Annotated in this window: 107 protein-coding genes and 8 pseudogenes (1 of these 115 only partly in view); 69 read left to right on the forward strand and 46 right to left on the reverse strand. The window is 70.8% G+C overall.

Translation table 11 applies throughout. From position 1 onward, the window contains the following. The 3 genes and pseudogenes from STSP_RS27880 to STSP_RS27890 form a co-directional block, all read right to left on the reverse strand. A pseudogene (locus STSP_RS27880) lies at positions 1–1560 on the reverse strand (IS200/IS605 family accessory protein TnpB-related protein); the annotation flags it as partial. Further along, positions 1553–2128, reverse strand: coding sequence for an IS607 family transposase (locus STSP_RS27885; RefSeq protein ID WP_067283556.1), 576 nt, complete (start codon positions 2126–2128; stop codon positions 1553–1555). The pseudogene STSP_RS27880 and the gene STSP_RS27885, both read right to left, overlap by 8 nt. A 183-nt stretch (positions 2129–2311) precedes the next feature. Further along, positions 2312–2851, reverse strand: a complete 540-nt coding sequence (locus STSP_RS27890) for a GNAT family N-acetyltransferase (RefSeq protein WP_067283739.1) — start codon at positions 2849–2851, stop codon at positions 2312–2314. Between the two features lie 210 nt (positions 2852–3061). Here STSP_RS27890 and STSP_RS27895 point away from each other — a divergent pair, with 210 nt between their 5' ends. After that, positions 3062–4312, forward strand: a complete 1251-nt coding sequence (locus STSP_RS27895) for a ParA family protein (protein WP_067283557.1) — start codon at positions 3062–3064, stop codon at positions 4310–4312. Beyond that, positions 4309–5391, forward strand: coding sequence for a ParB/RepB/Spo0J family partition protein (locus STSP_RS27900; protein WP_067283558.1), 1083 nt, complete (start codon positions 4309–4311; stop codon positions 5389–5391). The genes STSP_RS27895 and STSP_RS27900 overlap by 4 nt, the downstream gene beginning before the upstream one ends. A 124-nt stretch (positions 5392–5515) precedes the next feature. Here STSP_RS27900 and STSP_RS39315 read toward each other — a convergent pair whose 3' ends face one another. The 4 genes from STSP_RS39315 to STSP_RS40830 all read right to left on the reverse strand — a co-directional run bounded on the left by STSP_RS39315 (position 5516) and on the right by STSP_RS40830 (position 7483). After that, positions 5516–5689, reverse strand: a complete 174-nt coding sequence (locus tag STSP_RS39315; protein WP_157902913.1) for a hypothetical protein — start codon at positions 5687–5689, stop codon at positions 5516–5518. A 765-nt stretch (positions 5690–6454) separates the two neighbouring features. Beyond that, on the reverse strand, positions 6455–6682 hold the full coding sequence (locus STSP_RS27905) for a prolyl oligopeptidase family serine peptidase (protein ID WP_107441421.1): 228 nt from the start codon (positions 6680–6682) through the stop codon (positions 6455–6457). Between the two features lie 135 nt (positions 6683–6817). Continuing rightward, positions 6818–7318: a GNAT family N-acetyltransferase gene (locus STSP_RS27910; RefSeq protein ID WP_067283560.1), complete on the reverse strand. Its 501-nt coding sequence runs from the start codon at positions 7316–7318 to the stop codon at positions 6818–6820. 42 nt (positions 7319–7360) lie between these two features. After that, positions 7361–7483 (reverse strand): hypothetical protein, encoded by a 123-nt coding sequence (locus tag STSP_RS40830; RefSeq protein WP_269801058.1) that lies wholly within the window; start codon positions 7481–7483, stop codon positions 7361–7363. 744 nt (positions 7484–8227) lie between these two features. On the opposite strand from STSP_RS40830, the gene STSP_RS27915 reads away from it, so the two are divergent. Then, positions 8228–8824 carry a hypothetical protein gene (locus STSP_RS27915; RefSeq protein WP_067283561.1) on the forward strand — a complete coding sequence of 199 codons (597 nt, stop codon included), beginning with the start codon at positions 8228–8230 and terminating at the stop codon, positions 8822–8824. Between the two features lie 308 nt (positions 8825–9132). Here the strand turns inward: STSP_RS27915 and STSP_RS27920 are convergent, their stop codons facing one another. Further along, a complete protein-coding gene (locus tag STSP_RS27920) occupies positions 9133–10230 on the reverse strand; it encodes a trypsin-like serine peptidase (protein ID WP_067283562.1) in 1098 nt (365 codons plus the stop codon). A 319-nt stretch (positions 10231–10549) separates the two neighbouring features. On the opposite strand from STSP_RS27920, the gene STSP_RS27925 reads away from it, so the two are divergent. Further along, positions 10550–10975, forward strand: a complete 426-nt coding sequence (locus STSP_RS27925) for a hypothetical protein (RefSeq protein ID WP_067283563.1) — start codon at positions 10550–10552, stop codon at positions 10973–10975. Positions 10976–11108: 133 nt separating this feature from the next. Here STSP_RS27925 and STSP_RS27930 read toward each other — a convergent pair whose 3' ends face one another. Beyond that, positions 11109–12074, reverse strand: a complete 966-nt coding sequence (locus tag STSP_RS27930; RefSeq protein ID WP_067283564.1) for an alpha/beta hydrolase family protein — start codon at positions 12072–12074, stop codon at positions 11109–11111. Between the two features lie 186 nt (positions 12075–12260). Here STSP_RS27930 and STSP_RS27935 point away from each other — a divergent pair, with 186 nt between their 5' ends. Both STSP_RS27935 and STSP_RS27940 read left to right on the forward strand, forming a co-directional pair. Further along, on the forward strand, positions 12261–12857 hold the full coding sequence (locus STSP_RS27935; RefSeq protein ID WP_067283565.1) for a TetR/AcrR family transcriptional regulator: 597 nt from the start codon (positions 12261–12263) through the stop codon (positions 12855–12857). A gap of 176 nt (positions 12858–13033) precedes the next feature. Beyond that, positions 13034–13411, forward strand: a complete 378-nt coding sequence (locus STSP_RS27940; protein ID WP_067283567.1) for a VOC family protein — start codon at positions 13034–13036, stop codon at positions 13409–13411. Positions 13412–13493: 82 nt separating this feature from the next. Here the strand turns inward: STSP_RS27940 and STSP_RS27945 are convergent, their stop codons facing one another. From STSP_RS27945 to STSP_RS27955, 3 genes are all read right to left on the reverse strand, one after another. Beyond that, the gene (locus STSP_RS27945) at positions 13494–13970 is read right to left on the reverse strand and encodes a GNAT family N-acetyltransferase (RefSeq protein WP_078067563.1); all 477 of its coding nucleotides are present in this window, start codon (positions 13968–13970) and stop codon (positions 13494–13496) included. 204 nt (positions 13971–14174) lie between these two features. Beyond that, positions 14175–14864 (reverse strand): class I SAM-dependent methyltransferase, encoded by a 690-nt coding sequence (locus STSP_RS27950; RefSeq protein ID WP_067283569.1) that lies wholly within the window; start codon positions 14862–14864, stop codon positions 14175–14177. Positions 14865–15043: 179 nt separating this feature from the next. Next, complete coding sequence (locus STSP_RS27955) at positions 15044–15892, reverse strand: helix-turn-helix transcriptional regulator (RefSeq protein WP_067283571.1); 849 nt, start codon at positions 15890–15892, stop codon at positions 15044–15046. A gap of 138 nt (positions 15893–16030) precedes the next feature. Here STSP_RS27955 and STSP_RS27960 point away from each other — a divergent pair, with 138 nt between their 5' ends. Beyond that, on the forward strand, positions 16031–16810 hold the full coding sequence (locus STSP_RS27960) for an NAD(P)H-dependent oxidoreductase (protein WP_067283572.1): 780 nt from the start codon (positions 16031–16033) through the stop codon (positions 16808–16810). Between the two features lie 288 nt (positions 16811–17098). Here STSP_RS27960 and STSP_RS27965 read toward each other — a convergent pair whose 3' ends face one another. The 4 genes from STSP_RS27965 to STSP_RS40445 all read right to left on the reverse strand — a co-directional run bounded on the left by STSP_RS27965 (position 17099) and on the right by STSP_RS40445 (position 19063). Continuing rightward, positions 17099–17476, reverse strand: coding sequence for a toxin Doc (locus STSP_RS27965; protein WP_067283573.1), 378 nt, complete (start codon positions 17474–17476; stop codon positions 17099–17101). Position 17477: 1 nt separating this feature from the next. Then, entirely contained in the window at positions 17478–17738 is a 261-nt protein-coding gene (locus STSP_RS27970) for an antitoxin MazE7 (protein ID WP_067283574.1), read from the reverse strand. Positions 17739–17807: 69 nt separating this feature from the next. Next, positions 17808–18752, reverse strand: a complete 945-nt coding sequence (locus STSP_RS27975) for a tyrosine-type recombinase/integrase (RefSeq protein ID WP_232789819.1) — start codon at positions 18750–18752, stop codon at positions 17808–17810. Further along, positions 18677–19063, reverse strand: a complete 387-nt coding sequence (locus STSP_RS40445; RefSeq protein WP_232789820.1) for a hypothetical protein — start codon at positions 19061–19063, stop codon at positions 18677–18679. The genes STSP_RS27975 and STSP_RS40445 overlap by 76 nt, the downstream gene beginning before the upstream one ends. Before the next feature lie 183 nt (positions 19064–19246). Between STSP_RS40445 and STSP_RS27980 the strand changes: the two genes are divergently transcribed. The 7 genes from STSP_RS27980 (at position 19247) to STSP_RS28015 (ending at position 24817) form a co-directional block, all read left to right on the forward strand. Further along, positions 19247–19669, forward strand: coding sequence for a DUF6924 domain-containing protein (locus tag STSP_RS27980; protein WP_067283576.1), 423 nt, complete (start codon positions 19247–19249; stop codon positions 19667–19669). Between the two features lie 83 nt (positions 19670–19752). Further along, positions 19753–20340, forward strand: coding sequence for a dCTP deaminase (dcd, locus tag STSP_RS27985; protein WP_067283577.1), 588 nt, complete (start codon positions 19753–19755; stop codon positions 20338–20340). Between the two features lie 215 nt (positions 20341–20555). Continuing rightward, positions 20556–21239, forward strand: a complete 684-nt coding sequence (locus STSP_RS27990) for a DUF4145 domain-containing protein (protein WP_078067564.1) — start codon at positions 20556–20558, stop codon at positions 21237–21239. A gap of 750 nt (positions 21240–21989) precedes the next feature. Continuing rightward, entirely contained in the window at positions 21990–23147 is a 1158-nt protein-coding gene (locus STSP_RS28000) for a tyrosine-type recombinase/integrase (protein WP_157902914.1), read from the forward strand. 176 nt (positions 23148–23323) lie between these two features. After that, complete coding sequence (locus STSP_RS28005; protein ID WP_067283580.1) at positions 23324–23941, forward strand: hypothetical protein; 618 nt, start codon at positions 23324–23326, stop codon at positions 23939–23941. A 130-nt stretch (positions 23942–24071) separates the two neighbouring features. Then, positions 24072–24254, forward strand: a complete 183-nt coding sequence (locus tag STSP_RS28010) for a hypothetical protein (RefSeq protein WP_157902915.1) — start codon at positions 24072–24074, stop codon at positions 24252–24254. 110 nt (positions 24255–24364) lie between these two features. Then, positions 24365–24817 carry an iron chaperone gene (locus STSP_RS28015; RefSeq protein ID WP_067283584.1) on the forward strand — a complete coding sequence of 151 codons (453 nt, stop codon included), beginning with the start codon at positions 24365–24367 and terminating at the stop codon, positions 24815–24817. Between the two features lie 48 nt (positions 24818–24865). Here STSP_RS28015 and STSP_RS28020 read toward each other — a convergent pair whose 3' ends face one another. Continuing rightward, positions 24866–25363 (reverse strand): TetR/AcrR family transcriptional regulator, encoded by a 498-nt coding sequence (locus tag STSP_RS28020; protein WP_232789821.1) that lies wholly within the window; start codon positions 25361–25363, stop codon positions 24866–24868. Positions 25364–25439: 76 nt separating this feature from the next. After that, on the reverse strand, positions 25440–25913 hold the full coding sequence (locus STSP_RS28025; protein ID WP_067283587.1) for a nuclear transport factor 2 family protein: 474 nt from the start codon (positions 25911–25913) through the stop codon (positions 25440–25442). Between the two features lie 662 nt (positions 25914–26575). Between STSP_RS28025 and STSP_RS28030 the strand changes: the two genes are divergently transcribed. The 4 genes from STSP_RS28030 to STSP_RS28045 all read left to right on the forward strand — a co-directional run bounded on the left by STSP_RS28030 (position 26576) and on the right by STSP_RS28045 (position 31489). Further along, entirely contained in the window at positions 26576–27673 is a 1098-nt protein-coding gene (locus STSP_RS28030; RefSeq protein WP_078067566.1) for a bifunctional DNA primase/polymerase, read from the forward strand. After that, entirely contained in the window at positions 27670–29205 is a 1536-nt protein-coding gene (locus tag STSP_RS28035; protein WP_067283589.1) for a DNA primase family protein, read from the forward strand. The genes STSP_RS28030 and STSP_RS28035 overlap by 4 nt, the downstream gene beginning before the upstream one ends. Next, positions 29202–29603, forward strand: a complete 402-nt coding sequence (locus STSP_RS28040; RefSeq protein WP_067283591.1) for a DUF6009 family protein — start codon at positions 29202–29204, stop codon at positions 29601–29603. The genes STSP_RS28035 and STSP_RS28040 overlap by 4 nt, the downstream gene beginning before the upstream one ends. A 344-nt stretch (positions 29604–29947) precedes the next feature. Continuing rightward, positions 29948–31489 carry an FAD-dependent monooxygenase gene (locus STSP_RS28045; RefSeq protein ID WP_067283593.1) on the forward strand — a complete coding sequence of 514 codons (1542 nt, stop codon included), beginning with the start codon at positions 29948–29950 and terminating at the stop codon, positions 31487–31489. Here the strand turns inward: STSP_RS28045 and STSP_RS28050 are convergent. After that, complete coding sequence (locus STSP_RS28050) at positions 31482–32150, reverse strand: ScbR family autoregulator-binding transcription factor (protein ID WP_067283594.1); 669 nt, start codon at positions 32148–32150, stop codon at positions 31482–31484. The two genes, STSP_RS28045 and STSP_RS28050, sit on opposite strands and share 8 nt — an antisense overlap. 168 nt (positions 32151–32318) lie before the next feature. Between STSP_RS28050 and STSP_RS28055 the strand changes: the two genes are divergently transcribed. Further along, on the forward strand, positions 32319–33224 hold the full coding sequence (locus tag STSP_RS28055; protein WP_067283596.1) for an NAD(P)H-binding protein: 906 nt from the start codon (positions 32319–32321) through the stop codon (positions 33222–33224). Between the two features lie 206 nt (positions 33225–33430). Here STSP_RS28055 and STSP_RS28060 read toward each other — a convergent pair whose 3' ends face one another. Beyond that, the gene (locus STSP_RS28060) at positions 33431–34426 is read right to left on the reverse strand and encodes a ScbA/BarX family gamma-butyrolactone biosynthesis protein (protein ID WP_067283598.1); all 996 of its coding nucleotides are present in this window, start codon (positions 34424–34426) and stop codon (positions 33431–33433) included. Positions 34427–34715: 289 nt separating this feature from the next. Here STSP_RS28060 and STSP_RS28065 point away from each other — a divergent pair, with 289 nt between their 5' ends. From STSP_RS28065 to STSP_RS28080, 4 genes are all read left to right on the forward strand, one after another. Next, positions 34716–34925 (forward strand): acyl-CoA carboxylase subunit epsilon, encoded by a 210-nt coding sequence (locus STSP_RS28065; RefSeq protein ID WP_067283599.1) that lies wholly within the window; start codon positions 34716–34718, stop codon positions 34923–34925. Positions 34926–35076: 151 nt separating this feature from the next. Then, the gene (locus STSP_RS28070) at positions 35077–36669 is read left to right on the forward strand and encodes an acyl-CoA carboxylase subunit beta (protein ID WP_067283601.1); all 1593 of its coding nucleotides are present in this window, start codon (positions 35077–35079) and stop codon (positions 36667–36669) included. Between the two features lie 13 nt (positions 36670–36682). Beyond that, positions 36683–37300: a ScbR family autoregulator-binding transcription factor gene (locus STSP_RS28075; RefSeq protein ID WP_067283603.1), complete on the forward strand. Its 618-nt coding sequence runs from the start codon at positions 36683–36685 to the stop codon at positions 37298–37300. A gap of 453 nt (positions 37301–37753) precedes the next feature. Beyond that, positions 37754–38581, forward strand: coding sequence for an AfsR/SARP family transcriptional regulator (locus tag STSP_RS28080; protein WP_067283604.1), 828 nt, complete (start codon positions 37754–37756; stop codon positions 38579–38581). A 53-nt stretch (positions 38582–38634) separates the two neighbouring features. On the opposite strand, the gene STSP_RS28085 is transcribed toward STSP_RS28080, so the two are convergent. Both STSP_RS28085 and STSP_RS28090 read right to left on the reverse strand, forming a co-directional pair. Next, the gene (locus STSP_RS28085) at positions 38635–39630 is read right to left on the reverse strand and encodes an AfsR/SARP family transcriptional regulator (RefSeq protein WP_067283606.1); all 996 of its coding nucleotides are present in this window, start codon (positions 39628–39630) and stop codon (positions 38635–38637) included. Positions 39631–39884: 254 nt separating this feature from the next. After that, entirely contained in the window at positions 39885–40187 is a 303-nt protein-coding gene (locus STSP_RS28090) for a phosphopantetheine-binding protein (RefSeq protein WP_078067567.1), read from the reverse strand. A 307-nt stretch (positions 40188–40494) separates the two neighbouring features. Between STSP_RS28090 and STSP_RS28095 the strand changes: the two genes are divergently transcribed. Further along, positions 40495–41316, forward strand: coding sequence for an AfsR/SARP family transcriptional regulator (locus tag STSP_RS28095; RefSeq protein WP_067283608.1), 822 nt, complete (start codon positions 40495–40497; stop codon positions 41314–41316). 63 nt (positions 41317–41379) lie between these two features. Here the strand turns inward: STSP_RS28095 and STSP_RS39320 are convergent, their stop codons facing one another. After that, the gene (locus STSP_RS39320) at positions 41380–41610 is read right to left on the reverse strand and encodes a DUF6059 family protein (RefSeq protein WP_067283609.1); all 231 of its coding nucleotides are present in this window, start codon (positions 41608–41610) and stop codon (positions 41380–41382) included. Between the two features lie 231 nt (positions 41611–41841). Here STSP_RS39320 and STSP_RS37590 point away from each other — a divergent pair. The 4 genes and pseudogenes from STSP_RS37590 to STSP_RS28115 form a co-directional block, all read left to right on the forward strand. Then, positions 41842–42078, forward strand: a pseudogene (locus STSP_RS37590) (IS481 family transposase); the annotation flags it as partial. A gap of 320 nt (positions 42079–42398) precedes the next feature. Further along, positions 42399–43457 carry an aromatase/cyclase gene (locus tag STSP_RS28105; protein ID WP_078067568.1) on the forward strand — a complete coding sequence of 353 codons (1059 nt, stop codon included), beginning with the start codon at positions 42399–42401 and terminating at the stop codon, positions 43455–43457. Between the two features lie 15 nt (positions 43458–43472). Next, positions 43473–45284, forward strand: coding sequence for an acyl-CoA dehydrogenase (locus STSP_RS28110; RefSeq protein WP_232789822.1), 1812 nt, complete (start codon positions 43473–43475; stop codon positions 45282–45284). 56 nt (positions 45285–45340) lie between these two features. Then, positions 45341–46303, forward strand: a complete 963-nt coding sequence (locus tag STSP_RS28115; protein WP_232789823.1) for a 4'-phosphopantetheinyl transferase family protein — start codon at positions 45341–45343, stop codon at positions 46301–46303. Between the two features lie 12 nt (positions 46304–46315). Here the strand turns inward: STSP_RS28115 and STSP_RS28120 are convergent, their stop codons facing one another. After that, the gene (locus STSP_RS28120) at positions 46316–46783 is read right to left on the reverse strand and encodes a nuclear transport factor 2 family protein (RefSeq protein WP_067283611.1); all 468 of its coding nucleotides are present in this window, start codon (positions 46781–46783) and stop codon (positions 46316–46318) included. A gap of 165 nt (positions 46784–46948) precedes the next feature. Between STSP_RS28120 and STSP_RS28125 the strand changes: the two genes are divergently transcribed. The 8 genes from STSP_RS28125 (at position 46949) to STSP_RS28160 (ending at position 54931) form a co-directional block, all read left to right on the forward strand. Continuing rightward, a complete protein-coding gene (locus STSP_RS28125; RefSeq protein ID WP_067283613.1) occupies positions 46949–48430 on the forward strand; it encodes an FAD-dependent monooxygenase in 1482 nt (493 codons plus the stop codon). Positions 48431–48480: 50 nt separating this feature from the next. After that, a complete protein-coding gene (locus STSP_RS28130; protein WP_067283614.1) occupies positions 48481–49176 on the forward strand; it encodes an antibiotic biosynthesis monooxygenase family protein in 696 nt (231 codons plus the stop codon). A gap of 113 nt (positions 49177–49289) precedes the next feature. Next, on the forward strand, positions 49290–49619 hold the full coding sequence (locus STSP_RS28135; RefSeq protein WP_067283616.1) for a TcmI family type II polyketide cyclase: 330 nt from the start codon (positions 49290–49292) through the stop codon (positions 49617–49619). A gap of 106 nt (positions 49620–49725) precedes the next feature. Next, positions 49726–50001, forward strand: coding sequence for a phosphopantetheine-binding protein (locus STSP_RS28140; RefSeq protein WP_067283618.1), 276 nt, complete (start codon positions 49726–49728; stop codon positions 49999–50001). Between the two features lie 13 nt (positions 50002–50014). Beyond that, positions 50015–50800 carry a 3-oxoacyl-ACP reductase FabG gene (gene fabG, locus STSP_RS28145; protein WP_067283619.1) on the forward strand — a complete coding sequence of 262 codons (786 nt, stop codon included), beginning with the start codon at positions 50015–50017 and terminating at the stop codon, positions 50798–50800. 65 nt (positions 50801–50865) lie between these two features. Then, positions 50866–51810 carry an aromatase/cyclase gene (locus tag STSP_RS28150; protein ID WP_067283621.1) on the forward strand — a complete coding sequence of 315 codons (945 nt, stop codon included), beginning with the start codon at positions 50866–50868 and terminating at the stop codon, positions 51808–51810. Position 51811: 1 nt separating this feature from the next. After that, entirely contained in the window at positions 51812–53317 is a 1506-nt protein-coding gene (locus tag STSP_RS28155) for an FAD-dependent oxidoreductase (RefSeq protein ID WP_107441418.1), read from the forward strand. A 108-nt stretch (positions 53318–53425) separates the two neighbouring features. Then, entirely contained in the window at positions 53426–54931 is a 1506-nt protein-coding gene (locus tag STSP_RS28160; RefSeq protein WP_067283756.1) for an FAD-dependent monooxygenase, read from the forward strand. Between the two features lie 62 nt (positions 54932–54993). On the opposite strand, the gene STSP_RS28165 is transcribed toward STSP_RS28160, so the two are convergent. Then, a complete protein-coding gene (locus tag STSP_RS28165) occupies positions 54994–56076 on the reverse strand; it encodes a methyltransferase (RefSeq protein ID WP_078067569.1) in 1083 nt (360 codons plus the stop codon). A 267-nt stretch (positions 56077–56343) separates the two neighbouring features. On the opposite strand from STSP_RS28165, the gene STSP_RS28170 reads away from it, so the two are divergent. From STSP_RS28170 to STSP_RS40455, 8 genes are all read left to right on the forward strand, one after another. Beyond that, on the forward strand, positions 56344–56673 hold the full coding sequence (locus tag STSP_RS28170; protein ID WP_067283623.1) for a 4Fe-4S dicluster domain-containing protein: 330 nt from the start codon (positions 56344–56346) through the stop codon (positions 56671–56673). Continuing rightward, positions 56670–58643, forward strand: coding sequence for a hypothetical protein (locus STSP_RS40835; RefSeq protein ID WP_067283625.1), 1974 nt, complete (start codon positions 56670–56672; stop codon positions 58641–58643). The genes STSP_RS28170 and STSP_RS40835 overlap by 4 nt, the downstream gene beginning before the upstream one ends. 10 nt (positions 58644–58653) lie before the next feature. After that, positions 58654–60042 carry an amidase gene (locus tag STSP_RS28180; RefSeq protein ID WP_078067570.1) on the forward strand — a complete coding sequence of 463 codons (1389 nt, stop codon included), beginning with the start codon at positions 58654–58656 and terminating at the stop codon, positions 60040–60042. A gap of 26 nt (positions 60043–60068) precedes the next feature. Further along, positions 60069–61580: a type I glutamate--ammonia ligase gene (locus STSP_RS28185; protein WP_067283627.1), complete on the forward strand. Its 1512-nt coding sequence runs from the start codon at positions 60069–60071 to the stop codon at positions 61578–61580. Positions 61581–61631: 51 nt separating this feature from the next. Continuing rightward, positions 61632–62918 carry an adenylosuccinate lyase gene (gene purB, locus STSP_RS28190; RefSeq protein ID WP_067283629.1) on the forward strand — a complete coding sequence of 429 codons (1287 nt, stop codon included), beginning with the start codon at positions 61632–61634 and terminating at the stop codon, positions 62916–62918. Further along, a complete protein-coding gene (locus STSP_RS28195; protein WP_067283631.1) occupies positions 62902–63306 on the forward strand; it encodes a GNAT family N-acetyltransferase in 405 nt (134 codons plus the stop codon). Before purB ends, STSP_RS28195 begins: the two co-directional genes overlap by 17 nt. A 165-nt stretch (positions 63307–63471) precedes the next feature. Next, on the forward strand, positions 63472–64254 hold the full coding sequence (locus STSP_RS28200) for a response regulator transcription factor (RefSeq protein WP_078067571.1): 783 nt from the start codon (positions 63472–63474) through the stop codon (positions 64252–64254). 238 nt (positions 64255–64492) lie between these two features. Next, the gene (locus STSP_RS40455) at positions 64493–64903 is read left to right on the forward strand and encodes an enediyne antibiotic chromoprotein (RefSeq protein ID WP_067283635.1); all 411 of its coding nucleotides are present in this window, start codon (positions 64493–64495) and stop codon (positions 64901–64903) included. Between the two features lie 55 nt (positions 64904–64958). On the opposite strand, the pseudogene STSP_RS40460 reads toward STSP_RS40455, so the two are convergent. Then, positions 64959–65183: pseudogene (locus tag STSP_RS40460) on the reverse strand (carboxymuconolactone decarboxylase family protein); the annotation flags it as partial. On the opposite strand from STSP_RS40460, the pseudogene STSP_RS28210 reads away from it, so the two are divergent. Then, positions 65168–65782 (forward strand): annotated as a pseudogene (locus tag STSP_RS28210) (sigma-70 family RNA polymerase sigma factor); the annotation flags it as partial. The pseudogenes STSP_RS40460 and STSP_RS28210 sit on opposite strands and share 16 nt — an antisense overlap. A gap of 42 nt (positions 65783–65824) precedes the next feature. On the opposite strand, the pseudogene STSP_RS40465 reads toward STSP_RS28210, so the two are convergent. Then, positions 65825–65956 (reverse strand): annotated as a pseudogene (locus STSP_RS40465) (ArsR family transcriptional regulator); the annotation flags it as partial. Between the two features lie 139 nt (positions 65957–66095). Further along, positions 66096–66587, reverse strand: a pseudogene (locus STSP_RS41035) (hypothetical protein); the annotation flags it as partial. A 24-nt stretch (positions 66588–66611) separates the two neighbouring features. On the opposite strand from STSP_RS41035, the gene STSP_RS41040 reads away from it, so the two are divergent. Beyond that, a complete protein-coding gene (locus tag STSP_RS41040; RefSeq protein ID WP_332835398.1) occupies positions 66612–66824 on the forward strand; it encodes a hypothetical protein in 213 nt (70 codons plus the stop codon). Positions 66825–66959: 135 nt separating this feature from the next. Here STSP_RS41040 and STSP_RS28220 read toward each other — a convergent pair whose 3' ends face one another. Next, on the reverse strand, positions 66960–67592 hold the full coding sequence (locus STSP_RS28220; protein ID WP_067283763.1) for a VOC family protein: 633 nt from the start codon (positions 67590–67592) through the stop codon (positions 66960–66962). A 346-nt stretch (positions 67593–67938) separates the two neighbouring features. On the opposite strand from STSP_RS28220, the pseudogene STSP_RS40475 reads away from it, so the two are divergent. Then, positions 67939–69481: pseudogene (locus STSP_RS40475) on the forward strand (IS200/IS605 family accessory protein TnpB-related protein); the annotation flags it as partial. A gap of 51 nt (positions 69482–69532) precedes the next feature. On the opposite strand, the pseudogene STSP_RS28225 reads toward STSP_RS40475, so the two are convergent. Beyond that, a pseudogene (locus tag STSP_RS28225) lies at positions 69533–69838 on the reverse strand (helix-turn-helix transcriptional regulator); the annotation flags it as partial. 13 nt (positions 69839–69851) lie between these two features. Then, positions 69852–70274, reverse strand: a complete 423-nt coding sequence (locus STSP_RS28230) for a VOC family protein (protein ID WP_067283638.1) — start codon at positions 70272–70274, stop codon at positions 69852–69854. Between the two features lie 154 nt (positions 70275–70428). Between STSP_RS28230 and STSP_RS28235 the strand changes: the two genes are divergently transcribed. Next, positions 70429–71289: a helix-turn-helix domain-containing protein gene (locus tag STSP_RS28235; RefSeq protein ID WP_067283640.1), complete on the forward strand. Its 861-nt coding sequence runs from the start codon at positions 70429–70431 to the stop codon at positions 71287–71289. Here the strand turns inward: STSP_RS28235 and STSP_RS28240 are convergent. The 3 genes from STSP_RS28240 to STSP_RS28250 form a co-directional block, all read right to left on the reverse strand. Beyond that, positions 71278–72465: a ParB/RepB/Spo0J family partition protein gene (locus STSP_RS28240; RefSeq protein WP_067283642.1), complete on the reverse strand. Its 1188-nt coding sequence runs from the start codon at positions 72463–72465 to the stop codon at positions 71278–71280. The two genes, STSP_RS28235 and STSP_RS28240, sit on opposite strands and share 12 nt — an antisense overlap. Before the next feature lie 134 nt (positions 72466–72599). Continuing rightward, the gene (locus tag STSP_RS28245; RefSeq protein WP_067283644.1) at positions 72600–73439 is read right to left on the reverse strand and encodes an ABC transporter permease subunit; all 840 of its coding nucleotides are present in this window, start codon (positions 73437–73439) and stop codon (positions 72600–72602) included. Beyond that, positions 73436–74362: an ABC transporter ATP-binding protein gene (locus tag STSP_RS28250; RefSeq protein WP_067283646.1), complete on the reverse strand. Its 927-nt coding sequence runs from the start codon at positions 74360–74362 to the stop codon at positions 73436–73438. The genes STSP_RS28245 and STSP_RS28250 overlap by 4 nt, the downstream gene beginning before the upstream one ends. A 227-nt stretch (positions 74363–74589) precedes the next feature. On the opposite strand from STSP_RS28250, the gene STSP_RS28255 reads away from it, so the two are divergent. Next, on the forward strand, positions 74590–75360 hold the full coding sequence (locus STSP_RS28255) for a gamma-glutamyl-gamma-aminobutyrate hydrolase family protein (protein WP_067283648.1): 771 nt from the start codon (positions 74590–74592) through the stop codon (positions 75358–75360). A 108-nt stretch (positions 75361–75468) separates the two neighbouring features. Next, positions 75469–75921, forward strand: a complete 453-nt coding sequence (locus tag STSP_RS28260; protein WP_408646369.1) for a carboxymuconolactone decarboxylase family protein — start codon at positions 75469–75471, stop codon at positions 75919–75921. Between the two features lie 72 nt (positions 75922–75993). On the opposite strand, the gene STSP_RS28265 is transcribed toward STSP_RS28260, so the two are convergent. The 4 genes from STSP_RS28265 to STSP_RS28280 all read right to left on the reverse strand — a co-directional run bounded on the left by STSP_RS28265 (position 75994) and on the right by STSP_RS28280 (position 81312). Then, complete coding sequence (locus STSP_RS28265) at positions 75994–77376, reverse strand: NDP-hexose 2,3-dehydratase family protein (protein ID WP_067283652.1); 1383 nt, start codon at positions 77374–77376, stop codon at positions 75994–75996. Next, positions 77373–78353, reverse strand: a complete 981-nt coding sequence (rfbB, locus tag STSP_RS28270) for a dTDP-glucose 4,6-dehydratase (RefSeq protein ID WP_067283653.1) — start codon at positions 78351–78353, stop codon at positions 77373–77375. The genes STSP_RS28265 and rfbB overlap by 4 nt, the downstream gene beginning before the upstream one ends. An 83-nt stretch (positions 78354–78436) precedes the next feature. Continuing rightward, positions 78437–80830 (reverse strand): ATP-binding cassette domain-containing protein, encoded by a 2394-nt coding sequence (locus STSP_RS28275; RefSeq protein ID WP_067283657.1) that lies wholly within the window; start codon positions 80828–80830, stop codon positions 78437–78439. A gap of 128 nt (positions 80831–80958) precedes the next feature. Further along, complete coding sequence (locus STSP_RS28280) at positions 80959–81312, reverse strand: VOC family protein (RefSeq protein ID WP_067283659.1); 354 nt, start codon at positions 81310–81312, stop codon at positions 80959–80961. Between the two features lie 163 nt (positions 81313–81475). On the opposite strand from STSP_RS28280, the gene STSP_RS28285 reads away from it, so the two are divergent. Further along, positions 81476–83020, forward strand: a complete 1545-nt coding sequence (locus STSP_RS28285) for an alpha/beta fold hydrolase (protein ID WP_067283661.1) — start codon at positions 81476–81478, stop codon at positions 83018–83020. An 80-nt stretch (positions 83021–83100) separates the two neighbouring features. Here STSP_RS28285 and STSP_RS28290 read toward each other — a convergent pair whose 3' ends face one another. Together STSP_RS28290 and STSP_RS28295 are read right to left on the reverse strand one after the other, a co-directional pair. Next, positions 83101–84420, reverse strand: a complete 1320-nt coding sequence (locus STSP_RS28290) for a nucleotide disphospho-sugar-binding domain-containing protein (protein WP_067283664.1) — start codon at positions 84418–84420, stop codon at positions 83101–83103. Positions 84421–84505: 85 nt separating this feature from the next. Beyond that, positions 84506–85705 (reverse strand): MFS transporter, encoded by a 1200-nt coding sequence (locus tag STSP_RS28295; protein ID WP_078067575.1) that lies wholly within the window; start codon positions 85703–85705, stop codon positions 84506–84508. A 77-nt stretch (positions 85706–85782) separates the two neighbouring features. Between STSP_RS28295 and STSP_RS28300 the strand changes: the two genes are divergently transcribed. Then, positions 85783–87060 (forward strand): ATP-grasp domain-containing protein, encoded by a 1278-nt coding sequence (locus STSP_RS28300; RefSeq protein WP_067283671.1) that lies wholly within the window; start codon positions 85783–85785, stop codon positions 87058–87060. A gap of 37 nt (positions 87061–87097) precedes the next feature. Here the strand turns inward: STSP_RS28300 and STSP_RS28305 are convergent, their stop codons facing one another. Then, positions 87098–87895, reverse strand: coding sequence for a phytanoyl-CoA dioxygenase family protein (locus STSP_RS28305; RefSeq protein WP_067283672.1), 798 nt, complete (start codon positions 87893–87895; stop codon positions 87098–87100). A gap of 289 nt (positions 87896–88184) precedes the next feature. Between STSP_RS28305 and STSP_RS28310 the strand changes: the two genes are divergently transcribed. The 9 genes from STSP_RS28310 (at position 88185) to STSP_RS28350 (ending at position 99771) form a co-directional block, all read left to right on the forward strand. Then, a complete protein-coding gene (locus STSP_RS28310) occupies positions 88185–89552 on the forward strand; it encodes a formylglycine-generating enzyme family protein (protein ID WP_232789825.1) in 1368 nt (455 codons plus the stop codon). After that, positions 89552–90958, forward strand: coding sequence for an MBL fold metallo-hydrolase (locus tag STSP_RS28315; RefSeq protein WP_067283674.1), 1407 nt, complete (start codon positions 89552–89554; stop codon positions 90956–90958). Before STSP_RS28310 ends, STSP_RS28315 begins: the two co-directional genes overlap by 1 nt. Further along, entirely contained in the window at positions 90955–91959 is a 1005-nt protein-coding gene (locus STSP_RS28320; RefSeq protein WP_067283676.1) for an alpha/beta hydrolase, read from the forward strand. Before STSP_RS28315 ends, STSP_RS28320 begins: the two co-directional genes overlap by 4 nt. Then, positions 91947–93791 carry an asparagine synthetase B family protein gene (locus STSP_RS28325; RefSeq protein WP_067283678.1) on the forward strand — a complete coding sequence of 615 codons (1845 nt, stop codon included), beginning with the start codon at positions 91947–91949 and terminating at the stop codon, positions 93789–93791. Before STSP_RS28320 ends, STSP_RS28325 begins: the two co-directional genes overlap by 13 nt. Continuing rightward, a complete protein-coding gene (locus STSP_RS39335; RefSeq protein WP_157902920.1) occupies positions 93730–94830 on the forward strand; it encodes a hypothetical protein in 1101 nt (366 codons plus the stop codon). The genes STSP_RS28325 and STSP_RS39335 overlap by 62 nt, the downstream gene beginning before the upstream one ends. Next, entirely contained in the window at positions 94827–96284 is a 1458-nt protein-coding gene (locus tag STSP_RS39340; protein ID WP_067283682.1) for an aldehyde dehydrogenase family protein, read from the forward strand. Before STSP_RS39335 ends, STSP_RS39340 begins: the two co-directional genes overlap by 4 nt. 5 nt (positions 96285–96289) lie before the next feature. After that, entirely contained in the window at positions 96290–97438 is a 1149-nt protein-coding gene (locus STSP_RS28340) for a threonine aldolase family protein (RefSeq protein ID WP_067283684.1), read from the forward strand. Then, complete coding sequence (locus tag STSP_RS28345) at positions 97407–97865, forward strand: pyridoxamine 5'-phosphate oxidase family protein (RefSeq protein ID WP_067283687.1); 459 nt, start codon at positions 97407–97409, stop codon at positions 97863–97865. The genes STSP_RS28340 and STSP_RS28345 overlap by 32 nt, the downstream gene beginning before the upstream one ends. A gap of 154 nt (positions 97866–98019) precedes the next feature. Next, on the forward strand, positions 98020–99771 hold the full coding sequence (locus tag STSP_RS28350; RefSeq protein ID WP_067283688.1) for an FAD-dependent monooxygenase: 1752 nt from the start codon (positions 98020–98022) through the stop codon (positions 99769–99771). A gap of 106 nt (positions 99772–99877) precedes the next feature. Here STSP_RS28350 and hemG read toward each other — a convergent pair whose 3' ends face one another. The 3 genes from hemG to STSP_RS28365 form a co-directional block, all read right to left on the reverse strand. Then, complete coding sequence (gene hemG / locus STSP_RS28355) at positions 99878–101356, reverse strand: protoporphyrinogen oxidase (RefSeq protein ID WP_067283689.1); 1479 nt, start codon at positions 101354–101356, stop codon at positions 99878–99880. A 97-nt stretch (positions 101357–101453) separates the two neighbouring features. Next, the gene (locus tag STSP_RS28360) at positions 101454–102944 is read right to left on the reverse strand and encodes an FAD-dependent monooxygenase (protein WP_067283691.1); all 1491 of its coding nucleotides are present in this window, start codon (positions 102942–102944) and stop codon (positions 101454–101456) included. A gap of 35 nt (positions 102945–102979) precedes the next feature. Next, positions 102980–104464, reverse strand: a complete 1485-nt coding sequence (locus STSP_RS28365) for an FAD-dependent monooxygenase (RefSeq protein WP_067283693.1) — start codon at positions 104462–104464, stop codon at positions 102980–102982. A 249-nt stretch (positions 104465–104713) separates the two neighbouring features. Here STSP_RS28365 and STSP_RS28370 point away from each other — a divergent pair, with 249 nt between their 5' ends. Together STSP_RS28370 and STSP_RS28375 are read left to right on the forward strand one after the other, a co-directional pair. After that, on the forward strand, positions 104714–105442 hold the full coding sequence (locus STSP_RS28370; RefSeq protein ID WP_067283694.1) for an SDR family oxidoreductase: 729 nt from the start codon (positions 104714–104716) through the stop codon (positions 105440–105442). Positions 105443–105541: 99 nt separating this feature from the next. Further along, positions 105542–106420: an NmrA/HSCARG family protein gene (locus STSP_RS28375; protein ID WP_107441419.1), complete on the forward strand. Its 879-nt coding sequence runs from the start codon at positions 105542–105544 to the stop codon at positions 106418–106420. Positions 106421–106428: 8 nt separating this feature from the next. Here STSP_RS28375 and STSP_RS28380 read toward each other — a convergent pair whose 3' ends face one another. Next, positions 106429–107046, reverse strand: a complete 618-nt coding sequence (locus STSP_RS28380; protein ID WP_067283769.1) for a mycothiol-dependent nitroreductase Rv2466c family protein — start codon at positions 107044–107046, stop codon at positions 106429–106431. A 209-nt stretch (positions 107047–107255) separates the two neighbouring features. Between STSP_RS28380 and STSP_RS28385 the strand changes: the two genes are divergently transcribed. From STSP_RS28385 to STSP_RS28400, 4 genes are read left to right on the forward strand one after another with little or no spacing between them, the layout of a single operon-like run. After that, positions 107256–108284: a methyltransferase gene (locus STSP_RS28385; RefSeq protein WP_067283696.1), complete on the forward strand. Its 1029-nt coding sequence runs from the start codon at positions 107256–107258 to the stop codon at positions 108282–108284. A 52-nt stretch (positions 108285–108336) separates the two neighbouring features. After that, positions 108337–108783: a carboxymuconolactone decarboxylase family protein gene (locus STSP_RS28390; RefSeq protein ID WP_067283697.1), complete on the forward strand. Its 447-nt coding sequence runs from the start codon at positions 108337–108339 to the stop codon at positions 108781–108783. An 18-nt stretch (positions 108784–108801) separates the two neighbouring features. After that, a complete protein-coding gene (locus STSP_RS28395) occupies positions 108802–109464 on the forward strand; it encodes a sulfotransferase family protein (RefSeq protein WP_067283698.1) in 663 nt (220 codons plus the stop codon). An 18-nt stretch (positions 109465–109482) separates the two neighbouring features. After that, complete coding sequence (locus STSP_RS28400; protein WP_078067577.1) at positions 109483–110091, forward strand: dTDP-4-dehydrorhamnose 3,5-epimerase family protein; 609 nt, start codon at positions 109483–109485, stop codon at positions 110089–110091. 86 nt (positions 110092–110177) lie between these two features. Here the strand turns inward: STSP_RS28400 and STSP_RS28405 are convergent, their stop codons facing one another. After that, positions 110178–111191 carry a Gfo/Idh/MocA family protein gene (locus STSP_RS28405; RefSeq protein ID WP_107441420.1) on the reverse strand — a complete coding sequence of 338 codons (1014 nt, stop codon included), beginning with the start codon at positions 111189–111191 and terminating at the stop codon, positions 110178–110180. A 194-nt stretch (positions 111192–111385) separates the two neighbouring features. On the opposite strand from STSP_RS28405, the gene rfbA reads away from it, so the two are divergent. Both rfbA and STSP_RS28415 read left to right on the forward strand, forming a co-directional pair. After that, entirely contained in the window at positions 111386–112255 is an 870-nt protein-coding gene (rfbA, locus tag STSP_RS28410; RefSeq protein WP_067283702.1) for a glucose-1-phosphate thymidylyltransferase RfbA, read from the forward strand. Between the two features lie 58 nt (positions 112256–112313). After that, positions 112314–112413 carry the 5' portion of a nucleotide disphospho-sugar-binding domain-containing protein gene (locus tag STSP_RS28415; protein WP_067283703.1) on the forward strand. 977 nt of this gene lie beyond the right edge of the window, so the window shows 100 of its 1077 coding nt (coding positions 1–100); its start codon is at positions 112314–112316; its stop codon lies beyond the right edge, outside the window.

The following is a 112413-nucleotide window of genomic DNA, read 5'->3' on the forward strand; positions in this document are numbered from 1 at the left end:
CCGCGTTCGCTCCGCGTCCGGCGCGCGCGGATCGTGTCCGTGGTCCGGGAATGCGGGGGCGGTTTCCCTCGCTCCCTCGGTCGTCGGATCGGGCCTGGGCGGTCCGATGCCCGTGCACATCGCTCTGGTGTGCACGGGGCGGTGTCGTCCGTCGCCTGATCCGGTATCCGAGGGCGCGCCTGCCGATGGCCACCGAGGCGGCGGCGTGTCGGCTGGTCTTGTGGGTTTTGCTGGTGAGGGGGGCTTGCCAGTGCTGGGCGCCCCAGACGCTGGTGTAGGCGGGATCGACGGCGATCACGCCGATGCCGGCTTCCGCGCACATGGACAGCAGGCGTGCGCGCAGGCGGCCGGTGGGGATACCGGAGATGAGCTGCCTAAATCGCTTGCGGCGGCCGTGTTCTCGCGGGTGGTGGAGTCGGTGAAGTCGAGGTCTTCGATCGCGATGGCCTGCACACCGGTCTGTTTGGCCCAGTGCACCAGGCGGGTGAGGGCGTGGCGGAGCTGGGCGTCGCGGTGCGAAGCACTGCCGGTGAGCTGGTAGTCGAAGCGGCGGGGTGTGCCGATGGGGTTGCCGTGTTCGTCCAGGCGCCATGCGGCGAGGTGGTCGGCGTTGGTGTCCACAGCGATCACGCCGTCCGCGCGCAGCGTGGTCAGGGATGCGACGGGGACGTCTTTGCGGGTCCAGGAGGCGTCGAGGTACCAGCGGCCGCGGACCGTGTCCAGGTGGATGCGGTAGGCCACGGCCCGGTTCGCTTCGATCCGGTCTCGCCATTCGTCGCCCCGGTGCCAGAAGGCGACCTTCGCGGACAGCACGTACCGGCCGTGCTTCGTGTTCGCGTGCTCGGCGAGGGGGGCGGGCAGCTTGATGCTGATCTCGCCGTGGGGGCTGACGCGGATCGTCTCGTTCCCGAACCTTTTGCCGGACTCGCCGTCGGCGGTCAAAAACCACCGCGCCGCCTCCCACTGTGCCCGCCACTGCGCCTCGGTCAGGTTCGCGGCGGTGAGGTTGTGACGGATGCCCAGCAGTCGGCGGCCCCCGCGTGTGATCGACACCCGTCCGGCGTCGCGTTCAGCCAGGACCTGTTCGTACCGCTCTTCGAGGATCGCCAGGCGCCGGGACTTGTGGAACCACTCGTGCGAGGACCGATAGCCGCCGGGCTTGCCTCGGCTGCCTTTCTCCCCGACGGGCAGGGACAGCCGGTGCCGGATCATGCGGATGCCGGCATCCAGGGATTGCAGGTGCGCCTGCTGCGCACGCCGGGACAGGCCCCACTGGTCGTGCGTGCTGGACGTGATCGAACCAGCCCAGCGGGAGGACGACAACGCAGTCAGGTCGCGTTTGCGCCCGGCCCACGTGTCGGTGGAGTGCTCCAGGCCGTCACGGCACCTGCGGGCCAGATCACGCGAAGCCAGCATGCCCAGGTGCGCGCCGACCAAGCGCAGAACCTTCTCGTCCTCGGCCGTCAGGTGCTTGAGGCGGTCGCGGATGCTGACACCCGTCGGGCCGTCGGCGACGAACGGCCGAGCGATCTGCCGCAGCGGCCTGCGCTGGTCATCCATGCTCGGCGGCCTCAAGCGCCTTGCGGGCACGGTTCTTCGCCGACCGGCGCCCGTACAGGCGGGCACAGAACGAGGTCAGCACCTCCACCATGTCCTGCACCAGGTCGTCCTCGACCTCGCCGTCGTCCAGCACGACCAGGCGGCGCCCGGTCGCGGACAGGGCGGCCTCGACCAGCTCGACGTTCATCCGGCCGAGGCGGTCCTTGTGCTCTACGACCACCGCCTGCACGGCCGGATCGGCAAGCAGTCGCTTGGCCTTGGAACGGGCGCCGTTCATGCCGGAGGAGATTTCGGCCTCCACTCGCACCACCCGGTGCCCCGCGGTGGCAGCCCACCGGGCCAGCCGGGCGACCTGGCGCTCCAGATCGTCCTTCTGATCGTGCGAGGAGACGCGGGCATACAGACCCAGCCCGCCGATTGCCTCGGGCGCGGCGTTGACCCCCACGTTCACGAGGATCGTGCGCGAGCCGACCCGCTGAGCCGGTACCGGCAGCGTCCCTTCGCGGAACCAGCGATACGCGGTCTGCGGATGTACGCCCTGCGTCTTCGCCCATTCCGTGAGGTTCACGCTCTGACAACGACACTCACTCATACATGGTTACGCTCACTTACCCGACTTCGAGGGTCAGCAGTTGAAGACCCCTGCCGAGGCTGTGGGTCTGGGTCCGGAAGGCGGTTCCCGGCAGCTCTTCCGCCGGGCCGTTGCCTGATCAGGCGCCGTTGGCCCGGGCGACGACTGCCGTCGTAAGGATCACTGGTCGGCACGGACGCCCTGACGTTGCAGGGAATACATCGCCTGGGGAGCGCCCCACTCCACGAAGCTGCTGATGAGGTGCATGCCGATGACTTCAAGGAGTCGGCGTGAGCGGCTGTTGGCCTCCTGGGTGACCGCGATGACGGACGGATCGTCCGACGGGACATGGTCGAAGGCCCAGCCGACTGCAGCTGTCACGGCCTCACGGGCGTATCCCTGTCCCCAGTGTTCCGGCAGGAAGGAATAGGACACCTCCCGACGGCCGTCGAACCGGGAATGCGGATCGATCGACACGGTGCCGAGCACGGTTGCGTCTTGCCGTGTGACCACTGCGAACAAGTTGGGGCGACCCGCAAAATGCTCTCGATAGGCGGCGAGCTGCTGTTCGGCGACCGGACCACCGAGAAAGCGCCGGACATCGGGATCGGTCCACAGCCGGGTGAACTCGGATACGTCGCCCGGTTCGGCAGGACGCAGCATCAGTCTGGGGGTGCTGATGGTGCAAGGCCAGGGCTCCGTGGCAGTGATGGAAGACATGAGAGTGATCGTCGCATCAGGGGACTTGAGGGAGACGCTTCGCGCAGGTTCCATCAGCGACCGTCCTGTGCTGGCTGCGTCGACCTATTACGCCGTAATAGGTCGACGGAGGTGCAGCGACGGCTCGGAGGACTCGAGGAGACAACCCAAGTCAGTGAAACTAACGTGTCGCTGCAGCTAACGATCAAGGGCGTTAGTAAGGTGTCCTCCATGAGTTCGCCAGCCACCTCCAGTGACCGCGAAAAGGTTGTGTCCAAACTGCCGGGATGGCTCCGGCAGGACTTGAAGATCCGGGCCGCTCAGCACGGCATCGAGATCCAGACGGCCGTCGAGCAGGGCATCGACGCCTGGAACAGCCTCGCTTCGACCCCCGCCAGCATCGACACTTCCGGAGCCGGCCCCTTCTCAACCTTTCTGCCCCAAGGGCAGTGGGACACGTTCCGGGCCGTCGCCGCCGACCGCGGCGTCTCCCTCACCCAAGGCCTCGCCCAGTCAGTACAGCTGTGGCTCGACGCCAACCCCGCTCCGCACATCGAACGGCCCACCATCACGCGCCGGATCATCGTGTGCAACCAGAAGGGCGGCGTCGGCAAGACCGCCATCACCGCGGGCGCCGGCGAGGCGATGGCCGAGGACCCCAACGCCCTCTACCCGGTGCGCGTTGCCAAGCAGCTCGCCGCCGCCCTACGCGACCAGGCGACCACCCGCGAGGACAGTCCGCTCGAGGTAGAGGACCTCCCCGGACTTGGACTCCGTGTCCTCTTGGTCGACTTCGACCCGCAGTGCCACCTCACCAACCAGCTTGGTGGTACGCCCCTGCCGATGAACGGCGACAGCCTCACCAACCACATGGCCGGCGATCCCAAGGGGGACCTCCAGGATCTGATCGTCTCCGTCGACGACGAGGCCTTCGGCGGACGCCTCCACCTTCTGCCGGCCTGCAACGACGCCTTTCTCCTGGACGTACGGCTCTCCGCCGTCCGAGCACGGGAAGCCGCCCTGGAGCGTGCGCTTCTGCCCCTCGAGGACGACTACGACGTCATCCTCGTGGACTGCCCGCCCAGCCTCGGGCTCAGCATGGACGCCGCCGCGTACTACGGGCGACGCCGCGACGGAGAGCAGCCGGGGCAGTCCGGAGCCCTCATCGTCGTCCAGGCCGAAGACAGCTCTGCCGACGCCTATGAGTTGCTCACCAGCCAAATCGACGACCTCCGCAACGACTTGGCGCTGGACATCGACTACCTCGGCATCGTCGTCAACCTCTACGACGGCCGCCGCGGCTACATCGCCACCTCATCGCTGCAGGGCTGGGTCGACATAAAGGACCCTCGAGTCGTCGGACTCATCGGTGACCTGAAGGAACAGAAGGAAGCCGTACGCCTGAAGCGACCGCTGCTCTCCTACGCCCCCACCTCGCAGCAGGCTGTCGGCATGCGCGCCCTCGCCCGGGAGATCTCATGAGTAAGGCCGACCAGCTGGGCGCCGGCCGCTTCGGCGGTGCAACCAGGCCCCTCAGCGCCCGCCGAGCAGCCATTGGCGCTGCAACCGGTGTGCCGACGGAAGGAGTCGCCCCACCCTCGGAGCTCCCCGTACACCGCATCAGCCTCAACCCGGACAACCCCCGCTCCAACCTCGGCGACCTCACTGAACTCGCCGGCAGCCTGCGCGACCACGGCCAGAAGACGGCTATCACGGTCATGAGCCGTGACGCCTTTCTGAAGGCCATGCCCGAGCAGGAAGAGCACCTCGAGCCAGGCACCACGTACGTGGTCGTCGATGGCAGCACACGCCTCGCAGCCGCCCGGGAAGCCGGCCTGGCCACGATAAAGGTCATGATCGACGACGAGCAGGGGGCCACCGCGGAGGAACTGCTCGAGTCGGCACTCGTCGCCAACATCCACCGACAGGACCTCGAGGAGCTCGACGAGGCCCGCGCGCTGGAACGCCTGTTGGCCATCCATGGCAGCCAGCGAAAGCTCGCCAAGCGTCTCCACAAGTCTCAGGGTTGGGTCTCACAGCGCCTCGCCCTGCTGAAGCTGACGCCAGAACTCAAGGAACGCATCGGCCAGGAGCCCATCGAGCTTCTGCGTGCGGTCGGCAGCAAGCCGGCAGAGGAGCAGCAGGCCGCGTTGGACGAGCTGAAGCAGCAGCGAGCAGCAGCTGAGGAGCAGCGCAAAGCTGAGGCTGGGCCGGTGGGCGCGCGGACGGCTCCGCGAGAAGAGCCGACTCCGGCGGCGCAGGACAGCGCTGCCCCTCAGGGCGCTCAGACTGATTACGCCGTAATCAAGGAGGCGGCCCGTCCCACGAAGCAGCAGGAGCCGGTCCCACGGCAGACGGCATCGGAGGCGCCTCCGCGTGATGAGGGCACGGCTGAGTCTCGCCAGCGTCCGGGAACCCTGAGGGATCGGGGGAAGTTTGTTGACCCGGTGGTCATCGATGCCATTCCGTTCGATAGCCCCGAAGCCGTACTCAGGATCCTCAAGGAACACATGACGCCGGAGAACCTCGAACTGCTCTGGAAGCTCGGGCGCTCCGACTGAGCTCCGCTAGGCATTCAGAGAAAGGGGGCTCGCGTTAGCCAGTGGTTGCTGACGCGAGCCCCTCTGTCGTTCTGGCAGCGGCTGTTCAGCTGCGGTCTCGAGTAGTCATGTCGCCGTCTGTACCTCAAGGGATCGGTACTCCGCCGACCGTCCCGACAGGGGCGAACAGAGTGGTCCACCACGAGAGGATGTTGCTCCAGCTCTTGCGTTCCCCGGTCTCCCCCAGCTCGGTAAGGAGGACGAGGGCCTCCTTCCGGGCACCCTTGGCCTCGGCGCGGCGCCCGGCGGCATCCAGCATCCAGGAATGGTGGACCAGACTCCACGTCAGGATGGCCAGAGAACCTGCGCAAGCACCCGGTACGCCTCGATCTGTCGGACGAGGCTCAGTCGGCCGGATCCGAGCAGCATCGTCGCCCAAAGTGGGTCAGAGTGCCGCCGCCGACACAGATGACGCCGGTCTTCTCCGCGCGCTTGCGGGGTGGTCCGGACGACGCAGTGATTACGGCGTAATCACTCCCTGCTGCTGCTCCCCCGCCGATGATCCCCGCGCCGGGGCCGTGTCGACCGCGACGAAGGTCTGCTCGCCGCGCCTGCGTCGGCAGTTGGCCGGCCGCGGTTGGCCTGTCAGTCATGGAGTCACCGATTACGCCGTAATCGGGTGTGCCCATGACGACAGGCTAAAGGTCACTCGGCGCCGGTCGTCCCATCTCACGCTATCGAGTCGTTTCTCAACGAACCGAGTCGTTCGGGTTCTGTCTCAGCGAGCCTCGTCGCGCAGTTGAGTGCGCTGGGGGTCCTGGATGGCTGTACCGGCTGGGGTGGATCCGGCAGGCTCGTGCGTCGAGCTGTCGTACGTGGATGCGGTGCTCGGGCGTCGTCGGCGTCCGATACGAGACTGTGTGACGGTCCTGTTCGAGGATGTCGCTCCGGTACGCACGTTCCGCTGGTCGCGCGGTGGGCGTCACTTCCAGGCTGGTGCTGGGCGACGACCGGGCGGCACGTCGTTCGAGTCGTGGCTGGAGCGGGAGCCCATTCCACCCCCAGTACCGCTGCTGAGCCTGGACTAGAGCTTTGCGGGGCGCTGCCACTGCTGTCCGAGGACATGGTGGTCGAGGAAGTTCAGCACCGTCTCGTACATGATGCGAATGTGGTTCGGCGCCCCGATGCCGTGGCCCTCGTCCGGGAAGTGCAGGAATCTGACGGGCGCACCGAGCCGCTGCAGATCGGTGTGCAGGCTCAGTGCCTGGCCGAATATCGGGACGCGGTAGTCATCATCCAAGGCGCGGATCATGACGATCACTCTGCCCGCCGCAGTGAACTGTGACAGGGGGCCGACGAACTGAGGGGACCGGAACCGAGGAGAACCGGCTTGGCGGTGGCGCCTCCGACGTGGCTGAGCTACTTCGAACTGACCGCAGCGCGTCTCCTACGGCAGGGAACGGGTGAGCCACACCAGTTCGCCACTGTCTTCCGTCGAGACGTGGTCGCGCTGGAACCCAAGCTTTTCGAGGACGCGAAACGATGGCGCGTTCCAGGGACGCACCGTCGACCAGAGCCGTTTCCGCCCAGTCGCGATCGCCGCGTCGAGCACCGCAGACGCCGCCTCGGTGGCATAGCCCTGTCCGTGCACGCGCCGGAACAGCTCGTAGGCGATCTCCGGCTCGTCAACGGAAGCCCGACCGACAGTGAGCCCGCAATACCCGATGAAGTCGCCCACATCGCGGCGGATGATGGGCAGCAGAGCAATCCCTGTCAGTGCCGACGCCGCGCGCTGATCCTCGATCATCCGCCGGTTGTCCTCGATCGACGGCATGCCACCACCCCGTTCGGCAACGAGCGCGCGATGGGCGTCGATGTCGGGCTCGGTCCACTGACGCAACGTCAGCCGAGCTGTCTCAAGTTGGAGCGGCATCGGCGAATACGGCATGGCGGCACTTTATCGAGGCCGCTCCCAGCCGGGGCAACGAGATCACGTGAGTGATCTCTGGAAGGCGACCATGAACCAGATCACCAGGGGCATGAGGACTAGGAGAACGAACGCGGCGAGGGCCTTGGCCCACGCTGCTGACTTGCCGGGGCCTTCAGTCGTCATGACTGCTCCGGATGACCGCCTATGCGTAGGCGATTGTCGACGCCGCTGAGATGGTAGCCCTCACGGCTGATGCGCAGGGAAGCCTCCGAGCTCGCGTTGGAACTCGCTGTCTCCCCGAGGCCCTTGCAATCATGATCGAAGGTTCTTCAGCCGTCTCCAGCAAATGATGGCCCAGGCGAGGGAGACGAGGGCGTCGTGCAGGTCGAGGCGTAGTTCCGAGCGGAGGCCAGGCGTTCGAGGGTGGGCGAGCATGCCTTCGGAGCGGTGGTCTCATACGGGTGCGTGTCCGGCGGGGGCAGCGAGCCGTGCTGTCCCCGCCTGCTGGGAGGGTCTCCGGCGACGAAGTGATTACGGCGTAATCACTTGCCTGCTCCCCGCACTCGTGCGGGATGGTCGGTCTCCGGTTGACGCAAGGGTCGGCCGTCCCTGTCATCGATGATTACGGCGTAATCGCGCTACGGGGCTGGTGCGCCTGCCAGCACCGCTCGCCAGCGGCCTCCGTCGCCGCAAGCGCGCACCCGAGTGGGGGGCAGTCCGAATCGGGATACGCCGGGGAGAGTGCCCAACAACCTGGCGGGACGGGCGCCGACCTGTCGACGCCAGAATGTGGGCAGTGCGGGCGGCGGCGGGGTGCTCGCATCCCCAGCTCGCCTCTCCTTGAGTGCGCGGGCTCTGCCTCCAGGGTCGTCACAAAGACGCGATCGCCGATCGAGAGCCCGCGAACACGCTCGATACTCTCCCGTTATGAAGATCATGGTGGGGGGCCTCACGGCCGGGGTGGGATTTGGGGCGGTTACCTCGCTCGTCAACGCGCTTTCGTCGCCGTACGTGGAGCTCGGGATGCCGCTCGCCGGCACCGTCTGGGCCAAGGCTGCCAAGGTGCTCAGCCTGCTGATGGATGCCGGCTGGTCATGGGCCGCGTTGGCGGTGGGGATGGGTTGGCTGGCCGGGACACGTGCCCGAGGCGCTCTGGGTGGGGCCCTGGCGCTGATCGCGGCCTCGGTGGCGTATTACGTGACTGACGCCTTCGTTCTGGGGGCACCGCTGGCCTTGTTCGCGACGGAAACGGTCAAGTGGTCGGCGGCGGGTTTGCTGTTCGGGTTGGTCCTGGGGGTGGTGGGTGCAGCCATCAGGCGGCCTGGGCTGATCGGCTTGCTTGCCGCATTGACGGTGCCGGTAGGCGCTGCGGTGCAGATGGTCGTGATGCCGCCCCGGCCACACCTCACCTTGACCCCGGCAATTGTTGTCGCCGAGGTCATCGTCTGGACAGCCGCCGTGCTCGGTGCCGGCTGGGCTTTCTACCGTTTCTGGGCCGCGAGGCGTGCGGTTGGGGCCGGATAGCGGAACCCTCGGGCGATACCCCGTCATCGTCGTGGGCGAGCCGACCGCCGCACCTTGGATCACTTACGGCCCGGTCCGCGATGGAGGTACGTCTCCTTGCGCCGGTCGTGCACCCACTCCGCCCGTTTCTCCCGCGCCTGCTCCCGTTTCGCTTGGGAACGGCGGTTGGTGCGGACGAAACGCGAAAGTGCCTTCCTGACCTGGGACGATGAACCTTGCTGAGGGGTTCTGTCGATCCAGGCGGAGGGCACTGCAGGGCCCTTCCCCGGGGTGGGGAAGGGCCCTGCGTGCTGCTCTGTGCTCGTGTGTCAGGGGGTGTGGGCGCTGGCGGCGTCGATCACCGCCGAGGCGTACGTGCCGTGTTCGGAGGAGAACATGTCGTCGTTCACCCGCTCGCCGAAGAACTCCTCAGTGTGGCTGAACGCGCCGACGATCTGGGCGTTGTCGTCGTGAACGCCGTAGATCAGCGGGCTGCCGCTGGCGCCGGCACCCATGTCGCAGTCCATCTTCAGGCGGTCGTCGAACGGGTTGAAGCTGGAGGCGTCGACGGTGTCGCCGAAGCAGTACATCAAGCGTTCGCCGGTGAGGTCGTCGCGGTTGTAGCCCTCGCCCGGGTAGCCGGCGGTGTAGACGTCCGAGTAGTCGGTGGCGCCGTCGGCGAACCGGTAGCCGAGTGCGCCGCCTCCCGCGTCGTGCAGGTTGCCGTGCAGCAGGCTCGGCTTGACGACGATCGCGGCCATGTCGGCTACCTGGTTGTCGCCGCTCTCGGTCCACGCCTCCGCGGCGAATACCTGGTCTGCGTTCCAGGCACCCAGTGGCCCGTCGCCGTCGCGGTAGCCGGGCACGTACTGGACGTTCGTGCTCCAGCCGGCGTCGCCGCTTCCGTCGCCCGCGTGCACGCAATGGGCCGCGGTCCAGATCGTGTTCTTGTTGTCCGAGACGATCGAGGCGGCGCTGCAGGCGCGGTCCTGTCCGTCGGAGCCGGTGAAGAACAGCCTCCCGAAGACGTTGTAGAGGGACAACTCGGCGTCGTAGGGGACTTCCTGGGATACGGAGACGGTCGCGGCTGCGGCCCGCAAGCCGGTCGTTCTGGTTCTCGGCAGGACCGCCTCGTCCAAGGCGGCCGGTCCCTGCTTCTCGTCCGCGCCGTGGACATCCGTGACGTCGGGACGGGAGGCGGGGGGCTTGGCGGCGGGTGCCTGAGCCGAGTTGCGGATGGCTTCCCGCATCCGTTCCGGGGTCCAGTAATCCCGTGTCTCTTCGGCGGACTGCTGGATCTGGTGGACGTCGACGCCGGTCGCGGTGTACTGCGTGGTGCCGGTGGCGGCGCCAGCCGTGCCCGGCAGCAGGGTGACGATGAAGGCGGCCGCCGCGGTTGCGGCCGCGGCGAGGCGCGGTAATCGCATGGATGTCCTCCCAGAGCTGGTGAAAGACCCTTGTGGGTCCGAACGGTGGTACGAAAGCAGCAGCGCTTGTCGTGGGCATTGCAACGCAACGGGGCTTCGTCGAACTTCGACGAGATCGACACCGGTTCTGCACAGAGAGAAGGCGGCGGGGCAAGAGGGTGAGGTGATCAGGCCACGCCTACCAATCAACCGTGCGGGGCAGGTACTCATGGCCTAAGGGCTGTCCCGTAAGCGGTGCACCTCCTGAGCGGCGGCCCCGGACTGACCCGACCGAGTACAGATTCTGACCAGCACCGGGCTCCGCCTGTTCCACAACCACATGGCCATCGAGCCGGTTCTGCGTTTCTTCGACTTCGGGAGCCCGGCGTTCGTGCGCCTCGTCGACGGGTTCCAGCAGCGCTTGATCGAAGAAGTCGCCGCAAGCGACCTGCCCGGCCTGATCTTCACCTTCGTGTGGGCATTCGACCAGCCAGGCGATCAGCGGGCGTTGGAGCAGTACGCCCTCCCGTTCCGCGAGCGAGGCGGCCGAGTTCTCTACCTTGAGCTGAAGGCAAGCCAGGAAGCCCGGGTGCAGCGGAATATGGGCGCTTCCCGGCTAGCCGGGAAGCCATCCAAGCGCGACCTCGACGGGTTGATCACGGTCGTGGCGGCAGCAGTTGTTCACCAGTTTGAGAGTGTGCGCGGTCGGCTGCGATTCGAACGGTGCAGGAGTCTGGGCAGCGCGGAGGCAGCCGATTACGGCTGAGGGCCCTGGGTGCCGAGGCACTTCACACCGTGGCGGCCGGCTGCCCAGACACCGTCGTCGAGTACCAGCCCGCTGACTGTCCCTAGGTGCCTCTTCCGCCTCGCCCGGCAGCCTGACTATGGGGGTGACAGGCTTACTTGGATTCGACTCGTCCTACCGGGTCGGGGCCGGTCGTCAGTGCCTCGCATTCCGTCGGCCACGTAGGGGCGCCGGGGTGAAGCTGGGTGCTGAGGTAGGCCGCGGTGAGCCGGGCGAGGGCGGCGACTCGCTCGGGGTTCTCGTCCGTGGTCTCGGCGGCGTCGTATCCGGCGATCCCGCCAAGTCCGTGCTCCGCGTCGAACAGGGTGAGCAGGGTCTTGGGGCCGGGGGCGAGGGTGTAGGGGTCGGCGTGCCAGTCCGGCCCCATGTCTGTGAAGTGCCGGGAATCGTCCTTGTCGCCGGCGACGACCAGCGCGGGTGCGGTCATGGTGGAGAAGTCGACGGCACCGATGATCGGCCACTGCTCGGCCATGGGCCCGTTGAGGACTTCGCCACCTCTACCGGGCGCGGCGAGCAGTACGCCCGCCTTGATCCGGGGCTCGACGAGGTGCACCACGCTGCCGGTGTCGGGGTCGTTGAGCCCGGCGCCCAGCAGGAGGGCGGCGGTGAAGCCGCCGAGCGAGTGTCCGGCGACGGCGACCTTGGTGGGGTCGATCCGCCCCGCGAGCTGCGGCACGGTGCGCTCGATCACGTCGAGCCGATCGACGATGTGGGTCATGTCCTCGGCGCGGGAGCGCCAGAAGTCGGGTGCGCCGGGTGCGTCGGCGACCAGGTGGCTCAGTGTCCGGGAGGTGAGGTGGGTGGGCTGAACGACGGCGAATCCGTGGGCGGCCCAGAAGTTGGCGAGCGGCGCGTAGCCGTTGAGCGAGGAGAGGTTGTTCGAGGGACCGTGACCGTGGGAGAGGAGGATGACGGGGAGGCCGGTTCCGGTCGCGGGTACGGAGACGCGCACCTGGAGGTCGACGGGACGTCCGGGCACGGAGAGGACGACGGGGCTGTAGGACAGGACCGGGACGGGCGTGCCCGAGATGTCGGCGCTGGTGGCAGTGGATGTGCTCACGATGTGGATTCCCTTTCGGTGACAGCTGCCTCCGCTGGTCTCCTGCGATCGGCGAGGACAAGGCGGTCAGGAGCGGCCCGCTTCGGCCCGCTTCGGCCCGCTTCGGCTAACCTGAAGCGGAGCGCCGCTCCATTTAGTTTCCGGAGCGATGCTCCGTTTTGTCAATCGGTAGGGAAGGACTGCGCGATGGCCACCGAGAGCCCTGCAGGAGAGTCGCCGTCCCGAGGCAAGCGAGCCGACGCGCAGCGCAACCGGCAGACGGTGCTCGCTGCCGCCGCCGAGGTGTTCGTCATCTCCGGCGTCGACGCGCCGATCCGTCAGATCGCGGCCCGGGCGGGCGTCGGGATGGCCACGATCTACCGCCACTTCCCGACCCGGGCGGATCTCGTCACCGCCGTCTACCGCCACCAGATCGAGGAATGCGCCGAGGCCGGCCCGGACCTACTGGCCAGTGCCGACTCCCCGTTCGACGCGCTGAGCCAGTGGATCGACCTCTTCGTCGACTTCCTGGTCACCAAGCACGGACTCGCCGACGCCCTGCAGTCCGACAGCGACCGCTTCACCGCGCTGCACGCCTACTTCCTCGACCGCCTGCTCCCCGTCTGCACCCAACTGCTTGACGCTGCGGTCGAGGCCGGCGACATCAGGCCCGGCACGCAGGCATACGAGCTGATGCGCGGCATCGGCAACCTCTGTATCGGACGCGACAACGACCCCCGCTACAACCCCCGACGCCTGATCGCTCTCCTCCTCCAGGGACTCCAACGACCTCAAGCGTCCTGATGCCGACGAGGGGGTGCTGCGGCGCTGCGGTCGGCGTTGGACGGCGAGGCCGAGCGCACCGTGGACATCACGCCGGAGTTGGTGCCGCGGGCCAGTACCGCCGCGCCGTCGGGCTCGGGTCGCGGCGCCGAACTAATGCGTCGCGGGCGTCCGGCGCCGCGACTTATGATCATCGGATGCTGACGTTCACTGATGTCATCCTCGACTGCCCTGACCCCTGGAAGCTGGCCGAGTTCTACGCCGAGCTGCTGGGTTGGGAGATCAACACCGACATCAGCACCGAGGACTGGGTCAACCTGCGCAACGACGGCGTCGAGCTGTCGTTTCAGCGGGTGGAGAACTACCAGCGGCCCGGCTGGCCGGGCCAGGAGCATCCGCAGCAGTTCCACCTCGACTTCGAAGTGGACGAGTTCGAGCCGGAGCAGCGCCGGGTGATCAAGCTGGGCGCCACCCTCCAAAAGAGCTTCGTCGGCGAGTCCGGCTACGGCTGGCAGGTCTACACCGACCCGGCCGGGCATCCGTTCTGCCTGTGCCGCAACCCTCCCCGGTCCTGACCGCACACGACAATCAACCGCTCCCGGACTGCCGGACGCAGTCCAAGGAAGCGAGTTGAGAAACACCTACTGAGCTTGTCATTTAACCTTCGGCCTCGACTACGTCGCGCAGTTGGGCACTCGGGCACAGGTAGAAGAGTTCCGGATCGCCTTCGTCCAGGCCGTGGAGCAGGCCGACCGGGCTCCAGCTGACGCGGTGCAGCAGGCGCTGCATGGGGTGGTTGGAGACATTGGTCGAGGTAAACAGCTTCGCGGTGGTGCACGCGGCTGCGGTGGCCTTGAGGAGATGTGTGCCCACGCCTTGTCGGCGGGCGGTGGGCGCGACCATCAGCATGGTGACGAAGCCCTGTTCGAAGAAGGTGTACTCCAGCACGCTGTAGCCCCAGGGGCCGGATGCACCCTCGGCCACGAGGACCAGGCCTTGTTCGCACCAGCGTCGGATGCTCGCGCGTCGCGCGTGGTCGCCCGCTGCCGCGAGGGAGTCGATCCTGGCCAATCCGGCCCAGTCGGAGGCATTCGCGCGGCGCATCACCAGTCCACCGGGGTTCTCAAGATCCATGGGGTGCATCGTGGCAGCTGCGGGGGCGCTCTTCGGTGCATGCGCTGGTGAGGGGGTCTTCGCGTGGACGCTCCGGAACCCTCGGCGGGCTCGGGCCGGGGTGAGCTTGTGCGGCTCGGTCTCGGCCAGCACCAGGCGCCCGTCCGCCGCCTTCGCGCGGGCCGCGCGCCCTTACTGTGAGAGACGCAGCAGCACGTTGATCTTTTACGTCAAGTAGCTGGGGGTTTTGCGGGCGCCGATGACGACAGCTCCCCAGAAGGCGTTCACGCGGTCGGTGGGCCGGAAGACGTAGTCAGTCACGAGCCCGGACTCGGCGAGGATCCGCAACCACCCGACGATGCTGTACATCCAGCGGACTGTCCACATGGGTGCGGCGGGCCCCGTGCGTACGAGCATGCGGCGCCGTCCTTCTGGCATGCCGGCGGATCGGGTGAGGCATGAGAAGACCAGCCGTCCGCCGGGCTTGAGCCGTTGCGTGATGCGCGGCAGGAGTTGATGGGGGTCGCTGAACCAGACGGCTCCGTAGTTGGAATACGCGGCGTCCAGTGGCGGCAGGTGCGGGGTTACGGCCACGGCGTCGCCAAGCCACCACTCCAGAGTGTCGGCGTCGGCGAAGGCGCTGACGGCATGGTGGATACGGACGGGCGAAACGTCGATGCCGATACCGCGGGCGATGTTGTGGTCGGCGAGGCCGGCGAGCTGGGCGCCGTGGCCGCAGCCGAACTCGGTGATGGTCGCTCCGTCGAGCGGACCGAGGAGTTCATGGCCGGGGCCCGGCGCGGTCCGGAACATCCATTCCATGGATTTGGGCCGGTCACGGTTGGGCCTCCCGATGCGGTCCCAGGTGGTGGCGTTGAGCTGGGCGTCGTGCACTTGCTGCTGGAGGACGGCCATCACGTTCCTCTCGTCAAGGCGGGCCAGCGGAAAGGCAGCGCGCTTGGTCGCTTCTGGGGACGTTCAGCGACCAGGCGGAGCGTGACAAATGCGATGCGTGGAGGGCGTTTGGCGTGTTAGTGCATTATGCGTAGGCGATGACGAGACGGCTGGTGTGCTTGTCGATGAGCGTCGTTGAGTTACTCGTGGACCTGAGCGTTCACCGTGGGATGCGCGTCACCGCTGGCCGCGTCCAGGCCCGCGAGCAGGCGCAGCCCGTCCTCGGCGGGGCTTCCGGGGGCCGCGGACAGCACCAGTAGCTCCATGCCTGATTCGTCCGGTAGTGCGAAGTTCTCCTGGTGCAGTTCAAGAAGTCCGACCAGCGGGTGGCGGTACGCCTTGCGTCCATGGGTGCGGGCGCGCACGTCCGCGCGGGCCCAGAGGCGGCGGAAGCGCTCGCTGCCCATCGCCATCTCGCCGATGAGCGAGGCCAGGCGGGGGTCCTCGGGGTATTTGCCGGCGGCCAGGCGCAGGTGCCCGACCACGTCGAGGGTGCACTTCTCCCAGTCCGCGTACAGGCCGCGCTCGGCCTCCTCGAGGAAGATGTGCCGGGCGGTGTTCAGGCCCGGCATCGGCCGGCCGTAGAGGAGCCCAGCCAGGCGGTTCCCGGCGAGCACGTCCAGGCGGTGGTTCATGATCAGCGCGGGTGCGCCGGCGACCAGGTCGAGGACGCGCAGCAGCTCCGGCCGGACCCGGCCGCCTGGCGCCTTCGCGTGACGGCGGCGCTGCCAGGCGAGCCGGTAGAGGTGCCCGCGTTCGGTCTCGTCGAGGCCGAGGACGCGGGCAAGCGCGTCGAGGACCTGCTCGGAGGGCTGGGTCGCGCGGCCCTGTTCCAGGCGTACGTAGTAGTCGACGCTGACCCCGGACAGATGCGCGACCTCTTCGCGGCGCAGCCCTTCGACCCGGCGGCGGCTGTCGGTGGGGATGCCGACGGCCGCCGGGTCGACCCGGGAACGCCGGGTCCGCAGGAAGCCCGCAAGATCGTCCATGTCCCCAGTATGGCCTCGGCGGTGCCCGTGAAGGTGGTCCTGCCATTACCAGGAAGTCCCGTCCGATGGACGAAGCGTCCCTGAATGCCGGGCGCCGCGGCGTCCAGGATCGAAGGCATCCGATCCGAAGGAGTTCCCATGAAGACGCTGATCGTCTACGCCCACCCGGAGCCGGAGTCGCTCAACGGCTCACTGAAGGATCTCGCGGTGTCCACATTGGAGACTGCCGGGCACGAGGTACGGGTGAGCGATCTGTACGCGATGAACTGGAAGGCGGTCGTGGACTCGGCGGACTACGGCGCCAACGCCTCACGTCCGCTGAAGGTCGCCCTGGACTCGGGCCGGGCCTTCGACGCCGGGACGCTCACCCCGGATGTCCTCGCCGAGCAGGAGAAGCTGCTGTGGGCCGACACGATCATCTTCCAGTTCCCGCTGTGGTGGTACACGATGCCCGCGATCCTCAAAGGTTGGGTGGACCGGGTGTTCACCTACCACTTCGCGTACGGCGTCGGCGAGCACAGCGACACCAAATACGGCGAGCGCTTCGGCGAAGGAACCCTCGCGGGCAGGAAGGCTCTGCTGTCGGTGACCGCCGGCGGCCCGGAGTCGCATTACGCCGCTCGCGGGATCAACGGCCCCATCGACGATCTGCTGTTCCCGATCCACCACGGCATCCTCTACTACCCGGGCATCGAGGTGCTGCCGCCGTTCGTGCTGTACGGCGCCGACCGGATGACCGACGAGGACTACCCGGACGTCGCCAAGGCCTGGGAGCAGCGCCTGCTCACCCTGGAGTCGACCGAGCCGATCGCGTTCCGGCGGCAGAACTTCGGCGACTACGAGATCCCCTCGCTGCACCTGAAGGAGGGACTGGAGCCCGCGGGCCGCACGGGTTTCGGGCTGCACGTGCGCGGCTAATCGCCGGCAATGGACAGGGGGGAGCCGGGGCGCGAACCCGAGCAGCAGCCCGAGGGCCGTGCCGGTGGTGGCGGCCGACGCGGCCAGCTACCTGCTCTCGGCTCTGGGCACCCCGCTCCGCAGCACGAGCCGGAGCCGACCGAGCCTCGTCTGACGGGCCGCCACGGCCGCCACCGCAATCGACTGCGCCGCCCTACAAGGCCAGCCAGTGGCGTGACTCTGTCGTGCACGCCATGCTCGACCGTGAGTGGCACGCTGCTCAGACCTCGGTCTGAGCAGCGCTGCGCGTTAGATCTGGCGCCAGGAGCGGAGCCGGTCGGCGATGTCGTAGGCGGTGAGCCGCAGAGCCCTGATGTCCTGGATCAGCTGGATCCATTCCTGCTGACTCGCGGCGAGTGTTTCGCCGGACACTTCGAGATACGCCTCGGCGACTGCGCGCCCGTACAGTTCGTTCCGGGCGGGCAGCGGTCGCTGCAGCACGATGGTGTCGAGCAGCGCGGCCGCCCTCCAGTACGCGTCTGGTTCGCCCACGTCGAGATGGGGCGTGTTCACCCGATGGCGGGCGATGGCAGCGACAAGCCCTGAGTAGTCCCGGACCTCCAGTTCCTTGCCGAGGACGCGCTCTTGCCGGTCGAGCAGCCACCGGATGTCGATGCGCAGTTCCAAGTCAGGCCGCCCGGCGAGTGGCGCTGTGGCTATCGGCGCTCGACTCTGGCACGCCGCCGAAAGCCTCGTCGAAGGCCTCGAAGATGCCGGGCTCGTCGAGCACCCGGTTGAACGCAGCGGTCGCTCGTGCGAGCTGCGCCTGGTGCTCTTCCTGCTTGGACAGGTCGTCGAGGTACGCGGCGAGGCTCTGGCCGCGTGCGGCGGCGAGTGCCTTGAGGCGGTCTCGCGTGCTGGTGTCGATCCGTACGCTGGTGTCTGCCATGCACAGATTATGCACCAACGTATGCACCCACGCATACGCCTTGCCGGAATAGGCACCTGAACTGCGCTTTTATGGCTCTCCGGGATCGTCATCGAATCGGCCGAAGAGCGGGACGGCGTCCAGCGGATCCTTGTCCGTGACGTCCACGGTGTCGTCGGGCCGGTCGTAGTCGGTGTCGGCCAGGGTGGAGCGCTCGCCCCAGTCGCCGGCTGCATTGCGTTCCGACAGGGACACCTTCGCGCGTTTCATGTCGGTGTTCGGCCCGGCCCGAAGCGAATGGCTGGTGACCTTCAGGCCGTTGATGTACTCAACCCCGGCGGCGGCCGCGCGCTTCTTCACGATCTCGTTGATGGCCCGGCCGGACAGGTGCAGGCCGCGCACCGTGGCGTTGCCGCGGCCCTTGAGGCCGCCCTTGACCGTCAGTGCCCGGAAGAGGGGAAGGCTGGGGTTGTCGGCGCCGAGTTCGCGCAGGTCGGCGAGCCAGGCGCGGGCGCGGCGGACGGTCTGCAGGTCCTGGCGGTCGCGGATGAACCGCCACTTTCCCTTGCCTTTGCGGCGGGTCTTGGACTTGGCGGTGAAGACCCATACGCCGTTGTCGGTCACGCGGACGTTCTTGACCAGCAGGTCGGCGACCTCGATGCCACGGGCGAGCTTCCCGTAGGCGATGACGAGCAGGGCGGCGTCCCGGCGGCCGATGCGGGTGGATTCGTCGATCCTGGCGAGCACCTGCAGGAGGTAGTTCAGGGTGAGGCCGGCCGCCTGCTCTCGCTCGCCTCCGGCCGGGATGTACTCCTCCAGCCGGTACTCCTCGATCATGTCGCGGACCAAGGAGGAGTCGGGCCGCTCACCCTTGGGGTACCAGGTGACGATGCGGGAGAGGTAGGCGAGCAGGGTGTCGGGGCTGTACTGGGTGCCTTCCTTGTCCTTGCCCGTCTCCATCAGGTGGTCGAAGTAGGCGACGACGTCGCCGTGGTGGTGGAGGGCCAGGCCACCCGCCCCTCCTTCGCACACCATTCCGCGAAGCGGGCCCGCGTGGTGTCCCGGTTGACCCGGGTGTTGCGCGCGCCGCGGTTCTCGGCCCGTCGCTTGGCCGACCGTGGGACCGTGAAGTCCCGCTCGGTGAAAGCGGGTTGTTCGGCGCCGCGCGGTGGCAACTCCCCTTCGACGAGCACGGTGTCGCGGGTGATGCGGTACGCCTGCGCGCCACCGGCCCCGGCACCGGCCCCGGTAGCGGCCGCGGGAAGGAACCGCACTTGTGCGTCATCGTCGACCAGCTCGGCGTCGACGATGTCGTCCGGTTCGGTCGCCTCGGTCGCTGCCGTCATGAACGCCCTTTCGCGCACGCCGCGGTGACGGCACCTCAGTACCTCGTATTCTTCTGCCATGATGCAGCGGACACGGTGAGTAACGGCTGGCTCTCGTCATGGTGGCGGCGGAACACTGGCAGGACGTAGGGGCCCAGACCTTTACGTGTTGGGCATGGCCGGTCAGGTGGGAAGATCGTCTGCATGGCCTTGCCCGAACCCGAGGATCTGACCTCGCTCGTCTTGCGTACCGACTTCAGTAGCGACGCGGCGTGGGAGGGGGTGCGAGCGGCGATCGACGGCTCTGATGAGTACCGTCACGCGACGTATGTCAGCGATCGTTCGTTCAGCGGCGTAAGCGTTCAAGCGCTGGTCGACGCAGATGCAGCCGCTGACGACGATGACAAGCTCTGCTACCTGTTCGTCGCGGACACGATCACCATGACGGATGAGGAACATCCCCTCTTGGCCGTCGACCTCTATGACGAACCCGGCCGGACTTTTCGGGTTCCACCTCATTGGTACGCCGACATCTCCGCCAATCTGACGATTGCCAACATGGACTTCGCCGAGTTCGCCGATGCTGTGGACGCATCGGGCACTTTTCGCGGCTTCGACGGCGGCTGACCCGACGTCGCCTCCACGGCCCGTGGGCCCACCGGCCTGCGGCAAGGCGAAGGCCAAGCCTGGGATGCCCGTTCGCTCGCTGGGTGCTCCTCTCCGACCAAGACCTCCAGGCCGCGATAGCCACGGGCGGGCTCGGCATCAGCCCGTACGACGAGGCCATGCTTCAGCCCGCGAGCATCGACGTCCGCCTCGACCGCCGCTTCCTGGTGTTCGAGAACCACCGGTACACGCACATCAACCCGGCCCTCGAGCAGCCGGAGCTGACCCGCCTGGTGGAGCCGGAGGGCGACGAGCCGTTCGTGCTGCACCCCGGGGAGTTTGTCCTCGCCTCCACGTACGAGGAGATCCGGCTCCCCGAAGACCTGGCCGCCCGACTGGAGGGCAAGAGCTCGCTCGGCCGGCTCCGGCTGGTCACGCACTCCACCGCCGGGTTCATCGACCCCGGCTTCGAGGGGCACGTGACGCTGGAGCTGTCGAACATGGCGACGCTGCCGATCAAACTGTGGCCGGGCATGAAGATCGGGCAGCTGTGCGTCTTCCATCTGACGAGCCCGGCGGAACATCCGTACGGCAGCACGATCCGCGGCTCCCACTACCAGGGGCAGCGCGGCCCGACAGCGTCCCGATCGTGGCAGCACTTCCACCGCACCGCTCTGAAGCACGCGGACTGACGGCTGCCGTGCCCGAACGTCCTGCCGCCCGGTTTACGACCCGGAGCGGCTGCGAGAGAACCGCCCGCCGGAGCCACGCCTGTCGCCACGACGGGGAGGCGTAGGCCGGGCGGTGCCCTGCGTTGTCAGTGGCGGCAGATACGGTTGTCGGCATTCGGACTGCCGAGGGCCGGGGGGCTCTGTTTCGCGCGGTAGTCCCTGCAGGGGAGGCCGATATGGCAAGCACGACATGCGGCTGGTGTGGCCGACTCACCCATATGACCCTCGTCGGGGAAGTGTTCGAGATTCCGGAGTCCTACCAACTGGGGCCCGAGCGCGGTGACCTCTACGCGGCAGCCTTCCGATGCGACAGCGAGACATGCGCTCGGCTTTCGATAGGCCAGGCGCGGCTGCACTTCGCGGGTTACCCGGGGATGCAGGAACTTAAGACGAGGATGCAGCAGGTCCACCTCACCTGGACACCCCAGTCGGTGTCCAGGCCGGCGTTCCCGGACGTACCAGACCAGATCGCGAGCGCGGCCAGCGAGGCACACGCCTGCTTGTCGATTCAGGCCTATCGAGGGGCAGTTGCTCTCGCTCGAGCGGTTGTCGAGGCGACCGCGAAGGACCATGGCATCGTACGAGGTTCCCTTGCCTCAAAGATCAACGAGCTGGGGGAGCGAAACCTCATCCGGGAGTTCACTCGGCAGTTGGCTCACGAGATCCGTGAGGGCGGAAACGAGATTGCGCACGGCGACCTCGCGGACGAGCCCATGCCGCCCGAAGATGCGGAAGCCATCATCGGGCTGATGGACGAGATCCTGCAGGAGGTCTACCAGGCGCCGGCGAAGATGCTTCGACTCAAGAAGAGCCGCGAGGAGCGCGAGCAGCGGAACGCCGCGCAAGCTGCCGAGGCTTAGGACCGCGCACAGCGACAGGATCGCTCTGGGGGAAGCGCATACGGCTCGGGGCTGTGCGTGATGAACTTCCCTCGTGGCTCAGGTACTTACGACCCTCATCGCGGTGGTCGGCACACTCCTCGGGGCTCTGCTTGGGTACCAGTTCCAGAGGCGTGTTGCGGACCGAAGTGACCGTCGCACTGCGGTGCTGGCCTTCACCGGTGCCGCGAACGAGTTTCTGCGAAGCCAGCACGACTGGTGGCACCGGAAGCATGAGAACCCCGGGGGCCCGGAGCATGTCGCAGCCCGAGCAGAGGCGTACAGGCTCCGCGGCCTGGCCGTGCAGTCCACTCATCAACTGCGCCTTCTCTTCCCCGAAGACAAGCTGCACATGCAGGCAGAGCGCACGACGGAACTGATCAGCTCTCTACATCGAGCGTCGGACCGTGACGAACTGCGGGCACGGACGGCGGAAGCACGAGCGAGCCTCAACGTGTTCATCTCGCAGGCATCCGAGTGCGTCCGATGAGGAAGGCCGCGCCGTCACCGGGATTCTGACGATCACCCTGATTCCGGCAGACCGGTCCTGCGATTCTGAGCGCTACCGCCTCCTCGCGACGAACGGGCCGTCAGCGCAAAACGGCTCCTGACGAAGAATCGAACGGCTCGAACAACTCTCGTCGTGGATTGGGTGCGTCGGCGGGAATTGAGCATCTGACTCCAGTTAATCTTCCATAGGTAGAGCCAGACGATCAGGGGATGGAAGCGTTCGTGAGCACCGAAGACGAACCAGACGAAGTGGTCGACGCCGAGCTCGTCCCGGGCGACAGCCACCTGCCCGTCATCCGCCACCAGACTCCGCTCGTACCGGATGCCGACCCGGACGCTTGGCTGCCACCCGAAGCCGCGCAGGACGTGGCCGACGGCATCGCCCAGGCCACCCGCGACGCCTACGAGCTGCACTTCACCCAGTTCGCCAAGTGGTGTGCCATGGAGGGCCGCAGACACCTACCTGCGGCCGGCGACAGCGTCACCGCCTACGTCTCCCACCTGACCCGCACCCCGCGCGAGAAGACGGGCAAGCCCTACAGCCCCTCCACGTTGGACTCCGTCATCGCCGCCATCCGCACCGTGCACCGCGACCGCAAGCTGCCCGTACCTGAGACAAAGGGGGCCCGGCAGGTCGTCACCGGCTACAGGGAGCGGCTCGCGCTGGCCAAGGACGCTGCTTCACGGCCGAACAAGGCGTCCCCGGCAAAGCGGGACGTGCTACGTCGAGCCGTGCGCACCCTGGACCGAACCACGCTGGCCGGCCGTCGGGACGCCGCCCTCATGCTCCTCGGCCACGCCTGTGCCACCCGCGGTGGGGAGCTGGTGCACCTGGACATCGAGAGCCTCACACCAGATGACGAGGGCCGCGGCTTCACGGCGCGCCTGTACCGACGGAAGCTGAAGAAGTGGCAGGACGTCGGTGTCTTCTACGACGAGGACGAGGAGCTGTGCCCCGTGCGCGCCACCTACGACCTCATCGACGCCCTTGAACTGGAAGGCCACACCACGGGCCCGCTGTTCCTACGCATGGACCGCTGGGGCTACCTGGCCCCGCCTATGCAGCGCGAGGGGAAGACCATCGGGGACCCAACCGGCCGCATGACCGCCGAGGCCGCCTCCGACATCGTGGAGCGCGCGATGGCCCGCGCCGGGCAGCCTGGCCGCTGGCGCTCGCATTCACTGCGCCGCGGCTTCGTCAACTCCGCCCGCGAGGCCGGCGTGGACATCGTCGACATCGGCCGGCACGGCGGATGGGCGGACGGCTCCAAAGCCCTGATCGGCTACATCGAAGAAGCGGACGCGTTCAGCGACAGCAACCCACTGGCCCAGATCAACGAGGCCGAACGAAGGAAACGGGGGGCCCATGACCAGCACTAGCCGCGATCGAGACGACGCTGCGCTACATCCGGCGCCGGGGCAGCGGGACGCGCAAGGCCAAGCACGCCGCGGCCGCAGTCGCGGTGTCCGACCATCTTGTCGACTGCTTCGCCCAGGGAGGGGAACCGCATGAGCACCGTGCACGAGGACATGGCGGCCGCGTTGTTCGACGACTCATGGAGGACCCAGCCGCGCACGCGGCGATGGTCGCTGAGCGTCGGCGGTTCAAGTCGGGAGACTACGACAAGCGCTTCGTGTCCTGGATCGGGCAGACGCTGCACGCGCCGGGTTATTGGCCGTGGGAGCAGATAGCGTGCTACTGCCGGGTCGTCGGTGGTCTGGTCCTCGGTGAGTTCGCCAAGGTGCAGATCATCGTGGGGGCGACACCGGGGCCGGACGCCGACCGCGAAGGCAATGCAGCGAAGCTGCGCGGCACGCACCCTGCCTTCCGGGCACACCTGGACATGCAGCAGAACGGCGCGGAAGGCGACGGCACCCTGTCGTGGGGGGACCCGATCGGGGTGGAGAAGTCCGTCGGGGTTCCGTTCATCGCCGACTGCGGCAAGAACTCCGTCATCATCGAGCACCCGGTGGCGCCCGCGTCCGTACCCCTGGAAGTTGGGTACACGAAGCCGAGCCGGACTCTGCTGCACCTGAAGAAGTTCGGCGGCGTGGCGCGATGGGCGTACGACGACGACCGGATCTGCCTCCTCATCAACACGGAGACTCTTGGCCGGTGGGGGCGGATGGACCGGTGGGCTGACGAGCAGCGGAAGAAGGACACCGCAGCGTGAGTCCGCAGCAGCAGTACAAGGCGTCGTCGGTGCGGCAGTTGGCGGCGGTCGTGGACCGTATCGCGCCGCGGGATGCGGCCCGGTGGGATGTGCGGGAGAAGGCGCCGGGTGCTGGCGGGTTCCGGTGCAGGTGTCGCGGCAGCGCGCGGACCAGCTGTGGATGCTGGTGGGGATGTTCGATCGGGCGGTGGGCCGGGAGGAGATGCCGGGCCGGGCGTCCCAGTTGGACGCGGTACGGGAGCGTCTGCGCCACCTGATCCGGGAGCGCTACCCCATGGGCATTTCGGGCAGACAAACCTCCCCGGACAGCTGATCGCAGCCACAGCTGCCGTCAGGCTCAAGTCGGCGTCGAGCGGAACTCAAGGGCTCTGGGTTCGGTGGATGCTGTACTCGGTCTGCAACCCACGGCCTACGGGAGAGACCATGAGCAGCACCGAGAGCAACACGTACGAAGGGTTCACGGCCGAGGAGCGGGCCGCGATGAAGGAGCACGCCCAGGAGCAGAAAGCGGCGGCGCGGCGCGGCTCGCGTGCGGACAAGGCGGCGCTGGCGGAGCGGGACGTGCTTGCCAAGATCGCCGAGATGCAGGACTCGGACCGGGTCATGGCCGAGCGCGTCCATGCCGTCGTCACCGCCAGCGCCCCGGAGCTCGCGCCGAAGCTGTGGTACGGCATGCCCGCCTACGCACTGGACGGCAAGGTCGTCTGCTTCTTCCAGAGTGCGGCGAAGTTCAAGGCGCGCTACGCGACGCTCGGGTTCAGCGACCAGGCGAACCTGGACGAGGGCACCATGTGGGCGGCTGGTTTCGCCCTGACCGAGGTGACGCCGGAGGTGGAGGAGCGGATCGCCGCGCTGGTGAAGCAGGCGGTGAGCTAGGACGGTCACTGCAGGCCAATCGGCGCGGGCGTATCCCCCGGTGGCGGGTCATCGAGCGGTGAGGACGTGCGCCCACGGCTCGTCGATGTCGGCCAGACCCAGCACGGCGACCACGTTGTCGAGCATGCCCGCGCCGAACCAGCGCCGCACGGCCTCGTCGTCGCCCAGCAGTTGCCGGACGGTGTCGACCTGCTTGGCGTAGCACCGGCGCACGGCCTGTGCCACCAGCGGTTCGCCGACAGCACAGTTCGCGTGCATGAGGAAACGCAGGATGTTCCGGTCCGCGACGAGCGCGGCGTAGGCGCCGCGTGCGGCATCCAACGCCGCCTCGGGCGCCAGCCCCGCCCCACCCGACGCCGGCGAGTGCGCGACCAGCGTTTCGGTCATGACGACGGACACGTGGTCGACCACCGCCGCGAACAGCGCTTCCTTGTTCGGGTACAGGCGGTAGAGATACGGCTGAGAGATGCCGACCCACTGGGCGATCTCGTGCGTCGTCGTACCGTAGAAACCTTTTTGCGCGAAGCAGTCGACTGCGGCGGCCATGATGGCCCGACGTCGTTCGTCGCTCTTCGTGCTGGTACCGGCGGCAGGCATGGGCGTCAGTCAAACACGGCTTCCCTCAGCCTCCAAACGTCACGCTGAGGTCAGAGTCGGACGGCACGTCGTTGGGCGTGAGCGCCTCGATCGCCACCAGCGGGTTCCAGTAGTCCAGGTAGTGGGTGATGCGCGCGTCGTCATCGGTCCGCACGACGGAGATGCACGTCTGCTCGTACGGCTTGCCGGTCGGCAGCGCCGTGCCCTTCGAGCGGAATTCAGCGATCACCAGACTCGGATCGACCGTGTCATGGAACACCAGGTCGACGAACTCCACGTCGAAGGTCTCGGGAAAGTTGCTCATGTGCGCGACCAGTGCGTCTCGCCCCGTCACCCGCTGGGGCACGCCGGCCGGCGCGTACGGGAACTCGAGCACCGCGTCCGGGGCGAACAGCTCCACCCATTCGTCGACGCGTCCTGCGGCGGTAAGGCGCAGGTGCTCGGCCAGGGCGTGCTGGGCAGCGGCGCGGCGGGCGGCGTCGTCTTCCTTGGCTGTCATCTTCACTCCTTGGTTAGTGATTGACCTATAACCTACCACGCCGGCAGCCGTTGCGGGTAGTCGAGCAGGAGGTGACGCCAGGTCCCGGGGAGACAGCGACCCAAGCGACCCAAGCGACCCGGCGTGGGACAGCCGTGAGCCCGCCAGTTGGTGAGGGGCGGGCGGTCCTGGATGTTTGCTGCAGGGTCGCTTGAGTCGCTGTCGGCGGCAGTGCGAGAGGCCCAGCGGGGGCTTCGGTCGCTGGGGCCCGACCGGCTGGACGCGGGCAGCGACTGAAGAAGAGCGACCGAACGGGGCGTGGGTCGCTTTCGGTCGCTGGAGAGAAGAAGCAGGTCAGGGTGGGGTTTTGGAAGAATCAGCGACTGAAGCGACCCAAGGTCGGGGTATATGAAGCCATTGGCGCGCGTGTGCGTGCGCGCGCGTGTGCGTCATATATAGAGGCCTTGAGTCGCTTCAGTCGCTGTTCTTGGGTTTCCGCCTCTGTGACCTGCGGTTTTACGGAGCGACTGAGAAGCTACTGACGAAGCTTCGGTCGCTCCGCTTCGGTCGCTGACCGGTCTCGACGACCGAATCTTTGTCATCTCATGGGCCGCTTGCTGCCCACCCGTTTCGCTAGTCTGTCCTCGTCGCTCAGTCGCTTGGGTCGCTTACGGGGGGTGCGGATGGCCTCTGAGCTGCGGGACTCTCACAGCTGTGCACCGCGGCAGGCTCCCGCCGGACGGTCGCTGGCCATCGCGCGCTGGTGTGCCGGCCGGGGCTGGCCCGTCCATCCGCTCGCTCCGGGACGCAAGACCCCGGCGGGCAACTGCGACGCCTGCCGGGTGCCGGGACACACCCACCGGGGGTGCGGCTGCCCCGCGGCCGGTCGCTGGTGCCACGGGTTCCACGCCGCCACCCTGGACCAACCCCGCATCGACCAGTGGTGGGGCGCCAACCCGCACCTGGGCGTCGGGATCTCCTGCGGGCCCGCCGGTCTGGTGGTCCTCGACATCGACGCGCACGAACGCCTGCTGCCGCAGCGGGACCGGCTGCTGCCCGGCATCGAGATCCCCTCGAGCGTCGACCTGACGGGACTGGCCAACGGCTTCCACACCATCGGCGTACTGGCCGCTCTGCGGGGCTCTCCCAGCCCGGCGGACGACGACACCACCCTGCGCGTGCGCACCCCCTCCGGAGGCCTGCACGTGTGGTACCGGACCCATCGCGGGCACCGCTGGCAGTGCTCCACCGGGTCGGGCGGCCGAGCCCTGGCCTGGCAGGTCGACGTACGGGCGCACGGCGGCTACATCGTCGCCCCCGGCACCGTGACCGAGGCGGGGACGTACGAACCCGTGGGCGCCGTCCGGGAGCCCGCCCTGCTGCCGGACTGGCTCGCCCGGGAACTGGAGCGCACCGGGCATCTGCCGCCCGCACACGTCCCGGCGCCCCGGCCGGTGCCGCCACGGGCCCGGCAGGCCGTCCTGGCCGCCGGGGGAGGCCGGGACGGCAGCGCCCGTGTCCTGGTCGCGTTACTCGCCGAGGTGGCCGCCTGTGCCGCCGTACCCGAGGGCGCGGCCTTCTCCGAGAAGCTGAACCGCGCCTCGTACACCGCCGGGGGACTGGTGGCCGCCGGGCAGTTGGACGCGGGTGAGGCGGAGCGGGTGCTGCGGGAGGCGGCCGAGTTGGCCCGCCCGGGGCAGCTGCGGCGCTACGGAGCCATCATCCGCAGTGGTCTGGACGCCGGCGCGCTGCGCCCCCTGCACCTGGGAGGGCGCGCATGACGCCATGGGACGGCGACACTCTCTTCGACCCTCAGGCGGTGGCCGCCCAGATCCTGCTGGCCCAGCCCGACCAGCGGTCCGGGGCGAACGGTGTGAACGGCCAGGACCGCGGTACGCCGGGCCAGGAACCGGCTGTGCAGGCTGAGGCGACCGCCGACGGGCTGCTGCCGGACACCCTCAGCGACCGCGGCAACGCCAAGCTGTTCGTCAAGCTGTACGCCGGTGACTACCGGCACGTCCCCGGGCTCGGCTGGTTCCGGTGGGACAGCACCCGCTGGCTGATCGACGAGGACGACACCGTGATGTGGGCCGCCGGCGACCTGGCCGAGTCTCTCGCCACCACCGACCCACGCGGGCACTTCACCTCGTCGGCGCTGCAGCAGCACCGTAGGCGGGCCCTGAGCACCAGCGGCATGAACGCAATGCTCACCCAGGCCAGATCCGCACCCGGCATGGTGCTCAACGCGGCGCTGCTGGACGCCGACCCGTACATGCTGTGCACCCCGGGCGGCATCGTCGACCTGCGCACCGGGGCGATCCGTACGCCCGATCCGGACAAGGACTTCCACTCCCGGTCCACCACCGCGGCCCCGGAGCCGATGCCCACACCGCGCTGGCACCGGTTCCTCACCGACACCTTCGGCGACGGGCCCGAGGGCGCGGAGATGATCGGTTTCCTGCATCTGCTGCTCGGCTACTCCATCACCGGGGACGTCGGCGGTCAGGTGATGCCGTTCCTGTTCGGCTCCGGCAAGAACGGCAAGTCTGTACTGCTGGACGTCCTGATGAAGCTCCTGGGCGACTACGCCGACGCGGCGCCGCCCGGGTTCCTGATGGCCCGTCCGTACGAGGGGCACCCCACGGACCTGGCCGAGCTGCACGGCCGCCGCGTCATCGTGTGCAGCGAGGTCAAACCCGGCGACCGTTTCGACGAGGCCCGCGTCAAGCTGCTCACCGGAGGAGACCGCATCAAGGCCCGCCGGATGCGCCAGGACTTCTTCAGCTTCGCGCCGACCCACAAGCTGTGGCTGCTGGGCAACCACCGGCCCGAGGTCGGCACGGGCGGCTTCGCGTTCTGGCGCCGGATGCGGCTCATCCCGTTCGAGCGCGTGGTGTCCGACGACCACAAGATCGACAACCTGGCGGACATCCTCGTCACCGAGGAGGGACCGGGCATCCTCAACTGGCTCATCGTGGGCGCACGCCGCTACCTGGCGGGGCAGAGGGACCTCACCGGTCCCGAGCGCGTCCGGATCGCCACGACCGCCTATGCCGAGACGGAGGACCACACCGGCCGGTTCCTGAGCGAGTCGTGCCGGCTCGAGCCCTCGCTGAGAGCGGAACAGGCTCAGCTCTACGCCGCTTACAAGACCTGGTGCCAGAATGAGGGGGCCCCGGCCGTCTCGTCCCGGGCCTTCGCGGCGCGGGTTCGTGAGGTGGTGGGACTGGCCTCGCCCAAGGAGATGATCCTGTCCAACCAGCGGAAGTACTACCCGGGTATCGGACTGCTCGCCGACGAGGAGACAGCATGAGCGCCCTCATCGCAGAGGACGAGATCCTCCACGAGGCCGAGCTGGTCTGGCTGGAGGACATAGCCGCGCTCGACTACGTCCGCCAGAGCCTGGACCGGCTGCCGACCCGGCGCGGCAAGCCCGCCTACCACCGCGACGGGCGCATGGTCGGATATGCGTTGCTCGGGCCGCAGGCCAAGCCGTCCCGTTCGTCGGGCACCTTCCGCCGCCGGGTCTTCTGGCTGCTTCCGCACGACCGCGACGCCGACCCCGAGGGCCTGTACGCCACCGGGGCGCCCGCGGAGGCCGTCGACCCGCGCACCCTGTCGCCGGGCCGCAAGGGACGCAAGACGGAACGCTCGGAGGGCGGTCCGTTGTCGTCGGCCGTGCGGGAGCCGGGGAACACCCTGCCGATCTGAACGAAGAGGGCACCACGGCCGTGGTGCCCCCACGTCTTTCCAGGGCAGCCCGCAGGTCTGCGCGCACGTCCTCAGAACAGCTGTGAGCTGCGAGGACGGGCATCCTCTCGCCGCTGGGAACGGCCCTTTCCGCCCTGGACGACACGCGACCTTGAAAAGAACCGTCCATTCGGTATATTTCCTGGCGTCGTGCCGCCCGGTCTCACAGAGGCCGGAGTTCGGCCTTCCGTACGCTGCGACAGGGGGAGGGGCGTGCATCGTGTGCTTTCTTCACAGGCCTGACGGGCCTCGGCCGTGTCCCAGACCCTGCCGCGGCGCTCTCGGGGTCAAGGGGAGGTCCCACGGTGAAGAGTCATCTGCACGCGCAGGTCGTGATAGTGGGGGGAGGACCGGTCGGCATGCTGGTGGCGGCCGAGCTCGGGGAGTACGGAGTCCGTACCGTCCTGCTGGAGGCGGAGGCCTCCGTCTCGGAGCGCCCCAAGGCGAGGGTCCTCCATGCCAGGGCCCTGCAAGGACTCGCCAGGCGGGGATACTTCACCGACCTCGTGCCGAGGGCGGGCGCGGCCGAGGCTGAGGCCGAAGCCCCGTTCCGCTTCGCCGGAATACCCGGCCTGTCCATCACCGCCCCCGCCTCGGAGCCCGGCCCCGTCCTGAAGCGTCCTCAGGCCGAGCTTGAGCGCTTGTTCGAGCAGCGGGCGCAGGCCGCCGGCGTACGGGTCATGCGTGAGCACCGCGTGACCGAGCTGACCCAGGACCAGGACGGTGTCCGGGTCACGGCAGAGGGGCCCCACGGCCGTGTCGAGTGCACCGCTTCGTACCTGGTGGGGGCGGACGGCGGGCGCAGCACGGTCCGGGAGCTGGCGGGAGTTCCCTCACAGACCTACCGGGCCACCACGTCCGGGATCTCCGGGCTGGTCAGGTTAGGAGACGCGGACGCCCTGCCGCCGGGCTGGCACCGCACCCCGCGCGGCTGGATCGTCGTGCACGACATCCCGGGCGCCGGCACGCACATCAAGACCCTCGACTGCTCCGGTGCCCACCCCGGGCGCCATCTGCCGCCCACCGCGCAGGAGCTGCGCGGTGAACTCGCCCGGATCGCGGGAAGGGAGATCGCGTTCCAGCAGCCGCGCTGGCTCAGCCGGTTCAGCGACTTCGCCCGGCTCGTCCGTTCCTATCGCTGGGGAAGGATCTTCCTCGCGGGGGACGCGGCGCACATGCACTTCCCGGTCGGCGCCCAGGGACTGAGTACCGGTGTGCAGGACGCCCTCAACCTGGGCTGGAAGCTCGCGCTCGCCGTGCAGGGCCTCGCGAGGGAGGACCTGCTCGACACCTACGACACGGAACGCCGGCCGGCCGCCCAGCGTGTCATCGGCACCACGCAGGCCCAGCTCGCTCTGATGCGCTCGGAAGGCGAAGCCGACGCCCTGCGCGCCCTGTTCGCCGGGCTCGTGGCGGCGGACCGGGAGAGCCGGCACCTCAGCGACTTGATCAGCGGTCAGGACACGGTCCTTCCGGGACGTACCCGGCAGCCTTCCGCATGGGAAGGAAGGTTCCTGCAGAACATGGTCCTGAGGACGAGCGCGGGCCGGACCGATGTGATCGAGCTGCTGCGGACCGGCAGACCGCTGGTGCTGCTCTTCGGGGAGGAGGGCAGCCGGTACGTGGAGCAGGCGCGCGAGTGGGCGGACGTCCTGAGGCTGGTTCACGCCGAGCCGGCCTGCGAAGTCCCGTACGACGCCTTGCTGGTACGGCCCGACGGTTACGTCGCCTGGGCCTCCGCCCCGGGCGGAGACTGCCTGGAAGACGTGCTCGCGCTGTACTTCGGCAGCCGTTCGACCCGGTCCGTGGAACGGCTGGCCATGACGGGCGCGGGGGCGCTCAGCTGACGGCGGCTGCCGGCTGCCTCTGGAGCAGGCGCTGAATCTCCTCGTAGACCGCTTCGCCCCGCGGCTCGGACAAGTCCAGCGAGGCGAGCACGGAGGGCACGGCAATGCTGGGGAACAGATGACGCAGCAGTTCGGACGTCCTGCGCCGCAGGTCCTGGTACTCACTGACAGCCTGGGACATGGACTGCACTCCCGCGAACGTGCCCACCACGACGTCGGCGGTCACGGACGTCACGACGTGGGGCAGCAGCTCGCCCTGGGCCTGCGCCTTCTCCAGCATCTCCCGGCAGACAGCGCTCCAGCGCAGGAAGGGGCCGCTGCGGTCGAGGCCCTCCGCGTGCTGATCCATGCTCAGGCGTACGCCTGCGCGCACCATCGGGTCCGACTGCAGGCGGTAGGCGTGCAGCAGGACCACGTCCGCGAGCTCCTGCAGCTTGCAGGCACGGTCCGGAATGACGAACCGCTGGTCCTGCTCATGGAGCACCCCCTGGGCCAGCTGTTCTTTCGACTCGAAGTGGAAGTACAGGGCCCCCTTGGTCACACCGGCCGTGTGGAGGATCTCGGCGATGGTCGCGGCCTGGTAACCGCGTTCCTCGAAGACTTTCGCCGCTGCCTCGAGGATGGTCCTGCGCGTACGGATGGCACGGTCCTGCTTCACCACGTTGCGGTCCTCCCGTCTCTTGAAGATCGCTTCGGCGGATGGAGCCTCGGACCGACCCCACGAAAAAAACCGCCCAGTTTGTATCTTACAGCCGGTGCCGTGCGCAGCCTCAAGGGTGAGGTGACTGGTGCGGCGCACCCAGGCCTTTCCAGCAGAGGGAGGACATCGGTGATTCTCGTGACAGGCGCCACCGGGACCATCGGACGGGAGGTCGTGCGCCAACTCCCCGCCGATTGTGCGGTGCGTGTCATGGCCAGGGATCCCTCGCGGGTGGAGAGGACGGGCCACAGGACCGAGCTCGTGGCCGGCGACTACACCGATCCACGTTCACTGGACCGCGCTCTCCGGGGAGTGAGCCGCGCGTTCGTCCTCACCAACCGTGTCGGCGGTGACGATGACGCGCGTTTCGTCCGTGCTGCGCGGGCGGCGGGAGTGCGGCACCTGGTCAAGGTGTCCGCAGCCGCGGTCGCGGACGTGGGGGCGGACGACCTCATCACCCGCTGGCACCGCACGAACGAGGACCTGCTGCTGAGTTCCGGGATGCAGTGGACTGTGCTGCGCCCGCGCTCCTTCATGTCCAACACGCTGTCCTGGGCGACGTCCATCGGCTCCGAGCGGGTCGTGCGGGGTCTGTACGGTACGTCGGCCAACGCCTGCGTCGACCCGCGAGACGTCGCGGCCGCAGCGGTGTGCGCGCTGACCGAGGACGGGCACGAGGGGCGGATCTACACCCTGACCGGACCGGAGCCGATCAGCGCGGTCGAGCAGACGGCTCAGCTCGGCCGGCTGCTGGGCAGCCCCCTCCGCTTCGAGGAGCTGTCCCTGGACCGGGCGCGCGCCCTGCTGCGGGAACGTCATCCCGCGGCCGTCGCCGAGGCGTTGCTGGCCAGCGCGGAACGGCAGCGCGCGGGAGCCAAGGCCCATGTCGAGAACACGGTTCTCCGACTGACCGGCCGCCCGGCCCGGTCCTTCCGGACATGGGCCGAGGACCACCTCGCGGCATTCGGCGCCGTGCCGCATGCCGCGGGGGCGTCCCAGCAAGGGCCCTTACGGAGCATTCGCACCGTGCGGTGAGGCAAGGCGGCGTACGAGCGCGCGACCGTCAGGGACCGGGCGGCCGCCTCGACACGAGGCTCGGTTTCTGGTGCCAGCAGTCGGAGCTTGCGACGTACGACCTGGCGGGCGTGCGGGTCCTCCCCGTTCCGCACGCCCGCCGGCGCGGCGATCCCCCTGGGCAGGAGGCCGCGGGGCCGGCCGGCGGCGACCCCGCGTTCGTGCGGTCAGTCGCCCAGCGCGGCCGTCACCATCGTGCTGAACACGGGCTCGCCGTCCTGGTGGCCGGTGACCAGGACCGTGTCCGGGTCACCGGGTGCGGCCTTGGGCAGGCGCAGGCCGTCGATCAGGCAGGGCAGGTCCAGCTCCGCGTACTTCTTGAACTCGCACTCGAGGCCGAGCGGCAGGATCGAGGATCTGCCCAGCACTGCGGTCGCCGCCTGGCGGGCAGCCTCGAGCAGTACCATGCCCGGCACATGGTCGACTTGGTGGTCGAAGAGCACCGGGTGCCGGGTGTCCACCCGCAGTTGCCAGCGGTTCGGGTCGCCGGTGGGGGAGAGGACCACGTCAGCGGGCGAAAGGCGCCCCACGCTCTGCGGCGCCACCGGAGCCGTCAGCGGAATCGGGCGGTGCCCGGCGCTGAAGACGCGCTCCGGACGCAGCCGTCGGTACACGGCCGGAGCGATGGCGCTGAAGGAGATCCGCCCCGAGGCGGCGGGCCGTCCCTCGCGCAGGACCGTCGTCTCGTACGCCAGGCCGGTCAGCCGGCCTGCGCGCTTCCTGACCTCCTTGCAGGTGACGTCGATGTCCAGCGCGGCGGGCGTCTGACCGATCCTCAGCTGTTCGGGGTGCACCGTGAGAGTGAGTTCCTCCAGCAGGAACTGGTGGCCGAAGGGAACGCCGAACTCGGCGTGAGCGAGCAGGGCACCGATCTGACGGATCGTCTCAGCGGCGATCAGCGGGTCGTGGTGGACCCCGTCCACGGGGGTGAAGAAGCTGTGGCCCCGCGGCCACTGGGCGGTCATCGCGAAGTGTGCGTCGGCCAGGCGCTTCCAGTCGGTGAGCATGACCTCGGCGACGGCCGCGCGGTGCACCAGTTCCCTGGGGACCGTGGTGGTCAGATTCCCGTGACGCAGCGCTGCTGCCCGAAAGGGTGACAGAGCGGCTTCCACCGTCGTCTGCTCGATCGACGGACCTTCGAACCGAAACGTGCTCGCCGTCATCGCTCCCCCTGAACGAGATCGGAGATGGGCTGCGGAGGTCTCAAAACATAGAGACCAACCGGTTTGATTTCCAGTGGAATCGCAGCCTTCGCCCGGGATCGTTTGGAGTCGCCGCCCAAGACCGGGAGGCAGAGTTCCTTCACGTACGTCTGTTCTCCGGCATTTCTCCAGCTCATGGCCCACCGAGCGCTCGATCGCCGCCGGCCGCTCGCCCGGGCGTCTCTCAAGCGACGCTGAAGTCTCTCTGTAGCGCGATGCCGCACGGTGGCCGGAGTGGAGAGGAGCGGACATGGGCGAACCGGGCGCTACGGGCCTCGCGTTGCGCATAGAACGCGGTCGGGCCGACGAGGAGGAGCTGGCCGCGGTGACCGTCGTGCTGTGCTCGGTACTGGCCGGGCGGGATGCGGCAGACGACGGGCAGGAGCCGCCCGACGTCCCGTCGTGGCGGCAGCCGGAGCGGTCCGGCGCGGCCTATCGCTCGCCGTACTGCTGGCGATAGGGCCCACCGAGCAGCCGGCCGCGAGGCCCGGCAGGCACTTTTTCAGGGCTGATTCATGTGCGCGCCAACACACCTCCCCCTTATAAACCGCACAGACGGTTTGTTAACCTGGGGTTCCATACCGGCCGCGCTCATGAGGGAGGGAGGCATCGTGACAGTCCTCAATGACATTCCTCAGGTGTCCGTGGAGCTCTCGGACGGAGGCGGGCGCGTTGCCGAGCTGCACGAGATCCGTGCGCGGGCGGTGGCCGGGCCGAGCGAGAGAGCGACGCAGGCGCAGCACGCCAAGGGCAAGCTGACGGCGCGTGAGCGCATCGAGCTGCTGTTGGACCCGGGTTCCTTCCGGGAGGTCGAGCAGTTGCGCCGGCACCGGGCCGCCGGCTTCGGTCTGGAGGAGAAGAAGCCGTACACGGACGGTGTGATCACCGGCTGGGGGACGGTGGAGGGGCGGACGGTCTTCGTCTACGCCCACGACTTCCGGATCTTCGGCGGTGCCCTCGGCGAGGCGCACGCCACGAAGATCCACAAGATCATGGACATGGCCATCGCGGCCGGTGCCCCGCTGGTCTCGCTCAACGACGGTGCCGGCGCCCGTATCCAGGAGGGCGTGTCGGCCCTGGCGGGGTACGGCGGGATCTTCCAGCGCAACACCAAGGCGAGCGGGGTCATCCCGCAGATCAGCGTGATGCTGGGCCCGTGTGCGGGCGGTGCGGCCTACAGCCCGGCGCTGACGGACTTCGTGTTCATGGTGCGGGACACCTCGCAGATGTTCATCACCGGCCCGGACGTGGTCAAGGCGGTCACCGGCGAGGAGATCACCCAGAACGGGCTCGGCGGCGCGGACGTGCACGCCGAGACGAGCGGTGTGTGCCACTTCGCCTACGACGACGAGGAGACCTGCATCGCCGAGGTCCGCTACCTCCTCTCGCTGCTGCCGCAGAACAACCGGGAGTACCCGCCCCACGTTCCGTGTGCCGATCCGCAGACCCGCCGCTCCGAGGTCCTCCTTGACCTGGTCCCGGTCGATGGCAACCGGCCGTACGACATGGCCAAGGTGATCGAGGAGATCGTCGACGACGGCGAGTACCTGGAGGTCCACGAGCGCTGGGCCCGGAACATCATCTGCGCCTTCGCCCGCCTCGACGGCAGGGTCGTCGGCATCGTCGCCAACCAGCCGCAGGTTCTCGCCGGCGTGCTGGACATCGAGGCCAGCGAGAAGGCCGCGCGGTTTGTCCAGATGTGCGACGCATTCAACATCCCGATCGTGACCCTGCTGGACGTCCCGGGGTTCTTGCCAGGTGTGGACCAGGAGCACGGCGGGATCATCCGGCACGGCGCGAAGCTGCTGTACGCCTACTGCAACGCCACCGTGCCGCGGATCTCCCTGATCCTGCGCAAGGCCTACGGCGGTGCGTACATCGTCATGGACTCGCAGTCCATCGGCGCGGACCTGACGTATGCCTGGCCGACGAACGAGATCGCCGTCATGGGCGCGGAGGGCGCCGCCAACGTCATCTTCCGCCGCCAGATCGCCGAGGCCGAGGACCCCGAAGCCATGCGGGCGCGGATGGTGAAGGAGTACAAGGCGGAGCTGATGCACCCGTACTACGCGGCCGAGCGCGGTCTGGTGGACGACGTCATCGACCCCGCCGACACCCGCGAGGTGCTCATCACGTCACTCGCGATGCTCCGCACCAAGCACGCCGATCTGCCCTCACGCAAGCACGGCAACCCGCCGCAGTAACGGAGCACCTTGAATGGTCAAACAGGAACGAGCGCTGCGTACCCGCGAGGCGCTGATCAAGTCGGCTGCCACGGTCTTCGACCGGGACGGCTTCAGTGTGGCCTCTCTCACCGCGATCAGCTCGCTGGCCGGAGTGAGCAACGGAGCGCTCCACTTCCACTTCGCGAACAAGGCCCATCTGGCCGATTCGGTGGAGGAGGCCGCGGCGGAACGGCTGGAGGGCATCGTCACGGCCCACGAGGGCACGGTCGGCAACGCCCTGCAGCTGCTGGTGGACACCTCGCACGACCTGGCCCGCGGGCTCACCGAGGACGTGGTGCTGCGCGCAGGCTTCGAGCTGAGCCGCGATCAGGTGCGCGAGAGGAGCCGGGACCTGCATCACCAGTGGCACCAGTGGGTCGAGGGCGCGCTGAAACGCGCTGACGGCGCGGGCGTGCTCAGCGAGGTCACGCCCGAGGAGGTGGCGTCCTCCGTGGTGGCGGCGACCACCGGCTTCGAGGTGCTGGGCATGCAGGACCCGAAGTGGCTCTCGCACCGTACGATCACCAGGTTCTGGCAGCTGTTGCTGCCGCGGCTGGCCGCGGCCTCTGTACTCGGCGATCTCGTGGCGGCCGGCAGCCGCCCCCAGTGACCACGCCAGGCAGCCAGGGGGCCGCAGTCCGAGGAGAGGGGCGATCGGCGGAGGCGGAAATAATCAGACCGCCCGGTCTGATTTAGTGGGGGACATGCACCCTTTTGCCCTCGGGGCCCCCGGGTCGCCCCGGGCGCCGCGGCGGTGACCCCTCGCCTTTTCATCGGCGATCCGCGGCGCCTTCCTTTCCACCCGTATGCGCACCAGAGCCTCCGGTCAGCCTCAACTACGGCCGTCAGGAGGCTCTTTGGCGTGCGCGCCGCTGCTGCCGGGGCACGGTCGCCACCCGCGGTCGGGCGGCTCGTGTGGCTGTATGTGCCCGCTTTGGTTGACAAACCGACTGTGCTGTTTTTTTAATCGTGTTCGAGCCAGAGCCGTCGAGCACCATCCGCACGCTCAAGCGGCGGCCCTCGCGGCATGGATCCGCACGCAACCGGCATTGGGGAGAAGACCGTGGACATCGAAGTTCTGGGCGCGCTGTCAGTACGCGAGCACGGCATCACGATCACACCGACGGCTCCGAAGCCGCGCCAGGTGCTGGCTCTGCTCGCCCTGCACGCCGACCGGGTGGTCCAGGTCTCCACCCTGATCGAGGAGCTGTGGGACGACGAGCCGCCGCGCAGCGCCCGCACCACCCTGCAGACGTACGTCCTGCAGCTGCGGGAGCTCATCGGCGAGGCGCTGGCCAAGGCCGGTGAGGAGAACGTCACCGCCAAGGACATCCTGGTCACCCTCCCCGGGGGCTACCGCCTGGACACCCGTGGCGGCCGGGTCGACTTCCGCGAGTTCGAGCGGCAGGCCGGGGCGGGCTACCGGGCCATGGACGCCGAGGACTTCTCCGGTGCCGCACGGCGGCTGCGGGAGGCACTGGCGCTGTGGACCGGCTCCGCGCTCGCCGACGTGACCGCCGGCAGCCGGATCGGCCTCGAGGTCAAGCGCCTGGAGGAGGCCCGGCTGTGCGCGCTGGACCAGCGCATCGAGGCCGATCTCCGGCTCGGCCGCCACCGCGAGCTGCTGTCCGAGCTGACCGTCCTCGTCAACCGGCACCGCATGCACGAGAGCCTGCACGGTCAGTTCATGGTGGCCCTGCACCGCTCCGGCCGACGCGGCGAAGCACTCAGCGTCTACCAGCGGCTGCGCACTACCCTCGTACGCGAGCTCGGCCTGGAGCCGTCGGCGATGCTCAGCCGGCTGCAGCGCTCGATCCTGATGGCCAACCCGGATACCGTGGCGGCCCTCGGCCCGGAGGTCACCGGTCAGGCCGTTGCCCGGGTGGGCTGACCCCGCCCCCGGCTGCCGGACCGTGCCGACGCGTCCGACGCCGGCCGGTCCGGTTATCGTGCCTGCGCCGGCGCAACCGGGGCCGACAGGCGGTCGAAGCGGCGGATCAGGGCCTCCTGCTCCAGGGAGAGACGATCCACGTGGCGCCGCAGGCGGGCGATCTCGTCGGTGAGGGCCAGGACCGTGGCTTCCTGGTACGGGGCCGGCGCCAGGTAGGGGAGCGAGGGGCCCGGGACGCGGTGGACGGCCGCCGGGAACGGCTCGGTGGGGCCGGGAGCCGCGAGCGCCGGGTCGTGGTTGAGGATCGCCTCCATCCGGCCGCGCAGCACCGGGCCGGGCTCGACGCCGAGTTCGTGGACCAGGTGCTTGCGCGCGCGGTCGTAGACGCCGAGGGCCTCCACCTGTCGGCCGCAGCGGTACAGGGCCACCATCAGCAGGTCGTAGAAACGTTCCCGCATGGGGTGGTCGGCGGTCAGTTCCTCCAGCTCACCCGTGATCTCGTCGTGCCGGGCGGCGCGCAGGCAGGCGTCGTACAGCGCCTCCAGGGCGGTCAGCCGGTTCTCCTCCAGCTGGGCCGCCTCGGCCGCGCAGATGTCCCCGCGCACGCTGTCCTCCAGGGCAGGACCCCGCCAGAACGCGAGCGCCTGGCGCAGCAGTTCGGCGGCGTGCTCGGGATCGCTGACGGCAGCCGCCCGGCCCTCGGCCGCGAGGCGGTTGAAGCGCTCGGCGTCGGTGGTGGCCCGGCCCAGGCGCAGGACGTAGCCGAGGGAGCGGGTCACGATCCATTCGTGGTGCGGTTCACCGGAGCCGGCGTGCGGCACCGGCAGCAGCCGGCGCAGCCGGGCCACGTGGGCCTGCAGGGCGTTCGCAGCGTTCGCCGGCGGATGCTCGCCCCACAGCTCGTCGATGAGCCGGTGCGCGGAGACGGTCTGCCCCGACTTCACCACGAGCGCGCCCAGCAGAGCGCGCTGCTTGGCCCCCGTGGGGAGAATCCGGAGCCCGGTGCGCTCGTCGTGGACCTCGACGGGACCGAGGATGCGAAACTGCATCTCTTCCCCGACGGCGGGCCCGGCCGGTCCAGGGCTCCCGTCGTCGTACCTGCTCGCGCTCCTGCGACCCGGACTGAGGACCGGAAAGGAGTGCACGCCGAATTCCATGGATGACTCCGTCTGGTGATCCGATTCCGGTTGGCCGGAAAAGAAAGCTGCAATTCCCCGGCTATCGGACCATAGACGGTGTGTACGAACGGCGGGGCCGGCGCGACTCCGGCTCCAGCGGTTTTCGGGGCCGCGTCGAGTTCACATCATGCGGCGTTCGCGATGCCCCGACGGTCAAGCGGCGATCGACAGTGGCCGGGCGTGGGGCGCGCCATCAGCTCGGGAAATCCGACCTCGATGCCGCGCCGGTGCCAGGCGGAGATCAGTTCCATGGTCGCGATCGAATCCAGGTCGTGGTCCACCAGGTCCTCGTGGACCGCCAGTTCGATCGGTCCCGCCTGCTGAGCGCAGCGGGCGGCCATGAGCCGCAGCAGCTGCCGCGTCAACGGGTCCGCGCCCGCGGGCGGCGTCTTCCCGCCGTCCCGCCCGGTGCTTTCAGTGGCCTCCATGGCGCGGAAAGCTAACAGCGCCAGCCGACCGGAAAAAGACGGCCAGCGGCTCCTTTTTCCAGCGGTCAGGCGCGTGTCAGAGACGTGTCAGGCACAGCTGGAGACGCGGCATTGCAAGAAAGCCGCTCAATGATTCCTCGATGATTTCCGAGGGCGCGGTTGCGGCGGGATACGGTGCGCCTCGTGCATACATCGTGGGATAAGGACATCCGGCTCCTGCGTGGCGCAATATCGACGAACCTCGGGCACCGATTCGCACACCGGTTCGGAAGCCGAGTGCAGCCGTCGAGGTACGGGGAGGGAAACCATGAAGATTCGTGTTCTGGGTCCACTGAGTGCCGACGTCAATGGGATGTCGATCGTTCCGACGGCCGGGAAGCCGCGCCAGATCCTGGCCCTGCTCGCCCTCTATCCGGGCCGGGTCATGCCCGTGCCCACGCTCATGGAGGAGATCTGGGGCACCGAACTCCCCCAGAGTGCCCTCACCACGCTGCAGACCTACATCCTCCAGCTGCGGCGCCGGCTCGGTACCGCCATGGGGCCCGGCGCGCCCGGCGCCGCCAAGGACGTGCTCGCCACCCGGCACGGCGGCTATCTGCTGCAGATACCGGCCGACGCGGTCGACGTCCACGAGTACGAGCGCCTCGTCACCGAGGGCCAGCAGGCCTTCGAGAACGGCGAGGACGAGCGGGCCGCCCGCACCTACCGCAAGGCGCTGGACCTGTGGCAGGGGCCCGCCCTGGTCGACGTACGCGTCGGCCCGGTCCTGGAGATCGAGGCGATGCGGCTGGAGGAGAGCCGGCTCGTCACGCGGGAACGCCGCATCGACGCCGACCTCAGACTCGGCCGGCACGCCGAGGTCACCGCCGAGCTGATGGACCTGATCGCCCGGCACCCCGAGCACGAGGGGCTGCACTCGCAGGCCATGGTGGCGCTGTACCGCTCCGGCCGGCAGGCCACCGCGCTCGACGTCTACCACCGGCTGCGCCGCCGCCTGGTCGACGAGCTGGGCGTGGAGCCCTCACCGCAGCTGCAGCGGCTGCACCAGGCGATGCTCGCCGTCGACCCCCAGCTGGACGTGGCGTCCGGGCCCCGGCGCACCTCCACCTTCGACCTGTACGCGGCCTGACACCGCGGCGCGGCCGCACGGCCCTTCCGGGCCGGCCTCGCACGCCGGCGAGGCCTCCGTCCCTCAGCCCGCCGGGTCGAGTTCCTTCAGCAGGGCGCGCTCCAGCGCGCTCAAGGGCAGGTCGGGGCGCAGGCGTTCTGGATGGCCGGGCGGGGGCGCGTCCAGCAGGCGGGCGTCGGCCCGGGCCGCCTCGCCCGCGACCTGGACGCTGCCGGCGGCGACCAGACACTGCCAGACGTGGGCCGCCAGGGCGCGGGTGAACCGCCGCATGCGCCGGGCGCCGCGAATCGCCATCAGGACTCCTTCGGACCGCGGACCGTCATCCCACCCGTCAGGCTCGGACCGCCCGCTCGCGAACCGCATGACGTTCCCTCGAGCCCGGCCGGGCGCCCGGCGGCCGGTGCCCGTCGCAGGCGGAGAGATCCGGCAACGCCCGGGTCGGCGCGCCTGATTCACCCTGCTCAGAGCCCGCGTACTCCTGCAGCCGTCATCGGCCGACCCCGACGAACCGGCCCTGGCCCGCGCGCCTCTCCGACGAAGAAGGCCGCCACCACCGTGGCGTTCTTCCGCCGCGCCCGCGCGTTCTTCGGCGCCCACGGCATTCACCGGATCGTGCGCGTGGTCACCGACAACGGCGCCAACTACCGCGCCGCGGTCCTCATGCGCTCCCTGACCTCGCGGGCTTCTCACCACCAGCGGACCCAGCCCTACACGCCCCGGCACAACGGCAAGGTCGAACGCCACCAGCGCATCCTCGCCGAGAACTCCTCACGCTGCCGGCGTCATGGCCGGCGACAACGAGCGTGCTCAGTCACCTCCAGCCCCCGGGCGTCCGAGGCGGCGGCCCGCAGGGTCGGGCAGGGCGGTCGGGCCCGGGTCGAGCCGGCGTCGAGCGCGGTACGCCCGGCACGCGGGGGCGCCGCGCTGTGCTGCGGATTCGAGCGGCCGTCGAGGAGCGGACGAGTCGTTCTCCACCAGGTCAAGACACAGTCCATGGCAAGCCTGTACGGGCCGGCTGGTTGCGGCGTCCCGTGGCCGTCCGCCCGGCCTTCCAGACGTCCGAGACGAGAGGGGTGTGGTGGATGTACCTCGCGCCTGTGCACCGTATGGCCCAGCACGCGGAGGTGGATGCCCCGGCCGGCGTGCTCTACGGCCTGATCGCCGACGCGTTGCGCTGGCCCGTCTTCCTGCCGCCCACCGTGCACGTCGAACAGCTCGAGTTCGACGGCGAGTCGGAACGGCTGCGGATGTGGGTCACCGCCAACGGCGAGATCAAGTCGTGGACTTCGCGGCGCGTCCTGGACCCCGTGGCGCACCGCGTCGACTTCCGCCAGGAGGTGCTGCCCCGGCCGGTGACCTCCATGGGCGGCAGCTGGACCGTCGAGCCGCGCGGCCCCGAGCGGTCCCTCGTCACCCTCCGCAACGACTTCGCCGTCACCGACAACGCGCGCGCCGACGTCGACTGGGTGAAGCGGGCCACCACCGCCAACAGCCGCGCCGCGCTCGACAACCTCAGGCAGCTCGCCGAGCGCTGGCGCCGCCTCGACGACCTCGTCCTGTCCTTCGAGGACTCAGTCCACGTCGAAGGGCCCGTCGAGCCGGTCTACGACTTCCTGCACCGGTTCGGCGACCGGACCGACGCGGTGCCCGGCGCCACCGGGATCCACATCGCCGAGCGCGGGCCCGGAGTGCAGCTGATGACCGTGGAGATGGCCGGCGCCGACGGGACGGTGCGGACGACCGAATCGGTACGGATCGGCTTCCCGCACGCCGGACGCATCGTCTACAAGGACATCCGGGACACCGAACAGCCCGCGCTGCTCGCCGCGCACACGGGCGAGTGGTCGGTCGAACCCGACGCATCGGGCGCGGGCGTCACCGTCGTCGCGCGGCACCACGCGGTGCTCGACGAGGACGGCGTACGGCAGAGGTACGGCGACGGCGCGGAAGCGGTGCGGGTCGCGCGGGAGGCGCTGCGCTCACGGCTCGCCCGGGAGAGCGGCGTCGCGCTGCGGCTGGCCAAGGAGCACGCCGAGGGTGCACTGGCCTGCCGAGCCGGAGCGGCGGCCGTCGGCCCGGTTGCCGAACCCCCCGTGCTCATCGCGCTGAACGCCCCCGCCCGCACTCGCCGGACGGGCTGAAGCTGGAGGTCCCACGTGAACAACAGCCTGACCGCGAGTGCCGACACGTCCGCGGCCGCGGGACGGCCCGCCGCCCCCCGTACCTCCCAGGTGCCCGGCGACGGGCCCGCACGGGCGCAGCACGTCGAGGACCTGCTCGGCGATCCCTTCGCCGACGGCAACCCGCACGGCCAACAGGCGCTGCTCGCCGCCGACGAGCGGCGCGAAGTGCCTGCGGCCACCGAGGAGTTGCTCGACCGCTTCGGCCTGGCCGCCGAGTTCGTGCCGAGGGAACTGGGCGGCCGCCTCACCAGCGTCGAGGGGCTCGCCCAGGTGCTGCGGCCGGTGTTCCGGCGGGACGTGGCGCTCGGCTTCGGCGCCGGGATGACCGCCCTGTTCGCCGCGTCCGTGGTGTGGACCGCCGGCGACGAGCGGCAGCGCCGGGGCACCGCGCGGCGGCTGCTCGACGGCGGCCGGATCACCATCCTGCACCGCGAGTTCGCGCACGCCAACGCGATCCTGCGCGGCGAGTACACCGCGCGCCCCGCACCCGGCGGCTATGCGGTGAACGGCCGCAAGGAAGTCGTCATCAACGCCGACCGCGCCGACGCCTTCGTCGCCTACGTCCGCACCGCGCCCGGCGAGGGCCCGGACAGTCACTCGGTGTTCCTGCTCGAGACCGACCGGCTCCCGGCGCACGCCGTGCACCGGCTGCCGCGCGCCCGCACCCACGGCATGCGCGGCGCCCACTACGCCGGACTGGAACTCGACCACTGCCCCGTGCCCGCCGACGCCCTCGTCGGACGGCTCGGCGAGGGCGTCTCCCTGTCCCTGCGCACCTTCCAGGTGAGCCGGGCGCTGGTGTCCGGCGGCGCCCTGGTCGGCGGGATGGACAGCGCACTGCGGTACGCCGTGCGGGCCGTCAGCGAGTCCCGCCGCGGCCTGGTGCTGCGCGGGCGCCGCGGCCGGGTGCTCGCTGGAGTCTTCGCCGACCTGCTCGCCTGCGACAGCCTCGCCGTCGCCGGGCTGCGGCTGCTCGACCTGGCGCCCGAGCACGCCCTCATCCCCTCCGCCGCCGTCAAGTACGCCGTGTCCGCGCTGCTCCACGAGGACCTCGACGAGCTCGCCGCGGTGCTCGGCGCCCGCGGCTACGACCGTGGCCCCACATACGGCGGCTTCCAGAAGCTCGTACGCGACCTGCCGGTGGCCGGACTCGGGCACGCGGGCACCGCCGACACCCAGGCCGTGCTCGTCCCTCACCTGCGCACCCTCGCCCACGCCACCTGGCGCGGCGAGGCCGGACACGAAGCCCCCGCCGCGCTCTTCACCACCGGCGGCGGGGACACCGCCCTCGACTTCCGGCGGCTCGACGCCGAGCCCCGCGACCCGCAGAGCGGCTGCGACGGGCTGCTCGCCGCGCTGCTCGGCGCCGCCGCCCGGCTCGACGGCAAGCGCGGGCGCGGCCCCAGGTGGGCGGCGCTCGCCGACCTCGCCCGCGCCTTCGCCGCCGAGGTGCACAGCCTCGCCGAGCGGTGCGCCACGCTCTCCGGGCGCCCGGACGCCGCGGCGCTCGCCCCGGCCGCCTACGTCCTCGTCGACCGGTACTGCCTGCTGCTCGCCGCCGCGTCCTGCCTCGCCGTCTGCGAGAACGCCGCCCCCGGAACCCCGGACGGCGGCCTGCTCGCCGAACCCGACTGGGCGCTGCTCGCCCTGACCCGGTTCGGCCGCCGCCTCGGCCTGGAGGTGCCCGACCTGCCGGACGGCGTCACGCAGGACCTCGCGGCCGGGCTCGTGGACCGGTACCGGCGCGGGCGGAGCTTCGACCTGTACGGGATGCGGCTCGCGTGAGACCCGTCTCAGCAGAAACGGCCGGACCCGGAAGACGACAGAAGGAGGCGAACGCCGTGCACCACAGTGAGCCCACGGCCGTGCGGAAGGGCGGCGGCCGCGTCACGGACGACATCGACGCCCGCGACGTCGTCGGTGTCCTCGACACCCTGCACCGCCTGAGCGCCCTCGGCGTCGTCGCCACCGCGCACGGCTCCGCCGTCGCACCGCCCGTGCACGTCCCGCGCCCCGACAGCTCCTGGCTGCGGATCCGGGAGGACCTCCTGGACCGCGGGGCCACGGTGGCGTACGCGACCTGGACCGAGTGGCTGCCCGCGGTGCTCACCACGCCGCGCCTCAAACCACTGCTCGGCCGCGACTGGAACCGCTACGCCGACACCCACGACCCCGCGGTCCGCTGCCGGTTCGCCGCGTCCCGGCTGCTGATCAAGTACACCGCGGCGGCCGCGCTCGGCATCGGTCCGGAGGACATCGACATCGCCTACCGGCTCGGCGGCCGTCCGTATCTGCGCGGCCTCGATCAGGTCGAGGTGGGCCTGACGCACACCGGTGAGCTGATGGCCGTGGGGATCAGCCGGATGGGCCGGATCGGCCTGGACGCCGAGCGCGCGGACCGGCGTTTCGACCTGGGCCTGATGCGGAGTCAGATGTGCACGCCGGCCGAGGTCGCGGAGCTGGACGCGCTGCCCGAGGACCAGCAGGCGGCGTGCGTGCTGCGGCTGTGGACCCTGAAGGAGGCGTACACCAAGGCGCTCGGTCAGGGCATGCGGCTCGCCTTCACCGAGTTCGGTTTCAACCTCGCCCTCGGCGGCCTGCGCACCCCCGACGGAGCCGCGGCCCTCGGCGACGAGTGGGCGTTCGCCACCCACCCGGTGCTCGGCCGCTACCTGATCAGCGCCGCCTGCCACGACGCCGGGCTCGACCCGGCCGGGGACACCTCGGTCGGCACCATGCTGGACCGGCGGCTGCTCACGGCGATGACCCGGCCCGGGGACCAGAGCCCGGTCGTGGACATCTGACCGCCGGAGGGTTCAGACCCGCTTCGGGGGCTCCCCCTCGGTGAAGAGGACCCGGAACGACAGCTCGCCCATCCGCCACCCGGCAGGGGTTTTGCGGGCCTCGCCGGAGGCGAGCGTGCCCGCGCGGAACAGCGGCGGTCCCTCCCCGCCGGGGTGGTGGACGTGCGTGGTCAGCACGTTGGCGCGGAACACGGCCCGGTCGCCCTCGACGGTCACCACCGCCGGCGAGCCCAGGTGCTGGGTGGCCGCGAACGCCGCGAGCGAGGCGCGGTGCCACTCGGCGAGCCCGGCGCGCCCCTCGTGGCGGCTCATCGGGAAGGTGACGACCGTGTCCTCGGTGAACAGGCTCCGGGCCCACGCGTCGTCGAGCTCCTCGTCGTCGAGCGTGACCAGATAGCGGCCCAGGAGTTCCGCGACCAGGGCGGCGTCGGCGGAATCGGTGGCCGTGGCCGAAGCGGCGGGCAAAAGGTTGGAAGTCACCGCCCGAGCATGGCGCCGGGCGCGTTTGCGGGACCAGATCCCTGCCAGAGATCTGACATTCCCAGCAGAGTTCTGTAGCGGATTGCGCGAAGCCTGTACCGCATTCGCTTTACCGTTCCCCCGTGGCCCGGCAATACTCGTCAAACCCCAGTCGGAAGAGGGCAGATGAATACCTTTGACGCGGACGTGATCATAGTAGGAGCAGGTCCTACTGGACTTATGCTCGCGGGCGAGTTGAGCCTCAATGGAGTCTCCGCTCTGGTCGTCGACCGGCTTGCCGAGCCCATCAGGGAATCCCGTGCCCTCGGTTTTTCCGCGCGCACGATCGAGGAATTCGCGCAGCGCGGACTCATTTCCCGGCTCGGCGATGTCGATGTCATTCCGTTCGGTCATTTCGGCGGTGTGCCGCTCGACTACCGGGTCCTTCCGGGCGGTTCGTACGGCGCCCGCGGCATCCCCCAGTCGCGGACCGAGGCCATGCTCGCCGGCTGGATCGCCGAGCGCGGCGTCGAGGTGCGCCGCGGCGTCGAGGTCACCGGCGTCGAGCAGGACGACGACGGGGTCGGCGTCCGCATCGCCACCGGGGACAGCACCGGCACGCTCCGCGGCCGCTACGTCGTCGGCTGCGACGGCGCCCGCAGCGTCGTCCGCACCAGCGCCGGGATCGACTTCCCCGGCACCACGCCCACCGTCGAGCTGCGCTTCGCCGACATCACCGGCGTACAACTGCGCCCGCGGTTCAGCGGCGAGCCGGTGCCCGGCGGCATGGTCATGGTGCTGCCGCTCGGCCCGGACCGCAGCCGCGTCATCTACTACGACCGCGCACAGCCGCTGCGCACAGGTAAGGACCCGATCACCTTCGAGGAGGTCGCCGAGGCGTTTTTGCGCCTGTCCGGCGAGGACATCAGCGGCGCCACGCCGCTGTGGGTCTCCTCCACCACCGACGTCAGCCGCCAGGCCGCCGAGTACCGCAAGGGCCGCGTCTTCGTCGCCGGGGACGCCGCCCACATCCCCCTGCCGATCGGTGCCCAGGGCATGAGTGCCGGCATCCAGGACGCCGTCAACCTCGGCTGGAAGCTCGCCCTCGACATCAAGGGCCAAGCCCCCGAGGGACTGCTCGACACCTACCACGCCGAGCGCCACCCGGTCGGCGCCCGCATCCTCGCCAACACCCTCGCCCAGCGCACCCTCTACCTCGGCGGCGACGAGGTCGACCCGCTGCGCCAGGTGTTCACCGAGCTGGTGCGGCACGAGGAGGTGCAGCGCCACCTGGTCGGCATGGTCACCGGACTCGACATCCGCCACGACGTCGGCTGCGACCGCCACCCGCTGCTCGGCCGCCGCTTGGAGGACAAGCAGATCACCCGCGACGGCGTGAAGCAGAGCGTTCTCACCCTCCTCGAATCCGGGCGCGGCCTGCTGCTCGCCGGCAGCGCCGAGCTGCGTGCCGCGGCCCAGGGATGGGCCGACCGCGTCGACACCGTCACCGTGCAGGGCCCCGACGGCGACCACGGCCTCGACGGCATCCTCGTCCGCCCCGACGGCTACGTCGCCTGGGTCGGCGGCCCGGGCGACGGCCCCGCCGCCGGTGCCACCGGCATGCCGCTCACCGACGCGCTCGGCCGCTGGTTCGGCCCCGCCGCCTGACCAGGGCTCCGCCCGCCCGCCCGCACATCCCTCGAGGAAGCGAAGGAACCATGCCGAACATCTCCACCGAGGACAACTACCTGACCGTCCTCAACCTGTTCACGACCGACACCCCCGAGAACCAGGACCAGCTGCTCACCGAGATGCGGAAGATCGTCGACGCGGCGGCCTACGAGGGATGGATCTCCTCCACCGTGCACGCCGGGCAGGACACCCCCGGCACGGCCAACCTGATCCAGTGGCGCAGCGGCGAGGACCTCGAAAAGCGGTACGCCGGCGAGGAGTTCAAGCACCGCACGCTGCCCGTCTTCCGGGAGATCACCACGGCCATCCGGCTGCTGCAGAACGAGATCGTCTTCACCCAGACCCGCCCCGGCCTCGACGGCCGCGTCGAGATCTCGCCGGACCGCGACGACTACACCGCCATCGAGGTCTACCGGGTCGGTGAGGCCGACCAGGCCGAGCTGATCAAGCTCCTGGGCGAAGGCCAGGACTGGCTGGTCAACGTCCCCGGCTACCGCTCGCACAGCGTCTTCAAGGGCCTGCGCGCCATGTTCGTCGAGGGAGCCTTCGCCGTCGTCTACTCGCAGTGGGACAGCAAGGAGAGCTACGAGGCCTTCCGCGACCTGCCGCACGAGCGCAAGCCGAGGCCCCGCCGCACCAACGACGAGCGCATCGACGAGCTGAAGATCGACAGCGACGTGAACACCTACCGCGTGGTGCACACGCGCGCCGCGGGCGAGTAGCCCTCCGCGCGCCGGGCGGGCGCGCACCAGCCCGTCCGGCGTATGGCGACCGAGCCGACGGTGCGAACCCGCCCTCCGCAAGACACCGGACAGACGCCAAGGAGCGAAAACCTATGCACAGCACGCTGATCGTGGCCCGCATGGCGCCCGGTTCGAGTGCGGACGTCGCCAGGCTGTTCGCCGAGTTCGACGCGACGGACATGCCGCACCGCATGGGCACCCGGCGCCGCCAGCTGTTCGCCTTCAACGGCCTGTACTTCCACCTGCAGGACTTCGACGAGGACAACGGCGGCGAGCTGATCCAGGGCGCCAAGGACGACCCGCGCTTCGTGAAGATCAGCGACGACCTCAAACCGTTCATCGACCCGTACGACCCCGCGACCTGGCGTTCCCCGGCCGACGCCATGGCACAGCGCTTCTACCGGTGGGAGGCCTCCGCCTAGAGCGAGCGGCGCGCCGCCCCCTGCCGGCACGGAGGTGACCGTGCCTGCGACCCACGAGAAACGATCAGCTGGGGCATTAACCGCCCCGAGACCGAAGGAAGTACCCATGGCCAGCATCCAGTTCACCCTCGACAACCTCAGGCGGATCCTTCTCGAGGCCGCGGGCGCCGACGAGAACGTCGACCTCGCCGGAGACATCCTGGACACCACGTTCGCGGTGCTGGGCTACGAGTCCATCGCGCTGCTGGAGACCGGCGGCCGCATCGAGCGCGAGTACGGCATCGTCCTGGACGACGACGACCTCAGCGACGACATCACGCCGCGCGACCTGATCGACGCCGTCAACGCCCAGCTGTCCCTGTCCGAAGCCCGGGCCGCCTGAGAGGAGCACACCCATGTCCGACACCACCCGGAGGGTCGCCCTCGTCACCGGCGCGACCAGCGGCATCGGCCTCGAGGTCGCCCGCCTGCTGGCGCAGCAGGGCCACCAGGTCTTCATCGGGGCGCGCAACGCGGACAACGTCGATCACACCGCCAAGGCGCTGCGCGAGGAGGGCCTGGACGTCGACGGCCAGGCCCTAGACGTCCGTGACGCAGCCTCCGTCAAGGAGTTCGTGCGCAGCGCCGTCGCCGTGTTCGGCACCGTCGACGTGCTCGTCAACAACGCCGGGCGCTCCGGCGGCGGCCCCACCGCGGACATCACCGACGAACTGTGGGACGACGTCATCGACACCAACCTCAACAGCGTCTTCCGGATGACCCGGGAGGTCCTCACCACCGGCGGCATGCGCGCCAAGGACCGCGGCCGGATCATCAACATCGCCTCCACTGCGGGCAAGCAGGGCGTCGTCCTCGGCGCCCCCTACTCGGCCTCCAAGCACGGCGTCGTCGGTTTCACCAAGGCCCTCGGCAACGAGCTGGCGCCGACCGGCATCACCGTCAACGCCGTCTGCCCCGGCTATGTCGAGACGCCGATGGCCCAGCGGGTGCGGCAGGGCTACGCCGCGGCGTACGACACGACCGAGGACGAGATCCTCCAGAAGTTCCAGGCCAAGATCCCACTCGGCCGCTACTCCACGCCCCAGGAGGTCGCGGGCCTGGTCGGCTACCTCGCGTCCGACACGGCCGCCTCCATCACGTCCCAGGCCCTCAACGTCTGCGGTGGCCTCGGCAATTTCTAGTTCGCCCGTCCCGCGGAGCCGCCCCATGGAGTCCGCACAGCCCGTACCACCGAGGAGAAGCCGTCATGACGACTCGTGAGGTCGAGCACGAGATCACCATCAGCGCACCCGCCCCCGCCGTCTACCGCCTTCTCGCCGAGGTGACCAACTGGCCGCGGATCTTCCCGCCCACGATCTACGTCGACCGGGAGGAGATCAGCGGCAGCGAGGAGCACATCCGTATCTGGGCCACCGCCAACGGCGAGCCCAAGACCTGGACCTCGCGCCGCACCCTCGACCCCGAGGCCCTGCGCATCACCTTCCGCCAGGAGGTGCCGGCGCCGCCGGTCGCCGCCATGGGCGGAACCTGGATCGTCGAACCCCTCGACCAGGGCACCTCGCGCGTCCGGCTCCTGCACGACTACCGGGCCATCGACGACGATCCGCACGACCTGCTGTGGATCGAGCGGGCCGTGGACAAGAACAGCACCACCGAACTCGCCGCCCTCAAGGAGAACGTGGAGCGCGTCCACGCCGCCGAGACGGAGGAGCTGACCTTCTCCTTCACCGACACCATACGGATCGAGGGCTCGGCCAAGGACGCCTTCGCCTTCGTCAACGAGGCCGGGCTCTGGCCCGAGCGGCTCCCGCACGTGGCCCGCGTCCGCTTCACCGAGGACACCCCCGGCCTGCAGGAGCTGGAGATGGACACCCGCGCCAAGGACGGCTCGACGCACACCACCAAGTCCTACCGGGTCGCCATCGGCCACCACCGCATCGCCTACAAGCAGGTCACGCTCCCGGCTCTGATGACCCTGCACACCGGCGTGTGGACCTTCGAGGAGACCGACGACGGAGGCGCGACGGCCAGCTCCCAGCACACCGTCACCCTCAACACCGACAACATCGCCAGGGTCCTCGGCCCCGAGGCCACCGTCGCCGACGCCCGCGCCTACGTGCACGGCGCACTGAGCACCAACAGCCTCGCCACCCTCGGCCACGCCAAGGACCACGCGGAGCGGAACCGCTGACATGGCCGGCGCCCCGCACCCGCACAGCCGGATGCCGCACACCGGGCCCGCCGAGACGGTCGACACCCAGGTGATCGTCGTCGGCGCGGGCCCGGTCGGCCTGCTCCTCGCGGGTGAACTGGCCCTGCGCGGCATCCACGTGACCCTCGTCGAGCGGCGCCACGGCCCGACCACGGAGTCCCGCGCCTCCACACTGCACGCCCGCACCATGGAGCTGCTGGACAGCCGCGGCCTGCTTGCGGACCTCGGCAGCCCGCCGTGCGAGCCGCGCGGCCACTTCGGCGGCATCCCTCTCGACCTGACGCTGCCAGGCCCCTACCCCGGGCAGTGGAAGGTCCCGCAGACCAAGACCGAGTCCGTCCTGGAGGAGTGGGCCCTCGGCCTCGGCGCCGACCTCCGATGCGGCCACACCCTGCACGCCGTGGACGACCGCGGCTCCCACGTCGAGGCCGCCGCCAGCAGCCGCCACGGCGACCACGTCACGCTGCGCGCCGCCTACCTCGTCGCCTGCGACGGCCAGGACTCCACCGTGCGCCGCCTGACCGGCGCCGGCTTCCCCGGCACGCCCGCCACCCGGGAGCTGCTGCGCGCCGACGTCGACGGCATCGACATCCCGAACCGGCGCTTCGAGCGGCTCCCCGGCGGCCTCGCCGTCGCCGCCCGCAACCCGGCGGGCGTCACCCGGGTGATGGTGCACGAGTTCGGCGCCGCGGTCCGTGAGCGCGCCGGGAACCCGCACTTCGACGAGATCGCCGCCGCCTGGAAGCGCGTCACCGGCGAGGACATCACCGGTGGCACCCCGCTGTGGGTCAACCACTTCGACGACGAGAACCGGCGCCTGACCCACTACCGGCACGGCCGTGTCCTGTTCGCCGGAGACGCCGCCCACCGCCAGATGCCCATCGGCGGTCAGGCCCTCAACCTCGGCCTCCAGGACGCCTACAACCTCGGCTGGAAGCTCGCCGCCGCCGTCGACGGCACCGCCCCCGCCGGGCTCCTCGACAGCTACGACTGCGAACGCGCCGCCGTCGGCGCCGCCGTCCTGGGCAACATCCGCGCCCAGGCCCTGCTGCTCCTGGGCGGCCCCGAGGTCGAGCCGCTGCGCACGGTCCTCGCCGAACTCATCGCGTACGACGACGTGCGTACCCACCTCGCCGGAATGATCAGCGGCCTCGACATCCGCTACGACGTCGGCGGCCCCGAGCACCCGCTGCGCGGCGCCCGCCTGCCCCACGTGCGGCTCCGCACCGGCGAGATCGTCTGCAGCACGGCCGAACTGCTGCGCTCCGGGCGTGGGCTGCTCCTGGGACTGGGCGCCCCGCCGCCGCACATCGACGCCGCCCTGGCCGACCGCATCGACACGGTCACCGCCCACGCGGCACCCGGCTCGCCGCTCGCGGGCACGCCCGCCGTCCTGGTCCGGCCCGACGGCCATGTCGCCTGGGCGGGCGGCCGGGACGGGGACGGGCTCGCTCAGGCGGTCGGACGGTGGTTCGGCTCCGCCTGAGATCCCGCTCCCGGCCCGCGCAGCGGGTCCGCCCCGCCTTCCCCCGCCTACACCAAGCACGGACCACTGATGACTGAGAGGGATTCCACGACCATGCAGGAGACCACGATGGACGCCGACGTCATCGTCGTAGGCGCAGGCCCGACCGGACTGATGCTCGCAGGCGAACTCCGCCTGGGCGGGGCCGAAGTGATCGTGCTCGACAAGCTGGCCGAGCCCACCGGCCAGTCCCGCGGCCTCGGCTTCACCGCCCGCGCCATGGAGATCTTCGACCAGCGCGGGCTCCTGCCCCGCTTCGGGCAGGGCGAGACCCTGGAGACCAGCCCCGTCGGCCACTTCGGCGGTGTCCAGTTCGACTTCACCACCCTGGAGGGCGCCCACTTCGGCGCCCGCGGCATCCCGCAGAGCCAGACCGAGGCGGTCCTCGCCGAGTGGGCCACCGACCGCGGCGCCGAGATCCACCGCGGCTGCGAGGTCCTCGGGCTCGCCGACGGCTTCCTGGACGGCGACCACGTCGAGGTCACCGTCGGGACCCCGGACGGCGTACGGCAGCTGCGCGCCCGCTACCTGGTCGGCTGCGACGGCGGCAAGAGCACGGTGCGCAAGCTCGCCGGCATCGACTTCCCCGGCACCGAGGCGACCCGCGCGATGTTCCTCGCCGACGTGACCGGCCTCGACCTCAAGCCCCGCTACCTCGGCGAAGCCCTCCCCAACGGCATGGTGATGGCCGCCCCCCTCAAGGAGGGTGTGCACCGCATCATCGTCTGCCCGCACGGCGCCGCCGCCCGCAGCGCCGACGACACCGTCACCTTCGAGGAGGTCGCCAAGGCCTGGGAGCACATCACCGGCGAGGACATCAGCGGCGGCGGCGCCGAGTGGGTCAGCTTCTTCAGCGACGCCACCCGCCAGGCCGCCGAGTACAAGCGCGGCCGCGTGCTGCTCGCCGGGGACGCCGCCCACATCCACCTGCCCGCCGGCGGCCAGGGCCTGAGCGCCGGCGTGCAGGACGCCGCCAACCTCGGCTGGAAGCTCGCCGCCGTCGTCACCGGCCGCGCCGGCGAGGCCCTCCTCGACACCTACCACTCCGAGCGTTACCCGGTGGGCCGCCGCCTGCTGATGAACACCCGCGCCCAGGGCATGGTCTTCCTCGGCGGCGACCAGGCCGAGCCGCTGCGCCGGATCATCACCGAACTCACCAGCTACGACACGGTCCGCCGGCACCTGGCGGGCATCGTCTCCCACCTCGACATCCGCTACGACGTCACCGACGACGCCGGCGACGCCGCCCACCCGCTGCTCGGGCGCCGCCTCGGCAAGCTCCCGCTGACCGGAGCCGACGGCGAGACCGACACCTTCCGGCTGCTGCACGCCGGGCGCGGCGTCCTGCTCGACCTCGCCGGCAACGCCGGTCTGCGGGAGGCCGCCGCCGCCTGGACCGGCCGCGTCGACGTCGTGACGGCCACCGCCACCACGGCCGACCGCGACACCGTGTTCGCGGGCGCCGAGGCGGTGCTGGTCCGGCCCGACGGCCACGTCGCGTGGACCGGCGCCGGCGGTGCCGACGGCCTCGACACCGCCCTCGCCCGCTGGTTCGGCGCACCCGCCGAAGGCTGACGTACGCGATGAGGGGCGCCGCCCGGACCACCGGGCGGCGCCCCTCGGCACTGCACAGGCCCCTACCGGAGACTCGCCTCCACGACCGAGATCGCCGCCGGCGTCTGCACGACCCGCTCCAGCCGGAAGCCCGCCTTGGCCAGCAGCTCCCCGTACTGCACGGCCGTCCGCTCCTTGCCGCCCACGAGCAGCATCAGCCACAGGTCGACCAGCTTCGAGGCGTGCGCGGCGTTCGGCTTGTCCGGCACGACCATCTCCATCAGCAGCAGCCGCCCGTCCGGCCGCATCGCGGCCCGCACGTTGCGCAGGATCTCAAGGGCCTGCTCCTCGGGCCAGTCGTGCACGATGTGCTTGAGGACGTACGCGTCCCCGCCCTCGGGCACCGGCCCGAACAGATCGGCGGCCACCACCTCGCACCGGTCGGCGACCCCCTGCTCCGCCAGGTAGTCCGCCGCGCCGTTCTCGCCCACCCGCGGGTCGGAGAGGATCCCCCGCACGCCCGGCGACTTCTTCAGGATGCCGGCGAGCAGTTCACCGCGGCCCGCGCAGAAGTCCACGACCGTGCCGAACCCGGAGAAGTCGTACGCGGCCAGGATCGGTTCGGTCTCGGTGGTGGACATGGCGCCCATGCCCTTCATGAACACCTCGCCGTACTCCGGCTTGGCCTCCAGGAACTCGAAGGCCGTCATGCCGCGCAGCTTCGGCAGGCTCGGCTCGCCGGAGCGCACCGCGTCGACGAAGTGCGACCAGTCTTCCCAGTGGATCGGGTGGCCCATGAGCACCGCGATGCCGCGCATCGACATCGGTGCGTCCTCCAGCAACGCGGCCCCCATCGGGGACAGTTCGAAGCCGCCGCCCTTCCGCTCGGCGAAGATGCCGTTCGAGGCGAGCAGCCGCATCAGCCGCTGCAGCGTCTCCGGGTGGGCGCCGACGCGCTCGGCGAGCCGGTCGGCGGGCAGCGGACCGTCCCGGAGCGCCTCGGCGACGCGCAGCTCCGCGGCGGCGTAGACGGCCTGGCTGAGCATGGCGCCCTGGACCATTTCGAGCAGCGAGAACGGTGCGGGGGCCAGCTTCCGTGCCAGCCTCTGCAGACCGGTACGCAGGCCTTCGACGGCCCGGACGACGCGGGCGGGCGGCAGCGGCATGGGTTCCTCCGTGGTGGGCGGCGGGCGGCCGGGTGGTGCGCCCGCGGGCGGGCAGGTCGGCGCGTACCGGCCGGAAACCGCCGGGTACGCCCGGACACCAACGGTCCGGTGGCACGGACGGGCCGCGCTCGCAGCCGACTCGAGCGGGCGCGGCGGGGCTCCAGTTGGTCCCCACCCGCGCTCCGGGCGCAGTCGAGAGGGTCCGGTGACGATCGGGACCGTCCGTCTTGGCCGTGGCCGAGAACAGTCCCGGAGGGGGCCGATCCCGTGAAGAAGCTTGCTTCGTCCGCCGCGCTGTCGGAGCGCGCCGATCGCATCGCCCGACGCTCCCGCGCCGACAACTGGAAGAAGCCCCCGCGGCGCATCGAGACGTCCGAGTGCATCACCTGCGACAGCTGCCTGCGCGGCTGTCCCGAGGAGTTCGGGGCCGTCTTCGACCGGGGCCTGGACGTCGTGATCGTCCCCGAGCTCTGCTCGGGCTGCCCCGCCTGCGTGCTCGAGTGCCCGGTCGACTGCATCTACGTGGACGAGGACTGGACCCCGACCGACGACGCGATGTGGAACCACATCGAGCTCACCGCCGAGAGTGCCGCATGAAGGACCCCGCAGGGCGCCACGAGTCCCGCCGCGCCGTCAATGCGAGGAAGCGGATCAGCCGCCGCCCCAGCCGGCTCGGCATCCCCGCCGGCAGCACGGACAAGCCGGACCGCGTCGCCGAGCCCGACGCCGGGTTCCCCGGGCTGCTGAGGCGCGTCTGGCGGCGTGCGGCCGAGGCCGGAGACCTGCGATCGAGTCTCGACGTGCTGCTCACCCTCGACGGACATGTCCCCGGCGACATACAGCTGCGGGCCCTGAACTCCGCGGAGCAGGCCGCCCTCACCGCGCTGTGCGGCCTGAGCTGGCGCGACCCTGACGGCGCCACCGACAGCGCCGCCGACGCGGCAGGGACGCCGGCGGCAGCGACCACGGAGCCGGCCCCCGATACGTCCGAAGCCCCCGCCTTCCTCGGCGAGATCGGCCTCGCCACCAACGGCCGCATCGCCCTGCGCACCCCCGGCGCCCGCCCCCTCGACCCCCGCGACCTGGTCGGCGGTGTGCGCCGCGTACCGTACAGCCGCGCCGCCCTCGCCGCCTACCGGCGCGAACTCGACCGCGCCCGGGAACGGAACGCCGCCTCCGCAGCCGACTGCCGCGCCTGGCTCGCCGAGCAGGGCCCCGAGGGCCGCGACGCCCTGCTCGCCCAGGCCAGGGAGGCGACCCTGCGCACCGCCCCGTTCGTCCTCTACCAGGAGGACACGCAGTACACGAACTTCCGGGGCCAGAACACGCTGACCGGCAAGACCCTCTGGCCCGGCCACCCCGACTGCGCCCTCAGCGCGCTGCAGGGCCTTCCGCTCGACCTCTGGTCGGACCAGGACACCCAGCTGATCGTCTGCCTCACGCTGCTCATCCGCTCGGCCGGCTTCGGCCGGGTCGAGGAGGCCAACGGCACCCAGCTGACCGTCGACCACGTCGCCTACACGCTGGAGCGGGTGCGCCGCGCCTACAACGCCGTACCCGGCGTCGAGCCGGTGCCCGCCGCCGCCTCGCACCGCGTCGCCGACCTCGACCGGCTCGCCGCCCGGCTGCGCGAGCGCCGTCAGGGGTTAAGCCGGCACGCCCAGTTGTACCGCGAGATCCACGGGGCGCTGATGCACAAGGTGGAGCGCGTGGCCGCCGCCCCCGGCCCCGCCGCCCGCGCCCGCCAGGACGCCGTCACCGAGCGCCTGCGCGCGAGGCTGCCGCTGGCCGGCGGCACGCTCACCGAGCTCGGCCGGAACCTGGCCGCCGCGCCCGGCTGGCTCGCCGAACCGCACGGCGCCTTCGGCACCGGCCTGGAGTCCCTGGTGTACGAGACCGTGGCCGCGACCGCCGAGGCCTTCGCCGCCGACTTCGCGATGAGCCGCGGCATGCGCTCGCTGCCCGGCCTGGTACGGGCACTGCGCGGCGAGAGCTGGGCGGAGATCTGTGACTGGGACATCACGCACTTCTTCTGCTGCGTGGTGCCGCGTCCCGAGGCCGCCGCCCACTTCGGCGGCTCCGCGGCCGCGCTCGCCGACGCCGCCTGGGCCATGTCCTCGCGCATGCAGTACAACTCCTGGCACTTCGTCGCCGGCAACCTGCCGCGGGTGCCCGAGGTGGTGGCCCGCGACCACTTCGTGCCGCCCGTCATCCCGGACGTCGCGTTCTTCTCGGACCAGCACCACCACGGGCACGTCAACAACAACGTGCGGTTCTCCATCCGCTCCCCGCAGGCCGTCGAGGTCGACGGGCGCCGGTTCGACGGCTTCATGGACCTGCGGCTGCTGCGCTGCGCCGGCGACCCGTTCGACGAGCAGGACCTGCTCGCCGCACAGCAGGTGTCGGCGTTCATCGCCCGCGCCACCTCGCTCGCCGCCGGGCTCGTCGCCGCCGGAGCGGAGCTCGAGGTCACCGCGTTCGACTCCGGCTGGCACTGGACGGCCGTCACGGGCGCCGGACCCGCGGCGTCCGGCGCCCTGGCCGGCCAGGTCCGCCGAGCGTCCTGAAGGGAGACCGATGACCGCCCGCGGCATCAGCCACACCAGGGAACTCCTGCGGCGGGGCGAGCTGTCCGCCGTCGAGCACACCACCGCAGTCCTGACCGCCATCCGCGAGCAGGACACCCTCGACGCGTACGTCGCCGTCGCGGGCGAGGAGGCGCTGCGCGCGGCCGAGCGCGCAGACGCCCGGATCCGAAAGCTCGGCGCCGACGCCTGGCGCACCATGCCGCTGCTGGGTGTCACCGTCTCCGTGAAGGACCTGCTGCAGACCCACGACCTGCCCACCGCCCGCGGCTCGCTGCTGCCCAACGACCGGCCCCGCGAGGACGCCCCCGCCGTGGCCCGGCTGCGCGCCGCCGGGGCCGTCGTCGTCGGCAAGACCGCCACCTCCGAGTACGGCTGGAGCGCCTCGACGGTCAGCCGTGTCGCCCCGCCCACCCGCAACCCCTACGATCCGCGCCTGACCGCGGGCGGCTCCAGCGGCGGTGCCGCGGCCGCGGTGGCCACGCACCTGTGCGACGGCTCTCTCGGCACCGACGGCTCCGGGTCGATCCGGATCCCCGCGGCGTTCTGCGGCGTCGTCGGCTACAAGCCGTCCCTCGGGCGCATTCCGTACTTCCCCAACAGCGCCGACCGGCTCGCCCACCAGGGCCCCATCGCCCGCACCGTCGCCGACGCCGCGCTGCTCGGGAAGGTCATGGCGGGCCCGCACCCGGCCGACCCCGACTCGGGCCTCGGCTCCCTCGACGCGCCGCGCACCGGACGGGTGCTCAGGATCGGCTGGATCGAGTACGAGGGCACCAGCGACGAGGTCCGCCGCGTCACCGAACAGGCCCGCCTGGCCCTGATGGGCCAGGGCCACCTGGTCGAGGACATCGAGGTGCGCTGCACCCACCTGTACCCCGCGCTCGTCGACATCCTCGCCGCCTCCGAGGCGGCCGGGGCCCGCCCCGAGGACGACGAGTGGGCCGATCCCGGCCGCCTGGAGGTGATCCGGCACGGGCGCACCCTCAGCGGCGCCGACGTGATCCGCGCCGAGGAGGTCCGCCAGAACCTGCGCACCACCCTGCGCACCGTCATGGACCACTACGACGTGCTCGCCATGGCCACCGTGCCCGTCGAGCCGTTCGCCGCCGACGCCATCGGCCCTTCCTGGGCGGCCGACCCGCGGGACCTCAAGTGGCTGGCCTGGGCGCCCGCCTCCTACCCCTTCAACATGACCGGCCAGCCGGCCCTGTCCCTGCCCGCCGGACTCACCCGCTCCGGCCTGCCGGTGGGCCTGCAGCTGGTCGGGCCCGTCGGCGCCGACGACCTGGTCGTCTGGCTCGCCGGGCGCCTGGAGTCGGACCTCGGCACGCCGGCGCCGCCGGCCGTGCGGGCCCTGGAACCCGCAGTCGCCCGGTAACTCACGCCCGTGGAAAGGAAGTTCCCATGTACGCCAGGTCATGGTCCTCGCCCGCCGCGGAGGGCAGCGTCGGGCGGCCCTCGTTCGTGGCCGATCACGGGCTGTGGGACGAAGCCCGGCTCGCCGCCGCCGAGCTGATCGAGGCGAGCCTCGCCGACCTCGACTTCGTCCGCCTCGTCTTCGGCGACCCGCACGGTCTGGCCCGCTCCAAGACCCTCACCGCCGAGGCGTTCCGCACCGTGCTGCGCAACGGCATGAACTTCAGCCCCGGGCCGTTCGTCTTCGACACCGGGCACGCCGTCGCCGTGGACTTCCTCGGCGACCACGGCATCGGCGTCGACGAGATCGCCGGCGCCGGGAACTTCATCCTGGTGCCGGACCCGCTCACCTTCCAGGAGCTGCCGGGCGGCGACGCCCGCACCGCCTGGGTGATCGGCGACGAGTACCTGCGCGACGGCAGCCCGCACCCGCTGTCCTCACGGGCCGTGCTGCGCCGCGTCGTCGACCGGTACACCGAGCAGGGTCTCGCCCCCGTCCTCGGCCTCGAAGTCGAGTGGTACCTCACCCGGCGCCTCGACGACGCCCCCGGCAACACCGGCAACGGCTTCGGCCTGCAGGGACGGGCGCCGCGCGTGGCCGCCCTGAACGCCGGCTACCAGTTCAACCTCGACGCCCACTACGACACCGTCGCCCCCCTCACCGACCCGCTCGCCCTGCACCTGCTCGCCCTCGGCCTGCCGCTGAGGTCGATGGAGCACGAGTCTGGGCCCGGGCAGGTCGAGACGACGTTCAGCCCGATGTCCGCGCTGGACACCGCCGACGCGATGCTGCTCTTCCGTACGGTCACCAAGAGCTGGTGCGCCCGCCGCGGCCACCACGCCTCCTTTATGTCGCAGCCGCTCCTCGACGCAGCCGACCCCAGCGGCTGGCACCTCAACCAGTCGGTCACGGACCTCGCCTCGGGAGGCAACCTGTTCAGTGCCGAGGGACTGTCCGGCGGCCTCTCCCCGCACGGCAAGGCGTACGCCGAGGGGCTGCTGTCCTGGGCCCGCGAGCTGTTCCTGCTCTCGGTGCCCACCGTCAACGGCTACCGGCGGCTCGCCGCCGAGCACACCCTCGCGCCCACCCGGCTCGGCTGGAGCCAGGAGGACCGCAGCGCGATGCTCCGCGTCGTCGGCCATGGCGCCGGGGCGCACATCGAGAACCGGATCGGCGAGCCGTGCGCCAACCCGTACCTCACCATCGCCGCCCAGCTGTTCGCGGGCCTGGAGGGCCTCACCGCCCAGGCCGCGCCCACAGACGCCGCGGACGCCGCAGGCGCCTCGAGCCCCGGACTCGTACCGCAGCAGCTGCGCGAGGCCCTCGACGCCTTCCGCGCCGGCCGTGCCGCCCGGCTGCTCGGCGAGCCGCTCGCCGCCTGCCTCACCAAGCTCAAGGAGAGCGAGCTGCGCCGCTACGAGGCCTGGTGCCTGCAGGCAGCGCCCGCCCCCGGGCAGGTCACCGAGTGGGAGCAGCGCGAGTACTTCGGCGCCTACTGAGACCCACCGAGCCCCACGTCCCCCGCCGGTTCCTCCTGTTGAAGGTCGCGCATGATTCCCCGTTACACGCTGCCCGAGATGGCCGGCCTCTTCTCCGACCGGTCCCGCTACGCCACCTGGGTGCGCGTGGAGATCCTCGCCTCCGAGGCGCAGGCCGCCCTCGGCCGCGTACCCCACGAGGCGGTCGAGGACATGCGGCGCGCCCGTGTCCCCGACCCGGAGCGGGTCGCCGAGATCGAGCGGGAACGCGACCACGAGGTGCTCTCCTTCCTCGCCGCCTACTGCGAGGACATCCCCGATTCCTCCGCGCGCTGGGTGCACCTCGGCATGACCAGCTACGACCTCGTCGACACCGCGCTCGGCCACACCCTGGCCCGCGCCACCGACCTGCTCACCGGCGCCGCCCGGCGGCTGCGGCGCGTGCTGACCGAACGGGCCCTGGAGCACTGGGACACCGCGATGGTGGGCCGCACCCACGGCGTGCACGCCGAGCCCACCACCTTCGGGCACAAACTCGCCGGGCACGCCTTCGCCGTGGACCGCTCGCTGCGCCGGCTCGCCGCCGCCCGCGAGGCCGTCGCCGTCGGCACCGTGTCCGGCTCCGTCGGCACCTACGCGCTGATCGACCCGCGCGTCGAGGAGCACGTCTGCGCCGCCCTCGGCCTCGGCGTCGAGCCCGCGCCCAGCCAGGTCGTCGCCCGCGACCGGCACGCACAGCTCCTGCAGGCCGTGGCCACGCTGGGCGCCTGCGTGGAACAGATCGCCCTGGAGCTGCGGCTGTTGCAGCGCACCGAGGTCCGCGAGGTCGAGGAGCGGCGCACAGGCGCCTACCAGGGCTCCAGCGCCATGCCGCACAAGCGCAACCCCACCACCAGCGAACGCCTGTGCGGCCTCGCCCGCCTCCTGCGCGGCTACGCCGACACCGCCCTGGAAAACGTGGCGCTCTGGCACGAACGCGACCTCGCCCACCAGTCCGTGGAGCGGGTGATCCTGCCCGACAGCCTCTGCGTCGGCCACTTCCAAGTGACGAAGGCCGCCGACCTGGTGGCCTCGCTCACCGTCGACGCCGACCGGATGCGCGCACACATCGACCAGACCGACGGCCTCGTCTACAGTTCCTCGGTCCTCGCCGAACTCCTCGGCGACGGCATGGAGCGCGAACGCGCCTACCGCAGCGTGCAGGCCGCGGCCAACCACACCCTGGCGACGGGCGAGCACTTCGGCGCGTCCCTGGCCAAGCAGGGCATCGACCTGGCCGGGCTCGGCCCCGAGCGCTTCCTCGCCCACCACGATGTCATCCGCACCCGATTGGAGAAGCTGCATGAGCTGGAAGATTGACCGTGTCGAGGGCGCGGCGCTCGACCTGGACGAGGTCCTCGGCGTCTACCACGCCTCCGGCCTCGGCGAGCGGCGCCCGGTCGAGGACCGGGAGCGGTTCGCGGCCATGGTCGAGAACGCCAACCTCGTGCTCGTCGCCCGCGATGAGCAGGGCGCGCTCCTCGGCATCGTGCGCGCAGTCTCCGACTTCTCCTACGTCACCTACGTCTCGGACATCGCTGTCGTACGGGACCGCCAGCGCTCCGGCATCGGCCGCGCCCTGATCGACGCCACGCGAGACGAGGCACCGGCCGCAAAGCTCGTGCTGCTGTCCGCGCCCGCGGCCGTCGACTACTACCCGCACATCGGGTTCACGCGCCACGAATCGGCCTGGGTGCTCAACCCGTAGGACCCGCCGACACCGGGTCAGCAAGGCTGTACCGGGGCTCGACCGCGCTTGCCTAGATTCACGGTCAGGGCGGGCCCCGGACCCGCGGCGCCGTGGGCGGCCCGCGTCCGTGCCACCCCGCCGCCGCACGCGCCCCGCGCACAGCACCGGACCCCCGGGGGAGGCATGACCCACACATCGGCACAGGCGCTGCTCGACACCCGCCCGCCCGCCGGCCCCGCCCCGGCCGTCCCACGGCCCGCAGGGGAGCCGGGGGCCACCGGCCACGGCGCGGCCGTCTCGATGCCCTCCGGGCGCCGCGTCCTCGTCGTCGACGCCGACACCGCCTGCGCCGACTCCCTGGTCACCCAGTTGCGCCGGCACGGTCACGAGGCCCTCGGCGTCCGGCGCGGCGGGGCCGCGCTGCGCGCCCACGAGGACGTCGACCTGGTCCTGCTCGACCTCGAACTGCCCGATCTGGACGGGCTGGAGGTCTGCCGCGCCATCCGTGCCGTCAGCCGGGTGCCCGTCATCATCGTCACCGCCCGCGCCTCCGAACTGGACTGCGTCCTCGGCCTCCAGGCGGGCGCCGACGACTACGTCGCCAAGCCGTACGGCCTGCGTGAGCTCATGGCCCGCATCGAGGCCGTGATGCGCCGCGCCGAGTGGCAGCCCGCCGCCGCCCGCGAGATCCGGCACGGCCGCCTGCACATCGACGTGGGCTCCCGCGAGGTCCTGGTCGGCGGCGAGGAAGTCGCCCTGACCCGCAAGGAGTTCGACCTCCTCTGCCTGCTCGCCTCCCACCCGGACACGGTCATCCCGCGCAAACAGCTCCTCCAGCAGGTCTGGGGCGACTCCTGGTCCCGGCGCACCGTCGACACCCACGTCAGCAGCCTCCGCGGCAAGCTGGGCGACAGCGGCTGGATCGTGACGGTGCGGGGGGTCGGCTTCATGCTGGGCAACCCCTAGACGAGGTAAGTCCGACGTCGCGTCGGTCGCCCGAAGGGGCCCCGCGGCGTCTGGAGCGGCGTGGGGCACCTCCCGCACGGACTCTGGGGTCAGGGACTTTGGACTTACTCGTCCAGCGGGGCTCCAGAGGGATGCGAGTGGTCTTCGAGCCGATCTCATGCGCTCCGGTCGACTCTGGGTGCGGCGTGATCACAAAGAACGCGCTATTCCACTTTCCGCACCCATTGGGGAGACGAACATGCAGATCCGCTCGCGTCTGACCAAGGCCGGCATGCTGGGCGCCGCCGCCGTGGCCGCCCTCGCCTTCTCCGCGGCCCCGGCCTCCGCGGCCCCGGCGGTGACCGCCTCGCCCAGCAGCGGCCTGGCCGACGGCCAGTCCGTGACCGTGACCGGCACCGGCTTCCCGGCGGGTGCCCAGGTCGCCGTGTCGCAGTGCCGGGAGAGCACCACGTGCACCGACACGCTGTCGACGGCCACCGTCGGCGCCGACGGCAGGTTCACCGCCAACTACAGCGTGCGCAAGCAGTTCACGGCCACCGACTGGAGCACCGGCTCCACCGTGACCGTGGACTGCGCCGCGCAGCAGTGCCAGCTGGTCGCCTACCAGGAGGCCACCGGCCCGGTCGGCACCAACATCTCCTTCGGCTGAGGCAGCCCGTCACCTCGAGCCGGGGCCCACCGAGCGGCGCCCGCGACCGGCGCCGCTCGGTGGGCGCCAGGGCGGCGCGCTCGGCGTCGGTGTAGAACGGCGCCTCGCGCCAGGCAGCGAGCTGGTGCAGCCGCTCGTCGGTCTCGCCGGCCTTCTTGGCGTTGGTGACACCGGCGTACACGCAGGGGCTGCAGCCGTTGATCTGGCTGGCCCGCAGGTGAACCAGCTCCTGCACTGACGGATCAGCTCGCGAGGATGTGACAGGTGAGCGAGGAAGAATTTCTGGCCCAGCGTTTCGAGGAACACCGCTCACATCTGCGCGCGGTGGCCTACCGCATGCTGGGCTCGCTCAACGAGGCGGACGACGCCGTCCAGGAAGCCTGGTTGAAGCTGAACCGCTCCGACGTCTCGGGGGTGCAGAACCTGGGCGGCTGGCTGACCACCGTGGTGGGCCGGGTGTGCCTGGACCTGCTGCGCTCTCGCACCGCCCGCCGCGAGGAGCGACTGCACGACCAGGACGGTCGGATCCGGCTGCCCGACCCGGTCGTCAGCGGCCCGGACAGCGTGGACCCCGAACAGGAGGTACTCGTGGCCGACTCGGTGGGCATCGCCCTCATGGTCGTCCTGCAGACCCTCTCTCCCGCCGAGCGGCTCGCGTTCGTCCTGCACGACCTGTTCTCCGTGCCCTTCGACGAGATCGCCCCCATCCTCGGCCGCACCCCTGCCTCCACCCGGCAGCTCGCCAGCCGCGCCCGCCGCCGGGTCAACAGGGCCGCACCCGCTCTCGACACCGATCTCGCCCGCAGGCGCCGGGTCGTGGATGCCTTCCTTACCGCCTCGCGCAGCGGCGACTTCGACGCGCTCCTCGCCGTCCTCGACGGCCCCGGACTCCCACCTCTGACCCCAGCCGCAAAGTAGCGGTCAGGACTTCATGACCGTGGTCTTCTTGGGCTGGCGGGGGACGGTCCTGGTCTTATCGAGGTGTCCGTAGACCGTCGACCGGGGCACGCCGAACAGGTCGGCGATCTGCTGGACGGTCTTCTCGCGCTCGTCGTAGAGCTCCTGGGCAAGCGCGGCCTGGTCCGCTGTGAGCTTCGGCCGGCGCCCGCCGACCCGGCCCCGGGCCCGCGCCGAGCCCGTCGTTGGTGTTTGCCATGATCAGTTCACGTTGGAGTTCGGCGAGCACGGACAGCATCCCGAACATCGCCCGGCCCTCCATGGTGGAGGTGTCGATGCCCTGCTCGATGACGTGCAGGCCGATGCCGCGCGGCAGAATTTCGTGCTGCGCGGTGGCCTGCCCGCCACGCAGGGGCGGCACGGCCGGGTCAGCTGGAAGGCCGGCGGCTCGCTGACCCGGCCGCTGCTGGGGGCCCGGGCGACGTACGAGACGCTGGACCGCAACGGCAGTTCGGACGCGCCGTATCTGACGGTGACCCGAATGGAACTGGGCGAGATGACGCTGACTACCAGCCGGGGACCGGCGACGGTACCAGCCTGGTTGTTCACCCTGGATGGCTACGACACCCCGCTCAAACGGGCCGCCGTCAGCCCCTCGGACACGCCGACGCCACCGATCGAGCCCTTCGGGGAACCTGCCGAGGTGCCAGACAGCGTGCTGGAGCCGATCGACCGGCTGGTGGAGGTGACCGCCGACGGCCGGTCGGTGACAGTGGCCGCCCTCCACAGCGCGTGCGACGACGGCTTGAGGGTGGATGCCCTGGAGACGGACGGCAGCGTCGTGCTCTCGGCGGCGGTGACCGGCACGCAGGAGGGGGCCTGCAAGTCGGTGGGCTTGCAGGACGAAGTGACGGTGGAGCTGGTCGCCCCACTGCGTGATCGCGTGCTGCTGGACGCCTTTACAGGTCGCCCCGTGCAATACGACCAGGCGAGAGGGCTGACGGACCGGTCCGAGTTGAACTGATCACAGCCTTCGAGGTCACGTCTTGTCAGGGAGCTGTCGCCGTGACGGCGGCACCAGGTGGGCTTCGAGGACGAACCTGTACCCCCAGCGCCGAGACCACCCGACGCTGACCCGTAACCTCCCGAGACAGCACATCTAGGCCGACGGCGACGTCACCGACGTGGGCTCCCAGGCGAACCCGTCCGGGTCGGTGAAGGCTCCGGTGGTGCTGCCGAGCACGATCCGGTGCGAGCCGCTGCCGTCCTCGGGCACGCCGACGTCCTTGGCCAGGCCCCGGCGCTTGTACAGCGCCAGCTTGACGGGGCTGGAGTCGTCGGAGGCGAACTCGACGTACTTGCCGCCGAAGCTCTTCGCCACGGACAGGCCCTGCTCGACGTAGAACTGCTTGCTCGCCTTGACGTCCTCGGCTCCCAGCAGGAGCACGAGGTCGTCGATCTTCCGGGTGGCGGGGCCGGTGTTCTTCTTCGACGAGGTCGCGAGCTTCCAGATCGTGCCGTCCGGGGCCTGTACGACGCCGCCGTAGCCCCACAGGGACTTCGAGGCCGGCTTCAGGGACGTGGCACCGGCCTCGATGGCGGAGCCGATGAAGCTGTCGACGTCGGCCGGCTGGGACACGGTGATCGACATTGTGAAACCGCGGAATCCGGTCGTCGGCGCCTCGGAGGCCCGCAGGCGTACCTGCGAGCCCAGTCCGAAGGCGGCGGTGTAGAAGCGGTCGGCGGCCGTGGGGTCGGCCACCTCGAGGGTGACGGATGCGAGGGAAGTCATGGCGATCACGCTAGCTGCGGCGCACTCGCCGGGGCTTCTTCATTCCTGCTCGATACCGGCACCGGTGCCGTCATGTGCCACGGCAGCCCCGCGGTGGTGACCGCCGCGCGGCTCCGGTAGAGGCCGCGCGGCGTGCCGACCAGCTCCGTGAAGTGGGCGGCGAGGGTTGGGAACTGCTGCCGGTTGACAGCGCTTGGGCGCGTTCTGGGGTGCACGAGTGAGCATCTCGAGTACGGCGCGCACGTACCCGGGATGGGAACGAGAGTTCTTGCATCGAATCCGTGACCCTTTGCGGGAGGTGCTCGTTGACGGCGATGACGGGATCGGCACCGGGCAGGAGGTGGGGATGGGCGGGCTGCGCGAGGTGGCGGCGCCGTTCGTGGTGCCCGGCCCGTCCGGGGTGGCGATTCGCGACAGCCTCAAGGGGCTGACAGCGCAGGACGAGAAGGTCCTTCGACTGGTCGGTGACCTGCTCGGCTCCCTGGCCTCCCGCGACCTGAAGGCCCGCTGCGCGGCGGGCCTGGATCATGACAGCGGCCAGTGGGCGCAGCGCAAGCGTGCTGTGACCAAGGAGTCCTCCTCCCGCTGGGCGGGCAGCATCACCAAAGCCACGCATGACCAGTGGGCGCTGGCGAGGCGTGGACAGCTCGCCTGTATCCAAAGCATCGAGGCAGGTATCCGTACGATCGCGCACCGGCTTGCGCTGCCCATCGGCGCCAAGGGCTCGAAGGGCTCGCCGGGTGGTTACCGCTCCCGGCAGGAGTGGTTCGCCAAGTCCCGGCGCCTGCACCTGCTCGAAGACCGGCTGGAGCGTGAGCGGGCGGACAGAGATGCCGGACGCGTGCGCGTGGTACGCGGTGGCAAGAAGCTGCTTCGTACACGGCACCACCTCGAAGCCGCCCACCTGACCGAGGCGCAGTGGCGGCTGCGGTGGCAGGCCGAGCGCTGGTTCCTCCAGGCCGATGGCGAGTCCGGAAAGCGGTACGGCAACGAGACGATCCGCATCACGCCGGACGGTGAGGTGAGCATCAAGCTTCCGGCCCCGTTGGCTGGGCTGGCGAACGCGCCCCACGGCCGGTACGTGCTGGCCTGCCGGGTCGGCTTCCGCCACCGGGGCGAGCAGTGGGCCGACCGTATCGCGGCGAACCGTGCCGTGGCCTACCGCATCCACTTCGACGCCCGGCGCGCACGCTGGTATCTGACAGCTTCCTGGCAGCTCCCACCGGTCCAGACCGTGCCGATGGAGGCCGTCCGGGCCGACGGGCTGATCGGCGTCGACATGAACGCCGACCACCTGGCCGCCTGGCGCCTCGATCGGCACGGCAACCCGGTCGGCGAGCCCCGCAGGTTCGATTACGACCTGACCGGCAGCGCACGGCATCGGGACGCGCAAGTGCGGCACGCCCTGATCCGCCTCCTGCACTGGGCCAGGCGCCACGACCTGTCCCTCGCGAAAGCACGGGCGACGCAAGCGGTTCCGCCAGCTGATCTCCGGCATGCCCACCGCAAGACTGCGCAACAGGCTGGCGTCCATGGCCGCCGAACTCGGCATCACCCTCGTCGCCGTCGACCCCGCCTACACCAGCCGCTGGGGCGCCCAGCACTGGCAGCAGCCCCTGACCACGAACACCCGCAAGACCACACGCCACGACGCTGCCGCCGTGGCGATTGCACGGCGCGCCCTGGGATGCCCGATCCGGCGGCGGACGGCACCGCCCCACAGCACCAGAGCGATGCTGTGGGGCATCGGACCGTCCAGGCCGCAAAGGGCATCCCGGGACGTGAGGAAACCCGCCCCCGCATTCCCGGACCACGGACACGATCCGACGGCGCCGGATGCGGAGCGAAAGCGGGAGCCCAGTGTGCCCACAACCGTTCGGGGCACGCGGCTGAGCACGAGTCCTGGCACCAGGACTCACTCCCGCTCAGTCTCCAGGAACGGTGGCCGTCGACGCGCAGCCGACCGCGAGGCACACCTCGGTCAGGCCCCGGTCGCCGTGCCGCAGCAGTGCCATCGCACGCTCGACGCGGCGCGTCATCAGATAGGCGTACGGCGACTGGCCGTAGGCGTCACGGAACTGCCGGCTGAGCTGGCCGGCCGGCATGCCCGCGTCGCGGGCGAGTGCCTCGACGTCCAGTGGCCGCGCGTACTCCCGGTCGATCCGGTCGCGGACGCGGCGCAGACGCGCGAGGTCGCGCAGGCGCTGCGCGGCGATCCGCGCCCGCCTCCATGCGGGGTGACACATGACCGAGCTCCTCTCAGCCGATGTCGGAGCGGAGCTCCTGGATGCGGACCAGATTGCCCGCGGGATCACGGAACGCGCAGTCGCGGACGCCGTACGGCTGGAGGATCGGCTCCTGGACCACCTCGGCGTCGGTGGCCTGCACCTGGTCGAACGTGGCGTCGAGGTCCCGGGTGGCGAGCATGACCCAGCCGTAGGTGCCCTTGGCCATCATCTCGAGGATGGTGCTGCGCTCCGCCTCGGTGGTCGACGGGTCGGCGGCCACCGGCGCCAGGAGGAGGGACGTGTCCGGCTGACCGGCGGGGCCGACCGTGATCCAGCGCATCTGGCCGTGGCCCACGTCGCTGCGGACCTCGAAGCCGAGGATGTCGCGGTAGAAGGCCAGGGCGGCGTCCGGGTCGTCGTGCGGCAGGGAACTCGTATGAATGGTGAGGTCCATGGCCCTCACGCTAGCCACGGGCCCGTTCCCGGGGCTTCTCGATTCCTGATCGCTTCCGGACAGGCCCCTGTACCGGATCCCGAGCGTGACTCGAGCGGACCGCGATGCTCGCGAGCCACTCTGTTGAGTGGGTCGACACGTGGTGAGGTGCGCTATGGATGCAGCAGTGGAAAGGGCGGTCGAGTACATTCGCGAGCGGTTCAGTGATCCGCTGACCGTCACGGACATCGCCCGAAACGTTCTGCTCAGCAGTTTCCATTTCTCGCGCGTATTCAAGGAGGAGACCGGGGTCAGCCCCGGAAGATTCCTCGCCGCGGTCCGTATTCACGAGGCCAAGCGGCTGATCGACAGCACCTCGATGAGCATTGCGGAGATCTCCGTCGCGGTCGGATACACCAGCGTGGGTTCCTTCACCAATTCCTTCACGGCCAGTGTCGGGCTGTCTCCCAGCCGGTTCCGCCGGCTGTGCCGCAACGCGGGGGAGGGGCTGCCGGGACCGGAGCCGGGCCCGCGGTCGGGACACGGCGCGGTCGCGGGCACGGTCAGGCTGCCGGAGGGCCACGGGAACGCGCGCGTGTACCTGGGTGCGTTCGGCACGGCCGTCGTCCAGTACCCGGCTGTCGCCTCGGCTGTCGTCGACGTGCCGAGCGACCGTCCGTCCTGCTACTCCCTGGAGAACGTGCCCGAGGGGAGCTGGCATCTGCTCGCGGTGGCGGTGGCGGCCGGCACCGGTCACGATCCGCAGGCCGGGCGGACCGCGCTCGTCGGGGGGCACAGCACCACGACCGTGACCGTCACCGCCTCCACCGTCACCAGCGCGGCGGTGCGGCTGCGCCCGGCCCGCCCGGCCGATCCGCCGGTCCTGCTCGCGCTGCCCGAGCTCGAACCCCCGGCGACCGTCGTGCCGCACCCCGGATGCGCCGCCGCAACGCCGGGTTCGGCTCCCGCGGGAGGGCGCCGGGCCGCGGGCCGCCTGCAGGTGGTGTCCGCCGCGCCGGTGCCGTCAGGGGCCTGACCGCGACGGATTGCGGCACAACTCCTGCTTGGCCTTCAGCCGTTCGGCGAGCAGGCACCACTCCCTGCCGATGTGCTCGGCGATCGGGGCGACGACGCCGAGCCAGTGCGGCGGGACGGCGTCGACGAGCCGCCGCCAGTCCTCGCCGGGCTCGGTGGCGTGCGACTGCATCCAGCGCAGGAACTCCCGGCCGCCCGCGGTGTAGCGAATGGCGGGGTCGGTGGCCATCTTGGCCGCCACCGTCGCCCACGTGGGCGGGGTGTCGGTGTGGTTCCTGCGCTGCGGCGGCGCGGCGTCGACGCCCCCGGCCACGCGCAGCGGCACCCGGCGGGCGCCGTCGGGAGCCACCTCGGCCGGCGCCGTCGCCTCGTCGGGCGGCGGCACGGACGGCACGGGCCGCACGTACTGCGGGCGTGCGGCATGCGTCTGGCGCCCGTTCCGCTCGGGCCCCTCGCCGCGCCTGAGCCGCGCGCTGACGTCGTGCACCGTGCCCAGCGACACGTCGGTCGCCCTGGCGACCTGGCGCAGCGGGGCGTTCGGATGGGCTGCGATGTACTCGGCGGCGCGCCGCCTGCCCTCGCCCGCGTCCACCGGACGCCGCCTGCCGTCCTGGCCGATGCGCTTGCCGCCCAGCGGCGTCGCGATCGCCGACCGGTCGCGCAGCGACGCGATCGTCTTGGCGCTCAGCCCGGTGATGCCGGCGATGGCGCGGTCGGACCAGTCGGGGTGGGAGCCGAGGACCCGCTGGGCTCCGGCGACGCGGTCGGCCTTCGACAGCGGCAGGCCGTGCGAGCCGTTCGCCTTCATGGCGATGACGAGCGCCTCGGAGTTGGAGCAGTCGAGGAAACGCGCCCTGATGCTGTGGTCGCCCACGAGCCTGGCGGCCTCCAGCCGGTGCAGCCCGTCGATGACCCGGCAGCCGTCCACCTGGACGAGAATGGGGGGAAGTTCCGCCGAGTCCGCCGCGTCGATGAGAAGCCGGACATGAGCGGCGTCCGTTCCGCCCTGGCGGAGGGAAACCCCGGGAGAGAGCGCGGCGATGGGGACTTCGCGTGCCGGGAGTTTCTCGAAGTTCTTCAGGTCGAATTCGCTGTGCGTCGACGATCCGACGCCCTCCATCCGGACGGGACTGAATGCACTCGTTATCGAGACGGCTTGCGCGTTGCTCTGAGCCATTCCTGTAACTCCCTCTCTGCTGCCGCTGCCGACGAGGGTCGCAGGAGGGTCTTTAGCTGTAGTGGAGGGCAGGTCGAGGCCTGGAAACACGACCGCCGCGGGCATCCGCCGGGCCGGCGGATGCCCGCGGGGGGTCAGGCGTCCCTGCGCCGCAGCTGCACCGTCGCGACGGCCAGCAGGACGGCCGTCCAGAGCGCGAGCACCCCGAGGCCCTCCCACGGCCCCAGCAGGTCGCCTGCGCGGGCGTGCTGCTGGGTGATCATGAACCCGGCCTCCGTGGGGAGGTAGGCGTGGATGCGCGCGCCCACGCTGCCGGGCAGCAGGCCCGCCATCGGTGTGATCACCAGGACGAAGCCGATGACGACGGTGATGCTCGCCGCCGTGTGCCGGATGATCGCGCCGACGGCGAGGGCGAACAGGCCGAGCAGGGCGAGGTAGAGACCGCAGCCTACGACGGCCCGCAGGGCGCCTGGGTCGCCGATCGCGACCGGCGCCTTGCTGTCGAGGATCGGCGCGCCGATGAAGAAGGAGCCGAACGCGGTCAGTTCGCCCACCGCCAGGACCAGCAGCCCGAACACCGCGCCCTTGGCCGCCAGCACGGGCACCCGCCGGGGCACCGCGAGCAGGCTGGCACGGATCATGCCGGTGGAGTACTCGGAGGCGATCGCCATCACGCCCAGCACGCAGACCGCCAGCTGGCTGAGCAGGATGCCGCTGCCCAGGATGGTGCCCGTCGGGTCCATCCGCATCTCGGCCTGCTGGGCCGGATCGGCCTTGTCCCAGTTCGCGATGCCCATCTGCATGAACAGCCCGGTGAACACCAGGGTGAGCACGACCAGGATGGAGAGCGACCAGACGGTGGAGCGCACGGAACGGATCTTGGTCCATTCCGAGAGCATCAGGCTCCCGAAGCCCGGCCTGCGGTCCCCGCCGACCGAGGCGGACGCGGGGGCGAGTGCGGTCGTGGTGGTCACTTCACACCTCCGGCGGTGGGCACGCCGGCGTCGTACTCGACGGCGTCCTTGGTCAGTTCCATGAAGGCGTCCTCGAGGGAGCCGCGTCGGGTCGAGAGCTCGTGCAGCACCAGGCCGTCGGCAGCGGCGAGTTCGGCGATGCGCGCGGCCTCCAGCCCGGTGACGTCCAGGTCGCCCTCGTCGGTGGTGGTGACGGCGGCGCCCTTGCCCTTCAGCAGCTCGGCGAGGAGCGCCCCGTCGGGGGTTCTGACCAGGACGGACTGCTCCGTGCTCTGTTCGATGAACTCCTCGGTGGAGCAGTCGGCGACCAGCCGGCCGCGGCCGATGACGATGAGGTGATCGGCGGTGACGGCCATCTCGTTCATCAGGTGGCTGGAGACGAAGACGGCGCGGCCCTCCGCCGCGAGCGACTTCATCAGGTTCCGGATCCAGAGGATGCCCTCGGGGTCGAGACCGTTGACGGGCTCGTCCAGGACCAGCGCCGCGGGGTCGCCGAGGAGCGCGGCGGCGATGCCCAGCCGCTGCCCCATGCCGAGCGAGAAGCCGCCCGCCCGCTTGCGGGCCACCGAAGCCAGCCCGACCTGTTCGATGACCTCCTCGACCCGGCGCCTGCCGATGCCCTGGGTCTGCGCGAGGCAGAGCAGGTGGTCGTAGGCGCTGCGGCCGGTGTGGACGGCGCGCGCCTCCAGCAGCGCCCCGACCACCCGCAGGGGCCGGGCCAGGTCGCGATAGGGCACGCCGTTGACGGTGGCCTCACCGGCGTCGGGCTTGTCGAGTCCCAGCAGCAGTCGCATCGTGGTGGACTTGCCTGCGCCGTTGGGGCCCAGGAAGCCGGTGACCCGGCCGGGCTCGACCGTGAACGACAGGTCGTTCACGGCGGTCTTGTCGCCGTAGCGTTTCGTGAGGTTCTTGGCCTCGATCATGGTCACCTCGGTTGAATGGCCGCGAGAGTTTCGCTGGGGCAATAAGCTCCCCGGCCACCTGTGATAGCAGGACCATTTATCTGTTCAGTAGTCGCAGCCTTGAGCGGCCGTGAACGATGGCCCGCACATCGCGGCATGGATATTTTGGCAGCTCCGACTGTCTGGGGAAGCTCGTGTTTCATCTGCTTACTTTCCTCAGTTGAACCCGGAAACCCACGAGGGTGGTCATGAATTCAGTCACGAACGATCCGGTGCACGCCGGGCGGCGGCCGGTGATCGGGATCTGCGCGCGGACGGCGCCGGTCACCCTCCAGGGCAGCGACCTGGTCGTCGCTCTGGCGCTCCAGTCGCACGTGGCCTTCCTGTCCGAGGCGGGCTGCACGCCCCTGCTGCTGCCGCTGCTGCCCGGAGCCGAGGACCTGGTCGGCCGGCTCGACGGCCTGCTGGTCCCGGGCGGCCCCGACCTGGACCCGGCGCTGTACGGCGAGGAGCCCCACCCGGCGACCCGGGCGATGAGCCCGGAGGCCGACCGCGTCGAACTGGCGCTGATGCGAAGGGCACTTGAGGCACGCTTGCCCGTGCTGGCGATCTGCCGTGGCATGCAGCTGCTCAACGTGCTGCACGGAGGCACCCTCCATCAGCACCTGTCGGACGTCACGGGCCACGACGGCCACCGTCCGCGAACGCCGTCCTTCACCCTCGGCCGCCACCCGTTGAAGCTGCTGCCCGGCAGCCGGATCGCCGGCATCGTCGACGAGGACGAGCCGGAGACGGCCTGCCACCACCACCAGGCGGTGGACCGGATCGGCACCGGCCTCACCGTCACCGGATGGGCCGAGGACGGGACCGTCGAGGCCGTCGAAGTCACGGACCATCCCTTTGCGATCGGTGTGCAATGGGAATCCGGGCACACGGCCGACAAACGACTTCACCAAGCCCTCGCGTACGCCGCCGGACGCCAGAAGAATGCGCCGGCCGCCGCAATTTCGAATCATTGAGAAAAGGCGACCCCGAGGGCAAACTGTTTTTCGTTCCCCATGCGAAGGAGAATTATGTCGCCGCGGATGCCCAACCCCTCGTTGGTGGTTCCCGATGTTCTTCCGCCCATGCGCGCGCTGGTCAAGGCCGTCAACAGCGTCGGCGTGCCGCTGCAGACGCTCGTGCTCATCCACCTGAGGGTGAGCCAGATCAACGGCCGTCCGGTCCACATACCCGTGAAGAAGCGGGAGTTCGAGGAGGCGGGGGAGGAGGACCACCGTCTCCCCCTGGTGGAGACCTGGCGGGAGCAGACCTGCTTCACGGATGCCGAGCGCTCCGTGCTGGCGCTGGCCGAGGCCGCCACGCGCATCAACGACCGCAAGGACCCGGTGTCGGACGAGGTCTGGGCCGAGGCCGCCAAGCACTTCGACGAGGTGCAGCTCGCCGCCGTGGTGCTGCACATCGGTCTGGTCAACCTCTGGAACCGCGTCAACGTCGCCACCAAGCAGGAGCCGGTGGACTGGCGTATCAACCCCAAGAAGTGGACCCCGATGACCAGCCGGCTCACCGCGGCGCAGTAGCCCTTCCGCCTCCCAGGCCCTGTCCGGCTCACCGCCGGACAGGGCCTGGTGTCGTTGCGGACATGCCCCGGCTCAGAGTGCGCCGCGGCCCCCGATCGCCGTGCTGAGGACGGCGAGCAGCGTCCTGGCCTGCACGTTGACGTAGCGGCTGTGCCCGGCGAGCCAGTTCAGCTGGCCCGGCGTGACCCAGTGGTACCCCGGGGGCGGCTGGGTGGGCGTCGTGGTCTCGTCGGTCTCGACGATCAGATAGCGGCTCTCGGCGTTGAGGAACCGGCCGCCCTCCTCGGAGTGGACCGTCGAGTAGCGGATGCGGTCCGGGGACGCGTTCAGCATCGCATCGAGGAAGAGCGGGCGGTCCTCGGCCGGCAGATGGGCGTAGTTCGACGGAACGCACTGCACGGTCGGCGCGAGCTCGACGGTGTCGAGGAAGCCGCCCTCGACGCGCGCGTGCGCCAGGACGTGCGGGACGCCACCGAAGACCCGGTAGGCGAAACCGACGATGCCGGGCTGCACCGGTTCGATGATCGGCTGGGTCCAGCCGCCGACCTCACGGCCTGCGCCCTCGACCGACACCGCCACCACCCGGAAGAACCTGCCGTCGACGCGGCTGATGGAGTGCTCGCCGGTCTGCCACCCGTTGATCGCGCGCAGGGGCATGCGACGGGCGCGGACGTCGTGCCGGGCCCGTTCCCCGGTGAACCAGGCCAGCAGGTCGGGGTCGGACGACAGCGCCTTCGGTTCGGCCCGGAGGGCCGGGGCGCTCGCCAGCACGGTACGCGCGTCCATGTTCACGACGTTGTCCAGGCGGAGCAGCTTCAGGATCTGACCAAGGGTGAGCCAGCAGAACGCGTCGTCGACGGGTACGTCGCCGTCCACCTCGACGATCATGTTGCGGTTGCGCTTGCGGTAGAACCAGGCGCCGTGCTCGGACTGCAGGACGTCCGTGAGCACCTGGTCCCGCTGCGGGGCGAGGAAGTGCTCCAGGTACTTCACTGCCGTCCCGCCGTGGGCCTTGGTGTAGTTGCTGCGGGTGGCCTGCACGGTGGGGGAGAGCTGCACCAGGTTGGGGTTGCCGGGCTCCATCTTGGCCTGCATGAGGAAGTGCAGGACCCCGTCGAACTCCTTGGCCAGGATGCCGAGTATGCCGATCTCCGGCTGCACGATGATCGGCTGCTGCCAGTCGGCCTCCGGCCTGACGACGTGCAGGCCCTCGATGGTGAAGAACCGTCCGCTGCTGTGCCGCAGGTTGCCGGTGTCCGGAGCGAACGACCAGTGGTCGAGCTCGGCGAACGGGATCCGCCGGACCACCGTCCCACCGGATTGCCGGTGCCGGTCCAGCCAGCCCGGCACCTCGGACGTCGCGGTGTGCGCCCCCTCGGCCGTCGCGGCGGACAGCGCCAGTCGCTCGGCGATCCCGGCCCGGGCACGCAGAACCAGCTGTGCCGGCGCGCTCACGGCCGACCACCGCTCTCCTTGACCGGCTTCCACCACTGGGGGTTGTCCCGGTACCACGCGACGGTCTCGGCCAGTCCCGTGTCGAACGCGGTCAGCGGCCGGTGGCCGAGCTCCTGCTCGATCTTGCCCTGGTCCAGGGCGTAGCGCCGGTCGTGGGCCTTGCGGTCGGTGATGTGCCGGATCATGTCCGGCTCCGCTCCGCACAGTTCGGCGAGCCGGTGGGCCAGCGCCAGGTTCGGCACGGCCGTGCCGGCGCCGATGTTGTAGACCTCGCCCGCCCTGCCCCGGGTGAGGACCTGGTGCACTGCCCGGCAGTGGTCGTCCACGTGCAGCCACTCGCGGATCTGCCCGCCGTCCCCGTAGACGGGTATGGGGCGTCCTTCGAGCAGGTTGGTGACGGCGAGCGGGATGAACTTCTCGGGGTGCTGGTAGGGGCCGTAGTTGTTGGAGCAGCGGGTGACGGAGACGTTCAGCCGGTGCGTGCGGACGTACGCCAGGGCGATCAGGTCGGAGGCCGCCTTGGACGCGGCGTAGGGGGAGTTGGGCAGGAGGGGGGACTCCTCGGTCCACACGCCCTCCTCGATGGAGCCGTACACCTCGTCCGTCGAGATGTGCACCACCCGCTCGACGCCGACCGCCAGGCAGGCCTCGAGCAGCGCCTGCGTGCCCTCCACGTTGGTGCGGACGAACGCCGCGCCGCTGGCGATCGAACGGTCGACATGGCTCTCGGCCGCGAAGTGCACCACCGCGTCCTGACCGTCGAGCACGGCGTTCAGCAGGTCCCGGTCGAGGATGTTCCCGTGCACGAAGGTGAGCCGCGGGTGCGAGGCGGGGAGGTTGTCACGGTTTCCCGCGTAGGTCAGCTCGTCCAGAACGGTGACGTGCACGTCCTCGAAATCCGGGTAACCCCCGTCGAGCATGGTGCGTACGTAATGCGAGCCGATGAATCCGGCGCCGCCGGTGACGAGGATTTTCATGAGACCACATCGCAGTCGGAATTCCACGCTCGAAGCATGTCCCTTTCCCTTTTCGATGAGGGGACGGATGGTGTGCCGCGGCCTTACCGGCCGACGTAGGCCGCGAGGTGTTCGCCGGTCGGGGTCGAGCGGGCCGCCACGACGTCGGCGGGCGTGCCCTCGAAGACGATGCGGCCGCCGTCGTGACCGGCGCCGGGGCCCAGGTCGATGATCCAGTCGGCGTGCGCCATGACCGCCTGGTGGTGCTCGACGACGATGACCGACTTGCCGGAGTCGACGAGCCGGTCGAGCAGGCCGAGCAGCTGCTCGACGTCGGCGAGGTGCAGGCCGGCCGTGGGTTCGTCCAGGACGTAGACGCCGCCCTTGTCGCCCATGTGCGTGGCCAGCTTCAGCCGCTGGCGTTCGCCGCCGGACAGCGTGGTCAGCGGCCGCCCGATCTCCAGGTAGCCCAGACCGACGTCGGCCAGGTGCCCGAGGATCCGGTGGGCGGCCGGGACGCGCGCCTCACCGGAGCCGAAGAACTCCCTGGCCTCGTCGACGGGCATGGCGAGGACCTCGCTGATGTCCCGCCCGCCCAGGCGGTAGTCCAGAACCGCTGCGTCGAACCGCTTCCCCTCGCAGTCCTCGCAGGTGATGGCGGCCCCCGCCATCATCGCCAGGTCGGTGTAGATGACGCCCGCGCCGTCGCACGTGGGGCAGGCGCCCTCGGAGTTGGAGCTGAACAGTCCGGGCTTGACGCCGCCTGCCTTGGCGAAGGCGTTGCGGACCGGGTCGAGCAGCCCGGTGTAGGTGGCCGGGTTGCTGCGGCGGGAGCCCTTGATCGGCGACTGGTCGACGGCCACCACGCCGTCCCTGTGCGTCACCGAGCCGCGGATCAGCGAACTCTTGCCGGAGCCCGCCACGCCGGTGACGACGCACAGCACCCCGAGCGGGATGTCGACGTCGACGCTACGGAGGTTGTGCGTGCAGGCGCCGCGGATCTCCAGCGCGCCCTTCGGCGTACGCACCGTCTCCTTGAGGCCCGCCCGGTCGTCGAGGTGGCGCCCGGTGAGCGTGCCGCTGCCCCGCAGCCCTTGCAGGGAACCCTCGAACACCACCTGGCCGCCGTCGGCGCCCGCGCGGGGGCCGAGGTCGACGACGTGGTCGGCGATCGCGATCGTCTCCGGCTTGTGCTCCACCACCAGGACGGTGTTGCCCTTGTCGCGCAGCCGCAGCAGCAGCTCGTTCATCCGCTGGATGTCGTGGGGGTGCAGGCCGGTGGTGGGTTCGTCGAAGACGTAGGTGGTGTCGGTGAGCGCGGAGCCGAGGTGGCGGATCATCTTCACCCGCTGGCCCTCGCCGCCCGACAGGGTGCCCGAAGGGCGGTCGAGGGAGAGGTAGCCCAGGCCGATCTCCACCAGCGCGTCCAGGGTGTGCTCCAGCTTGGCCAGCAGCGGCGCCACCGTCGGCTCGTCAAGCCCGCGCAGCCACGCGGCCAGGTCCCTGACCTCCATCGCGCAGGCGTCGGCGATGCTGATGCCGCCGATCTTCGACGACCTGGCCTCCGCGCTGAGCCGGGTGCCCTCGCACTCGGGACAGGGGACGAACGTCACCGCCCGCTCCACGAACGCCCGGATGTGCGGCTGCAGCGCGTCCTTGTCCTTGGACAGCATGGATTTCTGGAGCTTGGGGATCAGCCCCTCGTAGGTCAGGTTGACGCCGTCGACCTTCACCCGGCGCGCCTCACCGTGGAGGAACTCGTGCATCTCCTTCTCGGTGAACTCGCGGATCGGCTTCTTCGGGTCGAGGACGCCCGACTCGGCGTAGACCCGCGTGGTCCAGAAACTGTCCTGCTTCCAGCCGGGGATCGTGAACGCGCCGTCGCCGATCGCCCGGGAGTCGTCGTAGAGCTGCGTGAGGTCGATGTCGGAGGACGTGCCGCGGCCTTCGCAGTGCGCGCACATGCCGCCGTGGTAGACGGCCTTGCGCACCACGACCCGCTTGCCCTTGCCCTTGTCGACGTTCATGGCCCCGCTCGCCGTCCGCTTGGGGACGTTGAAGGCGAACGCGCTGGGCGGCCCGACGTGGGGCCGCCCGATCCGGCTGAACAGGATGCGCAGCATCGCGTGGGCGTCCGTGACGGTGCCGAGCGTGGAGCGGGGGTCGGAGCCCAGCCGCTGCTGGTCGACGACGATCGCGGTCGTCAGCCCTTCCAGGACGTCGACCTCGGGACGCGCGAGCGCCGGCATGAAGCCCTGCACGAAGGCGCTGTAGGTCTCGTTGATCAGCCGTTGGGACTCCGCGGCGATCGTGCCGAACACCAGTGAGCTCTTGCCCGACCCGGACACTCCGGTGAAGACCGTCAGGTGGTGCTTCGGGATCTCGACGCTGACGTCCTTGAGGTTGTTCACCCGCGCCCCCAGCACGCGGATGCGATCGTGACGGTGGGTGCCGCGCGGGCCGGACGAGCGAGTGTCCGCACCGGTGTCCTTGCTCATCGTCTCTCCATCTCGCGGGACGGGAACGCCCTCGCCCACCCCCGTCCGGCGAGGATGAACGGCCGCCCTCGAAGCCCTCTCGAGACGAGCTCGAAGGGCTTCGAGGGCGGTGGGGGGACGGGCCGTCGTCAGCTGTCCTGCAGCAGTCCGAGAACGTTGCCGTCGAGGTCGGTGACGGTGGCCACGCGACGGCCGCCGCCGACGTCCTTGGCGGGGCTGTTCACCGTGCCGCCCGCGGCGGTGACCTCGGCCAGCTTCGCCTCGATGTCGGCCACGTGCCAGTAGGCGACCTGCGACGTGATGTCCTGCGCCCCCGCCGGCACGAGCCCGATGTGCTGACCCGCGACGTCGAAGCCGACGTAGTACTCCGAGTCGGTCTGCGGCTCGATGCCGAACAAGGCGGCGTACAGCTTCTTGGCCGCTGCCACGTCCGCCACCGGGTGCAGCACGGTCTTGATTCCCTGGATGGCCGAGTCAGCCATTCTCACTCCCGGGGTTGGAATTACGTCGCTTCATGCTAGGGAAATCCGCGGAGTCGCTGCATCTTCGCGCCTGTCGCCTCAAGTGGATTTCCAGGCGTTCTTAAGCGGGAGCCGACAGGCCGATGCCAGGCTGCGAGCGCGCTGAATTCAGGAGGGGAATTACGTGAAAAAGCTTGCGTTGGTCACATCAGTGATCGTGACCGGTCTGGTGGCGTCGACCATCGCCCCGGCCGCGGCGGTGGAGGAAGGGGTCAAGTCGGACCCCGGAACCATCGCCTGGTCGCCGTGTCCGGACACCGACCCGAACCTCGGCGCCATGCTCAAGGGCCTGGAGTGCGGTTCGGTACAGGTGCCGCTCGACTACAGCCAGCCCGACGGCCGGAAGATCACCCTGGCGCTGACCAGGGCCAAGCACACCGTCTCCGACGCCGAGTACCGGGGTGTCGTGGTGCTCAACCGCGGCCAGTGGCCCGGCGGCATCGGCCGCGACCTGCCCACCCGGTATGCACAGGGCACGACCGGGCTGGCACAGGACGTCGGCGCCGCCTACGACTGGATCGGCTTCGACCCGCGCGGCGTCGGCGCGAGTGAGCCGGCGCTCGTCTGCGACACCTCCTACACCAACCCGGGCCAGGCACAGCCGGACCCCGTGCCACCCACCCCCGCCGCCGAACAGCAGTGGGTGGACCGGGCCCGCGCGTACGCCGAGAGCTGCGGCGCCAAGTACGGCGACGTGCTGGAGCACCTCAGCACCAAGGACGCCGCACGCGACCTCGACCAGATGCGTATCGCGCTCGGCCAGGACAAGATCACCTACTTCGGCACCGACTGGGGCACCTACCTCGGCTCGGTCTACGCCTCGATGTATCCGAACCGGGTGCGCCGGATGGTGCTGGACAGCGTGGTGCGTCCCAGCGGCGTCGGGTACCGCAACCACCTCGACAAGAACGTCACGTCCGAGCGGAACGCCGAGATCTTCTTCGCCTGGGTCGCCAAGTACGACTCGACCTACCACCTGGGCACCACCGCGGCCGAGGTCGAGGCGAACTACTACAAGGGCCAGGACGCCCTCCGCGCGGCGCCCGTCGACGGCAAGATCGGCCCGGCCGAGTGGACGGACGTCTTCGAGCCGGTCGTCTACCGCAGCTGGACCTGGCTCTCGCGCGCCAAGGTGCTGTCCGACTGGGTGGTCAGAGGTGACGCGACGTCGCTGCGGTCCACCTACTCGCCCTGGGGTTACCCGCACCAGAACAGGACCGCGATGACCAACGCGGTCAACTGCCTCGACGGTCCCTGGCCGCGGGACTGGAACACCTGGCACACGGACTACTCCGGCCAGTACGCCGCCGGGAACCGGATGCTGACCTGGACCAACGCCTGGTATCAGGCGCCGTGCGCCTTCTGGCCGGTGCCCGCCCAGGCCCCGGCGCAGGTCGGTAACTCCACGGTGGACACCCTGCTGGTGCAGCCGGAGTTCGACACCGCGCACGGCACCGCCGGTGCCTACGAGACGCACTCGCTGTTCCCGAACTCCCGGCTCATCCTGGAGCAGGGCGGCCACAACGTCGGCGCGGCGCTGTCGGCGAACAACAACACCTGCCTCAACGCCTACGTCAGCAACTACCTGAGGGACGGCACCCGTCCCGCCTCCCGGGCGGGGGCCGACGCCGTCTGCCAGGCGTCCGCCGACCCGGTCCCGGCGTCCTGACACACCATCGGAATGGGCCCCGCGTGATCGTCACGCGGGGCCCGTCTCCTCTTGGTCCGCTTGGTCCTTGTCCTCTTGGGTCAGCGCAGGGCGGGTGCCGGGCCGGCCCGGTGGCCGGCGACCAGGTCTTCCAGGGTCCGCGCCAGTTCGTTGGGCGCGGGCATGGCCAGCACCTCGTCCCGCAGCCGCCGGGCGTTCGCACGGAGGGACGCGTCCTGAAGCAGGCGGACGAGTGCGGCACGGACCGCGGGCCCGTCCACCTCGGCGGGCGTCATGGCGAGCCCCGCGCCCGCGCGGTCGAGGCACCGGAACTTCAACGGAGCATCGAAAGCCCGGCCGATCAGCAACTGGGGCACGCCGTAGCGCAGAGCGCAGCCGAACGACCAGGTGCCGCCGTGGTGCACCATGGCCGAGCAGGTCGGCAGCACCTCGGACAGGGGCACGGACTCCACCAGGCGGGTGTTGGCCGGCACCTCGCGCAACTCCCGCCGGGAGTCCGGCGGCAGGGCCAGGACCAGCTCCATCTCCAGGTCGGCCACCGAGTCGAGGATCTCCTGGATGCGCTCGACGGGCAGCAGGAGCCGTACCGGCCCGTCGTTGACCGAGTCGCCGAACGTCATCAGGACCCGCGGTGCCCGCGGCGGCTCGGCGAGCCACCGGGGCACGACGGCCGGGCCGTTGTAGGGAACGAACTGCACGGGAAGCGTGGTCGGCCACGCATCGGGACGGAACGCCTCGGGGAGTGGGGCGATGGTGAACTGCCCGTTGACCAGGTCCTCGGAGAACTCGACGCCGTACTTCCCGGCCCAGCCCGCCAGCCAGTCGCGCAGTGCGTCGACGCGTCGCTCCGGCGGCTGCAGGGCCTTGGCGTGCAGGAAGTCCTCCCGCAGGCGCGTGTAGACGTCGACGGAGTACAGCACCCGGGCGTGCGCCGCGCCCACCGCGGCGGCGGCCACGGCTCCCGCGAACGCCTTCGCGCCCCAGAGCACCAGATCCGGCCGCCAGGCGCGGGCGACGGCGACCAGGTCGTCCATCATCGAGTCGTTGGACCGCCGTGCCTGCGGCAGCACCAGGTCGTCGAAGACCCTGGAGGCCTGCTCCCAGCTCAGCCGCCGGCGGTCCGGCCGGATGTCGAACAGCGGGTCGAGCCCCTCCTGCGGAGACCGCCTGGCGGCGGCTGCGCGGTCCGACGTCTGGCGCCGGTCCCGCTGCCTTCGTACCTCCGGTGTCTCGCCGGGACCGACGCCCAGGGCCGTCAGCCCGGCTCCGGTGACGGCGTCGAGGAGATCCGGCCAGCCGGCCACGCGCACCTCGTGCCCGGCCGTCTGCAGCGACCACGCCAACGGCACCAGGTTGAACACATGCGTCTTCCACGGGAACGGCACGATGAGGACCCGCACGATGGCACTTCCTTGATGTCAGAAAACGGGGGAGTTCACGGGCGAACGCCGCACTTCTCGGCTCCTGCAGCCCCTGCCATGCTGATCAGGCGTCCTGCATGCGTCTTCTCCACGTGTGCCGGGCGGAGGCGGTCGAGGCGGTGACGAGGAGCGTGACCACGGCCACCACGAAGGCGGTGGACAGGGGGCCCACCAGGTCGCAGAGCGCGCCCATCACCAGGATCGAGACCGCCACGCCCGAGGGAAGCAGGGTGGCCCGGAACGTCACCACCGACGGGAGTTCCGCGTCGGAGGCCGCGGCCAGCAGCCGGTTGTTGTAGTGGACGTAGGCCATCTCGAAGAGGACCAGGAAGAGCGCGTACAGCACGAGCGTCGGCACCGTGCGGCCGACCAGCACCGCCGCCAGCAGGGGTGGCATGGGAAGCACGGCCCAGGCGGCCGAGGGCAGGCGGTCGAGGTAGCGCTGGGCCGGCAGGGCGGCGAGCGAGCCGGCGAACAGGGCCACCGAGGAGACCGCGACGAACAGGCCCACCAGGCGGGTTCCGCCACCGAGCACCTGGACCGGGACCACGGTGACGGCCACCGTGTGGAAGCCCTGCCAGAAGGACACCAGCAGGAAACGGGCGAACAGCCTGCGCAGCACCGGGTCGTCGACGCGCGGGCGGGTGCCGGTCGCGGCCTGTGCACCGTCCCGGGCGTCCGCCGAAGCCTGCTTCGAGGATGACGGCAACGCCCAGGCGAGCAGCGCGGAGAGCACCAGCGTCGCCGCGTTCACCGCGATCAGGCCGCGCAGCGACAGCACGGCCCCGGCCGGACCCGCCAGCGCCGCGCCGACGCTGAGCCCGGTCAACTTGCCGATCTCGGCGACGGTGTTGGCCCGGTCCAGCCGCTGCGGCGGGACCGTGCCGCGCAGCACGACCGCCGTGGCCGCGCGGGTGACCGCCTCGAAATACCCACGGGCGAGGAGAAGTACGGCGGCCACCGCGAGCAGCGCGCGTTCCGGCGCCATGAGAGCGGCCGCGGTCAGTACCAGGCTCGCCGCCTCGGCCAGCCGGACGAGCCGTTCCGGGGCGTGCCGGCTGAGCAGCCGGTTGAGCGGCCCGGCCAGCAGCAGCGCGGGCAGCCACGGCGCGCTCAGCACGGCTCCGGCGAGCAGTCCCGAGCCGGTGACCGACCCCACGTGCGTGGAAAGGCTCACCAGGACCAGAAAACTTCCGAGCGTGTTGACGAACAGCAATATCGGGGTGAAATGCGGCGAGCGAAATTCCGCGGAAAAAGACGTCATCCTCTACTCCTCCAGGGCTGGAGGATGTCAGAGTTGAACGGCTTTCGGCGAGGAAGGAATCTGCCTACTTTGAACGTATGACAGCAGCCATTGAGGGCCAACCGTGCATCGTACTCGTCGACGCCTACGCCGCGGTCCGTTCACTTGTTTTGACTTTCCGGGCGCAGGGATGCTCCATCGTCCGTGTACAAAGCACCCGTGACGTGCCGTACGTGTACCGGGCGGCCCCTTTCGTCCCCGACGATTTCATCGCCGACATCGTCCACGACGGCGACCTCGCGGCCACGGCCCAAGCGGTCGCCGCGTTCGACCCGGTCGCGGTGATCTCCGGCGGTGAGATCGGGGTGGAATTCGCCGACCTGCTCGCGGAACGCCTCGGCCTGCCCGGCAACGGAACCGCCCTCAGCGCGGCGCGGCGCGACAAGCACCTCATGGTCGAGGCTGTACGCGCCGCCGGGCTCCGCGCGGCCCGGCAGTTGCGCGCCACCGACGCGGAGGAACTGGCCGCCTTCCACCGCGGGATCGGCGGACGTGTCGTCGTCAAACCGCCGCGCAGCGCGGGCAGTCAGGGCGTCTTCTTCTGCGACACCCCCGAGGAGTCGGTCGCTGCCTTCCAGGCGCTCGTCGGAGCCGACGACGTCTTCTCGCAGCGCAACGAGGCGGCCGTGGCGCAGGAGTACCTGCCCGGCACCGAGTACATGGTCAACACCGTCAGCCGGGACGGCCGCCACCACGTGTGCGACGTGTGGCGGACCAGCCGGGTCAGCGCCAACGGGGTCGTCGACCTCTGCGACGCCCTGTCGCTGATCGACTCGGAGAGCCGGGCCATGGAGCCCCTCGCGGAGTACACGTTCCAGGTCCTGGACGCGCTCGGCATCCGGCACGGCCCGGCGCACGTGGAGATCAGGATGACCCCTGACGGACCGTGCCTGGTGGAGGTCGGCGCCCGGATCGCCGGCGGTGGCATCCCGGCCTGCGCCGGCCTCGGCATCGGCGAGTCACAACTGGAGTGGACCGTCGACGCCTACCTGCGCCCCGAGCGGTTCCACGCCCGCGCCGGAACCCCGTACCAGGTGCGGCGCTACAGCGCGATCGCCGGCATGATCTCGCCGGTGAAGGGCGTGCTCAGCGCGTACCGGGGCATCGAGGAGATCGAGGGGCTGGAGAGTTTCCACACCCTGGTCACACCGGTGAAGCCGGGTCAGGAGATCCGCCGGACGGTCGACGACCTGACCTACCCGGTCATCGTGACGCTGCTGCACGACCTGGAGGAGGTCGTGCAGCGCGACCTGAACACCATCCGCCACCTCGACGGCGCCGCGTTCTACGTCCTCGACGGCGAGACCCGCCCCTGACCCGGTCGTTCGACCGCTGCCCTGCCGCAGTTGAACGTCATCGGCAGGCGGCCGCCGGCTCCAGCCGCGACCAGGACGGCCGCGTCACCTTGTAGACGAAGCTGACGGCGGTGCGCGGCTCCGACGCCGTGGTGTTGGGCGCCGAGCGGTGCAGCACCAGCCCGTCGAACATGACGGCCGAGCCGGGTTCCAAGGGCATCGCGACCGGTTCGGCCGTGCGCGGCAGGTCCTCGTCCGCGACATGCGGCTCGACCGCCCGCGCCAGCGGCGCCTCGCCCGGCAGGCGCTCGCGGTCGCCGGTGTGCGGGAGCAGCCCCAGCAGGTGCGAGCCCGGGATGAACTCGAGGCAGCCATTGCGCTCGGTGGCGGGTTCGAGCGCGATCCAGATCGTCATGATGCCGTGCCCCTCCGTGCGGAAGCCGGGCGGCGCGAACGCCATGTCCTGGTGCCAGGGCTTCGCCGAGCCCACCACGGGGGGCTTGGCCCACAGAAAGGCGTTGACCAGTTCGCCCGCGCCTCCGACGGCCCGGGCGACCGGCCCGCCGGCCAGGTCCAGCGACCGCTGTACGGCGTCGAACTCGGGGACGTGCTCATGGATCCGGTCGGCCGACCGGAGAACCCCCGTGAGCGCCTCCGCCCCCTGCTGCCAGGCTGCCCAGCCGCCGATGCCGGGCGCCTCCAGGACGAAGTTGCCGGTGGAGACCGTACGGTCGCGGGCGAGCCCCTCGAGCCGGCCGGCCGCGCTCTTCAACCGGGCGAGCGTGTCGCCGGTGGCGAGGGCGGGGAGCTGCACGAAGCCGTTCTCCCGCAGCTCACGGTATTCGGTGTCATCCATTCTTTCTCCCTTTCTTTTGTTCAAGTGCTTCTCTGTGTTCAAGTGCTTCTCTGTGTTCGAGTGCATCGTTGTCGTGTCTTCTGCGCCTGCTTATTCTTCCGAGTCGTAAGGCCATTCGGCCACATGAATCCGAATTGACCATGGGAGGCACAATGTCCGAGCGCGACTTCATCGAGACCCGTGACGCGCAGCAGGAGACCAGCAAGTGGTAATCCGCTGATCAGCGATTCTTGCCGCCCGTACGGAATTTGATTCTGTACGGGCGGCACGTCGTCCGAGAGAGGCTGAGATGGTAGGCAATCGCGTTTCCCAAGTCATCGATGTTCCCGCCGACCTGCTGGCGATCGACGACTCCACCGACGACCGCTACTGGGCCTCGGTGGAGCGCGTGGTCGGCCTGGCCGAGGAGAAGGGCAGGGGCGCCGACGGGGTGCCCCTGCTGGCGACGCTCGTGGTCGCGCATCCGGAGTGGCCGGTGCGGGCGGGTGCGGTGCGGCTGCTGGCCGCGCACCACGCGGGCGACCCCGCCGCGGACACCGCCGTCGCCGCCGCGACCCATGACACGGTCGACTGGGTCGCGTTCACCGCGCTCAAGGCCATCGCCGAGCACCGGATCCGGGCGGCCGTGCCCGACATGATCCGTATCTCCGGCTGGCCCAGCAACTTCACCCGGTCCGACTGGGCGCGCAAGCCCGTCGGCTGTGGCGCGGCCCTCACCAAGCGGGCCCTGATCGCCGTCTTCGGCACCCGTGACCCCGCCGAGCTGCGCCGCCTCGAGGACGAGTACTTCTCGGACATGCGGGCGAAGATCGAGGCCGTCCGCAAGCGCCCCCGCCGCAATGACGACGTGGTGCTGGTGCCGGGCGGTCCGGCGATCATAGGCGCGGACGAGCAGCCCGACGCCTTCCGCATGGCGCAGGACGACGCCACGCTGCGCGCCGTGGACGTACCGGCGTTCTACATCGACCGCACCACGGTCACCAACGCGCGCTACCGGGAGTTCCTGGAGGAGGTCGGCGACTCCGGCGAGTTCGACCACCCCGACCAGCCGCTGGAGCGCTCGCACCGCCCCGCGCACTGGCACGACCCGCGCTTCAACGCCCCCGAGTTCCCGGTCGTCGGCATCGACTGGTACGACGCCTACGCGTTCGCGAAGTGGGCCGGCGGCTCGATGCCCAGCGACGTCCAGTGGGAGAAGGCCGCACGCGGCGTGGACGGCCGCCGCTTCCCGTGGGGCGACGAGTGGGACCCCGCCCGGGTGAACTACGTGGAGCGGTCGTTCGGCCAGGCCGTCGCCGACCTCGACTCCCTCGAGGCGCTGCTCGTCACCATCGAGCAGGGCGAGAACCCCGCCCACCCGGTGCTGCCCGCGGACGCCCTCCCGGAGGGCGCCAGCCCCTACGGCGCCCTGCAGATGTCGGGCAACGTCTGGGAGTTGACCCGGACCAACTTCTACACCGGCGACGACATGGACCCCTTCTTCAAGGGGCGACACCCGCTGGACTTCATGAACCGCAAGGAGGCCTTCCACGTCCTCAAGGGCGGCACCTTCACCTCGCCGCAGGCCTGCCTGACCACGTTCTACCGGGGCAAGGACCTGATCACCGACCGGCACATGGAGGTCGGCTTCCGCTGCGTGTACGAGGTGGCCGACTGATGCGCCTGACCTCCCTCGGCCACGCCGCCGTCCTCGTCGAGACGGGGACGGAGCGGATCCTCTTCGACCCGTGGCTCACCCAGCGCCTGGACCGCTTCTGGGAGCACCACCCACCGCTGCCGGACGACCTGGTCCGGCAGGTGCTCGACGACGGCGTCGACTACGTGGTGCTCAGCCACCACCACTTCGACCACCACCACTTCCCCTCGCTGCTGCGCCTGATCGACGGCGCCGACGTCGACTTCGACGACAGCCCCCGCCAGACCTCCGGGGTCACCTGTATCTACCCGGTGGGCCCCGTGCCGCCGCAGCTGACCGCGTCCGGGCTCGGCCACCAGGCGATCGCCTGGACGCTGCGCCGCTTCGGCTTCGAGCGCCTCCACCCGGTGACGCCGGGCGACACGGTCACCCTCGGCGGGGCGACCCTGCGCACCTTCCCCTCGGCCGTGTCGTTCCCCGAGATGAGCGTGCTGGTGCAGACGGACGACGCGGCCGTCATGCTGTGCGGGGACGCGCTGCTGCACGAGGTGACCGTGGAGGCCTTCCGCCGCGACGACGCGCCCCGGCTGGACGCCGTGTTCATCCCCGCGCACAGCGTTGCCCCGCCCGGTGTGCTCACCGAGCGCCGCCCGCTGACCGACCCGGACGCGGTCCGCGCCCGCGCCCTCGGCAACTTCGACCGGTACGTCGACACGCTTCCCGCGACCCTGACGGTGCCCGGCTCGTTCGGCTGGCGCGTCAGCGGCGACGGCGAACGCGACTACTCCTGGCTCAACCGGACCATGTTCCCCTTCACCCCGACCGACGCCCTGCGCCGCCTGGACGAACTGGGCCGCGACGGCCTGCTGTGGGGCCCCGGCCAGGTGCTGGAGGTGGCCGACGGCAAGGCCGTCCTGGTCGACGGGCCGGTCCCGCCCGGCGGGTACGACTTCGACGAGGTCTACGCCGAGGTGGCGTTCGACCCGGCCACGCCGGTGCCGCCGTTCGACGCGGCCCTCGACCGGTACGGCCGGCAGACCCGCGCCTGCGAGGACCTCCTGCGCGAGCTGCTGGACCGGCTGGTGGCGACCGACTACTGGTACCGGGCGCTGGACGACGGTGCCGGACGGCACGTCATCTCGCTGCACGAGGAGGACAAGGGGGAGACTTCGTTCCTGCTCGACCCGGTCACCAACCGGGTGACCCGGCTCGGCCCCGGACCGGCCCGCGGCCACCTCGCCGGCGGCGAGGGCTGGACCGAGATGGCGGCGAGCACGCTTCAGGCCATGCTCGACGCCGATCTGCTGTTCGGCAGCTCCTTCGGCCTGTGGGCCAGCGACGGCGTCCTGCTCTCCGCGGTCTTCCACCACCCGTCGTACTACACCCGCCACGTGGACCGCATGCTGCGGGAGGCGAACGGGACATGAGCGAGCCGGTCGTGCTCGACCACGAGAGCGACTGCCTGCGCGGCAACCCGCTCGGCGACCCCCACCGCCGCCGGATCGAGGTGCACCTGCCGCCGGGCTACGACGGCGTCCGGCGCTACCCGGTCGTGTACTGGCTGCCCGGGTTCGGCGCCCACCCGAGCCTCGGCGGCCGGGCGCTCGCCTTCGGCGGGTCCGTCGCCGACCGCCTGCGCCGGGCGATGGAGGACGGCCGGGTGCCGCCCGCGCTGCTCGTCGTGCCCGACTGCACGACCGCCTACGGCGGCTCGCAGTACATCGACTCCGCCGCCTCCGGCCGGTACGCCGGCCACCTCGCCGAGGTCGTCGAGGAGGTGGACCGGAACTTCTCGACCCTGCCGACGCCTGCGGGGCGCGCCGTCGCGGGCAAGTCCAGCGGCGGCTACGGCGCACTGGTCGCGGGCATGACGTCCGACCTGTTCACAGCGGTGCTCGCCTTCTCGCCCGACGCCGGGTTCGAGCACTGCTACCTGCCGCTGCTGCCCGCCGCGCTCGACACGGTCCGCGCGGCCGGCGGCGTCGACGGGCTGCTGGCCCGCCGCGACAGCGGCCCGCACGACGTCCCGTTCATGGTGGCGATGAGCATCGTCGCGATGGGCTTGTGCTACGCCGACGACCCGCGGACCACCCCGTCGGACGCGCTGCCGTGCGATCCCTCGACGGGCCTGTTCCGCGACGAGGTGTGGCGGCGGTGGCTCACCCACGACCCGGTACGGATGCTGCCCGCCCACGCCGGCCGGCTCGCCGGTCTGCGCTTGCTCCACCTCAGCGTCGGGCAACGTGACGAGTACGGCATGCACTGGGGCGTCCGCGCCCTGCACGCCGCCCTCGACGCGCACGACGTCCCGCACGTCTACCGGGAGCACGACGGCGGACACCACGGCATCGAGCACGTGTTCACCGAGGCGCTGGCCCAGCTGTGGCGGGTGTGGCGGGAAACGGAGGCCGGCGCATGTGCGGCATAGCGGGCTTCGTCAGCTTCGAGGGACGGCGGGACACCGACTGGCTGGCCGCGCTCGGCCGGACGATGACCGACGCCATGGCGCACCGCGGCGAGGGGGCCTGCGCCCCGTACGTCTCGGCGTGCGGCACCGTCATGCTGTGCGCGACGCGCCTGGCGATCCGCGACCGCACCGAGGCGGGCGACCAGCCGATGACCGACCCCGCCGGGCGCGTCGTGCTGGTGCACAACGGCGAGGTCTACGGCTCTCGGTCACCCGCGCCACCGCTGTGGCCGCGCCGCACCACCTGTGACACCGAGTTCGTCCTCCAGCAGGTCTGCCGCGAGGCCGATCCCGCGACGGCGCTGCGGCCGCTGTCCGGCATGTTCGCGCTCGCCTGGCACGACACCTGGACCGGCCGCGTGGTGCTGGCCCGTGACCACTTCGGCGTGAAACCGCTGTTCTACGCCTTCACCCACGGCGGGCTGCTGTTCGCCTCGGAGCCGGGGGTGCTGCTCCGCACCGGCCTCGTGACCCCCGAGGTGGACCCCCAGGAGTACGTGCTGCGCTCCTGGATCCGGATGGACGCAGCCGACGACCGCACCTGGCTGCGCGGCGTCAAGGCCCTGCAGCCCGCCGAGTACCTGGCGGTAGACCCGCCGCGCACGCACAGGCACCGCTACTGGCGGCTTGAGCCGGACGACGTCCCGGTCGGTCCCGAGGAGATCAGGGCCGCCTTCGACCGGGCGGTCGCGGAGCGGGCCGTGTCCGACGTCCCGCGGGCGGCGGTGCTCAGCGGCGGCGTCGACAGCACGGCCACCGTGGCGGCCCTGACCCGGGCGGGCGTGCCCATCGAGGGCTACGTGCTGCGCTACCAGAACGGCATCGGCGGATCGGGCGACGACGTGGCGCACGCCGCCGAGGCCGCCGACCGTCTCGGGGTGCCGCTGACCGTCTGCGACCTGGACCGCCACGCCGCCGCCGACCTGGTGCCGATCCTGCCCACCCGGCTGATGAGGCCGCTGCTGCACGGCGCCGAGCTGGCGATGCACCAGCTCTACCGGACCATCGCCGACGACGGGAACGTGGTCGTCTACTCGGGTCACGGAGCCGACGAGCTCTGGGGGTACCAGGCCGGCGGGTACTTCCCCATCGTCGACCCCTTCGCGCCCACCTACATCCACGGGCGCCACTACCTGACGCACCAGCTCTACTCCGATGAACGGCCCGTCTGGGCGCGGCTCGTGACCTGGATGGCGCGCGAACTCGGCGTCGACATGACGGCGGTCACCGATCTGGTGTGGGAGCGCACCATGGACGAGTACCGGGGGATCAAGACGGCGTCCCCGCTCAAACGCGGCCGGCACCACCTGCTGCGGCGCTTCCTGGTCTACGTCAACGACATGGTGGACGCCACGTCGGCGACTTTCACCCTGGAGGACCGGCCCGTCTTCCAGGACGTCGCCCTCGCCGAGCTGGCCTTCCGCTGCCCCGAGCACCTGAAGGACTCGGGCGAGCCCGGCAGCAGCCACAAGGGGCTGCTCAAGGAGGCGCTCGCCGACCTGCTGCCCGACTCGGTGCGCAGCCGCCCCAAACAGGGCTTCCCGAGCCCCACCGACCCCCGGTACGTCCGGCAGCTGGCCGACCTTGCCGACGGGCTCGGCGCCCCGTTCGGGCTGCCGCCGCTGCCGGCCGACCTCCGGGCCGAACTGGGCGTCGGCGAATGGATGTTCCTTGCTTCGACCTCCGCCTGGCTCGGCCACCTCGCGGAGCTCCGCACCGACCCGAGGAGTCATGGTGAGCAGTCCCGTACCCCCGTGGCGCTGGCACATCCTGGACCGCGCGGCCGACCTTGACCGGGTGCCCCCGGCGATCGAGGAGGCGCGCGCCCAGGACTGGTGCAACTTCGTGCTGTGGCGGCCGTCCCGGCTGCCCGGCGGATGCGACGCCAGCGTCGGAACACTGCGCCGCGAGGCACCCCCCGGCCGGGTCGAGGCCGAGGGCCGCACCCCCTGGAGCGACGCCAACCCGTCCGGCTACCGCACCGAGATCTCCGGCGGGGGACGGCGGCTGCGCCTGAAGCAGTTCCTGTACGACTGGGCGTTCCCGGCCGCCGACCACCCGTGCCTGTGGGGCAGCGAGACCCGGCCGGCCGGGATCGGCGAGGGCCGGGTGGTCTGGCTGGGGACCGACTACCTCGGCCACCGGGCCGCCAGCGCCCGGCTGGCCCGCACCACCGTCGAACTCTCGGTGCTGGAAGGCGAGTTCACCGACGACGAGATCGTCGCGCTGTTCGCCGCGCTGCGCCCGGCCGTGCCGGACGCCGTACCGAGGGTACTGGCCACCCCGTTCGCCGAGCTGAGCTACTGGGCCAGGCACCCGGCCGACATGGTGTCGGTGCCCACCGGCGTCTTCCACTTCCACCGGCGCGGGCGCGAGCACGAGGGCGACTGGGTCCCTTCGGAGGAGGTCGTGGCGTTCCTCACCGCCCAGGGAGTGCCGGTGGCGGCCGGGGAGTTCCGCGCCGAGAGCGCCGCGACGTTCGGCGACGGCGCCGCCGTCCGCGAACTGGACGTCGTCTATTCCTCGCCGTCCGGGGGCGAGCTGCGCCTCACGGCGCAGCGGACCGGCGGCGGCCGGCTCGCGTTCCCGCCGGAGCGGGACAAGCACCCCGCCACCGCCGAGGTCCGCGACCTCAGCGGCCGCCCGGTCCATCTCGGCTACCTCAGCGCCGAGTTCGGGGCCTGCGACGCCTGCTGGCAGCACCCCGACGGGTACGACCTCAGGCTGCTCGGCAGCGCGGGGGCGGGCCTCGGGCGGGAGGCGTTCCTCGGCCTGGTCGCCGAGATCGACGCAGCGCTGCGGCTCGCCGGCAACGCGGAGGTGCTGGGATGACCGCGGCAGCCGCCCCGGCCCCCGCGGCGGGACGGGCCGTCCTCGATCCGGCCACCGCGCAGGGAAGGCCCGTCCTCGACCCGGCCACCGGCCGTGTCCTCACCCATGTGCCGGACACCGACGCGTCCGGCGTCGCCGCCGCCGTGACCCGCGCGGACACGGCGTTCCACGAGCACTGGGCCGACACCTCCCCGGCCCACCGCTCCGGCCTCCTGCGCGAGCTCGCGCGGCTGCTGCGCGACGACCGGGACGAACTCGCCGCCCTGGAGAGGAGCAACGCGGGCAAGCCCACGGCGCGCGCCGCCGGAGAGGTGGCCTTCGCCGCCCAGGTCGCCGACTGGTTCGCGGCGGCCGCCCGGTACCCGGTGGGGGAGACCTATCCGGCCGGGCCCGGAATGCGTACGTACACCGACCGGGTGCCGGTCGGGGTGTGCGCGGCGATCGTCCCGAACAACTACCCGCTCCTGCTCGCCGTCTGGAAGATCGCCGCCGCGCTCGCGTACGGCAACACGGTCGTCGTCAAACCGGCGCCCGAGACGCCGCTGTCGATCCGCCGCCTCGTCGAGCGAGCCGCAGCGGTACTGCCCGAGGGCGTGCTCACCGCGGTCTACGGCGGCGCGGAGACCGGAAGGCTGCTCTGCGACCAACAGGCCGTCGGCATGGTCTCGTTCACCGGCTCCACGGCAGCGGGGCGCGATGTCGCGCGGCGCTGCGCGGAAGGCCTCAAGCCCGTCTCCCTCGAACTGGGCGGCAAGAGCCCTGTCGTGGTCTTCCGCGACGCCGACCTCGACGCGGCGGCGCAGGCCGTGGTCACCGGCTTCACCGGCAACACCGGCCAGGTGTGCGTGGCCGGTTCACGGCTGGTCGTCGACCGCGCCGTGCACGACGAGTTCGTCGCGCGCGTGGCCGAGCTCGCCGGTGACCTCCGGGTCGGCCGCCCGGCCGACCCCGGCACCGATCTCGGCCCACTGATCAGCGAGGCGGCCGCCACCCGTACGGCGGAGATCGTCGAGGAGGCGGCGGCGCGGGGTGCGGACGTGATCCTTCCGCCCGGTCGCTCCTCGGTCCTGCACGATCTCGACGGCGGGTTCTTCGTCCACCCGGCGATCCTGGATCGCGTGCCGTTCGACAGCCGCGCCTGGCGGGAGGAGATCTTCGCCCCGGTGCTCTCCGTCGCCTCGTTCGCCACCGACGACGAGGCCCTGGCCCTCGCGCACGACACCGCCTACGGCCTGTCGGCCTCGGTCTGGACCTCGGACGCCGACCGGGTCGAGCGCTTCGGCCGGGCCCTGCGCGCCGGCATGGTGTGGGTCAATACCTGGGGCGACACCGAGGAGACGGTCAGCGTCTCGGGCCTGGGGCAGTCCGGATACGGCCGCGAGCTGGGCATCCACGCGGTGGAGGGCTACACGAGGCCCCGCGCCGTCTGGGTGGCCCACCGGCCGGGGCGGTAGGCCCCATGGCGTGGACCGGCTCCCCGCGGCTCGACTTCCGCAGCGACACCCGCACCGTGCCGGACGCGCGGATGCGCGAGGCGATGGCCGAGGCGGAAGTCGGGGACGACGTGTACGGCGACGACCCCACGGTCGCCCTGCTGGAGGAGCGGGTGGCCGAACTGCTTGGCACCGAGGCCGCCCTGCTCATGCCCACCGGCACGATGGCGAACCTGATCGCCCCGCTCGCCGCGTCCGGCCCGCCGGAATCGCCAGCCCCGCGGGTGATCGCCGGTGCGGACACGCACATGGCGTTCCTGGAGGCGGATGGGCTGCGCCGCTTCGGCGGGGTCGAGCTGATTCCGGTGGCGCAGCGCCCCGACGGCCTGCCCGACCTCGACGCCCTGGCCGCGCTGCTCGCCACCGGGGCGGACTCGCCGACCGTGGTCTGTGTCGAGAACACGAGCATGATGCACTCCGGCAACGCCCTCGACGCCCAAGCGACGGGCTCCGTGGCCGCGCTGGCCCACCGGTACGGCGCGCACGTCCACCTCGACGGGGCCCGGCTCGCGAACGCGGCCGTGGCGCTCGGGGTCCCTCCCGCGGAGCTGGCCGGGCCGGCGGACAGCGTCGCCTTCTCCGTCTCCAAGGGGCTCGGCGCCCCGGCCGGCGGACTGCTGTGCGGATCACGCGAGTACGTCGCGCGCGCCCGCGAGCTGAGGGGGTGGCTGGGCGGCTCCCTGCACCAGGCGGGAGTCGTCGCCGCGCCCGCACTGCTCGCGCTCGGGCGCCTGCCCGACCTGGCCGCCGATCACGAGACGGCCGCGGCACTCGCCTCCGGCGTCGCCTCGGTGCCGGGCGTGGAGCTGATGCGCCCGCCACGGCCGACCAACATGGTCATGGCGCGGCTCGCCGGGCTGGCCCCGGACGAGTGCGCCGCGCGCCTCGCCGGCCACGGGATCGGCGTCCTGCCACTGCCGAACGGATACGTGCGCTTCGTGACCCACCGGGCGCACGACATGATCGGTGTGCGCGAGGCCGTCAGGGCGCTGGCGACCGTGGCCGCCGGCGTGCCCAAGGCCCGGCCCGCGACCGACGGAGACCACCCGGACGGGAATTCTCCCCGACACCAACGGAGGAAGCATGACAACGAAGCCACCAGCGCGCGGACTTGAGGAACGGCTGAAGGACACTCGGGCGAGACTGGAGAACGACGTCGATCTCTGGGTGGCGACGGCGGGCGCCTCGCGCGGAGTCCACCTCGTCCCGCTGTCCTACCTCTGGGACGGGACCGCGATCCTCGTCTCGACGCCCCGCGACTCGGTCACCGGCCGCAACCTGCTGGCGGACGGCCGGGTGCGGCTCGGCCTCGGCCCGACGCGCGATGTCGTGATCGTCGACGGTGTCGCGGAGCCGGTGGACGTGACCGAGCTGGGCCAGGAGACGGGCGACGCCTTCGCGGCCAAGACCGGGTTCGACCCGCGCACGCTCGACGAGCCCTACCAGTACTTCCGGATCCGGCCCCGGCGCATCCAGGCCTGGCGGGAGGCGAACGAGCTGGCCGGACGCGGGCTCATGCGCGACGGCGTCTGGCTCGGCTGACACTCCGTCACCTGGCCTCCCGGCCCGCCCCCACCGGTCGGTCACGCCGGTGACCGGCCGGTGCGGCTGCGGTCCAGTCGTGCTTGACCGGTGCTGAAGAGGACTTTGCCAGGCTGCGACTGGCAAGGCATCTGTCGATCCTAAAGGGGCGAATATGGGAGCCATCGAGGTTCCGGTTCTGATCGTGGGCGGTGGCGGATGCGGTCTGTCCGCCTCCGTCTTCCTGTCCGACCAGGGCGTCGATCATCTGCTGGTGGAACGGCACCCGGACACATCGAGGGTTCCGAAGGCGCACTACCTCAACCAGCGCACGATGGAGATCTTCCGCCAGCACGGCGTCGCCGACGACGTGCTCGCGGAGGCGGCGCCGCTGGAGAAGTTCGGCAAGGTGCGCTGGCAGACCACGCTCGCCGGCGACGGGCCCCTGGACCGCCGCCTGATCCACGAGATGGATGCCTTCGGCGGCGGCGCACTGCGCGAGACCTACGCGGCGGCCGGCCCCCTGCTGCCCGCCAAGCTGCCGCAGATGTGGCTGGAGCCGATCCTGCGCCGCCACGCGGAGGAGCGCAATCCCGGCCGGGTCCTGTTCCACCACGAGGTGACCTCCTTCTCCGACGAGGGCGACCACGTCGTCGCCGAGGTGCGCAACCTCGACACCGGCGAGATCACCACGGTCACCTCGCAGTACCTCATCGGCGCCGACGGCGGCCGCATGGTCGGAGCCGCGGTCGGCATCGAGATGCAGGGCCCGCCCGGACTGGTCAACACCACGACCGTGTACTTCTCCGCCGACCTGTCCGAGTGGTGGGAGGAGGGCACGCTCATCACGCACTTCCTCAGCCCGGAGGACCCCGACCTGTCCAGCAACCTCATCGAGATGGGCCCGAGCTGGGGGAAGGACTGCGAGCAGTGGGGTCTGCACTTCGCCCCCGGCCCGCCCGGACGCTGGGACAACGAGACGGTCGTCCCGCGCATCCGCGAGCTGCTGCGCATCCCGGACCTCGAGGTGACGGTCCACAAGGTGACGGACTGGATCGTGCACGCGCACCTCGCCGACCGCTACCGGGTCGGCCGGGTGCTGATCGCCGGCGACGCCGCGCACCGCCAGCCGCCCGCCGTCGGCCTCGGCCTCAACACCGGCATCCAGGACGCGCACAACCTCGCCTGGAAGCTGGCCGCCGTCCTGGACGGCCGCGCGGACGACAGCCTGATCGACACCTACGAATCCGAACGCAGGCCCGTGGGCCGGGAGAACGTCGACTGGGCGGTGTCCGCCGCCACCCACCACCAGGCGGTCATCGACGCCGTCGGCGCCGGCCACAACACCCCGGCGGGGCGCCGCAAGCAGCGGCTCGAGGCCTACTTCGACCCCTCGCCGCTCGGCGACACCGTGCGGGCGCGCGCCCTGGAGATCTTCCACACCCACCGCGGGGGATGCCAGTCGCTCGACATGGAGGTCGGCTTCCACTACGAGGACGGCGCGCTCGTCCCGGACGGCACCGAGCCCCCGGCCCGCGTCCCCATGCGCAACGAGCACCGGCCGACGTCCCGCCCCGGGCACCGGCTGCCGCACGCCTGGATCACCCGCGACGGCCGGCGCCTGTCCACGCTCGACCTCACCGGCAGGACGGACTTCACGCTGCTCACCGGCCCGGAGGGCACGCCGTGGTGCGAGGCGGCCGCGCGGGTGGCGGAGAAGTTCTCGGTCCGCATCGCCGCGGTCCGCATCGGCGCCGGCGGCGACTACGCCGACACGGACGGCGGCTGGGCGGCCGCCCGGGAGATCACCGACGCCGGCGCGATCCTGGTCCGCCCCGACCAGCACGTCGCCTGGCGCAGCACGGGCGGCAGCGAGAACCCGGAGCAGGCCCTGGCCGAGGCGTTCGCCGCGGTGCTGGACCGCTGACCCGACGACAGAACCACGACAGGACAAAGCCAGAACGGCGGCGGAACGCAGAGGCGGCCGTGCCCCACACCCGGGCACGGCCGCCTCTGTGCTCGCCGGGGCCGGCTCAGGCCCCGACCGCGACCGAGCGGTCCGCGGCGTTCTGCTTCACCCAGGCCAGCACCTGCTCGGCGGCCTGGCGCGCGGAGGCCATGCACACACCGACGCCCACACCGTCGTACAGGGCGCCGCACACCGCGAGCCCGGGCTGGGCGGCCACCGTCTCCCGGATCCGCCGCACCCGCTCGAAGTGACCGACGGTGTACTGCGGCAGGGCGTCCTCCCAGCGGCTCACCCGGCTCGCCACCGGGGCGCCCCGCACGCCGGTGGCCTCGGCCAGCTCGGCCGTCGCCAGCGCCACGAGGTCGGCGTCGTCGCGCTGCAGCAGGTGCTCCTCGCCGAACCGCCCGAGCGAGCAGCGGACGATCTCCACCTCACCAGCCAGGTGCGGCCACTTGACGGTGGTGAAGGTGACCTCCTTGACCGCCTTCCCCTCCACCGCGGGCACCCGGTAGGCGGCGTATCCGCGGCCCGACAGCCCGCCGGGGAACGCCTCGCGGGGGTAGGCGAGCGTGACCATCGCCACGCTCGAGTACGGCACCTCGGCGAACGCCGAGACGGCGGGGGCGGTACCGGGGATCCCGGCGAGCAGCCTGCCCGCGGGGCCGGCCGGAACAGCGACGACGACGGCGTCCGCCTCGAGGTCCTCCAGGCCGGACGCCGCGCCCACGGTCACGCGCCAGCCGCCCGCGGTCCGGGCCAGCTCCTGCACCGGGGCATGGGTGCGCACGGACGCGTCCGGCGCGGCCGCCAGCACCTCCCGCACGAGCACGGGGGGCAGCGAACCGAACCCGCCGTCGAGGGTCGCGACCCGCACCGGCGGCGGCTTCTGCCCCTCGGCGAGCACGGGCGTCAGCGAGCCCGCCGCGTCCGCGAGGGAGACGTGCGCGCGGGCCGCCTTGGCCAGCGGCGTCAGCGTGGCCTCGAACGACAGATCCGCGGCACGGCCGGCGAACACACCGGCGAGGAACGGTTCGACGAGGCGGTCCACGACCTCCTGGCCGAAGCGCCCGCCGACGTAGTCCGCGACGGAGACGTCGCCGTCCCGGTCGAACGGCGGCAGGAAGAGGTCCTGCCGGGCCCGGTCGACGCCCTCCGCGGAGACGACCCCGGACCTGGCGAGGTCGTCCATGTCGCAGGGCACGCCCATGAACTGACGGTCCGGCTGCTGCCGGATCTCGCCCCGGGTCCAGATCGCCGACGCGGTCACACCCGCGGACATGATCCGCTCGCCGAGCCCGGCGTCCGCGATCAGCCCGGTGGTCCTGCGCCGGTTGGCGTACAGCGACTCGGCGCCCTCGTCGACCGCGACGCCCGCCACCTCGGAGACCGACAGCTTCCCGCCGAGCCGGGAGGAAGCCTCCAGGACCGTCAGCCGGACCGGCTCGTTGCGGAGCTGGAACGCCGCCGCCAGTCCCGCGATGCCACCCCCGATGACGACCACATGGGGCTTTCCACTCACCTGATCCTGTTCGGTGCCAGCCATTCCACCAGATCCTTCGTGGTTAGTGTCGTAGAGGCCGTCTCGGCGCCGGGGCCCGGCGTCAAGACAGGTCCTGGCAGTCTGTCCGGGGCCCCCAGCCCTACGGTCGAGGGCGGCTGGAGAGCGGCTGACCGGTGCCGAACCAGCGGTCGAGGGCCTCGGCGAGGCCGTCGGCGGTACCGGGCGAGGTCCAGGCGACGTAGCCGTCGGGGCGGACCAGGACGGCGTCGAGGGCGGGTTCGGGGGCGCTGCCGGGTGCGGTGGCCCAGGTTCCGGTGACGACGTCGAGGCGGTCGGTGCGGTCATGGCCGTCGGCCGTGGTGCCGTCGGTGGTGACGAGCAGCCCGCGTCCGGTGCGCAGGAGTTCGGCGATACGGGCGCGGGTGCCGTCGGCCAGGACGAGCTCGCGGTCGGGCGGCATACGCCGGCCGAGCAGCGGGTGGTCGCCCTTGCCCAGGTCGTAGCGGATACCGAGGTTGCTCAGCATGCCGGCCGCGTACTCGGCGGCGTCCTTGTGGGCCAGCAGCTCGCCCACGACCTCGCGGACCGGGTCCATGTCCTCGCCGGTGAGCCGCAGCTCGATCGCCGCGCGGGCGTTGCGCGCCAACTGCTCGCCGATGGGGTGGCGTTCACCGTGGTAGGTGTCGAGCAGGCCCTCGGGGGCCCACCCCTTGACCGCCGCCGCCAGCTTCCAGCCGAGGTTCACCGCGTCCTGGACGCCCACGCTCAGCCCCTGCGCCATCGCCGGGGGCTGCACGTGCGCGGCGTCGCCCGCCAGGAACACCCGGCCGCGCCGGTACTCGGCTGCGGCCCGCGAGGCGTCGGTGAAGCAGCTGATCCAGCGGCACTGGCCGTGGTGGATGGACTCGCCGGTGAGCCGCTGCCAGGCGTCGGCAAGGTCGGAGTAGGCGAGCGAGTCGCGGTCGCGCGGCGGCGGCGTACCGGCCTCGTGGACGACGACCCGGGTGACGCCGTTCTCCAGGTCCATCGCCATGACCATGCTGCCGCCCGGCAGGTTCTCGCCGATGCGCCGCTTGCGGGTGTCGATCCCGGTGACGTCGGCCGTGAGGAAGCCGCGCCGGCCGTCGGTGCCGGGGAAGCCGATCCCAGCCAGTTTGCGGACGGTGCTGCGCCCGCCGTCGCAGCCGACCAGGTAGGCGGCGCTCTCCTCGGCCGCCCCGTCGGGGCCGTCGACGGCCACAACGACGCCGTCGTCGCTCTGCCGAAGACCCGTCACCTCCCAGCCGCGCAGGACCGGTACACCGAGTTCGCCCACCCAGTCCTCCAGCATCCGCTCGGTGCGGAACTGGGAGACCCCCCGGTGCCCGTAGTGGTCCTCCGCGAGCATGCCGAGGTCGATCGGCACCCCGCCGAAGTGGCTGTCGGCGGGCTCGGTGTCGCCGAGCCGGTCGAGCAGGCCCCGCTGGTCGAAGCACTCGGCGGTGCGCTTGGTGAAGCTCGCGCCGCGCGACTGGCGCGTCGGGGCGGGCAGCCTCTCGTAGACGACGACGTCCACGCCACGGAGCCGGAGTTCGCCCGCCGTCATCAGCCCGACCGGACCGGCCCCGACGACGATGACATCCCTGGCCATGTGTTCGCTCCTCTTCGATGGGGTGCCGCCGGCGCTCACCGGCCGGCGGACTGCGGGACGCGGGCGGTGCCGAACCAGCGGTCGAGGGCCTGGGTGAGGTCGTCGGTGGTGCCGGGCGAGGTCCAGGCGACGTAGCCGTCGGGGCGGACCAGGACGGCGTCGAGGGCGGGCTCGGGTGCGGTGGTCCAGGTTCCGGTGACGACGTCGATGCGGTCGGCGTGGTCCTGGGCGGCTCGGGCGGTGGTGTCGTCGGTGGTGACGAGCAGGCCGCGTCCGGTGTGCAGCAGGTCGGCGACGCGGGTGCGGGTGCCGTCGGGCAGGGTGAGTTCGCGGTCGGGCGGCATGCGCCGGCCGAGCAGCGGGTGGTCGCCCTTGCCCAGGTCGTAGCGGATGCCGAGACCGCTCACGATCCCGGCGACCTGCTCGGCGGCGTCCTTGTGGCCCAGCAGCTCGCCCACGACCTCGCGGACCGGGTCCATGGCGTCGTCGCCGAGGTAGAGCTTCGACGCCGCACGGGCGTTGCGGATCAACTGCTCGCCGATGGGGTGGCGTTCGGCGTGGTAGGTGTCGAGCAGGCCCTCCGGGGCCCACCCCTTGACCGTCGCCGCCAGCTTCCAGCCGAGGTTCACCGCGTCCTGCAGCCCGGCGCTCAGCCCCCAAGCGGCCAGTGGCGGGATCTCGTGCGCGGCGTCACCCGCCAGGAACACCCGCCCGCGCCGGTACTCCTCGGCCAGCGCGGCGGAGTTGCCGCAGGCCCACAGCCACTGGCAGTCCGCACCGTCGATCGACTCGCCGGTCAGCCGCCGCCAGGCGTCGGCGACCTGGTCGAACGTCAGCGCACCCGGCTCCGGACGGGCGGGCAGGGAAGGGTCGTGGATGACCACGCGGCAGCGGCCCTCGCCCAGCGGGGTGCACACCACCATGCTGCCGCCGGGGAGCCGCTCGCCGATCGGCCGGGGGCGCGGGGTGACGCCGGTGATCTCCGCGGTGTACATGCCCCGGGTGGGCTCCCAGTCCGAAGCCGGGATGCCGGCCAGCGCCCGCACGGTGCTGCCCGCGCCGTCGCAACCGGCCACGTACGCGGCCGGCTCCTCGCCGGGCCCGTCGGGACCGGTGAAGGCGACCACGACGCCCTCGGGCGTCTCGCGCAGACCGGTCACCTCGTAGCCGCGGCGCACCGGCACGCCGAGCTCGGCCAGCCAGCCGCTCAGCGCCTCTTCGGTCCTGGCCTGGGACAGGCCCAGCACGCCGCTGTGGTCCTCGTCGAGCATGCCGAGGTCGAAGCGGACCCCGCCGAAGTGCCCCATCGGGCCCCACCGGAACGCGCCCAGGCGGGTCAGCAGCCCACGCTGTCCCAGTGACTCGGCGGCCCGCCGGTTGAAGCCGAGTGCCCGGGACTCCTCGGTCGGGGCGGGCAGCCTGTCGTAGACGGCCACGTCCACTCCGCCCAGGCGGAGTTCTCCGGCCAGCATCAGGCCGACCGGCCCCGCACCGACCACTATGACGTCAGTTTTCTTCATTTCTTGAAGGCCCTCTGCGCTGTGGCAATAGTTGGCCATGGTGAAGCTACTCAGGGCAATGTCCGGCCGCAACGATTCGGAATTCCACGGACGCCGGTGGAGCGTTCGACCGCGGAGTCGGCGCCTTTGAACGCGGCAGTGAACCCTTGAACGTGGAGTCCGCACCGCAGCAATATCGTCGGGTGCCTTCGGGTTTCGCTTCACCCCACGGTGAATGCGCGCATTACCGGCCGCAGAAAGGAAGCTGACGTGACGGTCGAGAAGATCGCCCTCATCACGGGTGCCAACAAGGGCATCGGTTTCGCCGCCGCACGGCAGCTCGGTGAGCGGGGGGTCGTCGTCATCGTCGGCGCGCGGGACGAGGTGCTCGGCAAGCAGGCCGCCGACGCGCTGTCCGCCGACGGCATCGCCGCGACGTCGATCCGGCTCGACGTGACGGACCCGGCCTGTGCGGCCGAGGCCGCCCGCGAGATCGAACGCCGTCACGGACGCCTGGACATCCTGGTGAACAACGCCGGCACCGCGGGCGGCTTCACCGGCACGCCGAGCCAGGCGACCGCGGCCGATCTGCGGGAGGTCTACGAGACCAACGTCTTCGGCGTGGTCACCGTGACCCACGCGATGCTGCCGCTGCTGCGCCGTTCCCCGGCCGGCCGCGTCGTCAACCTGTCCAGCCACGTGGGGTCGCTGACCCTGAACTCCAACCCGGGCTCCCCGCTGGCGGACGTCAACATGATCGCCTACCAGTCCTCGAAGACCGCGCTGAACGCGGTCACGGTCGCGTACGCGAAAGAGCTGCGGGGGACCCCCGTCAAGGTCAACGCCGCCCTGCCCGGAGTGGTGGCCACGGACATCAACCACCACCGCGGTCACCGCACCCCAGCCGAAGGGGCCGCGATCGTGGTCCGCCTCGCCCTGCTGGACGAGGCCGGACCGTCGGGCGCGTGCCTGGCGGACGAGGGGCCCGTCCCCTGGTAGCGCGCGACGCCCCGAGGCAAGGCGGCCGCCCAGCGGCCGTCGCATCCGATCGCACCGCCGGGCCAGGCCCCGGCGGGCACAAGACATGGAGAGAAGACAGTGGCGCTTGACGGAACGATCCTGGTGCTGGGCGGGACCGGCCGGCAGGGCGGGGCGGTGACCCGCGAACTGCTGCGGCGCGGGCACACCGTGCACGCCCTGGTCCGCGACCCGGCCAAGGCGGAGGCGAGGGCGCTGCAGGAGGCGGGCGCGGTCCTCGTCCGCGGTGACATGGACGACGAGGCGTCGCTGACGGCGGCGATGCAGGGCGTCCACGGGGTGTTCAGCGTCCAGACTTTCCGGGGCCCCGGCGGGGTCGAGGCCGAGGAGCGGCAGGGCAGGGCGGTGGCCGACGCCGCGGTACGGGCCGGGGTGCGGCACTTCGTCTACAGCTCGGTCGGCGGCGCGGACCGCGACACCCGGGTCCCGCACTTCGAGAGCAAGCTCAGGGTCGAGCAGTACCTGGCGACGCTCGACCTGCCGACGACGGTGCTGCGGCCGGTCATGTTTCACGACATCCTGCTCGACATCGCCCCGCGCCCGGTGGAGGGCGAACTCATGCTGGCCATGTGGCTGGACCCCGAGACCCCGGTGCAGCTCATCGCGACCAGCGACATCGGCGTGTTCGCGGCGGACGCCTTCGAGAACCCGGACGCCTGGCTGGGCCGGGTGGTCGAGATCGCCGGTGACGCCCTGACCGGGCCTCAGATGGCCGCGGCGTTCGAGGCGGTGTCCGGCGTTCCGACCCGCTACCAGCAGCTGCCGATCGAGCCGCTGCGCGCGGCCCGCCCCGACCTCGCCAACATGTTCGACTGGTTCGAGCGGGACGGTTTCCGCGCCGACCTCGCCGAACTCCGCCGGAACAGGCCTGGCCTCGTCTCCCTGGAGACCTGGCTGGCCGACAACTGGACGGCCCCCGTGGCCGTGGCGGGACGCTGACGGCGGCCTCAGGTGAAGACCGGCTCCCGGGTGCGGGTGCGCTTGAGCTCGAAGAAACCCTCGGTCGCCGCCACGGCGAGCACACCGTCCCAGAGCCTTGTTGCCGCCTCACCGCGCGGGGCCGGGGTCACCACCGGGCCGAAGAACGCCACGTCGCCCACCGCGACGACGGGCGTGCCCACATCGGTGCCCACGCGGCCGATGCCGTCGTGGTGTGAGGCGCGCACCGCGCCGTCGTACGCGTCGGAGACGGCCGCGTCGGCGAGGGCCGGGTCGAGGCCCGCGGCGGCCAGGGCCGCCGCGTAGGTGGCCCGCTCCTTGGGTGCCCGCTCCAGGTGGAACCGGGTGCCGAGTTCGGTGTACAGCCGCCCCAGCACCTTCGAGCCGTACTCCCGCTCGGCCGCGGCGCACACCCGCACCGGCTCCAGCCGCACGGCCAGGTCCCGGTGCCAGCGCTCGGGCAGGTCGGTGCGCCCCTCGTTGAGCACGGTCAGGCTCATCAGGTGCCAGCGCAGCTCGAGGGGGCGTTGCCGGGCGACCTCGAGGATCCAGCGGGAGGTCAGCCACGCCCAGGGGCAGGTCGGGTCGAACCAGAAATCCACCGGGGTCGGGGTGTCGTGCCGCAACGGGGCCTCCTCGATGTAGCCGGGCCGGAACAATTTGGCAAGCAGGCCCTGAATTCCACTGGAGCGGCGCTGGAATTGGCCTGTTCAACCGCTCAAATTCCCCGGTTGAACGTCCGGTGGGTAATTGTGTGAATGCCAAGGTTGCGGGTTTGAGAAGCGCCGACCTATCGTCTGGAATCCGCGAAAAGAGGCGCTCCGAAAGGAAAGGCATGTCCGTGCTGCCCGAGGTTCGTGACCAGTCCGACTCGTACTCACTGCTCCATCTCATTCAGGGTGCGGTGATCACCCAGGCGATTTCGGTCGCGGCCAAGCTCGGCATCGCGGACGTGCTGGCCGACGGCCCGCTGCCCGTCGAGGACATCGCGGCGCGGGTCGGGTCCGACCCCAAGGCGACCCACCGCCTCCTGCGCGCGCTCGCCGGCCACGGGGTGTTCGCGGTCCGTGGCGACGGCCGCTACGAGCACACCCCGATGTCCGGCAAGCTCCGTCAGGACGCCCCGGACTCGATGCGCGGCTTCGCCCTGCTGATGAACCACCCCACGCTGTGGGAGGAGTGGGGCCATCTGTTCAGCACCGTGGAGACCGGCGAGGCCAACCTGCCCAAGCTGCGCGGCATGGGCGCGCTCGACTTCTTCCACGCCAACCCCGACTACGCGCGGGTGTTCTTCCAGGCGTTCGGCGAGCTCTCGGCATCGGAGACCGACCCGATCCTGGCCGCCTACGACTTCTCCCAGTTCGGCACGGTCGTGGACGTCATCGCCGGCCGCGGCAACCTCCTGGCGGGCATCCTCAAGCAGGCACCGGACGTCAAGGGCGTGCTGTACGACTCCGAGGTCGCCACCGTGGACTCGCCGGCGCTCTTCGAGGCGGCCGGAGTCGCCGACCGGCTCACCATCGAGCACGGCGGCTACCTCGACAAGCTGCCCACGGGCGGCGACGCCTACGTGTTCAAGCACATCATCCACGACTTCTCCGAGGCCGACGCCGTCACGGCCCTGCGCAACGCGCGCGAGGCGATCGCCCCCGGCGGGAAGCTGCTCGTCATCGAGTACGTCGTCCCGGAGAACAACGAGAAGCATCTCGGCCACACCATCGACCTCTGGCTGATGCTGATGCTCGGCGCCCAGGAGCGCACGCTCGCCGAGTACACCGAGCTGTTCGCCCAGGCCGGTTTCAAGCTCACCAGGGCCGTTCCCACCAGCGCGCCGATCTCGGTCATCGAGGGCATCCCGGTCTGAGGCCGCCGCAAGCAACCGACTCATCCACGCATACCGCACAGGAGAAGACCCGATGACTCCACGGATGGACAACCCCTCCCTGGTCGTTCCCGGCGCCCTGCAGCCCCTGCTCGACCTGACCGAGGTCATCGGCAAGGTGGGCGTGCCGCAGACCACCCTCGACCTCGTCCGGCTGCGCGTCAGCGAGATCAACGGCCGCACCTACACGTTCCCGGACGACCCGGAGCAGGCGCAGAAGACGGACGAGCGCCTGCCGCGGGTGGCGGGCTGGCGGACCGAGTCCTGCTTCGACGCGGCCGAGCGCTCCGCGCTGGAGATGGCCGAGGCCATCACGCTGATGACCGATCCTCAGGACATGGCGTCGGACGAGATCTGGGAGAAGTCCGCCCAGTACTACACCGACGAGCAGCTCGGCGCGCTGGTCATGCACATCGGCCTGGTCAACTTCTGGAACCGGGTGAACGTCGCCACCCGCCAGGAAGCCGCGGCCTGGCGCTGAAGAAGAGGAGACGGCACCGTGCTGAAGCTCATCAACGCCGGCCTGGGCAGGACCGGCACGACCTCACTGAAGGTGGCCCTGGACCGGCTCGGTCTCGGCCCCTCCTTCCACATGTTCGACATCGTCGGCGACCCGACGCGGCTCCAGCAGTGGGAGAGGATCGTCTGCGACGGCGAGCGCCCCGACTGGGCGGCGGTCTTCGACGGCTACCGCTCCGCGGTGGACGGCCCCTGCGCCGTCTACTACCGGCAGATCAGTGAGGCGTTCCCCGACGCCAAGGTGCTCCTCACGGTGCGCGACGCCGAGAGCTGGTACCGCAGCACCTACGACACGCTGTACCAGTTCGCCCTGCGCAGCATGGCGGGCCCGCCGGAGCCCGGGAGTCCGCAGGCCCGGCTGTTCCGCGTCACCAGCACCATGGTGTGGGACGGCCTGTTCGGCGGCCGGTTCGCCGACAAGGACCACGCCATCGAGGTCTACCACCGGCACAACGAGGAGGTCGTGCGCACCATGGGCGCGGACAACGTCCTCGTCTACGACGTGCAGCAGGGCTGGGAGCCGCTGTGCGCCTTCCTCGGGGTCGACGCCCCGCAGGAGGAGTTCCCGCGCACCAACGACACCGCGTCCATGCGGCAGCGGATCGCCCGGGCGGCCGGGGCCGCTCCGGCCGCCACCGGCTGAGCCGGCGAGGAGCCTTCGGTGCTGATAACGGAAATGACGGTCCCCGGCGCATACCGCGTCGAACCCGAGCCCCTGAGCGACCGGCGGGGCCACTTCTTCGAATCCGTGCGGGCCAGCGCCCTGCTGGCCGGCAGCGGCTGGGAGTTCACCGTCCGCCAGGTCAACTACTCGGTGTCCAGGCGGAACACGCTCCGGGGCATCCACGGCACCACGGTCCCGCCCGGCCAGGCGAAGTTCGTGACGTGCGTGCGGGGCAGCGCCCTGGACATCGCCGTCGACATCCGGGTGGGCTCGCCGACGTTCGGCCACTACGACGTCACGTACCAGAGCCCGGAAACGGGGACGGCCGTGTACCTGCCCGACGGGGTCGGGCACGCCTTCCTCGCCCTCACGGACGACACGTGCATGAGCTACCTCTGCTCGCAGGAGTACGAGCCGGGCACGATGATCGACATCGACGCGCTCGACCCGGATCTCGCACTGCCGTGGGACCTGAAGGAACCGCCGATCCGCTCGGACAAGGACGCCGCGGCACCCACCCTCGCCGAGGCGGCGGCGGCCGGTCTCCTGCCCACCTACGACCAGTGCCCGCCGCGCCGGCTCGTCGCGGGACGAGCCGGGCGATAGCACGCGAAGAACGGCGGTCGGCGTCCGCGGACGCCGACCGCCGTTCTTCGCTCTTGCCGAGGCTGCGAGGCCTCACCGGCTCCCGCTCACCGGGGCTCCTCACCGAGGGCGTGCGCGCGGATGCGGGCCATCAGTCCCGCCTGCCGCACCAGGTCGTGGTGGTGCGCCGCCCGCGCCGCCGGATCGCGCACGGCGTCGTGGAACGCGGTGAACACGCCGAGGAACTGGTCCGACGCCGGGGCGAGGATCTGCGTCTCCCGGTCCTTCTGCTGCAGACGCAGTACCGGGCGGGCGCTGTGCGAGGGCGTGAACGCCCATTCCAGGACCAGACGTCCCTCGCTTCCCCACAGGTCGTAGGTCGACCGGTAGCCGTGGGACAGGCCGAACGAGCAGTTCGCGGTGACGCCGTCGTCGTCGCGCAGCAGCGCCACCCCGGAGACGTCCACGCCCAGTTCCGGATCGAACTTCAGGCCGGCCCCGAGGACCCGCGCCGACGGCCCGAGGTACTCCTGGGCCGCGCGCACCGGATAGCAGCCGACCTCCCACAGCGCCCCGCCGCCGAGGTCCGCCTGGTACTTGATCCCGCGCGGGTCGGTCGGCGGAATGCCGAACGCGCCGTTGTAGGCCCGCAGTTCCCCGATCGCTCCGTCGGCCACCAGAGACTGCGCCTGCTCGTGCTGGGGGTGGCGGAGGAAGGCGAAGTTCTCCATGACGACCAGTCCGCGCTCCTCGGCGAGCGCGACGAGGGACCGGGCGGTCTCCTCGGCGGGCACCGCGGGCTTCTCGATCAGGACGTGCTTTCCCGCCTCCAGCGCCCGCTGCGCCCACGTGGCGTGCTCGCTGTTCGGCAGTGGGATGTAGACCGCGTCGATGCCGGGCAGGTGAAGGAGCTGCTCGTAACCCTCGACGGCCGCGCAACCGGCGGCGGCCGCCACGCCCTCGGCTTTCTCCAGGGAGCGGCTCGCGACCGCCACCAGCTGGAACGGCGACTGGCGGATCGCCGGGAGGGCTCGCCGTACGGCGATGTCGGCGCACCCGATGATGCCGATACCGGCCCTCTGCTCGGATTCGAGAACGGGCGTCACATCTTGGATTTCCACAGGTCCACCTAAACGACGACAGTAAATTCGCATGCCTGAACCGGTATGCCGTCAGCCTGATTAAGCAGACCCGTGTCTGTCAACAATGACGCTATTCATGGCGGCTGGCTCCGATGAGCCTTTCGGCCGGGTGTTGGCCACCGATAAAGTGCAGGCATGCCTAATTGGCACGAAGTTACTGAGGAGGCGCCACGGTGAAGGGCATCATCCTGGCCGGCGGCAATGGCACGAGGCTCCATCCGATCACTCTCGGGGTCTCGAAGCAAATGCTCCCGGTCTACGACAAGCCGATGATTTACTACCCGCTGTCGGCCCTGATGCTGGCGGGAATCACCGAAATCGAGATCATCACCACGCCCGAGGACTCGGATATGTTCCGGCGGCTGCTGGGCGACGGCTCCTGGCTGGGCATCACCCTGACCTACGCGGAGCAGGACAAGCCGCGGGGGCTCGCCGACGCGTTCCTGGTCTCCGCGGACCACATCGGAGACGACTCCGTCGCCCTGGTGCTGGGCGACAACATCTTCCACGGATACGAGTTCGGGCCCATGCTCCAGCGGGCCGCGCAGGACATCAAGGGCTGCGTCCTGTTCGGCTACCCGGTGCGCGACCCCGAGCGCTACGGCGTCGGCACCCTCGACGAGCAGGGCAGACTCGTCGCCCTCGAGGAGAAGCCCGCCCATCCGCAGACGAACATGGCGATCACCGGGCTGTACCTCTACGACAACCAGGTCGTGGACATCGCCCGGCAATTGCAGCCCTCGGAACGCGGCGAGCTGGAGATCACCGACCTCAACCGGGTCTACCTGGAGCGCGGCGAGGCCACGCTGATCCCGCTCGGTCGCGGTTTCGTCTGGCTGGACACCGGAACCCACGACGCGCTCATGGAGGCCGGGGACTACGTCCAGGTCCTGGAACACCGACAGGGCGTGCGCATCGCCTGTCTCGAGGAGATCGCCTGGCGCATGGGCTACATCGACCAGGAGTCCTGCTACCGGCTCGGCAGCCGCCTCGCGAACTCCTCCTACGGCCAGTACGTCATGGAAATGGCCAAGGCCGGCTGAGGGCGCATCGCAACCCGCAGATCCCCTGCACCTCCCAACCGGAAGAAGTGCGACAGCCATGAAAATACTGTTCACCGTCGGTGGCAGCCAGGCGGCCGTCTTCGGCGTCGCCCCCCTCGCCGCCGCCGCCCGCAACGCCGGCCACGAGATCCTGCTGG

Origin of the sequence: Streptomyces jeddahensis (genome assembly GCF_001642995.1) — a bacterium.
GTDB classification, from domain to species: Bacteria; Actinomycetota; Actinomycetes; order Streptomycetales; family Streptomycetaceae; genus Streptomyces; species Streptomyces jeddahensis.

Bases quoted from the DNA above. Each gene is read 5' to 3' on its own strand.
- STSP_RS28235 (WP_067283640.1), top strand. From the start codon at position 70,429: ATGGATGCAGCAGTGGAAAGGGCGGTCGAGTACATTCGCGAGCGGTTC.
- STSP_RS28090 (WP_078067567.1), bottom strand. From the start codon at position 40,187: ATGGAGGCCACTGAAAGCACCGGGCGGGACGGCGGGAAGACGCCGCCC.
- STSP_RS40835 (WP_067283625.1), top strand. From the start codon at position 56,670: ATGAAGGACCCCGCAGGGCGCCACGAGTCCCGCCGCGCCGTCAATGCG.
- STSP_RS28280 (WP_067283659.1), bottom strand. From the start codon at position 81,312: ATGGCTGACTCGGCCATCCAGGGAATCAAGACCGTGCTGCACCCGGTG.
- STSP_RS27915 (WP_067283561.1), top strand. From the start codon at position 8,228: ATGAAGATCATGGTGGGGGGCCTCACGGCCGGGGTGGGATTTGGGGCG.
- STSP_RS28005 (WP_067283580.1), top strand. From the start codon at position 23,324: ATGGAGGACCCAGCCGCGCACGCGGCGATGGTCGCTGAGCGTCGGCGG.
- STSP_RS27990 (WP_078067564.1), top strand. From the start codon at position 20,556: ATGGCAAGCACGACATGCGGCTGGTGTGGCCGACTCACCCATATGACC.
- STSP_RS28085 (WP_067283606.1), bottom strand. From the start codon at position 39,630: ATGCAGTTTCGCATCCTCGGTCCCGTCGAGGTCCACGACGAGCGCACC.
- STSP_RS27925 (WP_067283563.1), top strand. From the start codon at position 10,550: ATGGCCATCGAGCCGGTTCTGCGTTTCTTCGACTTCGGGAGCCCGGCG.
- rfbB (WP_067283653.1), bottom strand. From the start codon at position 78,353: ATGAAAATCCTCGTCACCGGCGGCGCCGGATTCATCGGCTCGCATTAC.
- STSP_RS39315 (WP_157902913.1), bottom strand. From the start codon at position 5,689: ATGCTGGATGCCGCCGGGCGCCGCGCCGAGGCCAAGGGTGCCCGGAAG.
- STSP_RS27940 (WP_067283567.1), top strand. From the start codon at position 13,034: ATGCTGACGTTCACTGATGTCATCCTCGACTGCCCTGACCCCTGGAAG.
- STSP_RS28350 (WP_067283688.1), top strand. From the start codon at position 98,020: ATGGGAGCCATCGAGGTTCCGGTTCTGATCGTGGGCGGTGGCGGATGC.
- STSP_RS28065 (WP_067283599.1), top strand. From the start codon at position 34,716: ATGGGCGAACCGGGCGCTACGGGCCTCGCGTTGCGCATAGAACGCGGT.
- STSP_RS39335 (WP_157902920.1), top strand. From the start codon at position 93,730: ATGGTGAGCAGTCCCGTACCCCCGTGGCGCTGGCACATCCTGGACCGC.
- STSP_RS27950 (WP_067283569.1), bottom strand. From the start codon at position 14,864: ATGGCCGTCCTCCAGCAGCAAGTGCACGACGCCCAGCTCAACGCCACC.
- STSP_RS28160 (WP_067283756.1), top strand. From the start codon at position 53,426: ATGGACGCCGACGTCATCGTCGTAGGCGCAGGCCCGACCGGACTGATG.
- STSP_RS27960 (WP_067283572.1), top strand. From the start codon at position 16,031: ATGAAGACGCTGATCGTCTACGCCCACCCGGAGCCGGAGTCGCTCAAC.
- STSP_RS28135 (WP_067283616.1), top strand. From the start codon at position 49,290: ATGCACAGCACGCTGATCGTGGCCCGCATGGCGCCCGGTTCGAGTGCG.
- STSP_RS28185 (WP_067283627.1), top strand. From the start codon at position 60,069: ATGTACGCCAGGTCATGGTCCTCGCCCGCCGCGGAGGGCAGCGTCGGG.
- STSP_RS28305 (WP_067283672.1), bottom strand. From the start codon at position 87,895: ATGGATGACACCGAATACCGTGAGCTGCGGGAGAACGGCTTCGTGCAG.
- STSP_RS28105 (WP_078067568.1), top strand. From the start codon at position 42,399: ATGTACCTCGCGCCTGTGCACCGTATGGCCCAGCACGCGGAGGTGGAT.
- STSP_RS28365 (WP_067283693.1), bottom strand. From the start codon at position 104,464: ATGAAGAAAACTGACGTCATAGTGGTCGGTGCGGGGCCGGTCGGCCTG.
- STSP_RS27900 (WP_067283558.1), top strand. From the start codon at position 4,309: ATGAGTAAGGCCGACCAGCTGGGCGCCGGCCGCTTCGGCGGTGCAACC.
- STSP_RS28200 (WP_078067571.1), top strand. From the start codon at position 63,472: ATGACCCACACATCGGCACAGGCGCTGCTCGACACCCGCCCGCCCGCC.
- STSP_RS40830 (WP_269801058.1), bottom strand. From the start codon at position 7,483: ATGACGACTGAAGGCCCCGGCAAGTCAGCAGCGTGGGCCAAGGCCCTC.
- STSP_RS28260 (WP_408646369.1), top strand. From the start codon at position 75,469: ATGCGCGCGCTGGTCAAGGCCGTCAACAGCGTCGGCGTGCCGCTGCAG.
- STSP_RS28295 (WP_078067575.1), bottom strand. From the start codon at position 85,705: ATGACGTCTTTTTCCGCGGAATTTCGCTCGCCGCATTTCACCCCGATA.
- STSP_RS27895 (WP_067283557.1), top strand. From the start codon at position 3,062: ATGAGTTCGCCAGCCACCTCCAGTGACCGCGAAAAGGTTGTGTCCAAA.
- STSP_RS28095 (WP_067283608.1), top strand. From the start codon at position 40,495: ATGAAGATTCGTGTTCTGGGTCCACTGAGTGCCGACGTCAATGGGATG.
- STSP_RS28165 (WP_078067569.1), bottom strand. From the start codon at position 56,076: ATGCCGCTGCCGCCCGCCCGCGTCGTCCGGGCCGTCGAAGGCCTGCGT.
- STSP_RS27910 (WP_067283560.1), bottom strand. From the start codon at position 7,318: ATGCCGTATTCGCCGATGCCGCTCCAACTTGAGACAGCTCGGCTGACG.
- STSP_RS39340 (WP_067283682.1), top strand. From the start codon at position 94,827: ATGACCGCGGCAGCCGCCCCGGCCCCCGCGGCGGGACGGGCCGTCCTC.
- STSP_RS27945 (WP_078067563.1), bottom strand. From the start codon at position 13,970: ATGGATCTTGAGAACCCCGGTGGACTGGTGATGCGCCGCGCGAATGCC.
- STSP_RS28125 (WP_067283613.1), top strand. From the start codon at position 46,949: ATGAATACCTTTGACGCGGACGTGATCATAGTAGGAGCAGGTCCTACT.
- STSP_RS40445 (WP_232789820.1), bottom strand. From the start codon at position 19,063: ATGACGGCAGCGACCGAGGCGACCGAACCGGACGACATCGTCGACGCC.
- STSP_RS28220 (WP_067283763.1), bottom strand. From the start codon at position 67,592: ATGACTTCCCTCGCATCCGTCACCCTCGAGGTGGCCGACCCCACGGCC.
- STSP_RS39320 (WP_067283609.1), bottom strand. From the start codon at position 41,610: ATGGCGATTCGCGGCGCCCGGCGCATGCGGCGGTTCACCCGCGCCCTG.
- STSP_RS28240 (WP_067283642.1), bottom strand. From the start codon at position 72,465: ATGGCTCAGAGCAACGCGCAAGCCGTCTCGATAACGAGTGCATTCAGT.
- STSP_RS28155 (WP_107441418.1), top strand. From the start codon at position 51,812: ATGGCCGGCGCCCCGCACCCGCACAGCCGGATGCCGCACACCGGGCCC.
- STSP_RS28345 (WP_067283687.1), top strand. From the start codon at position 97,407: ATGACAACGAAGCCACCAGCGCGCGGACTTGAGGAACGGCTGAAGGAC.
- STSP_RS27920 (WP_067283562.1), bottom strand. From the start codon at position 10,230: ATGCGATTACCGCGCCTCGCCGCGGCCGCAACCGCGGCGGCCGCCTTC.
- STSP_RS27905 (WP_107441421.1), bottom strand. From the start codon at position 6,682: ATGATCCGCGCCTTGGATGATGACTACCGCGTCCCGATATTCGGCCAG.
- STSP_RS28025 (WP_067283587.1), bottom strand. From the start codon at position 25,913: ATGACAGCCAAGGAAGACGACGCCGCCCGCCGCGCCGCTGCCCAGCAC.
- STSP_RS27935 (WP_067283565.1), top strand. From the start codon at position 12,261: ATGGCCACCGAGAGCCCTGCAGGAGAGTCGCCGTCCCGAGGCAAGCGA.
- STSP_RS28320 (WP_067283676.1), top strand. From the start codon at position 90,955: ATGAGCGAGCCGGTCGTGCTCGACCACGAGAGCGACTGCCTGCGCGGC.
- STSP_RS28250 (WP_067283646.1), bottom strand. From the start codon at position 74,362: ATGATCGAGGCCAAGAACCTCACGAAACGCTACGGCGACAAGACCGCC.
- hemG (WP_067283689.1), bottom strand. From the start codon at position 101,356: ATGGCTGGCACCGAACAGGATCAGGTGAGTGGAAAGCCCCATGTGGTC.
- STSP_RS28275 (WP_067283657.1), bottom strand. From the start codon at position 80,830: ATGAGCAAGGACACCGGTGCGGACACTCGCTCGTCCGGCCCGCGCGGC.
- STSP_RS28255 (WP_067283648.1), top strand. From the start codon at position 74,590: ATGAATTCAGTCACGAACGATCCGGTGCACGCCGGGCGGCGGCCGGTG.
- STSP_RS28325 (WP_067283678.1), top strand. From the start codon at position 91,947: ATGTGCGGCATAGCGGGCTTCGTCAGCTTCGAGGGACGGCGGGACACC.
- STSP_RS40455 (WP_067283635.1), top strand. From the start codon at position 64,493: ATGCAGATCCGCTCGCGTCTGACCAAGGCCGGCATGCTGGGCGCCGCC.
- STSP_RS28150 (WP_067283621.1), top strand. From the start codon at position 50,866: ATGACGACTCGTGAGGTCGAGCACGAGATCACCATCAGCGCACCCGCC.
- STSP_RS28195 (WP_067283631.1), top strand. From the start codon at position 62,902: ATGAGCTGGAAGATTGACCGTGTCGAGGGCGCGGCGCTCGACCTGGAC.
- STSP_RS28315 (WP_067283674.1), top strand. From the start codon at position 89,552: ATGCGCCTGACCTCCCTCGGCCACGCCGCCGTCCTCGTCGAGACGGGG.
- STSP_RS28390 (WP_067283697.1), top strand. From the start codon at position 108,337: ATGACTCCACGGATGGACAACCCCTCCCTGGTCGTTCCCGGCGCCCTG.
- STSP_RS28060 (WP_067283598.1), bottom strand. From the start codon at position 34,426: ATGACGGCGAGCACGTTTCGGTTCGAAGGTCCGTCGATCGAGCAGACG.
- STSP_RS27955 (WP_067283571.1), bottom strand. From the start codon at position 15,892: ATGGACGATCTTGCGGGCTTCCTGCGGACCCGGCGTTCCCGGGTCGAC.
- STSP_RS27970 (WP_067283574.1), bottom strand. From the start codon at position 17,738: ATGGCAGACACCAGCGTACGGATCGACACCAGCACGCGAGACCGCCTC.
- STSP_RS28385 (WP_067283696.1), top strand. From the start codon at position 107,256: ATGTCCGTGCTGCCCGAGGTTCGTGACCAGTCCGACTCGTACTCACTG.
- STSP_RS28130 (WP_067283614.1), top strand. From the start codon at position 48,481: ATGCCGAACATCTCCACCGAGGACAACTACCTGACCGTCCTCAACCTG.
- STSP_RS28020 (WP_232789821.1), bottom strand. From the start codon at position 25,363: ATGGCCGCCGCAGTCGACTGCTTCGCGCAAAAAGGTTTCTACGGTACG.
- STSP_RS27890 (WP_067283739.1), bottom strand. From the start codon at position 2,851: ATGTCTTCCATCACTGCCACGGAGCCCTGGCCTTGCACCATCAGCACC.
- STSP_RS28140 (WP_067283618.1), top strand. From the start codon at position 49,726: ATGGCCAGCATCCAGTTCACCCTCGACAACCTCAGGCGGATCCTTCTC.
- STSP_RS28040 (WP_067283591.1), top strand. From the start codon at position 29,202: ATGAGCGCCCTCATCGCAGAGGACGAGATCCTCCACGAGGCCGAGCTG.
- STSP_RS28340 (WP_067283684.1), top strand. From the start codon at position 96,290: ATGGCGTGGACCGGCTCCCCGCGGCTCGACTTCCGCAGCGACACCCGC.
- STSP_RS28015 (WP_067283584.1), top strand. From the start codon at position 24,365: ATGAGCAGCACCGAGAGCAACACGTACGAAGGGTTCACGGCCGAGGAG.
- STSP_RS28230 (WP_067283638.1), bottom strand. From the start codon at position 70,274: ATGGACCTCACCATTCATACGAGTTCCCTGCCGCACGACGACCCGGAC.
- STSP_RS28030 (WP_078067566.1), top strand. From the start codon at position 26,576: ATGGCCTCTGAGCTGCGGGACTCTCACAGCTGTGCACCGCGGCAGGCT.
- fabG (WP_067283619.1), top strand. From the start codon at position 50,015: ATGTCCGACACCACCCGGAGGGTCGCCCTCGTCACCGGCGCGACCAGC.
- STSP_RS28180 (WP_078067570.1), top strand. From the start codon at position 58,654: ATGACCGCCCGCGGCATCAGCCACACCAGGGAACTCCTGCGGCGGGGC.
- STSP_RS27975 (WP_232789819.1), bottom strand. From the start codon at position 18,752: ATGGTGTGCGAAGGAGGGGCGGGTGGCCTGGCCCTCCACCACCACGGC.
- STSP_RS28360 (WP_067283691.1), bottom strand. From the start codon at position 102,944: ATGGCCAGGGATGTCATCGTCGTCGGGGCCGGTCCGGTCGGGCTGATG.
- STSP_RS28300 (WP_067283671.1), top strand. From the start codon at position 85,783: ATGACAGCAGCCATTGAGGGCCAACCGTGCATCGTACTCGTCGACGCC.
- STSP_RS28075 (WP_067283603.1), top strand. From the start codon at position 36,683: ATGGTCAAACAGGAACGAGCGCTGCGTACCCGCGAGGCGCTGATCAAG.
- STSP_RS28310 (WP_232789825.1), top strand. From the start codon at position 88,185: ATGGTAGGCAATCGCGTTTCCCAAGTCATCGATGTTCCCGCCGACCTG.
- STSP_RS28035 (WP_067283589.1), top strand. From the start codon at position 27,670: ATGACGCCATGGGACGGCGACACTCTCTTCGACCCTCAGGCGGTGGCC.
- purB (WP_067283629.1), top strand. From the start codon at position 61,632: ATGATTCCCCGTTACACGCTGCCCGAGATGGCCGGCCTCTTCTCCGAC.
- STSP_RS27980 (WP_067283576.1), top strand. From the start codon at position 19,247: ATGGCCTTGCCCGAACCCGAGGATCTGACCTCGCTCGTCTTGCGTACC.